At 70.3% G+C, this 115,343-nt stretch carries 102 protein-coding genes and 1 tRNA gene (2 of these 103 running past the window's edge); 65 read left to right on the top strand and 38 right to left on the bottom strand.

What is annotated here, in order from left to right:
* Together OG241_RS14590 and OG241_RS14585 are read right to left on the bottom strand one after the other, a co-directional pair.
* Nucleotides 1-1,847, bottom strand: the 5' portion of a protein-coding gene (locus tag OG241_RS14590) for a YhgE/Pip family protein (RefSeq protein WP_405815763.1). The gene continues 238 nt to the left of window position 1, outside the view; 1,847 of the gene's 2,085 nt are visible here — the first part of the coding sequence; the start codon lies at nt 1,845-1,847; its stop codon lies off the left edge, out of view.
* On the bottom strand, nt 1,819-2,649 hold the full coding sequence (locus OG241_RS14585; protein WP_405815762.1) for an ATP-binding cassette domain-containing protein: 831 nt from the start codon (nt 2,647-2,649) through the stop codon (nt 1,819-1,821). The genes OG241_RS14590 and OG241_RS14585 overlap by 29 nt, the downstream gene beginning before the upstream one ends.
* Nucleotides 2,650-2,825: 176 nt before the next feature.
* On the opposite strand from OG241_RS14585, the gene OG241_RS14580 reads away from it, so the two are divergent.
* From OG241_RS14580 to OG241_RS14570, 3 genes are all read left to right on the top strand, one after another.
* Nucleotides 2,826-3,395: an SAV_6107 family HEPN domain-containing protein gene (locus OG241_RS14580; protein ID WP_405815760.1), complete on the top strand. Its 570-nt coding sequence runs from the start codon at nt 2,826-2,828 to the stop codon at nt 3,393-3,395.
* Nucleotides 3,396-3,534: 139 nt separating this feature from the next.
* The gene (locus tag OG241_RS14575) at nt 3,535-4,305 is read left to right on the top strand and encodes a methyltransferase (protein WP_405815759.1); all 771 of its coding nucleotides are present in this window, start codon (nt 3,535-3,537) and stop codon (nt 4,303-4,305) included.
* A 274-nt stretch (nt 4,306-4,579) separates the two neighbouring features.
* Nucleotides 4,580-4,990, top strand: a complete 411-nt coding sequence (locus tag OG241_RS14570) for a DUF3040 domain-containing protein (RefSeq protein ID WP_405815758.1) — start codon at nt 4,580-4,582, stop codon at nt 4,988-4,990.
* 102 nt (nt 4,991-5,092) lie between these two features.
* On the opposite strand, the gene OG241_RS14565 is transcribed toward OG241_RS14570, so the two are convergent.
* The 4 genes from OG241_RS14565 to OG241_RS14550 all read right to left on the bottom strand — a co-directional run bounded on the left by OG241_RS14565 (nt 5,093) and on the right by OG241_RS14550 (nt 10,688).
* Nucleotides 5,093-7,483, bottom strand: coding sequence for a DUF3488 and DUF4129 domain-containing transglutaminase family protein (locus OG241_RS14565; protein ID WP_405815757.1), 2,391 nt, complete (start codon nt 7,481-7,483; stop codon nt 5,093-5,095).
* Nucleotides 7,480-8,853 (bottom strand): DUF58 domain-containing protein, encoded by a 1,374-nt coding sequence (locus tag OG241_RS14560; protein ID WP_405815756.1) that lies wholly within the window; start codon nt 8,851-8,853, stop codon nt 7,480-7,482. The genes OG241_RS14565 and OG241_RS14560 overlap by 4 nt, the downstream gene beginning before the upstream one ends.
* Entirely contained in the window at nt 8,850-9,890 is a 1,041-nt protein-coding gene (locus OG241_RS14555) for an AAA family ATPase (RefSeq protein ID WP_405815755.1), read from the bottom strand. Before OG241_RS14555 ends, OG241_RS14560 begins: the two co-directional genes overlap by 4 nt.
* A 249-nt stretch (nt 9,891-10,139) precedes the next feature.
* A complete protein-coding gene (locus OG241_RS14550; protein WP_405815754.1) occupies nt 10,140-10,688 on the bottom strand; it encodes a beta-class carbonic anhydrase in 549 nt (182 codons plus the stop codon).
* Between the two features lie 389 nt (nt 10,689-11,077).
* Between OG241_RS14550 and rsmH the strand changes: the two genes are divergently transcribed.
* The 16 genes from rsmH to OG241_RS14470 all read left to right on the top strand — a co-directional run bounded on the left by rsmH (nt 11,078) and on the right by OG241_RS14470 (nt 29,273).
* The gene (rsmH, locus tag OG241_RS14545; RefSeq protein WP_405815753.1) at nt 11,078-12,034 is read left to right on the top strand and encodes a 16S rRNA (cytosine(1402)-N(4))-methyltransferase RsmH; all 957 of its coding nucleotides are present in this window, start codon (nt 11,078-11,080) and stop codon (nt 12,032-12,034) included.
* A 97-nt stretch (nt 12,035-12,131) separates the two neighbouring features.
* Nucleotides 12,132-12,707 carry a hypothetical protein gene (locus OG241_RS14540; protein ID WP_405815752.1) on the top strand — a complete coding sequence of 192 codons (576 nt, stop codon included), beginning with the start codon at nt 12,132-12,134 and terminating at the stop codon, nt 12,705-12,707.
* A gap of 5 nt (nt 12,708-12,712) precedes the next feature.
* Complete coding sequence (locus tag OG241_RS14535) at nt 12,713-14,665, top strand: penicillin-binding transpeptidase domain-containing protein (RefSeq protein ID WP_405815751.1); 1,953 nt, start codon at nt 12,713-12,715, stop codon at nt 14,663-14,665.
* Nucleotides 14,666-14,851: 186 nt separating this feature from the next.
* Nucleotides 14,852-16,384 carry a UDP-N-acetylmuramoyl-L-alanyl-D-glutamate--2,6-diaminopimelate ligase gene (locus OG241_RS14530; protein WP_405826211.1) on the top strand — a complete coding sequence of 511 codons (1,533 nt, stop codon included), beginning with the start codon at nt 14,852-14,854 and terminating at the stop codon, nt 16,382-16,384.
* Between the two features lie 4 nt (nt 16,385-16,388).
* On the top strand, nt 16,389-17,819 hold the full coding sequence (gene murF / locus OG241_RS14525; protein WP_405815750.1) for a UDP-N-acetylmuramoyl-tripeptide--D-alanyl-D-alanine ligase: 1,431 nt from the start codon (nt 16,389-16,391) through the stop codon (nt 17,817-17,819).
* Complete coding sequence (gene mraY, locus OG241_RS14520; protein ID WP_405826209.1) at nt 17,819-18,907, top strand: phospho-N-acetylmuramoyl-pentapeptide-transferase; 1,089 nt, start codon at nt 17,819-17,821, stop codon at nt 18,905-18,907. Before murF ends, mraY begins: the two co-directional genes overlap by 1 nt.
* Nucleotides 18,889-20,331, top strand: a complete 1,443-nt coding sequence (gene murD, locus OG241_RS14515) for a UDP-N-acetylmuramoyl-L-alanine--D-glutamate ligase (RefSeq protein ID WP_405815749.1) — start codon at nt 18,889-18,891, stop codon at nt 20,329-20,331. The genes mraY and murD overlap by 19 nt, the downstream gene beginning before the upstream one ends.
* A gap of 208 nt (nt 20,332-20,539) precedes the next feature.
* On the top strand, nt 20,540-21,922 hold the full coding sequence (gene ftsW / locus OG241_RS14510; RefSeq protein WP_405815748.1) for a putative lipid II flippase FtsW: 1,383 nt from the start codon (nt 20,540-20,542) through the stop codon (nt 21,920-21,922).
* Nucleotides 21,923-21,928: 6 nt separating this feature from the next.
* Nucleotides 21,929-23,020, top strand: coding sequence for an undecaprenyldiphospho-muramoylpentapeptide beta-N-acetylglucosaminyltransferase (gene murG / locus OG241_RS14505; protein WP_319093569.1), 1,092 nt, complete (start codon nt 21,929-21,931; stop codon nt 23,018-23,020).
* A 27-nt stretch (nt 23,021-23,047) separates the two neighbouring features.
* Nucleotides 23,048-23,866, top strand: a complete 819-nt coding sequence (locus OG241_RS14500) for a cell division protein FtsQ/DivIB (protein WP_405815746.1) — start codon at nt 23,048-23,050, stop codon at nt 23,864-23,866.
* 275 nt (nt 23,867-24,141) lie between these two features.
* Complete coding sequence (gene ftsZ / locus OG241_RS14495) at nt 24,142-25,332, top strand: cell division protein FtsZ (protein WP_006374377.1); 1,191 nt, start codon at nt 24,142-24,144, stop codon at nt 25,330-25,332.
* The gene (gene pgeF, locus OG241_RS14490; protein ID WP_405815744.1) at nt 25,329-26,066 is read left to right on the top strand and encodes a peptidoglycan editing factor PgeF; all 738 of its coding nucleotides are present in this window, start codon (nt 25,329-25,331) and stop codon (nt 26,064-26,066) included. The genes ftsZ and pgeF overlap by 4 nt, the downstream gene beginning before the upstream one ends.
* Before the next feature lie 5 nt (nt 26,067-26,071).
* Entirely contained in the window at nt 26,072-26,791 is a 720-nt protein-coding gene (locus OG241_RS14485; protein WP_405815743.1) for a YggS family pyridoxal phosphate-dependent enzyme, read from the top strand.
* Between the two features lie 131 nt (nt 26,792-26,922).
* Nucleotides 26,923-27,591 carry a cell division protein SepF gene (sepF, locus tag OG241_RS14480; RefSeq protein ID WP_405815742.1) on the top strand — a complete coding sequence of 223 codons (669 nt, stop codon included), beginning with the start codon at nt 26,923-26,925 and terminating at the stop codon, nt 27,589-27,591.
* A gap of 85 nt (nt 27,592-27,676) precedes the next feature.
* Entirely contained in the window at nt 27,677-27,967 is a 291-nt protein-coding gene (locus OG241_RS14475) for a YggT family protein (RefSeq protein WP_384386799.1), read from the top strand.
* 46 nt (nt 27,968-28,013) lie between these two features.
* Nucleotides 28,014-29,273, top strand: a complete 1,260-nt coding sequence (locus tag OG241_RS14470; RefSeq protein ID WP_405815741.1) for a DivIVA domain-containing protein — start codon at nt 28,014-28,016, stop codon at nt 29,271-29,273.
* Between the two features lie 160 nt (nt 29,274-29,433).
* Here OG241_RS14470 and ileS read toward each other — a convergent pair whose 3' ends face one another.
* Nucleotides 29,434-32,592: an isoleucine--tRNA ligase gene (ileS, locus tag OG241_RS14465; protein WP_405815739.1), complete on the bottom strand. Its 3,159-nt coding sequence runs from the start codon at nt 32,590-32,592 to the stop codon at nt 29,434-29,436.
* 579 nt (nt 32,593-33,171) lie between these two features.
* Here ileS and OG241_RS14460 point away from each other — a divergent pair.
* The 4 genes from OG241_RS14460 to OG241_RS14445 all read left to right on the top strand — a co-directional run bounded on the left by OG241_RS14460 (nt 33,172) and on the right by OG241_RS14445 (nt 36,159).
* On the top strand, nt 33,172-34,008 hold the full coding sequence (locus OG241_RS14460) for a TraR/DksA family transcriptional regulator (protein ID WP_405815738.1): 837 nt from the start codon (nt 33,172-33,174) through the stop codon (nt 34,006-34,008).
* Nucleotides 34,009-34,107: 99 nt separating this feature from the next.
* A complete protein-coding gene (gene lspA / locus OG241_RS14455) occupies nt 34,108-34,680 on the top strand; it encodes a signal peptidase II (protein WP_405815737.1) in 573 nt (190 codons plus the stop codon).
* 67 nt (nt 34,681-34,747) lie between these two features.
* Nucleotides 34,748-35,692 (top strand): RluA family pseudouridine synthase, encoded by a 945-nt coding sequence (locus OG241_RS14450; protein ID WP_319093579.1) that lies wholly within the window; start codon nt 34,748-34,750, stop codon nt 35,690-35,692.
* Nucleotides 35,689-36,159, top strand: coding sequence for a GNAT family N-acetyltransferase (locus tag OG241_RS14445; protein ID WP_405815736.1), 471 nt, complete (start codon nt 35,689-35,691; stop codon nt 36,157-36,159). The genes OG241_RS14450 and OG241_RS14445 overlap by 4 nt, the downstream gene beginning before the upstream one ends.
* Nucleotides 36,160-36,262: 103 nt before the next feature.
* Here OG241_RS14445 and OG241_RS14440 read toward each other — a convergent pair whose 3' ends face one another.
* On the bottom strand, nt 36,263-37,378 hold the full coding sequence (locus OG241_RS14440; protein ID WP_405815735.1) for a mechanosensitive ion channel family protein: 1,116 nt from the start codon (nt 37,376-37,378) through the stop codon (nt 36,263-36,265).
* A gap of 131 nt (nt 37,379-37,509) precedes the next feature.
* Between OG241_RS14440 and OG241_RS14435 the strand changes: the two genes are divergently transcribed.
* A complete protein-coding gene (locus OG241_RS14435) occupies nt 37,510-38,079 on the top strand; it encodes a dienelactone hydrolase family protein (RefSeq protein WP_405815734.1) in 570 nt (189 codons plus the stop codon).
* Between the two features lie 25 nt (nt 38,080-38,104).
* On the opposite strand, the gene OG241_RS14430 is transcribed toward OG241_RS14435, so the two are convergent.
* From OG241_RS14430 to OG241_RS14415, 4 genes are all read right to left on the bottom strand, one after another.
* A complete protein-coding gene (locus OG241_RS14430; RefSeq protein ID WP_405815733.1) occupies nt 38,105-39,778 on the bottom strand; it encodes an alkaline phosphatase D family protein in 1,674 nt (557 codons plus the stop codon).
* Nucleotides 39,779-39,914: 136 nt separating this feature from the next.
* Nucleotides 39,915-40,763 (bottom strand): thioredoxin domain-containing protein, encoded by an 849-nt coding sequence (locus OG241_RS14425; protein ID WP_405815732.1) that lies wholly within the window; start codon nt 40,761-40,763, stop codon nt 39,915-39,917.
* A gap of 111 nt (nt 40,764-40,874) precedes the next feature.
* Nucleotides 40,875-41,576: a hypothetical protein gene (locus OG241_RS14420; protein ID WP_405815731.1), complete on the bottom strand. Its 702-nt coding sequence runs from the start codon at nt 41,574-41,576 to the stop codon at nt 40,875-40,877.
* Between the two features lie 93 nt (nt 41,577-41,669).
* Nucleotides 41,670-42,995, bottom strand: coding sequence for a DUF2252 domain-containing protein (locus tag OG241_RS14415; RefSeq protein ID WP_405815730.1), 1,326 nt, complete (start codon nt 42,993-42,995; stop codon nt 41,670-41,672).
* A gap of 237 nt (nt 42,996-43,232) precedes the next feature.
* Between OG241_RS14415 and dnaE the strand changes: the two genes are divergently transcribed.
* Nucleotides 43,233-46,772, top strand: coding sequence for a DNA polymerase III subunit alpha (gene dnaE / locus OG241_RS14410; protein WP_405815728.1), 3,540 nt, complete (start codon nt 43,233-43,235; stop codon nt 46,770-46,772).
* Nucleotides 46,773-46,876: 104 nt separating this feature from the next.
* Here dnaE and OG241_RS14405 read toward each other — a convergent pair whose 3' ends face one another.
* Nucleotides 46,877-47,050 (bottom strand): hypothetical protein, encoded by a 174-nt coding sequence (locus OG241_RS14405; RefSeq protein WP_334592705.1) that lies wholly within the window; start codon nt 47,048-47,050, stop codon nt 46,877-46,879.
* A 237-nt stretch (nt 47,051-47,287) separates the two neighbouring features.
* On the opposite strand from OG241_RS14405, the gene OG241_RS14400 reads away from it, so the two are divergent.
* The 4 genes from OG241_RS14400 to OG241_RS14385 all read left to right on the top strand — a co-directional run bounded on the left by OG241_RS14400 (nt 47,288) and on the right by OG241_RS14385 (nt 51,293).
* Complete coding sequence (locus OG241_RS14400) at nt 47,288-48,508, top strand: NYN domain-containing protein (RefSeq protein ID WP_405815727.1); 1,221 nt, start codon at nt 47,288-47,290, stop codon at nt 48,506-48,508.
* A gap of 119 nt (nt 48,509-48,627) precedes the next feature.
* Nucleotides 48,628-49,599 (top strand): ABC transporter ATP-binding protein, encoded by a 972-nt coding sequence (locus OG241_RS14395; protein ID WP_405826207.1) that lies wholly within the window; start codon nt 48,628-48,630, stop codon nt 49,597-49,599.
* A gap of 103 nt (nt 49,600-49,702) precedes the next feature.
* Nucleotides 49,703-50,530, top strand: a complete 828-nt coding sequence (locus OG241_RS14390) for an ABC transporter permease (protein ID WP_405815726.1) — start codon at nt 49,703-49,705, stop codon at nt 50,528-50,530.
* A gap of 34 nt (nt 50,531-50,564) precedes the next feature.
* Complete coding sequence (locus OG241_RS14385; protein ID WP_405815725.1) at nt 50,565-51,293, top strand: hypothetical protein; 729 nt, start codon at nt 50,565-50,567, stop codon at nt 51,291-51,293.
* A 446-nt stretch (nt 51,294-51,739) separates the two neighbouring features.
* On the opposite strand, the gene ybaK is transcribed toward OG241_RS14385, so the two are convergent.
* The 4 genes from ybaK to OG241_RS14365 all read right to left on the bottom strand — a co-directional run bounded on the left by ybaK (nt 51,740) and on the right by OG241_RS14365 (nt 55,810).
* Nucleotides 51,740-52,237 carry a Cys-tRNA(Pro) deacylase gene (gene ybaK / locus OG241_RS14380; protein ID WP_405815724.1) on the bottom strand — a complete coding sequence of 166 codons (498 nt, stop codon included), beginning with the start codon at nt 52,235-52,237 and terminating at the stop codon, nt 51,740-51,742.
* Between the two features lie 13 nt (nt 52,238-52,250).
* Complete coding sequence (locus OG241_RS14375; protein WP_405815723.1) at nt 52,251-52,991, bottom strand: LON peptidase substrate-binding domain-containing protein; 741 nt, start codon at nt 52,989-52,991, stop codon at nt 52,251-52,253.
* Nucleotides 52,992-53,002: 11 nt separating this feature from the next.
* The gene (locus tag OG241_RS14370) at nt 53,003-54,079 is read right to left on the bottom strand and encodes a hypothetical protein (protein WP_405826205.1); all 1,077 of its coding nucleotides are present in this window, start codon (nt 54,077-54,079) and stop codon (nt 53,003-53,005) included.
* Nucleotides 54,080-54,211: 132 nt separating this feature from the next.
* Entirely contained in the window at nt 54,212-55,810 is a 1,599-nt protein-coding gene (locus tag OG241_RS14365) for an oxidoreductase (protein ID WP_405815722.1), read from the bottom strand.
* Between the two features lie 206 nt (nt 55,811-56,016).
* Between OG241_RS14365 and hisD the strand changes: the two genes are divergently transcribed.
* From hisD to hisF, 8 genes are read left to right on the top strand one after another with little or no spacing between them, the layout of a single operon-like run.
* Entirely contained in the window at nt 56,017-57,342 is a 1,326-nt protein-coding gene (hisD, locus tag OG241_RS14360; RefSeq protein ID WP_405815721.1) for a histidinol dehydrogenase, read from the top strand.
* On the top strand, nt 57,339-58,448 hold the full coding sequence (locus OG241_RS14355) for a histidinol-phosphate transaminase (protein ID WP_405815720.1): 1,110 nt from the start codon (nt 57,339-57,341) through the stop codon (nt 58,446-58,448). Before hisD ends, OG241_RS14355 begins: the two co-directional genes overlap by 4 nt.
* On the top strand, nt 58,445-59,038 hold the full coding sequence (hisB, locus tag OG241_RS14350) for an imidazoleglycerol-phosphate dehydratase HisB (RefSeq protein ID WP_006377508.1): 594 nt from the start codon (nt 58,445-58,447) through the stop codon (nt 59,036-59,038). The genes OG241_RS14355 and hisB overlap by 4 nt, the downstream gene beginning before the upstream one ends.
* A 4-nt stretch (nt 59,039-59,042) precedes the next feature.
* Nucleotides 59,043-59,207, top strand: coding sequence for a hypothetical protein (locus tag OG241_RS14345; RefSeq protein WP_405815719.1), 165 nt, complete (start codon nt 59,043-59,045; stop codon nt 59,205-59,207).
* Nucleotides 59,198-59,854 carry an imidazole glycerol phosphate synthase subunit HisH gene (hisH, locus tag OG241_RS14340; protein ID WP_405815718.1) on the top strand — a complete coding sequence of 219 codons (657 nt, stop codon included), beginning with the start codon at nt 59,198-59,200 and terminating at the stop codon, nt 59,852-59,854. The genes OG241_RS14345 and hisH overlap by 10 nt, the downstream gene beginning before the upstream one ends.
* A 3-nt stretch (nt 59,855-59,857) precedes the next feature.
* Nucleotides 59,858-60,583 carry a bifunctional 1-(5-phosphoribosyl)-5-((5-phosphoribosylamino)methylideneamino)imidazole-4-carboxamide isomerase/phosphoribosylanthranilate isomerase PriA gene (gene priA / locus OG241_RS14335; protein WP_405815717.1) on the top strand — a complete coding sequence of 242 codons (726 nt, stop codon included), beginning with the start codon at nt 59,858-59,860 and terminating at the stop codon, nt 60,581-60,583.
* On the top strand, nt 60,580-60,978 hold the full coding sequence (locus OG241_RS14330; protein ID WP_405815716.1) for a RidA family protein: 399 nt from the start codon (nt 60,580-60,582) through the stop codon (nt 60,976-60,978). The genes priA and OG241_RS14330 overlap by 4 nt, the downstream gene beginning before the upstream one ends.
* Nucleotides 60,975-61,730, top strand: a complete 756-nt coding sequence (gene hisF / locus OG241_RS14325) for an imidazole glycerol phosphate synthase subunit HisF (RefSeq protein ID WP_405815715.1) — start codon at nt 60,975-60,977, stop codon at nt 61,728-61,730. The genes OG241_RS14330 and hisF overlap by 4 nt, the downstream gene beginning before the upstream one ends.
* A 97-nt stretch (nt 61,731-61,827) precedes the next feature.
* Here hisF and OG241_RS14320 read toward each other — a convergent pair whose 3' ends face one another.
* Nucleotides 61,828-62,463, bottom strand: coding sequence for a TIGR03085 family metal-binding protein (locus OG241_RS14320; protein ID WP_405815714.1), 636 nt, complete (start codon nt 62,461-62,463; stop codon nt 61,828-61,830).
* 140 nt (nt 62,464-62,603) lie between these two features.
* Here OG241_RS14320 and hisI point away from each other — a divergent pair, with 140 nt between their 5' ends.
* The 11 genes from hisI (at nt 62,604) to lgt (ending at nt 71,626) form a co-directional block, all read left to right on the top strand.
* Nucleotides 62,604-63,029, top strand: coding sequence for a phosphoribosyl-AMP cyclohydrolase (gene hisI, locus OG241_RS14315; protein WP_405815713.1), 426 nt, complete (start codon nt 62,604-62,606; stop codon nt 63,027-63,029).
* An 11-nt stretch (nt 63,030-63,040) separates the two neighbouring features.
* Nucleotides 63,041-64,519 (top strand): anthranilate synthase component I, encoded by a 1,479-nt coding sequence (locus OG241_RS14310; protein WP_405815712.1) that lies wholly within the window; start codon nt 63,041-63,043, stop codon nt 64,517-64,519.
* 79 nt (nt 64,520-64,598) lie between these two features.
* The gene (locus OG241_RS14305) at nt 64,599-65,246 is read left to right on the top strand and encodes a TIGR02234 family membrane protein (RefSeq protein ID WP_405826203.1); all 648 of its coding nucleotides are present in this window, start codon (nt 64,599-64,601) and stop codon (nt 65,244-65,246) included.
* A 132-nt stretch (nt 65,247-65,378) separates the two neighbouring features.
* Entirely contained in the window at nt 65,379-65,633 is a 255-nt protein-coding gene (locus OG241_RS14300) for an HGxxPAAW family protein (RefSeq protein WP_405815711.1), read from the top strand.
* Nucleotides 65,634-65,726: 93 nt separating this feature from the next.
* Nucleotides 65,727-66,176: a DUF2752 domain-containing protein gene (locus OG241_RS14295; RefSeq protein WP_405815710.1), complete on the top strand. Its 450-nt coding sequence runs from the start codon at nt 65,727-65,729 to the stop codon at nt 66,174-66,176.
* A gap of 165 nt (nt 66,177-66,341) precedes the next feature.
* Complete coding sequence (gene trpC, locus OG241_RS14290) at nt 66,342-67,151, top strand: indole-3-glycerol phosphate synthase TrpC (protein WP_319093607.1); 810 nt, start codon at nt 66,342-66,344, stop codon at nt 67,149-67,151.
* 22 nt (nt 67,152-67,173) lie between these two features.
* Complete coding sequence (gene trpM / locus OG241_RS14285; protein WP_107090998.1) at nt 67,174-67,347, top strand: tryptophan biosynthesis modulator TrpM; 174 nt, start codon at nt 67,174-67,176, stop codon at nt 67,345-67,347.
* Between the two features lie 180 nt (nt 67,348-67,527).
* The gene (gene trpB / locus OG241_RS14280) at nt 67,528-68,811 is read left to right on the top strand and encodes a tryptophan synthase subunit beta (RefSeq protein WP_405815708.1); all 1,284 of its coding nucleotides are present in this window, start codon (nt 67,528-67,530) and stop codon (nt 68,809-68,811) included.
* Nucleotides 68,808-69,626 carry a tryptophan synthase subunit alpha gene (trpA, locus tag OG241_RS14275; RefSeq protein WP_405815706.1) on the top strand — a complete coding sequence of 273 codons (819 nt, stop codon included), beginning with the start codon at nt 68,808-68,810 and terminating at the stop codon, nt 69,624-69,626. Before trpB ends, trpA begins: the two co-directional genes overlap by 4 nt.
* Nucleotides 69,627-69,728: 102 nt before the next feature.
* A complete protein-coding gene (locus OG241_RS14270; RefSeq protein ID WP_405815705.1) occupies nt 69,729-70,505 on the top strand; it encodes a DsbA family protein in 777 nt (258 codons plus the stop codon).
* 137 nt (nt 70,506-70,642) lie between these two features.
* Nucleotides 70,643-71,626 carry a prolipoprotein diacylglyceryl transferase gene (lgt, locus tag OG241_RS14265; protein WP_405815703.1) on the top strand — a complete coding sequence of 328 codons (984 nt, stop codon included), beginning with the start codon at nt 70,643-70,645 and terminating at the stop codon, nt 71,624-71,626.
* Between the two features lie 62 nt (nt 71,627-71,688).
* Here lgt and OG241_RS14260 read toward each other — a convergent pair whose 3' ends face one another.
* The 6 genes from OG241_RS14260 to OG241_RS14235 all read right to left on the bottom strand — a co-directional run bounded on the left by OG241_RS14260 (nt 71,689) and on the right by OG241_RS14235 (nt 78,959).
* Nucleotides 71,689-72,537 (bottom strand): HpcH/HpaI aldolase/citrate lyase family protein, encoded by an 849-nt coding sequence (locus tag OG241_RS14260; protein ID WP_405815701.1) that lies wholly within the window; start codon nt 72,535-72,537, stop codon nt 71,689-71,691.
* Nucleotides 72,534-73,796, bottom strand: coding sequence for a CaiB/BaiF CoA transferase family protein (locus OG241_RS14255; RefSeq protein WP_405815700.1), 1,263 nt, complete (start codon nt 73,794-73,796; stop codon nt 72,534-72,536). Before OG241_RS14255 ends, OG241_RS14260 begins: the two co-directional genes overlap by 4 nt.
* Nucleotides 73,793-75,211, bottom strand: a complete 1,419-nt coding sequence (locus OG241_RS14250) for an ADP-ribosylglycohydrolase family protein (protein ID WP_405815699.1) — start codon at nt 75,209-75,211, stop codon at nt 73,793-73,795. Before OG241_RS14250 ends, OG241_RS14255 begins: the two co-directional genes overlap by 4 nt.
* Nucleotides 75,199-76,374: an ADP-ribosylglycohydrolase family protein gene (locus OG241_RS14245; RefSeq protein WP_405815698.1), complete on the bottom strand. Its 1,176-nt coding sequence runs from the start codon at nt 76,372-76,374 to the stop codon at nt 75,199-75,201. Before OG241_RS14245 ends, OG241_RS14250 begins: the two co-directional genes overlap by 13 nt.
* Nucleotides 76,375-76,382: 8 nt before the next feature.
* Complete coding sequence (locus tag OG241_RS14240) at nt 76,383-77,501, bottom strand: ADP-ribosylglycohydrolase family protein (RefSeq protein ID WP_405815697.1); 1,119 nt, start codon at nt 77,499-77,501, stop codon at nt 76,383-76,385.
* 348 nt (nt 77,502-77,849) lie between these two features.
* A complete protein-coding gene (locus OG241_RS14235) occupies nt 77,850-78,959 on the bottom strand; it encodes an ADP-ribosylglycohydrolase family protein (RefSeq protein WP_405815696.1) in 1,110 nt (369 codons plus the stop codon).
* A 282-nt stretch (nt 78,960-79,241) separates the two neighbouring features.
* Here OG241_RS14235 and OG241_RS14230 point away from each other — a divergent pair, with 282 nt between their 5' ends.
* The 3 genes from OG241_RS14230 to OG241_RS14220 all read left to right on the top strand — a co-directional run bounded on the left by OG241_RS14230 (nt 79,242) and on the right by OG241_RS14220 (nt 86,421).
* Nucleotides 79,242-79,973, top strand: a complete 732-nt coding sequence (locus tag OG241_RS14230) for a VIT1/CCC1 transporter family protein (protein ID WP_405815695.1) — start codon at nt 79,242-79,244, stop codon at nt 79,971-79,973.
* Nucleotides 79,974-80,336: 363 nt separating this feature from the next.
* Nucleotides 80,337-84,968, top strand: a complete 4,632-nt coding sequence (gene gltB / locus OG241_RS14225) for a glutamate synthase large subunit (RefSeq protein ID WP_405815694.1) — start codon at nt 80,337-80,339, stop codon at nt 84,966-84,968.
* A complete protein-coding gene (locus OG241_RS14220) occupies nt 84,961-86,421 on the top strand; it encodes a glutamate synthase subunit beta (protein ID WP_405815693.1) in 1,461 nt (486 codons plus the stop codon). The genes gltB and OG241_RS14220 overlap by 8 nt, the downstream gene beginning before the upstream one ends.
* Nucleotides 86,422-86,543: 122 nt before the next feature.
* Here the strand turns inward: OG241_RS14220 and OG241_RS14215 are convergent, their stop codons facing one another.
* Entirely contained in the window at nt 86,544-87,386 is an 843-nt protein-coding gene (locus OG241_RS14215; protein WP_405815692.1) for a chitosanase, read from the bottom strand.
* A 90-nt stretch (nt 87,387-87,476) separates the two neighbouring features.
* On the opposite strand from OG241_RS14215, the gene OG241_RS14210 reads away from it, so the two are divergent.
* The 5 genes from OG241_RS14210 to OG241_RS14190 all read left to right on the top strand — a co-directional run bounded on the left by OG241_RS14210 (nt 87,477) and on the right by OG241_RS14190 (nt 91,723).
* Nucleotides 87,477-88,196 carry a VWA domain-containing protein gene (locus OG241_RS14210; RefSeq protein WP_405815691.1) on the top strand — a complete coding sequence of 240 codons (720 nt, stop codon included), beginning with the start codon at nt 87,477-87,479 and terminating at the stop codon, nt 88,194-88,196.
* 71 nt (nt 88,197-88,267) lie between these two features.
* Entirely contained in the window at nt 88,268-89,053 is a 786-nt protein-coding gene (locus tag OG241_RS14205; protein WP_405815689.1) for an SDR family oxidoreductase, read from the top strand.
* Between the two features lie 16 nt (nt 89,054-89,069).
* Entirely contained in the window at nt 89,070-89,684 is a 615-nt protein-coding gene (locus tag OG241_RS14200; RefSeq protein ID WP_319093626.1) for a TetR/AcrR family transcriptional regulator, read from the top strand.
* A gap of 51 nt (nt 89,685-89,735) precedes the next feature.
* On the top strand, nt 89,736-90,893 hold the full coding sequence (locus OG241_RS14195) for an acetyl-CoA C-acetyltransferase (RefSeq protein ID WP_405815688.1): 1,158 nt from the start codon (nt 89,736-89,738) through the stop codon (nt 90,891-90,893).
* 68 nt (nt 90,894-90,961) lie between these two features.
* Nucleotides 90,962-91,723 carry an SDR family oxidoreductase gene (locus OG241_RS14190; RefSeq protein ID WP_405815687.1) on the top strand — a complete coding sequence of 254 codons (762 nt, stop codon included), beginning with the start codon at nt 90,962-90,964 and terminating at the stop codon, nt 91,721-91,723.
* Nucleotides 91,724-91,738: 15 nt separating this feature from the next.
* On the opposite strand, the gene OG241_RS14185 is transcribed toward OG241_RS14190, so the two are convergent.
* On the bottom strand, nt 91,739-92,476 hold the full coding sequence (locus tag OG241_RS14185) for an ankyrin repeat domain-containing protein (protein ID WP_405815686.1): 738 nt from the start codon (nt 92,474-92,476) through the stop codon (nt 91,739-91,741).
* Nucleotides 92,477-92,551: 75 nt separating this feature from the next.
* Nucleotides 92,552-93,502 (bottom strand): hypothetical protein, encoded by a 951-nt coding sequence (locus OG241_RS14180; RefSeq protein WP_405815685.1) that lies wholly within the window; start codon nt 93,500-93,502, stop codon nt 92,552-92,554.
* A 182-nt stretch (nt 93,503-93,684) separates the two neighbouring features.
* Here OG241_RS14180 and OG241_RS14175 point away from each other — a divergent pair, with 182 nt between their 5' ends.
* From OG241_RS14175 to OG241_RS14150, 6 genes are all read left to right on the top strand, one after another.
* Nucleotides 93,685-94,479 carry a S1 family peptidase gene (locus OG241_RS14175; RefSeq protein WP_405815684.1) on the top strand — a complete coding sequence of 265 codons (795 nt, stop codon included), beginning with the start codon at nt 93,685-93,687 and terminating at the stop codon, nt 94,477-94,479.
* A 256-nt stretch (nt 94,480-94,735) separates the two neighbouring features.
* On the top strand, nt 94,736-95,626 hold the full coding sequence (locus OG241_RS14170; protein WP_405815683.1) for a helix-turn-helix domain-containing protein: 891 nt from the start codon (nt 94,736-94,738) through the stop codon (nt 95,624-95,626).
* An 87-nt stretch (nt 95,627-95,713) separates the two neighbouring features.
* Nucleotides 95,714-96,058 carry a chorismate mutase gene (locus OG241_RS14165; RefSeq protein ID WP_405815682.1) on the top strand — a complete coding sequence of 115 codons (345 nt, stop codon included), beginning with the start codon at nt 95,714-95,716 and terminating at the stop codon, nt 96,056-96,058.
* A 302-nt stretch (nt 96,059-96,360) separates the two neighbouring features.
* Nucleotides 96,361-98,868 (top strand): aminopeptidase N, encoded by a 2,508-nt coding sequence (pepN, locus tag OG241_RS14160; protein WP_405815681.1) that lies wholly within the window; start codon nt 96,361-96,363, stop codon nt 98,866-98,868.
* 228 nt (nt 98,869-99,096) lie between these two features.
* Nucleotides 99,097-100,458, top strand: coding sequence for a pyridoxal phosphate-dependent decarboxylase family protein (locus tag OG241_RS14155; RefSeq protein WP_405815680.1), 1,362 nt, complete (start codon nt 99,097-99,099; stop codon nt 100,456-100,458).
* The gene (locus OG241_RS14150) at nt 100,458-101,945 is read left to right on the top strand and encodes a lysine N(6)-hydroxylase/L-ornithine N(5)-oxygenase family protein (RefSeq protein WP_405815679.1); all 1,488 of its coding nucleotides are present in this window, start codon (nt 100,458-100,460) and stop codon (nt 101,943-101,945) included. Before OG241_RS14155 ends, OG241_RS14150 begins: the two co-directional genes overlap by 1 nt.
* Before the next feature lie 30 nt (nt 101,946-101,975).
* Here OG241_RS14150 and OG241_RS14145 read toward each other — a convergent pair whose 3' ends face one another.
* Nucleotides 101,976-103,781, bottom strand: coding sequence for a bifunctional metallophosphatase/5'-nucleotidase (locus OG241_RS14145; protein WP_405815678.1), 1,806 nt, complete (start codon nt 103,779-103,781; stop codon nt 101,976-101,978).
* A 150-nt stretch (nt 103,782-103,931) separates the two neighbouring features.
* Between OG241_RS14145 and OG241_RS14140 the strand changes: the two genes are divergently transcribed.
* Together OG241_RS14140 and pyk are read left to right on the top strand one after the other, a co-directional pair.
* A complete protein-coding gene (locus OG241_RS14140; protein ID WP_405815677.1) occupies nt 103,932-104,657 on the top strand; it encodes an SIMPL domain-containing protein in 726 nt (241 codons plus the stop codon).
* Between the two features lie 133 nt (nt 104,658-104,790).
* Entirely contained in the window at nt 104,791-106,227 is a 1,437-nt protein-coding gene (pyk, locus tag OG241_RS14135) for a pyruvate kinase (RefSeq protein WP_405815676.1), read from the top strand.
* A gap of 29 nt (nt 106,228-106,256) precedes the next feature.
* Here pyk and OG241_RS14130 read toward each other — a convergent pair whose 3' ends face one another.
* A complete protein-coding gene (locus OG241_RS14130; protein ID WP_405815675.1) occupies nt 106,257-107,036 on the bottom strand; it encodes a helix-turn-helix domain-containing protein in 780 nt (259 codons plus the stop codon).
* Nucleotides 107,037-107,120: 84 nt separating this feature from the next.
* A tRNA-Leu gene (locus OG241_RS14125) sits at nt 107,121-107,203 on the bottom strand.
* A gap of 96 nt (nt 107,204-107,299) precedes the next feature.
* Here OG241_RS14125 and OG241_RS14120 point away from each other — a divergent pair.
* Nucleotides 107,300-107,956, top strand: a complete 657-nt coding sequence (locus OG241_RS14120) for an ANTAR domain-containing response regulator (RefSeq protein ID WP_006382384.1) — start codon at nt 107,300-107,302, stop codon at nt 107,954-107,956.
* A 93-nt stretch (nt 107,957-108,049) separates the two neighbouring features.
* Here OG241_RS14120 and OG241_RS14115 read toward each other — a convergent pair whose 3' ends face one another.
* The 8 genes from OG241_RS14115 to OG241_RS14080 form a co-directional block, all read right to left on the bottom strand.
* Nucleotides 108,050-108,766: an ABC transporter ATP-binding protein gene (locus OG241_RS14115; protein WP_405815674.1), complete on the bottom strand. Its 717-nt coding sequence runs from the start codon at nt 108,764-108,766 to the stop codon at nt 108,050-108,052.
* Nucleotides 108,763-109,635, bottom strand: coding sequence for an ABC transporter ATP-binding protein (locus tag OG241_RS14110; RefSeq protein WP_405815673.1), 873 nt, complete (start codon nt 109,633-109,635; stop codon nt 108,763-108,765). The genes OG241_RS14115 and OG241_RS14110 overlap by 4 nt, the downstream gene beginning before the upstream one ends.
* Nucleotides 109,636-109,640: 5 nt before the next feature.
* Nucleotides 109,641-111,413: a branched-chain amino acid ABC transporter permease gene (locus tag OG241_RS14105; RefSeq protein ID WP_405815672.1), complete on the bottom strand. Its 1,773-nt coding sequence runs from the start codon at nt 111,411-111,413 to the stop codon at nt 109,641-109,643.
* Nucleotides 111,414-111,418: 5 nt separating this feature from the next.
* The gene (locus OG241_RS14100; protein ID WP_405815671.1) at nt 111,419-112,348 is read right to left on the bottom strand and encodes a branched-chain amino acid ABC transporter permease; all 930 of its coding nucleotides are present in this window, start codon (nt 112,346-112,348) and stop codon (nt 111,419-111,421) included.
* Between the two features lie 109 nt (nt 112,349-112,457).
* Entirely contained in the window at nt 112,458-113,675 is a 1,218-nt protein-coding gene (locus tag OG241_RS14095; protein ID WP_405815670.1) for a branched-chain amino acid ABC transporter substrate-binding protein, read from the bottom strand.
* 235 nt (nt 113,676-113,910) lie between these two features.
* Nucleotides 113,911-114,594 carry a hypothetical protein gene (locus OG241_RS14090; RefSeq protein WP_405815669.1) on the bottom strand — a complete coding sequence of 228 codons (684 nt, stop codon included), beginning with the start codon at nt 114,592-114,594 and terminating at the stop codon, nt 113,911-113,913.
* A 139-nt stretch (nt 114,595-114,733) separates the two neighbouring features.
* Nucleotides 114,734-115,198, bottom strand: coding sequence for a PaaI family thioesterase (locus tag OG241_RS14085; protein ID WP_405815668.1), 465 nt, complete (start codon nt 115,196-115,198; stop codon nt 114,734-114,736).
* A gap of 72 nt (nt 115,199-115,270) precedes the next feature.
* Nucleotides 115,271-115,343: the end of an FdhF/YdeP family oxidoreductase gene (locus OG241_RS14080; protein ID WP_405815667.1), read on the bottom strand. 2,207 nt of this gene lie beyond the right edge of the window; only the last 73 of its 2,280 coding nucleotides appear in the window; its start codon lies beyond the right edge, outside the window — the gene reads right to left on this strand; its stop codon occupies nt 115,271-115,273.

Here is a 115,343-nt window from a genome sequence, read left to right as displayed (position 1 = left end):
CCGCCCGCGGACGTCAACTGGAGCATCAGAAGGGCGAGTACGAGAATCCGGCCCGCCGCTCCGAAGCGCGCGTTCAACCATTGGACGATCGCCGCGAAGCACGCCGTGACCAGGAAGAGGAAGCCCACCGTCCCGGCCGCCCGGACCATCTCCAGGCCGATCGCCCAGTGCAGTACGGACATCAGGGCCGCGGTCTGGAGCACTCCCAGGGCGGCCACGGGCAGCCAGCCCGCCAGGGTGACGCGCCACGCGGGGGCGCCCGCGGCGAGCGCCCGCCGGCTGAGCGGCGGGATCAGCATGTAGGCGACCATCGCGCCCACCCACAGGGACAGCGGGATGAAGTACGGGGCGAATCCGGTGCCGTAGTTGGGCGCCTTGTGCAGGTCCCTGGAGGCGAGCTGGACCGGGTCGGACATCACCTCGGTGCGCGCGTCGCGGTCCCGCCGGTCGTAGTCGGGGATCCGTCCGGCGCCGTCGTGCAGTCCGCCGGCGAGTTTCCCGGAGCCGTCGGCCAGCTTGAACATGCCTCCGGAGAGGTCGTCCGCGCCCGTCCTGAGGTCGCCGACGCCCGCGTCCAGGGTGGTCGCGCCGGTCCTGGCGGTGGAGAGCCCGGTGTGCAGCTTCCGCGCTCCCGCGGCGACCTGTGCGGCCCCGGCGTTCAGCTTGTCGACCTGCCGGACGGCGTCGTCGAGGTCCTCGGAGAGGCGCGGGGCACGGTCGGCGAGTGCCTGGGCCTGCTTCTGGAGTGCGGCGAGGTGATGGTCGAGCCGGTCCAGGTCGCCGTTCTGGTCGGCGATCAGTGTGTTGACGTCGTCGGCGACCGTCGCCGCGTCCGCCGCCGCGCCCCGGGCCTTCTTCAGGTCGGCGCACGCGGCGTCGGGCAGTACCGCGGTCTCGCAGCGCGCCCTGTAGACCCCGTTCAGGGTGTCGGAGGCCGCGTGGGCGCCCTTCGCGGCGGCCGGGGCGGCCTTCACCAGGGTGCCGAGGTTGCGCCGAACCGTACCGGCCGAGTCGGCGACGAGCCGGGCGGCGTCCCCGATGGTCTTCTCGTTGTCCCTGAGGAAGGGCCCCAGCCGGTCGGAGACGCCGTCCACCCGGTCGGCGAGCGTCTGCGTGCCCGCCGCGACCTGGCGGGAACCGTCCGCCAGATCACCCGCGCCCGTGTCGAGCTTCTTCAGCCCGCCGACCAGTTTGCCGCTGCCCGCCTTGGCGTCCTTCAGCCCGTCGGCGAGGTCCTTGGAGCCCTGTTCGGCCTTGTCGATGCCCCCTGAGAGCGTGTCGGCGCCCTTGGCGGCCTTCACGGTCTGCCCGTGGATGTCGGAGAACGAGACGAAGATCCGGTCCAGGAACGACCGCGACGCCTTGGTGGACGCGGCGCTGCGCACCTCCCCGAACACCGTCCGGGAGATCTGCCCGACGATGTAGTTGTTGGCGTCGTTGGTCCGCACCTGGAGCGCGCCCGTCTCCGGGGAGTCGCCCGAACTGGACGCGATCCGTGTGCTGAAGTCGGCCGGCATGGTCATGGACAGGTAGTACGTGCCGTCCTCGACGCCCTCCCGGGCCTCGGCCGCACTCACCTCGTGCCACTCGAAGGTGTCGCTGTCGCGCAGCCCGTTGACGATGTCGGCACCGGCGGCGAGCCGCTTGCCCGCGACGCTCGCCCCCTTGTCGTCGTTCACGAGCGCCACGGGAATGCGGTCGAGCCTGCCGTACGGGTCCCAGAAGGACCACAGGTACAGGGCGCCGTACAGCAGCGGCAGCAGCATGAGGGCGGCCAGCGCGGCCCTCGGGAGCCTGCCCCGGCCGAAACGCCTGAGCTCAAGCGCGGCCAGTTGCGGGGAGCGCATCCACCATCTCCTTCTCGTGAGTCCCTGCCTCGCCCGTCTCCGCCGGGGCTGTTTCCGCCTCGCCCGTCTCCGCGTCGCGCGTCTCCGTCTCGGCTGTCTCCATCTCGCGCGGTGACGTCGACACGGTGACGGCCCCTTCCGGAGCCTCGCTGCACACCGCGACGACGGTCGTCCCGGCCTCGGCGAGGGACCGCAACAGCGCCCACACCTCGGCCCGTTCGGCGTCCGACAGCTTCAGGTCGGTGTCGTCCACGCCCAGCAGCCGCGGCCCGCCGATCAGGGCCAGCGCCACGGACAGCCGCAGCGCCTCCAGCCGCTCCAGATCGCGTACGGCGGTCCGGGAGCCCTTGGGCAGCGCCTCGCGGTCGAGACCGGCGGCTGTCAACGCGGCGTCGACGCGCTGCTCCGTCTCGGCCGCCCGTTCCGCCCGTGGCCGCAGCAGTGCGCGCAGGGAGCCGCCGAACCGGCGCTCCAGCAGCGCCCGTTCCCGCAGGTGCTCCCCGACGGTCAGGGCGGGGTCGAGGTCGGTGACACCGGGCACGTGCGCGAGCGCGCTCACTCGGCGCACCGCCGCCGCCTGCTTGGGCAGGTGCCACTCGCCGACCGTGGCCGACCCCGTGGTGGCCCTCATCCGGCCCGTGAGCGCGAGCAGCAGGCAGGTCCGTCCCGATCCGGACGGCCCCTCCACCGCGATCAGCGAGCCGGGCTCCGCGTCGAAGGACACCTCACGGAATGCCCAGCCGCGGGGCCCCTTGAGCCCGAAGGCCCGGGTGGTCACCCCGAGCCCGTGCGGACCGTCCACAGTTCCCGTCCCCTCGGAATATTTTTGAACTGACTGGTCAGTGCAAAATTTATCTCGAACCTTCGATCGAAGCAAAAGAGCAGGTCAGAACGGATTGTCAGTGGCATACCGCACGATGGGCACATACGGCACCTCCCGTCGGGGCGTGCCGTCACACAGACGACAGGAGGTTCGTCATGGCCAGTTCGAACGCAGCCGCCGCCCGTCGGCGCCGCGCCCCCGGCCCTGCCCCCTCACTGAACGGTCCTGCGGGCGATGTGCACCCCGTGCTCCGCCGGGCCACGGCCCCGCCCGCCGCCCTCGATCTGCTCGCGCAGGCCCGCGCCGGACTTGACGAGGCGTCGGTCCTGGAAACCGCGAACGAGCGGTATGCCACCGCCCACCTCGCCGCCCTGCGCACCGCCGCGGCGGTGCTCGCCGCCCGGGGCCGCCCCGAATCCACTCCCAGGCGCCGGGCGCGTATCCGCAGCGCCTGGGAGGTGCTCCCCGAGATAGCTCCCGAACTCGCCGAGTGGAGCGTGCTGTTCGCTTCCGGCGCCCGCCGCCGCGCCCGCGCCGAGGCCGGCATCCAGGGCGCGGCCAGCAACCGCGACGCCGACGACCTGATACGCGACGTGGCGATGTTCCTGCGCCTCGTCGAGAGGATGCTCGTCCTCCAGCCGGTGCTTCCCCAGCCGCGCCAGGACCCGGACACGCCTGCGGACGCGCTCCGGGAGAGCGGCCGGGGCGTCCCGGACGCGGGCTGAGACGGATGACCGGGGATGCCACCGGAGGCCATAGGGTGGTGGCGAAGTCGCAGCCTTTTCCGCAGCCCACCGGGGCCGGGAAGGCACCCCGTTCACCCCGCCGTACAAGAGGCGGCGCCGCGCCGAGGAGTCACCTGCCGTGTCGAACCCGACTCGCCCCCGCGCCTCTCTCCGGACCGCAGTGGTCTGGGACGTCCTGCAGGACGCCCTGGAGCGCCGGGTCAAAGCCACTGGGCGCGAGTCGCTGGACGTCCTCGACACCGGCGGCGGCAGCGGCAACTTCGCCGTGCCCGTCGCCCGCCTCGGTCACCGCGTCACCGTCGTCGACCCGAGCCCCAACGCGCTGTTCGCGCTGGAGCGCCGGACCACAGAGGCCGGCGTCGCCGACCGCGTCCGGGGCGTCCAGGGTGACGCGCACGGCCTCTTCGACGTCGTCGAGCGCGGTGGCTACGACGCGGTGCTCTGCCACGGCGTCCTGGAGTACGTGGACGACCCGGCCGAGGGCGTCCGTAACGTGGTGGCCGCCCTGCGCCCCGAGGGCGTCCTCAGCCTCCTCGCCGCCGGACTCGGCGGCGCCGTGCTGGCGCGGGCCCTCGCCGGGCACTTCAAGGAGGCCAAGCGGGCGCTCGACGACCCGAACGGCCGCTGGGGCGAGAGTGACCCCGTACCCCACCGGTTCACGGCCGCACAGCTCACCGCGCTGGTCGAGGGTGCGGGCCTGCGCGTGGGCGCCGTGCACGGCGTACGGATCTTCGCCGACCTGGTGCCGGGCGTCCTCGTGGACACCGAGCCCGGCGCCCTGGACGCCCTGCTGAAGCTGGAGGCCGCGGCGGCCGAGCAGGCCGCGTTCCACTCGGTGGCCACCCAGCTCCATGTGCTCGGCGAGACGCCGGGTACCGCCGGCGCCTGAGTCACCTCCGGCGGCGGACCGCTGATCAGGGGCTCGGCCGCAGATGGAGTACGCCACAGGCCACCCGATCGGCGGCCCGGAGCCGTATGATCGAGGGAGACCGCTCTGCATGACCGGCCGGTTGCTGGGGAATGAACGCTTCAGTGAGCCGGGCGGCCATGGCGGATTCCGGTTGTCAATTGGCGTAGAGGGGCGGGTTTCACGGGGGCGATTCCCTGCCTATCCTGAAGGGGACCCCCGGTCGCCCCGGCGACTGCACGATGAGGAGGACTCCGTGCCGCTCTCGGAGCACGAGCAGCGAATGCTCGAGCAGATGGAGCGAGCGCTGTACGCCGAAGATCCCAAGTTCGCGACAGCGCTTGAGGGAAGCGGGCTGCGCACGTACACCCGGCGACGGGTCTACCAGGCGGTCGCGGGCTTCCTCGTAGGTATCGCGCTCCTCATGGCCGGAATGGTCGCACAGCAGATTTGGGTCAGCGTGGTGGGATTCCTCGTCATGCTGGGCTGTGCGGTACTGGCCGTGACAGGTTGGCGCAAGGCTCCCAAGCCGGGTGAACAGCCCGCCGCGGGTGCCGCCCCCGGAGCTCCGCACGGTCGCGGACAGGGTCGGCAGCGGCGCTCCATGATGAACCGCATCGAGGAGCGCTGGCAGCGCCGCCGCGACGAACAGCAGGGTGGCCAGTAGCGTCCGGCCGCAGTCCCCGTGTTGTGAACGCGAGACATGAAACGCCGGTGGCCCGGAACCCCCAGGGGTTCCGGGCCACCGGCATGTCCGGCTGTCGGGCCGTCAGCTCTGCTGACCCCACGGCTTGCGCAGGACCGGCCTGGCCGCCGCAGCCCGTTCGCTGAGCGCCGTCCACCGGGCCGACAGCGCCCACACCACACGGACGGTCGAACGCGGGGCGAACATCGCGCGCAGCTGCGTGCCCCGGCCCACCGTGGCCCGCAGCGCCTCGGTCACCTGCCGCACGTCCTGCGCCAGCCCCGCCGTCGGACGGGGACTGGGCGCGTACAGGACCTGTTCCACGGCGTCCGCCACCCGGTGCACGGCGCTGGCCGCGGGCGGATCGAGAAGGCCGAGGCGTACGATCCTGGCCGCCGCCTTGCGGGGTGTCTGGGACTCCTCCGGACTGATGCCGAAGTCCCAGGCGGTGTCGGTCAGTTCCTGCCACGCCGACAGCGCGTGGACCGTCGCGTCGGCGTCACCGCGGCCGTGCGCCCCGAGCCGTACGGCCCGGATCCGCAGCCGCCACAGCATCGGCAGCAGCAGAAGCGCCAGCACGACCAGTGCGGCCAGCGTCCACCCCAGTGCGGGAGACCACCAGCCGCTGTCGCCGTTCTGGCCGGTCGCGGCCTGCGCGGACTCGCTCGCGCATCCACCGTCCAGCCGCCGCTGCACCGCCGTGCAGGTCTGGCTCGCCGAAGCGGAGTCCGAGGGCGCCACGGAGGCGTTCTGGGACGGCACATCCGGGTTCGGGATGTCGCTGTTCGGCGCCTGGGACTGCGTGTACTCGGGCACCGAACCACGGGTGGGGGTCGGCTCGAAGCGGGTCCAGCCGACGCCCTCGAAGTACAGCTCGGGCCACGCGTGCGCATCGCGCAGCCCCACCGAGACCGTGCCGTCCGGCTGCGGGGTACCCGGCGCGAAGCCCACCGCGACCCGGGCCGGAATGCCCAGGGTGCGGGCCATCGAAGCCATCGCGAAGGAGAAGTGGACGCAGAAGCCCTCCTTGTCCCTCAGGAACCGCGCGATCGCGTTGGAGCCGCTGCCTACCTGCACTTGGGTGTCGTACCGGAAACCGCCGCTCACCGAGAAGTAGTCCTGGAGCTTGACCGCCTGCTCGTAGGCGTTGGCCGAACCGGCGGTCACCTCGCGCGCGGTGCGCGACACGATCGCCGGCAGTGACTCCGGGACCTGGGTGAACTCACGCACCAGCGCGGGGTCCGCCGGCGGTGCCTCGGCGAGCTGCTGCGCGGTCGGCTGCACGTCCAGGCTCGTCACCGTGTACCGCGCACCGCGTGTGTTCTGGCCGTGGTCACCGACCAGAGTGCGGCCCACCGGCTCGAAGCGCCAGCTGCCGTCGATCTTCACCCCGGTCGCGGGGTACGGCATCGGCAGCCAGTCCTGGGCGTACCAGTCCGCCGCCGAGATGCTCGTGGTGATCTCGGTCCGCTGCACGTCCGCCCTGAGGCCGAGCGGTGTCGGGAACCTGCTCGGCACATCCTGGATGTGCCGCTGGGACGGCTTCCACGCCGTGCCGTCGAAGGAGTCGAGCGAGACGATCCGCAGATACAGGTCCTGGGTGTCGTCCGTGCTGTTGCGCACGGACATGACCTGGCGGTCCTCGTCCACGTTCAGGCTGTCGCGCAGCGACACCAGGGGGTTGACGGCGGAGATCGTGCCGCCGCCTCCACTGCCCGAGCCGACCCCGCCCCCCGCGGCGCTCAGCAACCCGCCGTCGAGCGACGGCAGCGCCAGAGGCACCACCAGGGCCACGCCCAGCGCGACCGCGCCGATCCGCCGCCCCGTGCGAACGGGGGCGAGCGCACTGCCGGTCGGCAGGTCGCCCGGTGCACGCGGGGCGCCACCGAAGACCCGCCCCCACTGGGAGAGCCGGTCCCGCCCCTCGGCCAGGAGCAGCATCAGATAGCCCGCCGCGGCCAGCAGGAACCACACCCAGCCGCCGGCCCCGTCGGCCAGCCCGGCGGCGACCGAGTACAGGGCGAGCAGCGGCAGGCCGGCCGGAGCCGCGCTGCGGAACGTCACCGCGAGGGTGTCCACGGCGAGCCCGATCAGCAGCGCACCGCCGACCACCATCAGCCGGATCCCGTCGGACAGCGGCGCGGGAATCGCGTACCGACCGATGTCGTCCGCGCCGTCCTGCAGCAGAGTGCCGAACTGCTGGAAGGCGTCGGGGCCGGGGATCAGGCCGAAGAACGCCTGCCCCCGGGCGAAGACCACGGTCAGCAGGACGAGCGTGACGAGGAGCTGCGCCGCCACGGTCAGCGGCCAGGCCAGCGGCACCCGCCTGGCCCCCGCGCCGACGATCGTCTGTATGCCCAGCAGGATGGCCACCTGGAGCAGCCAGCTCACGTCCTCGACCAGCGGCAGCAGAGCGCACGCCGTCAGCATCGTGGCCACCCAGGCGCAGAGCGCAAGTCGTGCGCGCCCGCTCATGAACGTCCCTCCCCGCCGCTGAGGGCACCGAGACCGGAACGCTCCCGGTCCGCCTGGCGCCACAGGTCACTCATCGCGGCCCCGCGCGGCACCCGCACCGCCGTCCAGCCCGCCTCGCGCAGCATCCGCAGCGACTCCTCGCCCGGGTCCTCGGGACCCGGCACATCGTTGGGTTCCCGCACCCAGGTCTCACTGTCCAGGACGAAGGCGACCGCACCGCCGCTGCGCTGCCGCATCTTGGCGGCCACCGCGGCCTGCTCCTCGTCGAGGTCGCCGAAGAACGCCATCAGCATGCCCTCACCGCCGCCGCGCAGTACGTCGTAGGCGCGGGAGATGTCCGTGCCGTCCGAGTAGTCGATCACCGCGAGGGTGTCCATCATCAGTCCGGCCGCGTCCGCCGACCCCTGGCTGGCGCCCGCGAAACCCTCGGCGCCCTCCCCGGGCACGGAGTTGCCCGTGTCCGTCAGCAGCCGTACGGAGAAGCCCCGTTCGAGCATGTGGACCAGAACGGACGCCGCGCCCGACACCGCCCACTCGAAGGCCGAGTCCGGCCCGGCGCCCAGGTAGGCGATGCCCCGGGTGTCGAGGAGCACCGTGCAGCGGGCGCGCTGCGGCTGTTCCTCGCGGCGCACCATCAGCTCGCCGTAGCGGGCGGTGGAGCGCCAGTGCACGCGGCGCAGGTCGTCGCCGTAGCGGTACCCGCGCGGGATCACGTCGTCCTCGCCGGCCAGCGCCAGCGAGCGCTGCCGTCCGTCGCCGTACCCCTTGGCCTCGCCGGTCAGCCGCGCCGGCGGGAGCGCGTCCACGCGCGGGATGACCGTCAGGGTGTCGTACGTCGAGAAGGACCGGGTCAGTTCGCACATGCCGAACGGGTCGGTCAGCCGCAGCTGGAGCGGGCCCAGCGGATAGCGGCCCCGCAGGTCGGAGCGGACGCGGTACGACACCTCGCGGCGCCCGCCCGCCTCCACCCGGTCCAGGACGAAACGGGGGCGCGGACCGAGCACGTAGGGCACCCGGTCCTGGAGCATCAGCAGGCCCGTGGGCAGCCGGGAGACGTTGTCCATCCGCAGATGGACGCGGGCCTCGGAGGCGGCGGGCACGCGCGCGGGGGAGAGCCGACGGCTGCCGGCCACCCGGTAGCGCGTGCGGTACAGGACGGTGGCGCAGACCAGCGGCAGTACGGAGAGGAGCAGGCCCACCCGGAGCAGATCGCTCTGCCCCAGGACGTACGCGCAGATGGCGGCGGCGACCCCGGCGGCCAGGAAGGAGCGCCCACGGGTGGTGAGACCGGCCAGCGCCGTGCGCACCCCGCCCTTGTCACCCTTGTCGCCTTGGTCGTCCTCCGGATGCCCGGGCGCCGCCGCGCTCATCCAAGCCTCCGCGGCGGCTGCTGACCGAAGTCGGGCGCGGAGCGGCCCATCCCGAAGCCGCTCTGCTGCTGGGGCGCCGCGGGCACCGCGGTGCGCTGGAGGATCTCCTGCACGACCTGCTCGGTGGTACGGCGGTTCAGCTGGGCCTGGGCGGTGGGCAGCAGACGGTGGGCGAGGACGGACACGGCGAGGGCCTGGATGTCGTCCGGCAGCGCGTACTCCCGGCCGCTCAGGGCGGCGGACGCCTTCGCGGCGCGCAACAGATGGAGCGTGGCGCGCGGCGAGGCGCCGAGTCTGAGGTCGGGGTGGGTGCGCGTGGCGCCGACCAGGTCCACGGCGTACCTCCGGACCGACTCCGCGACGTGAACGTTGCGGACGGCCTCGACGAGCTTCACGATGTCGTGCGCGTGGGCCACCGGCTGGAGGTCGTCCAGCGGTGAGACGCCGCCGTGCACGTCCAGCATCTGCAGTTCGGCCTCCGCGCTCGGATAGCCGATGGAGACGCGGGCCATGAATCGGTCGCGCTGTGCCTCCGGGAGCGGGTAGGTGCCCTCCATCTCGACCGGGTTCTGGGTGGCCACCACCATGAAGGGGCTGGGCAGTTCGTAGGTCTGCCCGTCGATGGTGACCTGGCGCTCCTCCATGGACTCCAGGAGCGCGGACTGGGTCTTCGGCGACGCGCGGTTGATCTCGTCGCCGATCACGATCTGCGCGAAGATCGCCCCCGGTTTGAACTCGAAGTCGCGGCGCTGCTGGTCCCAGATGGACACACCGGTGATGTCCGAGGGCAGCAGGTCCGGCGTGAACTGAATGCGCCGCACGGAACAGTCGATGGACTTGGCCAGCGTCTTCGCCAGCATGGTCTTGCCGACACCGGGAACATCCTCGATCAGAAGATGCCCCTCGGCGAGCAGCACGGTCAGCGAAAGCCGTACGACCTCAGGCTTGCCCTCGATCACTCCCTCCACCGAACTGCGTACTCGTTCCACAGTGGCGGTCAGATCAGTGAGGCTAGCTCGATCGTCATAGGTCGTCACACGGCCCTCCTAGGCCCGTTCTTTCTCCAGGCCGACGCGCTGCGATGCGGACCGGCCCACCCCGAAACAGGGACACCACGCGGGGAAAGTTCCGCGTGACGTCACACCCGCATTCTTGTTGCCGTTACCGGTTCGTGTCACTCGCCTGTGGACAACTGGCAGGGCTATGTCTTGTTTCAGGGCTTTTCGGCCCTGAAGTGCAGGGTAAATTTCGTAGAGACATACGTACGGATACGCGGTCCGGTTCGGTTATGAGGGGTCGATCTCGCGAAGCAGGCCCGACTTCACGTCGAAGACGAAGCCGCGGACGTCGTCGGTGTGCAGCAGGAACGGGTTGGTGCGCACGCGCTGCATCGACTGGCGGACGTCCTGGTCGACGTCCCGGAAGGCCTCCACCGCCCAGGCGGGACGCTGGCCGACCTCGGCCTCCAGCTCCTGCCGGAAGTCCTCCGTGAGGGACTCCAGGCCGCAGCCGGTGTGGTGGATGAGGATGACGCTGCGCGTGCCCAGTGCCCGCTGGCTGATGGTCAGGGAGCGGATCACGTCGTCGGTGACCGCACCTCCCGCGTTACGGATGGTGTGACAGTCGCCGAGCTCCAGCCCGAGAGCGGCATGCAGGTCGAGGCGGGCGTCCATGCAGGCCACGATCGCCACCCGGAGCACGGGATGGGCGTCCATCCCCGGGTCGGTGAACGCCGCGGCGTACTGCCCGTTCGCCTCTACGAGGCGGTCCGTGACCGTGCCGTCGGTGGATATGGCGCCTTCGGGTCCGGTGGGAACTGATGCAGAAGTCGTCATAAGCATGACGGTACTGGTCACGCCCCTCGCGGGCCCGCTGTGAGAGGGGACAAAGAACATCAATGAGCGTTGTTGTGAGGTAACCCACACGGGTGGTGCGAGTGTACCTGTTCGGGTGATAGCGGTTGATTTGCGGCTTGTCGGGGCGGGGTTCCGCGACGCGCAGGCCGTTGATTGACCGCGCGACACCGTGGACTAAAGTGACGCGAAGCGGGAGGCGAGACTCCCTGCTGGATTGATTGATCCCCCGCGTGCGCGGCGCGTACGTACGGCTCGGCCTCCTCCCGCTCCCGGTCGGCTGACGCTTCCGGCGCCGGCAGACCTCCCCTTCTCCGAGCGGGCGGGGACCCGGCGGTACGTGACGGCCGTGCCGGACCTGAGAGGGCCCCTTGAGCAACAGTCGACACGTCCCGGTGATGCTCCAGCGGTGCCTGGACATGTTGGCCCCCGCATTGGAGCGGCCCGGGGCGGTCGTCGTCGACTGCACCCTCGGTCTCGGTGGCCACAGCGAGGCACTGCTCACCCGTTTCCCCGAGGCCCGGCTGATCGCCCTCGACCGCGACAAGGAGGCGCTGCGCCTCTCCGGGGAGCGGCTCGCCCCCTTCGGTGAGCGGGCCGACCTGGTGCACGCGGTGTACGACGAACTGCCCGACGTACTCGACCGGCTGAGCCTGCCGAAGGTCGACGGGGTCCTGTTCGACCTCGGGGTCTCCTCCATGCAACTCGACGAGGCCGACCGGGGGTTCGCCTACGCCCAGGACGCGCCGCTCGACATGCGCATGGACCAGACGACCGGCATCAGCGCCGCCGAGGTCCTCAACACCTACCCGGCCGGTGAACTCGTCCGGATCCTCAGGGCGTACGGCGAGGAGAAGCAGGCCAAGCGCATCGTCTCCGCGGTCGTGCGTGAGCGCGACAAGGAGCCCTTCAGCAACAGCGCCCGGCTCGTCGAACTGATCCGCGACTCGCTGCCGCAGGCCGCCAAGCGCACCGGCGGCAACCCCGCCAAGCGCACCTTCCAGGCGCTGCGCATCGAGGTCAACGGCGAACTGACCGTCCTGGAGCGGGCGATCCCGGCCGCGGTGAAGGCCCTCGCCGTCGGCGGCCGGATCGCTGTCCTGTCATACCACTCGCTCGAAGACCGGCTGGTCAAGCAGGTGTTCGCGGCCGGCGCGGCCAACACGGCGCCCCCCGGACTGCCCGTGGTGCCCGAGCGTTACCAGCCCCGGCTCAAGCTGCTCACCCGTGGTGCCGAACTTCCCACCGAGGAAGAGATCGCCGAGAACCGGCGAGCCGCCCCGGCGCGACTGCGCGGGGCCCAGCGCATCAGGGAGGACGCCGAGTGAGGCGTACGGAGGGGACGACGGGTGAGTAGGCAACCCGGACCTGCCGGGCAGAAGAGCGGGCAGACGTGTGGGACGACCCGACTCGCGGGGAGGGTGAGTGAATAGCAACCCCGAACTGAGGGGCCGGGCCGCCCGGCTCGCCAGGCTCTTCCCCACGGGGCCGGGACAGGCCGCCCGTACCCCCTTCGTCCTGCTCGTCGTGTTCCTGCTGGGCGGCGGTCTCATCGGGCTCCTCGTGCTGAACTCCGCGCTCAGCGAAGGCGGGTTCCGCCTGGACGACCTGCAGAGGGACACCAAGAGCCTCACCGACGAGGAACAGGCGCTCCAGCGGGACGTCGACGCCTACGCCGCGCCCGACGCACTCCAGCGCCGGGCCAGGGAACTCGGCATGGTGCCCGGCGGCGACCCGGCCTTCCTCGACCCCGACGGCACCGTCAAGGGCGTCCCGGAGGCCGCGGAACAGGCGGTGCTGCGGATCCCGGAGATGGTCCCGCCCGAGATGAACCGGCCGGCGCCGGCGCCCACCGTCACGCCCACGGCCACCCCCGCGCCCACCCCTGAGCCGACGCCCACGGGCACGCCGACCCCGTCCGTGCCGGCGTCCCCGGAGCAGGCACCCGTTCCCGCGCCCACCCCCACACCCACCCTCCCCTCCACGACCCCCGGCAGGTGACGGAAGTGTCCGACAGGGAACCGCCCCGCCGTCGCGTACCCGCCCCGGCCAGGTCCGCCCGCCCCGGCGCCCCCCGGCGGCCGGGACCCGGCGCCCGCCCCGCCCGCCGCCCCGCTCCCGGCCGCCCCGCCGGGCCCAAGGTCATCCGGCTCGGCAGCCCCCGGCCCCGGCTGCGCATGGTCAGCCTCGCGCTGGCCCTGGTGATGATCGCCTTCGTCGTCCGGCTGCTCCAGGTGCAGGCCGTCGACGCGAGCGTGTACGCCGCCAAGGCCGAGCAGAACCGGTACGTCGGCCGCACCCTGGCCGCCGAACGCGGCGAGATCACCGACCGCAACGGCGTCGAACTGGCGACCAGCGTGGACGCGTACGACATCACCGCCGACCCGACGATGTTCACGCCCAAGACCACGAAACTGGGCGACGCCCCCGAACAGGCCGCCGCTCTCCTCGCGCCGATCCTCGGGCAGGACGCGGACGACGTCGCCAGGAAGCTGAAGACGCCGAACACGCGCTACACACTGCTCGCGCACCGTCAGACCCCCCAGGTGTGGACGCAGATCAAGGACCTGAAGTCCACCCTGGCCGCCAAGGCCGGAACCGACCCGACCGCCTTCAACGTCCTCGCCGGTGTGCTGGCCGTGCCCGCGAGCAAGCGCGTCTATCCGAACGGTGGACTCGCCGCCGGACTGCTGGGCTGGGTCAGTGCCGACGGCAAGGGCGGCGGCGGCCTCGAACAGCAGCTGAACGGGGAACTGGCCGGCCAGGACGGCAAGATCCGGTACGCACAGTCAGGGGGACGGCAGGTGCCCACCGCCGATTCCACCGAGACGCCCGCCGTCCCCGGTTCCGACGTCGAACTGACCATCGACCGGGACATCCAGTGGGCCGCGCAGAGCGCCATCACCGAGCAGGTGAAGAAGTCGAAGGCGGACCGCGGGTACGTGATAGTGCAGGACACCCGGACCGGCCAGATCCTGGCCATGGCCAACTCGCCCGGCTTCGACCCCAACGACCTCACCAAAGCGAACCCGGACGCGCTCGGCAACGCGGCCCTCCAGGACGCCTACGAGCCCGGCTCCACCGCCAAGGTCATGTCGATGGCCGCCGTACTGGAGGAGAACGCCGCCACGCCCGCGACACATGTCGTCGTGCCCAACCGGCTGCACCGGGGCGACCGGCTCTTCAAGGACGACATCGACCACCCGACCTGGTACCTCACCCTCAACGGTGTGCTCGCCAAGTCCAGCAACATCGGCACCATCCTGGCCACCGGCCAGCTCGGCAAGACGCAGACCCAGTCCAACCAGGTCCTCTACTCCTATCTGCGCAAGTTCGGCCTCGGCAGCTACACCGGGCTGGACTTCCCCGGTGAGACCAAGGGCATCCTCGCGCCGCCCGACCAGTGGTCGACCTCCCAGCAGTTCACGATCCCCTTCGGCCAGGGCGTCTCCCTCAACGCGCTGCAGGCTGCCTCCGTCTACTCGACCATCGCCAATGGTGGCGTCCGTGTGGAACCCACCGTGATCCGGGGTACCAAGGGGGCCGACGGCCGGTTCGCCCCCGCCGCGGCGCCCAAGAAGACCCGGGTCGTCAGTGCGAAGACGGCGAAGACGCTCGCCAAGATGCTGGAGTCCGTCGTGGACGACGAGGAGGGCACCGGCGCCAAGGCGCGCATTCCCGGCTACCGGGTGGCGGGCAAGACGGGTACGGCCAACCGCGTGGATCCGGCCACCGGCCGCTACCACGGCTACACCTCCTCGTTCGCCGGCTTCGCCCCTGCCGACAGCCCCCGCATCACCGTCTACTGCGCCATCCAGAACGCCACCAAGGGCAGTTACTTCGGAGGTCAGATCTGTGGCCCCATCTACAAGGAGGTCATGGAGTTCGCCCTGAAGACCCTTCAGGTACCGCCCACCGGGGCCAAGGCCGCGAATCTCCCCGTGGCCTTCACACCCTGATCAGCACGGAAACCAGCCAGGAATCAGCTCGTGAACCCGATCTCTCCCGACTCTCCCGACCCGGGGACCAGCGCCCCGCCGCACGCCCCGGGTGCGCCCTCACTTCGCCCGTCCGGGGGTGCGCCCGGTACGCTCACCGCCGTGCCACACGCTGATCAGTACCAAACCACCCAGAAGGGCGTTCCTGTGACATATCCGGGACCGCCGAGGCCGGTTCACGTGTCCGCCACACCCCTCGCGGAACTGGCCGGCCAGCTGGGCGCCCCACAGCCCCCGGCCACGCCGGACGGCATCGTCGCGGTCACGGGCATCACCCATGACTCGCGTGCGGTCCGCCCCGGCGACGTGTACGCCGCCCTCCCGGGGGCCCGGCTGCACGGCGCCGACTTCGTGACGCAGGCCGCCGGCCTCGGCGCCGCCGCCGTGCTGACCGACCCCACGGGCGCCGAACGGGCCGCCGCCACCGGCCTCCCGGTGCTGGTGGTCGACGACCCGCGCGCGCGGATGGGCGAACTGGCGGCCACGATCTACGGCCGTCCGGGGCGCGATCTGCTCCAGATCGGCATCACGGGCACCTCCGGCAAGACCACCACCGCGTATCTCGTCGAGGGCGGCCTCAGGACCGACCGGGTCACCGGGATGATCGGCACGGTCGAGACGCGCATCGGCGACGAGCGCATCAAGTCCGAGCGCACCACCCCCGAAGCCACCGACCTCCAGGCCCTGTTCGCGGTGATGCGCGAGCGCGGGGTCGAGGCGGTCGCCATGGAGGTCTCCAGTCACGCGCTGGTCCTCGGCCGGGTCGACGGCTGCGTCTTCGACCTCGCCGTGTTCACCAACCTCAGCCCGGAACACATGGAGTTCCACTCCGGCATGGAGGACTACTTCCAGGCCAAGGCGCGGCTGTTCACTCCCGAACGCAGCAAACTCGGGGTCGTCAACTACGACGACAGCTACGGCCGGCGGCTCGCCCAGGAGGCAACCGTCCCGGTCGTCACCTTCTCCGCCGAGGGCCACCCGGACGCCGACTGGCGCGCCGAGAACGTCCAGGTCGGCCCGATGGACTCGACGTTCACGGTGGTCGGCCCCAAGGACCAGCGGATCCGCGCGCGGGCACCCCTCGCGGGCACCTTCAACGTCGCCAACACCCTCGCCGCGATCGTCGCCCTCGCCGAGGCCGGGCTCGACCCGCAGGCCGCCGCCGACGGCATCGCCGACGTGCCGGGTGTCCCGGGGCGCCTCGAGCGGGTGGACGTGGGCCAGCCGTATCTCGCGGTCGTCGACTACGCCCACAAGACGGACGCCGTCGAGTCGGTGCTGCGCGCGCTGCGCAAGGTCACCGAGGGCAGCCTGCACGTGGTGCTCGGCTGTGGCGGGGACCGGGACACGACCAAGCGCGCCCCCATGGGCGCCGCCGTTGCCCGGCTCGCCGACACCGCCGTACTGACCTCCGACAACCCCCGCACCGAGGACCCCCTCGCGATCCTCGCGACCATGCTCGAAGGCGCGGCCTCGGTGCCGGCCCACGAGCGCGGTGAGGTCCAGGTGTTCGAGGACCGGGGCGCGGCCATCGCCGCCGCCGTGGCCCGCGCGCGGCCCGGGGACACCGTGCTGGTCGCGGGCAAGGGTCACGAGCAGGGCCAGGACATCGCCGGGGTGGTCCGTCCGTTCGACGACCGCCTGGTGCTTCGCGAAGCTATCCAGCAGACCCAGGGATGAACTTGTGATCGCCCTCTCTCTCGCCGAGATCGCAGCAGTCGTCGGCGGGCAGACCCACGACATACCGGATCCGTCGGTCCAGGTCACCGGACAGGTCGTCAGGGACTCCCGTGAGGTGGAGCCCGGCAGCCTCTTCGTCGCCTTCGCGGGCGAGCGCGTCGACGGCCACGACTTCGCGGCCGCGGTCGTCGAGGCCGGCGCGGTCGCCGTTCTCGCCTCCCGGCCCGTCGGCGTGCCCGCGATCGTCGTGGACGACGTCCAGCGGGCGCTGGGCGCCCTCGCGCGACACGTGGTCCAGAAGCTCGGCGCGACCCTCGTGGCCCTCACCGGCTCCGCGGGCAAGACCAGCACCAAGGACCTGATCGCCCAGGTGCTCCAGCACAAGGCGCCCACGGTCTACACCCCCGGCTCGCTCAACAACGAGATCGGGCTGCCGCTGACCGCGCTGAGCGCCACCGAGGAGACCAGGTTCCTGGTCCTGGAGATGGGCGCCCGCGGCATCGGTCACATCCGCTACCTCACGGAGCTGACGCCCCCGCGGATCGGCCTCGTCATCAACGTCGGCACCGCCCACATCGGCGAGTTCGGCGGACGCGAGCAGATCGCACAAGCGAAGGGCGAACTCGTCGAGGCGCTGCCCTCCGGGGCCGACGGCGGTACCGCGATCCTGAACGCCGACGATCCCCTCGTACGGGCCATGGCGGTTCGAACAAAGGCGAAGGTGATCTTCTTCGGCGAGTCCGGCGAAGCGGACGTACGCGCCGAGAACGTGCGACTCACGGACAGGGGACAGCCTGCCTTCAGGCTCCACACACCCTCCGGTGCAAGCGACGTGACCATGCGCCTGTACGGTGAGCATCACGTGTCGAACGCGCTCGCCGCCGCCGCCGTCGCCCATGAGCTGGGCATGTCCGCAGACGAGATCGCCACCGCGCTCTCCGAGGCGGGCTCCCTCTCCCGCTGGCGGATGGAGGTCACCGAGCGCCCGGACGGCGTGACGATCGTCAACGACGCCTACAACGCGAACCCCGAGTCCATGCGAGCGGCTTTGCGCGCGCTCGCGGCAATGGGCACAGCCTCACGGGCTAAGGGGGGTCGTACGTGGGCGGTGCTCGGCAAGATGGCCGAGCTCGGGGACGAGGCGCTCGCCGAGCACGACGCGGTCGGACGGCTGGCCGTCCGGCTCAATGTCGGCAAGCTCGTCGCGGTCGGGGGCAGGGAAGCGTCCTGGCTCCAACTGGGCGCATATAACGAGGGTTCGTGGGGTGAGGAGTCGGTGCACGTGTCCGACGCACAGGCGGCTGTCGACCTGTTGCGCAGCGAGCTGCGCCCGGGGGATGTCGTGCTCGTGAAGGCGTCCCGGTCGGTCGGGCTGGAGAGCGTGGCGCAGGCGCTCCTGGCGACCGGTGCCGAGGGTGAGGTTTCCGCCCGATGATGAAGCAAATCCTGTTCGCAGGAGTCATTGGTCTTTTCCTGACCCTGATCGGCACCCCGCTGCTGATCAAGCTTCTTGCCCGTAAGGGCTACGGTCAGTACATCCGCGACGACGGCCCGCGCGAGCACCACGCCAAGCGCGGTACGCCGACGATGGGCGGCATCGCCTTCATCCTGGCGACGATCGCCGCGTACTTCCTGTCCAAGGTGTTCACGGGGCTCGGCGAGGCCAGCACACCCCCGCCAACCTTCTCGGGCCTGCTGGTGCTCGGCCTGATGGCGGGCATGGGCCTGGTCGGCTTCCTGGACGACTACATCAAGATCGTCAAGCGCCGTTCGCTCGGTCTGCGGGCCAAGGCGAAGATGGCCGGCCAGCTGACCATCGGTATCGGCTTCGCGGTGCTCTCGCTCCAGTTCGCGGACAGCGTCGGCAACACGCCGGCGTCCACGAAGCTCTCCTTCGTCCAGGACTTCGGCTGGACGATCGGCCCGGTGCTGTTCGTCGTCTGGGCGCTCTTCATGATCCTCGCCATGTCGAACGGCGTGAACCTGACGGACGGTCTGGACGGCCTCGCCACCGGCGCCTCCGTCCTCGTCTTCGGCGCCTACACGTTCATCGGCGTCTGGCAGTTCCAGGAGTCCTGCGCCAACGCGGTGACCCTGACCAACCCGGCGGCCTGCTACGAGGTGCGGGATCCGCTGGACCTCGCCGTCGTCGCCTCGGCGCTTATGGGCGCCTGTCTCGGCTTCCTGTGGTGGAACACGTCACCCGCCAAGATCTTCATGGGCGACACCGGTTCACTGGCCCTGGGCGGCGCGCTCGCCGGCCTCGCGATCTGCTCCCGTACGGAGCTGCTGCTGGCGCTGCTCGGCGGCCTGTTCGTGCTGATCACCATGTCGGTGGTCATCCAGGTCGGCTCGTTCAAGACGACCGGCAAGCGCGTGTTCCGGATGGCGCCACTCCAGCACCACTTCGAACTCAAGGGGTGGTCCGAGGTCCTCATCGTGGTCCGCTTCTGGATCATCCAGGGCATCTGCGTGATCGTCGGCCTGGGCATCTTCTACGCGGGATGGGCGGCCGACAAGTGACCTCCGGCCAGGGCAGCGAGTGGGAGGGCATGCACGTCACCGTCGCCGGCCTCGGCGTCAGCGGCATCAGCGCCGCCCGCGCCCTGGCCGCCCTCGGCGCCCGGGTCACCGTCGTGGACGGCGGGGACTCCGAGGCCCACCGGGAACGCGCGGCGGCCCTGGAGGGCATCGAGGTACGCCTCGGGGACGCCGAGACCCTCCCCGAGGGCACTGGACTCGTCGTCACCTCGCCCGGCTGGAAGCCGAGTTCACCGCTCTTCACGGCGGCGGCCGAGGCGGGCGTGGACGTCGTCGGCGACGTGGAGATCGCCTGGCGGCTGCGCGGGCGGGACGGTCGAGAGCCGGCCCCCTGGCTGGCGATCACCGGCACCAACGGCAAGACGACCACCACCCAGATGCTCGCGTCGATCCTGCGCGCGGCCGGCCTGCGTACGGCCGCCGTCGGCAACATCGGCACACCGATCATCGACGTGGTCCTCGGCGACGAGACGTTTGACGTCCTCGCTGTCGAACTCTCCAGCTACCAGCTCCACTGGGCGCCCTCCCTGCGCGCCCACTCCGCCGCCGTCCTCAACCTCGCCCCCGACCACCTCGACTGGCACGGCTCCATGGAGGCGTACGCCGCCGACAAGGGCCGTATCTACGAGGGCAATCGGGTCGCCTGCGTCTACAACGTGGCCGATAAGGCGACCGAGGACCTGGTGCGCGGCGCGGACGTCGAGGAGGGCTGCCGGGCCGTCGGGTTCACGCTCGGTGCGCCCGGCCCGTCCCAACTCGGCGTCGTGGAGGGCATCCTGGTCGACCGCGCCTTCGTCGAGAACCGGCAGCAGAACGCCCAGGAACTGGCCGAGGTCTCGGACGTCAACCCGCCCGCCCCGCACAACATCGCCAACGCCCTTGCCGCGGCGGCCCTCGCCCGGGCCTACGGGGTGCCCGCGAAGGCGGTCCGGGACGGCCTGCGGGCCTTCACCCCGGACGCCCACCGCATCGCTCACGTGGCCGACGTGGACGGGGTCGCCTACATCGACGACTCCAAGGCGACCAACACCCACGCGGCCGAGGCCTCCTTGGCGTCGTACGAGTCGATCGTGTGGATCGCCGGCGGGCTCGCCAAGGGCGCGACCTTCGACGAACTGGTCGCCAAGTCGGCAAAGCGACTTCGCGGAGTGGTGCTGATCGGCGCCGACCGGGCCCTGATCGGCGAAGCCCTCGCGCGACACGCCCCGGAAGTACCCGTCGTCGACCTCGACCGGACCGACACTGGGGCGATGCTCGCGGCGGTCCGCTCGGCGCGGGACCTGGCCGGTGCCGGGGACACGGTGCTGTTGGCGCCTGCCTGTGCGTCGATGGACATGTTCGCCAACTACAACCAACGCGGTGACGCGTTCGCGCAGGCGGTTCGCGAACTCGGGGCGGGGACCTGACGGTCGGTCTTCGGCCGCGGAGGGTGTCTTCGGGGGCCTTGGAGGGACACGTGAGGTGGGTTGTGGCTCGGGAACTTTCGGTGGATTGTCTGGTGCCGGCCCGGTGGGGGGCTGGTCGCGCCCCGCGGCGGAGCCGCAGATGGACACAGCCCCGCGCCCCTGAAGGGGGCGCTGCGCGCGCCCTTCATCAGTCGCGCGGGAGGCTCTGATGCCCAGTAGCCGTACCGGGCGGGCGCCCGTGCAGGGGGCTGTGCGGGTTCGTAGGCCCGCCGCGCCACGGCCGCCACGGGACAATCCCGTGCGCCGGTTTCGGCGGCGTGTGGAGCGGGCCTGGGACCGGCCGCTGACCGCGTACTACGTGATCCTCGGCGGCTCGCTGCTGATCACGGTGCTCGGCCTTGTGATGGTCTACTCGGCCTCCCAGATCACCGCGCTGCAACTGTCCAAGCCCGGCACGTTCTTCTTCCGCAAACAGTTGCTGGCCGCCACGATCGGCGGCGTGCTGCTCTTCTCGGCCTCGCGGATGCCGGTGAAGCTGCACCGGGCGCTCGCCTACCCGATCCTCGCCGGCTCCGTCTTCCTGATGGCCCTCGTCCAGGTGCCCGGGATAGGGCTGTCCATCAACGGCAACCAGAACTGGATCTCGCTGGGCGGCTCCTTCCAGATCCAGCCGAGCGAGTTCGGCAAGCTCGCCCTGGTGCTGTGGGGCGCCGACCTGATCGCCCGCAAGGAGGACAAGCGGCTGCTCACGCAGTGGAAGCACATGCTGGTGCCGCTGGTCCCGGTCACGTTCATGCTGCTCGGCCTGATCATGCTCGGCGGCGACATGGGTACGGCGATCATCCTCACCGCCATCCTGTTCGGGCTGCTCTGGCTGGCCGGGGCGCCCACGCGTCTGTTCGTGGGTGTGCTGTCCGTGGCCGCGTTCATCGGCCTCGTCCTCATCAAGACCAGCCCCAACCGGATGGCCCGCTTCCAGTGCATCGGCGCCACCGAGCCCGGCACCGGGGCCACGTCCTGCTGGCAGGCCGTGCACGGAATCTACGCGCTCGCCTCCGGTGGCCTGTTCGGTTCGGGCCTCGGTGCGAGTGTGGAAAAATGGGGGCAACTCCCCGAAGCCCACACCGACTTCATCTTCGCCGTGACCGGGGAGGAACTGGGCCTGGCGGGGACGCTGTCGGTGCTCGCCCTCTTCGCGGCCCTAGGCTATGCGGGTATCCGCGTGGCCGGACGCACGGAGGACCCCTTCGTGAGGTACGCCGCGGGAGGTGTGACCACCTGGATCACCGCTCAGGCAGTGATCAACATCGGTGCGGTGCTCGGCCTGCTGCCGATCGCCGGGGTCCCGCTCCCGCTGTTCTCCTACGGGGGTTCCGCCCTGTTGCCGACCATGTTCGCCATCGGACTGCTGATCGCCTTCGCACGCGACGAACCGGGTGCGCGGGCGGCGCTTTCGTTGCGGCAACCCCGCTTTGGTAGAAAGCGGGGGACTGGGGGCTCTGTTCGGTCTGGAAGGCCGGCCGGAACCTCCCGGAGATGGAACACGATGAGACGGCGTGCCTCGGCGGCGCGTTCGTCCGGAGAGCGGTGAATTTCGGTGCATGTCGTACTCGCCGGTGGGGGGACCGCCGGCCACATCGAGCCCGCGCTCGCCCTCGCGGACGCCCTGCGCAGGGCTGACCCCACCATGGGGATCACGGCCCTGGGCACGGAACGCGGTCTGGAGACCCGGCTCGTCCCCGAGCGGGGCTATGACCTGGCGCTGATCCCAGCGGTCCCACTGCCGCGCAAGCCCACCCCCGAGCTGATCACCGTCCCCGGGCGGCTGCGCGGCACGATCAAGGCGGCCGAGCAGATCCTGGAGCGCACCAAGGCCGACGCCGTCGTCGGCTTCGGCGGCTATGTGGCCCTGCCCGGCTACCTCGCCGCCAAGCGCCTGGGGGTGCCGATCGTCGTCCACGAGGCCAACGCCCGCCCCGGCCTCGCCAACAAGATCGGCTCGCGGTACGCCGCCCAGGTCGCCGTCTCCACCCCGGACAGCAAGCTCCGCGACGCCCGCTACATCGGCATCCCGTTGCGCCGCTCCATCGCCACCCTGGACCGGGCAGCGGTACGTCCCGAGGCGCGGGCCGCGTTCGGGCTCGACCCGAGCCTGCCGACGCTGCTGGTCTCCGGCGGCTCGCAGGGCGCCCGGCACCTCAACGAGGTGGTCGAGCGGGTCGCGCCGTACCTCCAGCAGGCCGGCATCCAGGTGCTGCACGCGGTCGGCCCGAAGAACGAACTGCCGCAGGTCCACCAGATGCCGGGGATGCCCCCCTACATCCCGGTACCGTACGTGGACCGGATGGACCTCGCGTACGCCGCGGCCGACATGATGCTCTGCCGTGCGGGCGCGATGACCGTCGCCGAACTCTCCGCCGTCGGACTCCCGGCCGCCTACGTCCCGCTGCCCATCGGCAACGGCGAACAGCGGCTGAACGCCCAGCCGGTGGTGAAGGCCGGTGGCGGACTCCTGGTCGACGACGCGGAACTGACGCCCGAATGGGTCCAGCGCCACGTCCTGCCCGTGCTCGCCGACCCGCACCGGCTGTACGAGATGTCCCGTGCCGCCAGCGAGTTCGGCCGCCGGGACGCCGACGACCTGCTCGTCGGCATGGTGTACGAGGCGATCGCCTCGCGCCACCGCTAGGCGACGACGAGGGAAGGCAGGGCAGGCGTGGCCGGAGGAGCGACGACCGCCGAACGCGGCGAACGGCAGCAGGACACCTCCGGCCCGCCCCGCCGGCCGGGCCTCCTCGGCCGGCCCGGGCCGCGCAGGCTTCGTGCGATCGTCATCACGGCCTGCGCCCTGCTCGTCCTCGGCGGGAGCGCCCTGTGGGTGCTCTACGGGTCCCGGTGGACGCACGTGGAGCGTGTGTCGGTGTCGGGGACCGGTGTTCTGACGCAGGCACAGGTGCGGGAAGCCGCCGACGTGCCGCTCGGGGAACCTCTCGTTTCCGTCGACACCGACGCCATCGAGTCCCGACTGCTCCGGAAATTGCCCCGAATTGACTCGGTTGAGGTCACTCGGTCCTGGCCGCACGAAATCGTGCTGAAAGTGGTCGAACGTACCCCGGTCCTGATTGTCAAAAGCGTCGGGAAACCGGCCAAGTATGTCGAAGTGGACGCGAAAGGCGTGCGATTCGCGACGGTTTCGCATGCTCCCGAAGGCGTACCCGCATTGGAATTGACGATGTCCCGGACCGGTTCGCAGACGGCGAGTCTGCGCCGTTTCGGCGGCGACCGGCTGGTGGTCGAGGCGGTGTTGGTGGCGGGCGAGCTGCCGGGCGCCGTCGCGCGCGCCACCAGGACGGTCAAGGTCCGTTCGTACGACTCCATCTCGCTGGAGTTGGGCGACGGCCGGACCGTCGCGTGGGGGAGTGCCGAGAAGGGTGCCGCGAAGGCCCATGCGCTCACTGCTCTCATGAAAGCGGCTCCCGGGGCGCGGCACTTCGACGTGAGCGTCCCCACCGCCCCCGCGTCATCAGGGAGTTGACGCCTGTCCGTGCAGGCCAGCACCCTGGTTGGGCATCGCTATGGCTGATCACATAGGGTGAAAAGAAAAACGGGAGGTTCGGCGTGTTCGTTGAACGTGCGCCACTTGTCGACTTAGTGTCCTGTTCGGAAGAGTCCAAGGAACAGACACACTGGTAACCCTAAACTTCAACGTTAGGGTTCGGGTCGGCGTTCGGACCGTCCCACTTCGGCATGAGTTGTCCGTTCGCCGTATCGCGAACGGCGACACGTAACTCGAGGCGAGAGGCCTTCGACGTGGCAGCACCGCAGAACTACCTCGCAGTCATCAAAGTCATCGGTGTCGGCGGCGGTGGTGTCAACGCCATCAACCGGATGATCGAGGTCGGTCTGAAGGGCGTCGAGTTCATCGCCATCAACACCGATGCTCAGGCGCTGTTGATGAGCGACGCCGACGTCAAACTCGACGTCGGCCGCGAACTCACCCGCGGACTCGGCGCCGGCGCCAACCCGGCCGTCGGCCGCAAGGCCGCAGAGGACCACCGCGAGGAGATCGAGGAGGTCCTCAAGGGGGCCGACATGGTCTTCGTGACGGCAGGCGAGGGTGGCGGCACCGGCACCGGCGGCGCGCCCGTCGTGGCCAACATCGCCCGCAACCTCGGCGCCCTCACCATCGGCGTGGTCACCCGCCCCTTCACCTTCGAGGGACGGCGCCGCGCCAACCAGGCCGAGGACGGCATCGCGGAACTCCGCGAAGAGGTCGACACCCTCATCGTCATCCCCAACGACCGGCTGCTGTCCATCTCGGACCGCCAGGTCTCGGTCCTCGACGCCTTCAAGTCGGCGGACCAGGTCCTGCTCTCCGGCGTCCAGGGCATCACCGACCTGATCACCACCCCCGGTCTGATCAACCTCGACTTCGCCGACGTCAAGTCCGTGATGTCCGAGGCCGGTTCGGCCCTCATGGGCATCGGTTCGGCCCGTGGTGACGACCGTGCGGTGGCGGCGGCCGAGATGGCGATCTCCTCGCCACTCCTGGAGGCCTCCATCGACGGCGCCCGGGGCGTCCTGCTCTCCATCTCCGGTGGCTCCGACCTCGGCCTGTTCGAGATCAACGAGGCCGCCCAGCTGGTCAGCGAGGCCGCGCACCCCGAGGCCAACATCATCTTCGGTGCGGTCATCGACGACGCCCTCGGCGACGAGGTCCGGGTCACGGTCATCGCGGCCGGCTTCGACGGGGGGCAGCCCCCGCCCAAGCGGGACAACATCCTCGGCTCGGCCGGCGCCAAGCGCGACGAACCGACGCCGGTACGATCGTCCGACAGCCGGCCGTCCTTCGGCTCGCTCGGCAGCGTCACGCCGAGGGAGACCCCGGCACCCGCCCCGGAGCCGGCGAACGAGCTCCCGATCTCCCCGCCGGTCCCGCCGTCCCGGTCCTACTCGGACAGCGCGGCGGAGGAACTGGACGTGCCGGACTTCCTGAAGTGATAGGGCAGCGCTCCGAAACGAGCGATGCGAGCGGCGCGCACTTCGCCTTCACCGACCGGTGGGGCGGGGTGAGCGCCGTTCCGTACGAGGAGCTGAACCTCGGCGGAGCAGTCGGCGACGACCCGGCCGCCGTCGTCACGAATCGTGAACTGGCCGCCAAGTCCCTGGGTCTCGACCCGGACCGGGTGGTCTGGATGAACCAGGTGCACGGCAACGACGTCGCCGAGGTCGACGGGCCGTGGACCACCCGGTCCGCCCCGCCCGTCGACGGCCTGGTGACCGCCACCAGGGGCCTCGCCGTCGCCGTGCTCACCGCCGACTGCGTTCCGGTCCTGCTGGCCGACCCGGTCGCCGGAGTGGTCGCCGCGGCCCACGCGGGCCGGCCCGGCCTGGTCGCCGGGATCGTCCCCGCCGCGGTGGACGCCATGGAGTCCCTCGGCGCCGACCCCGCCCGGATCGTCGCCCGCACCGGCCCTGCTGTCTGCGGCCGGTGCTACGAAGTGCCGCAGGAGATGCGCGCCGACGTCGCCGCCGTCGAACCCGCGGCGTACGCCGAGACCAGTTGGGGCACACCCGCCGTCGACGTGGTCGCCGGGGTGCACGCCCAACTGGAGCGGCTCGGGGTGCGTGACCGGCAGCAGTCGCCGGTGTGCACGCGGGAGTCCGCCGACCATTTCTCGTACCGCCGCGACCGCACGACCGGGCGGCTCGCAGGCTATGTCTGGCTGGACTGATGGACATGACGGACCGTAAGGGCGAACTCGCCGCAAATCTGGCGGCAGTCGAGGAGCGAATCGCGACGGCCTGTTCGGCGGCGGGCCGCAAGCGGGAGGAGGTGACGCTGATCGTCGTCACCAAGACCTACCCCGCGAGTGATGTGCGGATCCTGTGGGAGCTCGGTGTGCGTCATGTGGCCGAGAATCGCGACCAGGACGCGGCGCCCAAGGCCGAGGAGTGCGCGGATCTGGCTCTCACCTGGCATTTCGTGGGCCAGTTGCAGACCAACAAGGTACGTTCCGTGGTCGGTTACGCCGGTGTCGTGCAGTCCGTCGACCGTGACCGGCTGGTCTCCGGGCTGTCCAGGGAGGCGGTGCGGGCGGGGCGCGAGGTGGGCTGCCTGATCCAGGTCGCGCTGGACGCGGAGGAGAGTGCGCGCGGGGAGCGCGGAGGCGTCGGGCCGGGCGGAATCGGGGAGTTGGCCGACCTGGTGGCCGGGGCCGAGGGGCTCAGGCTCGACGGGTTGATGACCGTCGCACCGCTGACCGGACCGTACGCCGGACGTGAACCGGCGGCGTTCGAGCGGCTGATGGATTTGTCGACTGCTATGCGCCGCACCCATCCGGCTGCGAACATGGTGTCCGCAGGGATGAGTGCGGACCTCGAGAAGGCCGTGACGGCCGGGGCGACACATGTGCGCGTCGGCAGTGCGGTACTCGGAGTCCGTCCCAGGCTCGGGTAACGTCGCCAGGAAGTCGGACCACAGCAGAAAATATGGTCATTACCGCTGAGAGGCGGTCGTAACGACCTCGTGGATCACGGGCACTTGGCATACGTCAGTCGATCCACCACAGAGCGGGAGGACTCAGAGCAATGGCCGGCGCGATGCGCAAGATGGCGGTCTACCTCGGCCTCGTGGAGGACGATGGGTACGACGGCCGGGGATTCGACCCCGATGACGACTTCGAGCCCGAGCTCGACCCGGAACCCGAGCGCGACCTGCGGCGGCGTGAGCCCTCGCACCAGCCGCACGGTTCGCACCAGTCCCATCAGTCACACCAGCCACACCAGTCCCAAAGGGACGAATCGGTACGAGTGGTGCAGCCGTCCGCCCCGCGCGATCCGGTGTCGCATTCCGCCTCGCTGGGTGCGGAATCCGGACGTCCGGCGCGGATCGCGCCCGTGGCGTCCATCACACAAGAACGCTCAGGCCTGGAGAAGAACGCACCGGTGATCATGCCCAAGGTCGTGTCGGAACGAGAGCCTTACCGGATCACCACGCTCCACCCCCGGACCTACAACGAGGCCCGTACCATCGGGGAACACTTCCGTGAGGGCACTCCTGTGATCATGAATCTCACTGAGATGGATGACACAGACGCCAAGCGACTTGTCGACTTTGCGGCCGGTTTGGTGTTTGGTCTTCACGGCAGCATCGAGCGGGTGACGCAGAAGGTGTTCCTGTTGTCGCCTGCTAACGTCGATGTCACGGCGGAGGACAAGGCCCGCATCGCAGAGGGCGGGTTCTTCAACCAGAGCTGAGACGCACAACCGGAAAAGCAGTAACCAGGCAGTACCAACAGCGGTACCCAGCAGCACGGAAACAGGGGAGAGGTAAGCGCGGATCATGAGCGTGGTTGGACAGGTTCTCTACATCGCGCTGATGTGCTTCCTCATCGTGCTGATCTTCCGGTTGGTCATGGACTACGTCTTCCAGTTCGCCCGCTCATGGCAGCCCGGCAAGGCGATGGTGGTCGTTCTGGAGGCCACCTACACTGTCACTGATCCACCGCTCAAGCTTCTGCGGCGGGTCATCCCGCCGTTGCGTCTCGGGGGCGTGGCGCTCGACCTGTCCTTCTTCGTACTGATGATCATCGTGTACATCCTGATCACCGTCGTCAGGTCGGTGTTGGTGTGAACGATACGGTCTTGCCGAATGCCGACGACTACGTTGAGGTGAAGAGATGCCGTTGACCCCCGAGGATGTGCGGAACAAGCAGTTCACGACCGTCCGCCTCCGAGAAGGCTATGACGAGGACGAGGTCGATGCCTTCCTCGACGAGGTAGAAGCCGAACTGACCCGACTGCTCCGCGAGAACGAGGACCTGCGCGCCAAGCTGGCCGCTGCCACGCGCGCCGCTGCCCAGAACCAGCAGCAGGGCATGCGCAAGCCTCCGGAACAGGACCAGCAGCAGGGCATGCAGCAACAGGGCATGCCCCAGCAAGGCATGCCCCAGCAGGGGATGCCGCAGCAGGGCATGCGAGGCCCCGGCGGCCCGGTGCCCGCCGGCATATCGGGCCCGCCGCAGCAGCAGATGGGCGGCCCCATGGGCGGCCCGCCCCAGCTGCCCAGCGGTGCACCGCAGTTGCCCCCCGGAGGTGGCCAGGGCGGTCCGCAGGGACCCGGCCCGATGGGTCAGGGCCCCATGGGCCAGAACCCGATGCAGGGTCAGATGGGTCAGGGCCCCATGGGTCAGGGTCCGATGCAGGGTCAGATGGGCCAGGGCGGCATGCCGGGCCAGATGCAGCAGATGCCCGGTCAGCAGATGCAGGGCCAGATGCAGCAGATGGGCGGCCCGATGGGCGGTCCCATGGGTGGCCCCATGGGCGGTCCCGGCCAGGGTCCTGGTGGAGACAGCGCCGCGCGCGTTCTCTCGCTGGCCCAGCAGACCGCCGACCAGGCGATCGCCGAGGCTCGTTCCGAGGCCAACAAGATCGTCGGCGAGGCCCGCAGCCGCGCCGAGGGCCTGGAGCGCGACGCCCGCGCCAAGGCCGACGCTCTTGAGCGGGACGCGCAGGAGAAGCACCGCGTCGCGATGGGCTCCCTGGAGTCCGCTCGCGCCACGCTGGAGCGCAAGGTCGAGGATCTGCGTGGCTTCGAGCGCGAGTACCGCACCCGCCTGAAGTCGTACCTGGAGTCGCAGCTGCGTCAGCTGGAGACCCAGGCCGACGACTCGCTGGCCCCGCCGCGTACTCCGGCCACGGCCTCCCTGCCGCCGTCCCCGGCGCCCTCGATGGCTCCGGCCGGCGCCGGTGCCCCGTCGTACGGCGGCAACCAGGGCATGGGTGGCCCCGGTCCCGCCGGCCCGTCCTACGGTGGCCAGCAGCAGATGTCCCCGGCGATGACCCAGCCCATGGCTCCGGTCCGGCCGCAGGGCCCGTCTCCGATGGGTCAGGCTCCTTCACCGATGCGCGGCTTCCTGATCGACGAGGACGACAACTGACGGCCTCTAGTACGCCTTAGGCGTCGTCGGCGTTCAGGGCGGGGCCCCGGATTTTCATCCGGGGCCCCGCCCTTTTGCGTGTGCCCGTTGACGCCGAAGGCCCGCTCCCGCCGATTCGGTCGGCGGGAGCGGGCCTTCGTACGCGCTGTGCCTGTCGCTGTTACGCCTTGCGCAGGCAGAACGTCAGGGACAGGCCCTCGTCCGTGAACGGGTCTCCGTAGGTGTCGTCCGCGTCACCCTGGCCGAAGTCGGTGGCCAGGACCTCGTCGGAGATCAGGCCGGAGTGCTCGGCCAGGGCCGCGGTGACCGCCGGGTCCGTGGACGTCCAGCGCAGCGCGATGCGGTCGGCCACGTCGAGGCCGCTGTTCTTGCGGGCCTCCTGGATCAGCCGGATCGCGTCACGGGCGAGGCCCGCCTGACGCAGCTCCGCCGTGATCTCCAGGTCGAGGGCGACCGTCGCGCCCGAGTCGGACGCCACCGACCAGCCCTCGCGCGGGGTCTCCGTGATGATGACCTCGTCCGGAGCCAGCGTGACCGTCTCGCCGTCGACCTCCACCGACGCCTTGCCCGCGCGCAGGGCGAGGGACAGCTCGGCCGCGTCGGCGTTCGCGACGGCCTTCGCGACGTCCTGGACGCGCTTGCCGAACCGCTTGCCCAGGGCGCGGAAGTTGGCCTTGGCGGTGGTGTCGACCAGCGAGCCGCCCACTTCGGAGAGGGACGCGAGGGAGCTGACGTTGAGCTCCTCCGTGATCTGCGCGTGCAGTTCGCGGTCCAGGGTGTCGAAGCCTGCCGCCGCGACCAGCGCGCGGGACAGCGGCTGACGCGTCTTCACGCCCGACTCCGCGCGCGTGGCACGGCCGAGCTCGACCAGCCGCCGTACGAGCACCATCTGCTTCGACAGCTCCGGGTCGATCGCGGACAGGTCCGCCTCGGGCCAGGTGGTCAGATGGACGGACTCGGGGCTGCCCGGGGTCACCGGCACCACCAGGTCCTGCCAGACCCGCTCGGTGATGAACGGGGTCAGCGGGGCCATCAGCTTCGTGACCGTCTCGACGACCTCGTGCAGGGTGCGCAGCGCGGCCTTGTCGCCCTGCCAGAAGCGGCGCCGGGACCGGCGTACGTACCAGTTGGACAGGTCGTCGACGAACGCCGACAGGAGCTTGCCGGCGCGCTGGGTGTCGTACGCCTCCAGGGACTGCGTCACCTGGTCGGTGAGCGCGTGGAGCTCGGACAGGAGCCAGCGGTCCAGGACCGGGCGGTCGGCCGGGGCCGGGTCCGCCGCGGACGGGGCCCAGTTCGACGTACGCGCGTACAGGGCCTGGAAGGCGACCGTGTTCCAGTACGTGAGGAGCGTCTTGCGGACGACCTCCTGGATCGTGCCGTGGCCGACGCGCCGGGCCGCCCACGGGGAACCGCCGGCGGCCATGAACCAGCGCACCGCGTCCGCGCCGTGCCGGTCCATCAGCGGGATCGGGTCCAGGGTGTTGCCCAGGTGCTTGGACATCTTGCGGCCGTCCTCGGCGAGGATGTGGCCGAGGCAGACCACGTTCTCGTAGGACGACTTGTCGAAGACGAGCGTGCCGACCGCCATCAGCGTGTAGAACCAGCCGCGGGTCTGGTCGATGGCCTCGCTGATGAACTGCGCCGGGTACCGGGACTCGAACAGTTCCTTGTTCTTGTACGGGTAGCCCCACTGCGCGAACGGCATCGAACCCGAGTCGTACCAGGCGTCGATGACCTCCGGCACGCGCGTGGCCGTCTGTCCGCAGTCGTCCTGGGGGCAGGCGAAGGTGACCGCGTCGATGAACGGGCGGTGCGGGTCCAGGCCCGACTGGTCGGTGCCCGTGAGCTCGGTCAGCTCCGCGCGGGAGCCGACGACCGTGAGGTGGTCCTCCTCGCAGCGCCAGATCGGGAGCGGGGTGCCCCAGTAGCGGTTGCGGGAGAGCGCCCAGTCGATGTTGTTGTTCAGCCAGTCGCCGTACCGGCCGTTCTTGACCGTGTCCGGGAACCAGTTGGTCTTCTCGTTCTCCTGGAGGAGACGGTCCTTGACGGCCGTCGTGCGGATGTACCAGGAGGGCTGCGCGTAGTAGAGGAGCGCGGTGTGGCAGCGCCAGCAGTGCGGGTAGCTGTGCTCGTACGGGATGTGCTTGAAGAGGAGGCCGCGCTGCTGGAGGTCCGCGGTGAGCTGTTCGTCCGCCTTCTTGAAGAAGACGCCGCCTACGAGGGGGACGTCCTCCTCGAAGGTGCCGTCCGGGCGGACCGGGTTCACGACCGGCAGGCCGTACGCGCGGCAGACCTTGAGGTCTTCCTCACCGAAGGCGGGGGACTGGTGGACCAGACCCGTGCCGTCCTCGGTCGTCACGTAGTCCGCGTTCACCACGTAGTGGGTGGGCACGTCGTCCGGGAACTCGACGAGCTCGAACGGACGTTGATAGGACCAGCGCTCCATCTCGGCGCCGGTGAAGGTCTGGCCCGTGGACTGCCACTCCTCGCCGAGCGCCTTGGTGAGCAGCGGCTCGGCGACGACGAGCTTCTCGCTGCCGGAGGGGCCCTTCGTCGCCACCACGTAGGTGACGTCGGGGTGGGCGGCGACCGCGGTGTTGGAGACCAGCGTCCAGGGAGTAGTCGTCCAGACGACGAGGGCGGCCTCGCCGGCCAGCGGACCGGAGGTGAGCGGGAAACGGACGTACACGGAGGGGTCGACGACCGTCTCGTACCCCTGGGCCAGCTCGTGGTCCGACAGTCCTGTGCCGCAGCGCGGGCACCAGGGGGCGACGCGGTGGTCCTGGGTCAGCAGGCCCTTGTCGAAGATCGTCTTCAGCGACCACCAGACCGACTCGATGTACTCGGGGTCCATCGTGCGGTACGGGTCGTGCAGGTCGGTCCAGTACCCCATGCGGGTCGTGAGCGCCTCGAAGGCGTCCGTGTGCCGGGTCACCGACTCGCGGCACTTGGCGTTGAACTCGGCGATGCCGTACGCCTCGATGTCCTGCTTGCCGGAGAAGCCGAGCTCCTTCTCGACGGCCAGCTCGACCGGGAGGCCGTGGCAGTCCCAGCCGGCCTTGCGGGCCACGTGGTAGCCGCGCATCGTGCGGAAGCGCGGGAACACGTCCTTGAAGACGCGGGCCTCGATGTGGTGGGCGCCCGGCATGCCGTTGGCGGTGGGCGGGCCCTCGTAGAACACCCACTCGGGGCGGCCTTCGGACTGGTCGAGGCTCTTGGCGAAGATCTTCTGCTCGCGCCAGAAGTCGAGCACGGCGTGCTCAAGGGCGGGCAGGTCGACCTGGGCGGGCACCTGGCGGTACGTCGGCGTTGTCATCAGCGAGCTTCCTCCGGCGGACTTTCTGCCTTCCGTCGGAGGGACGAGAGCCGGAATTCTCCGGACGCCTTGTACGGCGTACTCCCGCGGTACCACCCTCCTTGGCTCCCCGGTGCGTCGTGCCCACCGATGAGCCCCCTCATTGGGGTCGCGAAACCGGGTCTACCGGCCGCGGCTGTCCTGCTCGCCTCGCTGCGGCTTTCTTCCGGCGGCTCCGGGGTGATCTTCGCGTCGCGCTCACCCCCGGGCTTCCACCGTCCCCGGGTCGCTCTGGGCTGCGTACGCCGCTACTCGTCCCCATCCACGCTTCTCGCTCCGCCAGTGTACGGCGCCCCACGGACAGCGGCCGACCGGTTTTCCGAGCCACCCGAATGGCCAGGGTCGGGTGTCCGGATTCCGGGACGCGCGGCTGGGCGGATTACCCGGCGGAGAGCTGGGAACAACGCTTGCAGGTTCGCCCCGCGGGAGCGGCGGGGTGGGCGAATCGGGTGGTCTGCCCCGTTGCCGCGGGTCTCAAGTCGATTTATCGTCCCAGCACGATTCGCGAGCAAGATCACAATATGTGAAGGGGCCGCGGCCATGGTGGCGAAAAAGACCGCCGTACAGCAGTCGGCGTCCGGCAGATCCACGGGATCCAGGGCTGCGGGGGCCTCCGGCGGTGGCAAGGGCACGGACGCGAAGAAGACCGCCCTGAAAAAGGGCGCCGCGAAGAAGACGGTGACCAAAAGGGCTGTGGCGAAAACAGCTGCCGAAAAGGTCGAGAGGGTTGAGAGGGCCGAGAAGGCCGAAAAGAAGGCCGCCGCTGCTCCCGAAAGCACCGCGGCTCACAGCAGTGCCGGTAAACGCACGTCCCCAAAGACCACGGCCAAGAAGAGCACGGCCAACAAGGCGGGTGCGGCCGAGGCCGCGAAGACGACGGGAGCCACGACGGTGGTTGCGAAGAAGACTCCTGGCACGGCCACGGCGGCGAAGAAGGCCGGCACGGTGCCCAAGGCACGGGTCGTGGCGGCGGCGGAGCCGGGTGAGCTCGCCGTACGCCCCGGTGAGGACCCATGGACCCCGGAGGAGGTGTCGGAGGCGCGCGCCGAGTTGCAGTCCGAGGTGCTGCGGCTGCGCGCCGAGATCACGTCGTCCGAGCAGTCGCTCGTGGGCCTGATGCGGGACTCCGGGGACGGCGCGGGGGACGACCAGGCCGACACCGGCACCAAGAACATCACGCGCGAGCACGAGATGGCGCTGGCGGCCAGCGCGCGCGAGAGGCTCGTCCAGGACGAGCGGGCCCTGGAGCGGCTGGACACGGGCACGTACGGCCTGTGCGAGAACTGCGGCAACCCGATCGGCAAGGCGCGGATGCAGGCCTTCCCGCGCGCGACGCTGTGCGTCGAGTGCAAGCAGAAGCAGGAGCGGCGCTACTGACCCCCGGCGGATCCGCGCCGTGCACCTCCTGCGCTGCGGTGTGCCAGGAGGCGTGTCGTACTCTCGTCCTCAGTCAGGAACCTAGGTTGAGGGACTCACGTGGCAGAGGCGGAGCGCATCATCGGTACGCCGGACATCCCAGACGCGGCGGGAGCCGAGCCGGAGACACCGGACGGGCGGCCCCGGGGCCGGCGCCGGATCCTTGTGCTGTTCACCGTCGCCGCGCTGGCGTACGCGCTGGACCTCGTCAGCAAGATGATCGTGGTCGCCAAGCTGGAGCACCACGCGCCGATCGAGATCATCGGGGACTGGCTGAAGTTCGAGGCGATCCGCAACGCGGGTGCCGCCTTCGGCATGGGTGAGGCCTTCACCGTGATCTTCACGGTCATCGCGGCGTCCGTGATCGTCGTGATCGCCCGGCTGGCCCGCAAGCTCTACAGCCTGCCCTGGGCGATCGCGCTCGGGTTGCTGCTCGGCGGCGCGCTGGGCAACCTGACCGACCGGATCTTCCGCTCCCCGAGCGTCTTCAAGGGCGCGGTCGTCGACTTCATCGCACCCAAGCACTTCGCGGTCTTCAACCTGGCCGACTCGGCGATCGTCTGCGGCGGCATCCTGATCGTCCTGCTGTCCTTCAAGGGGCTCGACCCGGACGGCACCGTCCACAAGGACTGAGGGGCTCGAGGGGGGTTTGTCCACAGGCCCGGTCGGGGGTAGCGGGCCAGTCCGGCATACTCGACGGGTGAGTACGATTCCCGAGATCCGCAACCTGCCCGTGCCGGACGGCCTGGAGGGTGAGCGTGTCGACGCCGCCATCTCCCGGATGTTCGGCTTCTCCCGTACGAAGGCCGCCGAGCTGGCCGCGGCGGGGAAGGTCACGGTCGACGGCTCGGTGGTCGGCAAGTCGGAGCGGGTGCACGGCGGGGCCTGGCTCGAGGTGGAGATGCCGCAGGCGCCCGCCCCTGTGCAGGTGGTGGCCGAGCCGGTCGAGGGCATGGTGATCGTGCACGACGACGACGACATCGTCGTGATCGTCAAGCCCGTCGGCGTGGCCGCGCACCCGTCGCCCGGCTGGACGGGGACGACCGTCATCGGCGGGCTCGCCGCCGCCGGATACCGCATCTCGACCTCGGGGGCCGCCGAGCGTCAGGGCATCGTGCACCGGCTCGACGTCGGCACGTCCGGCCTGATGGCGGTCGCCAAGTCGGAGCGCGCGTACACGTCGCTCAAGCGCCAGTTCAAGGAGCGCACGGTCGACAAGCGCTACCACACGCTGGTCCAGGGGCACCCCGACCCGATGAGCGGCACGATCGACGCGCCCATCGGCCGGCACCCGACCCACGACTACAAGTGGGCCGTCACGGCCGAGGGCAAGCCCTCTGTCACGCACTACGACCTGATCGAGGCGTTCCGCGCGGCCTCCCTGCTCGATGTGAAGCTGGAGACCGGCCGCACCCATCAGATCCGCGTCCACATGGCCGCCCACCGCCACCCCTGCGTCGGCGATCTGACGTACGGGGCGGACCCGACGCTCGCCAAGCGGCTCGGCCTGACCCGCCAGTGGCTGCATGCCGTACGCCTCGGCTTCGAGCACCCCGGGGACGGGACGTGGGTCGAGTTCGAGAGCGGCTACCCGGACGACCTGGCCGACGCCCTGGAGCGGGTGCGCGAGGAGACGTACGCATGATCCCGTCGGCGTACGTGGTGCGCGTCGTCGAGGACCCTGCCGACCGTGAGGCCTGCTTCGCGGTGCGCAAGGAGGTCTTCGTCGTCGAGCAGCAGGTGCCCGAGGACCTGGAGAACGACGAGTTCGACGCGGACGCGCTGCATGTGCTGGCCGTCCGGGAGGACGGCGTGGCGCTCGGTACGGGGCGGTTGCTGTACGGGGAGGCCGCCGCCGGCCGGACCGGGGGCGATCCGTCCCTCGGGTCGCTCGGGCGGCTCGCGGTGCGGAAGGAGGCCCGGGGGTTGGGGGTCGGGGTCGCGCTCGTGCGGGGGGTTGAGGAGGCGGCTCGGGGGCTGGGGCTCGCGGCGGTGGATCTGCATGCGCAGACCTCCGCGGCGGGGTTCTACGAGCGGCTCGGGTACGCGGGGTACGGCGACGAGTTCTACGAGGCGGGGATTGCGCATCTTTCGATGCGCCGCTCTTTTTGAGGGTTTTCTCCCACCCGCGCACCGCCCGTTGGGGGTTCGTTGAGAGGTGGGCCTCGCCTGTGGGGGGTGCGCTTCGTTGGCGGCTTTCCGTTCGGGGTGGTGTCTAAGGCCTGCCTGCCGGGCGTGGTGTGTCGTGGGCCCTGCGAGGGATTCCGTCATGGAAGCGGCGGGCCGTCTCCGTGCCCGGGGGCAGGGACGCGTCCGCCGTGTTGACCCGGGGGAGGGCGTACGGGTGCTGCTCGGCCAGCCAGCGGATCATGCCCTCGCGGACGTGTACCCGGACCTTCCAGACGTCGTCCGCGTCCTTCGCCGTCACCAGGGCGCGTACCTCCATGGTGCTCGGCGTGGCGTCCGTGACGGACAGGTCGCAGGCGCGGCCGTCCCAGGCCGGGCACTCGCGCAGGAGGTCCCGGAGCTTCTCGCGCATCGCCTCCATGGGCGCACTGTGGTCGAGGTGCCAGAAGACGATGCCGGTCATCTGGGCGCCGCCCCGCGACCAGTTCTCGAAGGGCTTCGAGGTGAAGTAGGACACCGGCATGGTGATGCGGCGCTCGTCCCAGGTGCGCACGCTCAGGAACGTCAGCGTGATCTCGTCGACCGTGCCCCACTCGCCGTCCACCACGACGGTGTCGCCCATGCGCACCATGTCGCCGAAGGCGATCTGGAACCCCGCGAACATGTTGCTCAGCGTCGACTGGGCCGCCACACCGGCGACGATGCCCAGCACGCCGGCCGAGGCGAGCAGTGAGGCGCCGGCCGCACGCATCGCCGGGAACGTCAGCAGCATCGCCGCCACGGCCACCACGGCCACGACCGCCGCCACCACCCGTGTGATCAACGACACCTGGGTGCGGACCCGGCGGACCCGGGCCGGGTCGCGGTGGGCGCGGGCGTATCGGGTGTACGAGGTGTCCACGATCGCCGCCGTGATGCGGACGATCAGCCAGGCCGTCGAGCCGATCAGGACCAGCGTCAGGGCCCGGCCGACGGCGACCTCGTGCCCGTGGGGCAGGTCGGCCTGGTCGTAGGACCCTCTGAGCAGCGCCGCGCACAGGACGAGCTGGTAGGGCACACGGCCCCGGCGCAGCAGTCCCCACAGCGGAGTGTCGGTCTGCCGTTCGTCAGCCTTGCGCAGCAAGCGGTCCGTGGCCCAGCCGATCAGCAGCGTGAGCACGACCGAGCCACCGAGGACGATCAGCGGGCGCAGTACGTTCTCCATGCGGGAGAACGTAACCGGAGAAGGGCTGTCCTGAACATCCGACCCCGGGTGGGCTGGCACACACGGGGCCGGCTGTTCGTGCGCTCGTTGGCCGTGAACCGGTTGTCAGTGGTGCCTGGCACGATGTCCTCATGAACGTCATGCTCTTTCACTCGACCTACGGGCTTCGCCCCGCCGTGCACGCCGCGGCGGACCGGCTGCGGGCGGCCGGACACGAGGTGTGGACCCCCGACCTCTTCGACGGGCGCACCTTCGAGACCGTCGAGGAAGGCATGGCCTTCAAGGACGCCATAGGCAAGGACGAGTTGCTCAGGCGGGCGATCCTGGCCGCGGCCCCCTATTCCGGACGGGGCCTGGTGTACGCGGGGTTCTCGTTCGGTGCCGCGACCGCGCAGACACTCGCGCTCGGCGACGACAAGGCACGCGGCCTGTTGCTGCTGCACGGCACGTCGGACATCGCCGAGACGGCGTCGGTGGACGAGCTGCCCGTCCAGCTGCACGTGGCCGAGCCGGACGCGTTCGAGACCGACGACTGGCTGAGCTCCTGGTATCTCCAGATGGGCAAGGCGGGCGCCGACGTGGAGGTCTACCGGTATGCCGGAGCCGGTCACCTCTACACCGACCCCGATCTGCCGGACTACGACGAGGAGGCGGCCGAGGCCACCTGGCGGGTGGCGCTCGGCTTCCTCGACAGCCTGTAGGGGACTTTCAGGGCCCGTCGGGCGGTTACACCGGGTCGTACGTCCGTTCAACCTTCTGCGTGCCGCTGAGCGTGCGGTACGAACGCCACCAGGTCGACATCGCGTTCGGCTTCGTGCGGTCGGACAGCACGTAGTAGTCCATCTGCGCGCGGCCGGCGGTGATGTCCAGGACGCCGTAGCCGTGGCGGTCGGTGTCGACCCATTGGACGTGCCGGTTGGCCGCCCTGATGATCGGCGCGGCGAGTGCGGTGACGGTGCCCTCGGGCACCTTGACGAGGTCGTCGAGGTTGTCGGAGGTGACCGACGTGACGACGAACTCCGTGGCGGCCGAGGGCGACAGCGGGTAGGTGCCGGCGTCCACGGGCACGTCGTTGGCCCACGCCATGTGGATGTCGCCGGTCAGGAAGACGGTGTTGCGGATCGCGTTGGAGCGGAGGTGGGCGAGGAGTTCACGGCGGTCGTCCGTGTAGCCGTCCCACTGGTCGGTGTTGAGGGCGAGGCCCTCCTTGGGCAGGCCGAGCAGTTCGGCGAGCGGCTTCAGAAGGTCGGCGGTGAGGGAGCCGATGGCGAACGGCGAGATCATCACCGAGTTCCCGACCAGCCGCCAGGTGGTGTCCGAGGCCTTCAACCCGGCCTTCAGCCAGTCCAGTTGGGCCCGGCCGGTGATCGTACGCTCCGGGTCGTCGACCGAACCGTTGCCGGTGGCGACCTGCTGTGAGCGGAACGAGCGCAGATCGAGGAGGGAGAGGTCGGCGAGCTTGCCGAAGCGCAGGCGCCGGTAGGTGGTGCCCGCGATCGCCGGGCGGACCGGCATCCACTCGAAGTAGGCCTGCTTCGCGGCGGCCTGCCGGGACGACCAGGTGCCCTCGGCGCCCTCGGTGTGGTTCTCCGCGCCGCCCGACCAGGCGTCGTTGGCGAACTCGTGGTCGTCCCAGATCGCGATGACGGGCGCTGCCGCGTGCAGGGCCTGCAGATCGGCGTCCGTCTTGTAACGCCCGTGCCGTACGCGGTAGTCGGCGAGCGTGAGGATCTCGTGCGCGGGCGAGTGCGGGCGTACGACGGTGCCGCGGGTGCCGTAGCCGCCGGTGCCGTACTCGTAGATGTAGTCGCCGAGGTGCAGCCAGCCGTCCAGGTCGCCGCGGGCCGCGAGGTGGCGGTACGAGGAGAAGTAGCCGGCCTCCCAGTTGGCGCAGGAGACCACGCCGAAGCGCAGCCCCGGCACGACGGCGTCCGCGGCCGGCGCGGTGCGGGTGCGGGCGGCGGGGGAGTCCGTGCCGCCGGACGAGAAGCGGAACCAGTAGTCCGTGGCGGGTGCGAGGCCCCGGATGTCCGCCTTGACCGTGTGGTCGGCGGCGGCCGTGGCGGTGGTCGAGCCCTTGGAGACGATGTTCGTGAACGCCTTGTCGAGGGCGACGGTCCAGCTCACCTCGGTGTCCGGGCCGAGCCCGGAGCCGGGTATCGCCTCGGCGGTGGGCGTCACGCGCGTCCACAGCAGGACGCCGTCGGGCAGCGGATCGCCGGAGGCGACCCCGTGCAGGAAGGCGGGGGCCTCGGCGGCCGCGCTCGCGGGCAGGGCGGCGGCCAGCGGGCCGGCCAGTACGACGGTGGCCGCGGCGGCCTTGACGACCGTACGACGGCGTGGGGCGAGGGAGTTGACCTGGGCGCCCGTGGACTCGGAGGAACTGCTTCGACTCGTCACGGGCGCTGAGATTACTGACCAGTAAGCCGGTTGAGCGGGCGAACTTCCAAAGTTCGCCCGCTCTTCGGCTGATCGTCCACCGGGGCCGAGCGGCGGACCGTACGGCAGGCGCTCCAAACGCCCCGGAACCCGCTGTTCAGGCCTTCAGCGCCGCCGTGATCGCCGTGGTGAAGTCCGCGACCGTCATGGGCGCGTTCTCGCTGTTCGGGGCCGTGAGCTTCTTGCCGTCCATCACCAGACTCGGGGTGCCGTTGACGCCGTCCTTGTTGGTGTTGAACGTCTCGGACATCGCCAGCGCCCAGGCGTCGTACGTGCCGTTCTTGACCGCGGCCTGGAACTTGGTGTTGTTCTTGAGTGCGGCGACCGTGTTCGCGACCTTGATCAGGTAGTCGTCGCTCTTGAACTTGTCGTCCGCCTCGTCGGGGTGGTACTTCGCCGTGTAGAGGGCGGTCTTGTACTCCAGGAACGCCTCCGGGCTCACGTTCAGCGCGGCGCCCATGGCACTCATCGCGTTCTTGGAACCCTCGCCGCGAGACCCGATCTGGATCTTGCCGTTGTCGTCGGTGTCCCCGTCGAGGAAGGTGCCGCCGATGTACTGGATCTTGAACTTGCCCGCGTCGAAGTCCGCCTTCACCGTCGACCCGACGGTCTGTTCGAACTGGGCGCAGATCGGGCAGCGCGGGTCCTCGTACAGCTTGAGGGTCTTCTTGGCGGTGCTCTTGCCGAGAATCACCGTCGTGCCGTTGGTGCCCGTGGTGTTGGCCGGCGCGACGACCTTCTCGTCCTTCGCCGCGTCCCAGTAGCCCGGCTTGTTGTTCTGTACGACCGCGTAGCCGATACCGCCGGCTATCGCGAGGACGGCGACGACGGCGCCGGCCACGATGACCTGCCGCCTGGCCTTGTCGCGCTTGGCCTGGCGCTCGCGCTCCTCGCGCAGCCGTTCACGGGCCGCGCTCTTGGACGCCTGGCTGTTCCGCTTGCTCATGCTGGTGATCTCCCTGGGGGACGCGTACACGCCGTGGATGCCGTACGCGGAAATGAATGAGGTGCTTGCCGGTGCGTGTCGCTTCGCGCCGTCGCTCGGGCGGGTTGTCGCTCAGGCGAAGGAGAGGGCGAGCGGGCTCGGGCTCGGCGGTCCTCGTCGTCCCAGGGAGTGCACGAGCAGATGCGTGCGCAGAGTGGCGACGCGCTGAGCGGGTCGCGGCTTGCGGCGTACCGCCGGGGCGGACCGGACCGTCACCGAGGCGACGGCCAGCAGCAGCGGGCGGAAGGTGGAGGTGGTGAGCGCGGCCAGCAGCTGGGCGAGGGCCCGCTCACCCCGGCGCAGCCAGGCGGCGGCCAGCAGGCCCACACCGACATGCGCGGCCAGCAGCAGCCAGGCGGCCTGTGGGCCCGCGTGGGCGAGCAGCGCCGCCACCCGGTCGGTGTCGGCGCCCGTCACCCGGACCAGCGGGGTGCCCACGCCGTCGCCGGCGCACAGCACGTCGAAGCCGACCGAGCGCAGCGGGCCGGCGACGGGGCCGCCCGCACGGCCGTAACAGACCGTCTGGCCGGTGGTGAAGACCGTGTCGGCGGCCAGCTCCAGGGGGATCAGCAGGGCGGCGATCCGGGCGAAGCCGCGTTCGCGGCCGGCCAGCGCGTACGCGACGACGAAGACGGCGGCCGCGATCACGGCCACCGTCCCCATCGGCAGCGGGACCCGGGACAGCAGCACGTGCGACGCGCTGCTGAGCGTCACGACGAGTGCCGTGAACAGTGCCGCGCGTACGGCTCTGAGGTGGGTCCCGGATATGTCCATAGCGGAGGAGAGTGTGTCACGGACTCCCGTAAGAGGTCCCTAAAAGGTCCCTGTGAGCCTGTGCACTGTCCGAAGGGGCTGTCCAGAGGCCGGTTACAGGCCCGGGATCCGGCCGTTGCGGAACAGGTCCACGAAGACCTGGTGGTCGGCACGCGCGCGTGCGCCGTACTCGTGGGCGAAGTCCACCAGGACGTTCGCGAAGCCTGCCTCGTCGGCCGCGATCACCGCGTCGATGGCCCGCTCCGTGGAGAAGGGCACCAGGGACTCGCCGGACTGGTCGTCGGCCGCCGCGTGCATCGTGGCCGTCGCGCGACCCAGGTCGGCGACGACGGCCGCGATCTCCTCCGGGTCGTCGATGTCGCCCCAGTCCAGGTCCACGGCGTACGGCGAGACCTCGGCGACCAGCTGACCGCGGCCGTCCAGCTCGGTCCAGCCCAGCCACGGGTCGGCGTGGTCCTGGAGGGCGCGCTGCGAGATCACCGTGCGGTGGCCCTCGTGCTGGAAGTAGCCGCGGATCGCCGGGTCGGTGATGTGCCGGGAGACGGCCGGGGTCTGGGCCTGCTTGATGTAGATCACCACATCGTTCTCCAGGGCGTCCGTGGCGCCCTCCAGAAGGATGTTGTACGAGGGCAGCCCGGCCGAGCCGATGCCGATGCCGCGCCGGCCGACCACGTCCTTCACGCGGTACGAGTCCGGGCGGGTCAGCGACGACTCCGGCAGCGTCTCCAGGTAGCCGTCGAAAGCGGCCAGCACCTTGTAGCGGGTGGCGGCGTCCAGCTCGATGGAGCCGCCGCCCGGCGCGAAGCGGCGCTCGAAGTCACGGATCTCCGTCATCGAGTCGAGCAGCCCGAACCGGGTCAGCGAGCGCGCGTCGCGCAGCGCGTCCAGCAGCGAACCCTGGGCGGTGTCCAGGGTGAACGGCGGCACCTCGTCGCTCTTCGCCCCGGTCGCGAGGGCGCGGATGCGCTCGCGGTACGCGCCCGCGTACGTCCGCACGAGCTCGGTGATCTGCTCGTCGGAGAGTGCCTTCGCGTACCCGATGAGGGCCAGCGAGGCGGCGAGGCGCTTGAGGTCCCAGGTGAAGGGCCCGACGTACGCCTCGTCGAAGTCGTTGACGTTGAAGATCAGCCGGCCCTGGGCGTCCATGTAGGTGCCGAAGTTCTCCGCGTGCAGGTCGCCGTGGATCCACACGCGCGAGGTGCGCTCGTCCAGGTAGGGTCCGCCCCGCCGTTCCGCCTCCAGGTCGTGGTAGAAGAGGCACGCCGTGCCCCGGTAGAACGCGAACGCGGAGGCCGCCATCTTGCGGAACTTCACGCGGAACGCGGCCGGGTCGGCGGCCAGGAGCTCGCCGAACGCGGTGTCGAAGACGGTGAGGATCTCCTCGCCGCGGTGCTCGGCGCTGAGCTGCGGAACCGACATCGCTGGGTGCCTCCTGGTGCAGGTGATACGGGACGAATGGGGCCGGACGGGCCGCCCGGCGGGACGGACGACGCCGTCGCCCCTCCAACGTCCGAAGGTACGCCTCAGTGCCCGCGACCCGACCACGAAGGTACGGGGGAGCGCCCTCGCGCTGTCAGTGCCGAGGCATAGACTTCGTCGCTGTCCCCCCAGACTGCCCGCAGCCTGTCGCCGAGTGTTTTCCATGGAGGCCACGCCGTGTCAAAGCCGCCGTTCACGCACCTGCACGTCCACACCCAGTACTCGCTGCTGGACGGTGCCGCGCGGCTCAAGGACATGTTCAACGCGTGCAACGAGATGGGCATGACCCACATCGCCATGTCCGACCACGGCAATCTCCATGGGGCGTACGACTTCTTCCACACCGCCAAGAAGGCGGGCGTCACGCCGATCATCGGCATCGAGGCGTATGTCGCGCCCGAGTCGCGGCGCAACAAGCGCAAGATCCGCTGGGGCCAGCCGCACCAGAAGCGCGACGACGTGTCCGGTTCGGGCGGTTACACCCACAAGACGATCTGGGCGGCCAACTCGACGGGCCTGCACAACCTCTTCCGGCTGTCCTCGGACGCGTACGCGGAGGGCTGGCTGCAGAAGTGGCCGCGCATGGACAAGGAGACCATCTCCCAGTGGTCCGAGGGGCTCATCGCCTCCACCGGCTGCCCGTCGGGCGAGCTCCAGACCCGACTGCGCCTCGGCCAGAAGGAGGAGGCGCTCAAGGCGGCCGCCGAGTACCAGGACATCTTCGGCAAGGACCGGTACTTCCTGGAGCTGATGGACCACGGCATCGAGATCGAGAGCCGGGTCCGCGACGGCCTGCTGGAGATCGGCAAGAAGCTCGGCATCCCGCCCCTGGTGACGAACGACTCGCACTACACGTACCCGCACGAGGCGGGCGCGCACGACGCTCTGCTGTGCATCCAGACCGGCAAGAACGTCTCCGACCCGGACCGCTTCAAGTTCGACGGCACCGGCTACTACCTGAAGTCCACGGAGGAGATGTACGCCGTCGACTCCTCCGACGCCTGGCAGGAGGGCTGCGCCAACACCCTCCTGGTGGCCGAACAGATCGACACCGCCGGCATGTTCGAGGCGAAGAACCTCATGCCGAAGTTCGACATCCCGGACGGCTTCACCGAGATCACCTGGTTCCAGGAGGAGGTCCGGCGCGGTATGAACCGGCGCTTCCCCGGCGGCGTCCCCGACGACCGCCAGAAGCAGGCCGAGTACGAGATGGACGTCATCATCCAGATGGGGTTCCCGGGGTACTTCCTCGTCGTCGCCGACTTCATCATGTGGGCGAAGAAGCAGGGCATCGCGGTCGGCCCCGGCCGTGGTTCCGCGGCCGGCTCGATCGTCGCGTACGCCATGGGCATCACCGACCTCGACCCGATCCCGCACGGTCTGATCTTCGAGCGGTTCCTCAACCCCGAGCGCGTCTCCATGCCCGACGTCGACATCGACTTCGACGAACGCCGGCGCGTCGAGGTGATCAGGTACGTGACCGAGAAGTACGGCGCCGACAAGGTCGCCATGATCGGCACGTACGGCAAGATCAAGGCGAAGAACGCCATCAAGGACTCCGCGCGCGTGCTGGGCTACCCGTACGCGATGGGCGACCGGCTCACCAAGGCCATGCCCGCCGACGTCCTCGGCAAGGGCATCGACCTCAACGGCATCACCGACCCCTCGCACCCGCGGTACAGCGAGGCCGGCGAGATCCGGGCGATGTACGAGAACGAGCCGGACGTGAAGAAGGTCATCGACACCGCGAAGGGCGTCGAGGGCCTGGTCCGGCAGATGGGCGTGCACGCGGCCGGCGTCATCATGTCCAGCGAGCCCATCGTCGACCACGCCCCCGTCTGGGTGCGGCACACCGACGGCGTGACCATCACACAGTGGGACTACCCGCAGTGCGAGTCGCTCGGCCTGCTCAAGATGGACTTCCTGGGCCTGCGCAACCTGACCATCATGGACGACGCCGTCAAGATGGTGAAGGCCAACAAGGGCGTCGACCTCGACCTGCTGGCCCTGCCGCTCGACGACCCGACGACGTTCGAACTGCTCCAGCGCGGTGAGACTCTCGGCGTCTTCCAGTTCGACGGCGGCCCCATGCGCTCGCTGCTGCGGCTGATGAAGCCCGACAACTTCGAGGACATCTCCGCCGTCTCGGCGCTCTACCGTCCCGGCCCGATGGGCATGGACTCGCACACCAACTACGCGCTGCGCAAGAACAAGCTCCAGGAGATCACCCCGATCCACAAGGAGCTGGAGGAGCCTCTCCAGGAGGTCCTCGCGGTCACCTACGGTCTGATCGTCTACCAGGAGCAGGTGCAGAAGGCCGCCCAGATCATCGCCGGGTACTCCCTCGGCGAGGCAGACATCCTGCGCCGCGTGATGGGCAAGAAGAAGCCCGACGAACTGGCCAAGAACTTCACCATCTTCCAGGCCGGCGCCAAGAAGAACGGCTACAGCGACGAGGCGATCAAGGCCCTCTGGGACGTCCTGGTCCCCTTCGCCGGCTACGCCTTCAACAAGGCCCACTCGGCCGCGTACGGCCTGGTCTCCTACTGGACCGCCTATCTGAAGGCCAACTACCCGGCCGAGTACATGGCGGGTCTGCTCACCTCGGTCAAGGACGACAAGGACAAGTCCGCGATCTATCTGAACGAGTGCCGGCGTATGGGCATCAAGGTGCTCCCGCCCAACGTCAACGAGTCGATGTCCAACTTCGCCGCCCAGGGCGACGACGTGATCCTCTTCGGCCTGTCCGCGGTGCGCAACGTCGGGACCAACGTCGTCGAGTCGATCATCAAGTCCCGTAACGCCAAGGGGAAGTACGGCTCCTTCCCCGACTACCTCGACAAGGTCGAGGCGGTCGTCTGCAACAAGCGGACCACGGAATCCCTGATCAAGGCCGGCGCGTTCGACAGCATGGGGCACACCCGCAAGGGCCTCACCGCGCATTTCGAGCCGATGATCGACAACGTGGTGGCGGTGAAGAGAAAAGAGGCCGAAGGACAGTTCGACCTCTTCGGCGGCATGGGCGACGAGGACACCAGCGAGCCCGGCTTCGGTCTCGACGTCGAGTTCACCACCGACGAGTGGGACAAGGCCTATCTGCTCGCCCAGGAGCGGGAGATGCTCGGCCTGTACGTCTCCGACCACCCGCTCTTCGGCCTGGAGCACGTCCTGTCCGACAAGGCCGACGCAGGCATCTCCCAGCTCACCGGAGGTGAGCACGCCGACGGCGCGGTCGTCACCATCGGCGGCATCATCTCCGGCCTCCAGCGCAAGATGACCAAGCAGGGCAACGCCTGGGCCATCGCCACCGTCGAGGACCTCGCCGGTTCCATCGAGTGCATGTTCTTCCCGGCGACCTACCAGCTGGTGTCGACCCAGCTCGTCGAGGACGCCGTCGTGTTCGTCAAGGGACGCCTCGACAAGCGCGAGGACGTGCCGCGCCTGGTGGCGATGGAACTCCAGGTCCCCGACCTGTCGAACGCGGGCACCAACGCGCCCGTGATCCTCACCATCCCCGCGCTGAAGATCACTCCGCCGATGATCAGCCGACTCGGCGAGATCCTCAGTCACCACAAGGGCGAGAGCGAGGTCCGCATCAGACTCCAGGGACCGAGCAAGACGACGGTGCTCCGACTCGACCGGCACCGGGTGAAGCCCGACCCGGCCCTCTTCGGTGACCTGAAGGTGCTGCTCGGACCGTCCTGCCTGGCCGGCTGAGCAACTGACGTGAGTGAGGGGCGCGCCCGTGCAGGGTGCGCCCCTCACTGTGTGTGGGCTTCTACAGCCCGTTGTTCAGACGTCCGTCGTGCTCGGCGCGGGGCTCAGTTGTGGCCGAATCGCTTCTGCCGGCCCTTGCGTGCCATGTCGCCGGGAGTCACCTGGTTGATGCGCTGCTCGGCCTGCGACTCCATCGAGGAGGACTTCGCCTGCTCGGTACCGCGCTCGGCCTGTGACGCCTGTTCGTGCGGGCGACTCTGCTTCTTGTTCTTGGCCATGGTGATCTTCCTCCTGAAGGGGATCTAGGGGCCAAATCCGGAACCAGATTCACATGACCCGACAAAGCGCGCATGTCGGAGAATCACCGTGCGTAATAGGCTCACGTCATGCGGCGGGACCTCCGGCCCTCGCGGCAAACGCCACGCCGAAGATCGAGTTCGGGCCGTTAACCTCCGCACGGTCGGGCAGACTCGAAGCAAGCCCGAAGCAAACCTCCCGGAAAGAGGGTGGATCGCGTGGACCGCTGCATCGTCCTGGTGGACGCCGGGTATCTGCTGGGGGCCGCCGCGAGTCTTCTCGCCGGAGAGCCCTCGCGGTCCCGGATCACCGTCGACCACACCGCTCTCATCCAGGGCCTGCGAGAACGCGCCGAGTCGGACACCGAACGGCCGCTGCTGCGCATCTACTGGTTCGACGGCGCCCCCGACCGGGTGCCCCAGCCCGAGCACCGCAGGCTCCGCGTGATGCCCCGGGTCACCGTCCGGCTCGGCGCCCTGACCCGCAGCGACGGACGGTGGGCCCAGAAGGGCGTCGACGCCGCCATGCACGCCGAGCTGACCGAGCTGGCCCGCAACCGCGCCTGCTCCGACATCGTCCTCGTCACCGGCGACGGCGATCTGCTGCCGGGCATGATGGCGGCCAAGGAGCACGGAGTCGCCGTACACCTGTGGGCGGTGCAGGCCGCCGACGGCGACTACAACCAGTCCGAGGACCTTGTCGCCGAGGCCGACGAACGGCGCGTCCTCGACCGTACGTGGATCACCAAGGCCGTACGGGCCAAGGAACTCGGCGGGATCTGCGCGCCGCAGCCCGCGCCCCGCCCCGAGATCGCCGCGATCCTGTCCGCGCCGCTGCCCGAGTCGTCGCACGCACAGGCCTCGGACCGGGTGGCCGACGAGCAGCAGGAGCACCCCACGACGTCCGCCGAGCAGAACGGGGCGCAGGAGCGCGTACCCGCTCCCAAGGGCGTACCGACCCCCAAGGACCTGGCCGCGCTCCGGGCCCCCGGCGCCCAGTCCGCCCCGCCTCCCGCCAACGCGACCCTGCGCTGGTCCTCCGACAAGGGCTGGGTCGACCGGCCGGGCGTGGCCGCGGAGCCCCCCGAGATCGCCTCCATGCCGACGCTGGCCCAGCTCACCTCGGCCGAGCAGCGCTGGGCGGACCGCGAGGAGGACATCACCACGGTCGGCGGCGATCCGTACGAGGTCGGGCAGGTGTTCGCGCGCCGCTGGATGGAGCGGCTCCCGGACCCCGCCCAGCTGCCGAAACTGTCCACGATGTACCCCCGCATCCCGCACCGCATCGACGGCGAGCTGCTGCGCTACGCCGCCCGCTTCGGGCTGCTCGCCCACAAGGACGACCAGATCGACGAACACGACCGGTATGCGATCAGGGCCGGTTTCTGGCGCGAGATCGACGTCCGTACCGCCGCGGAACAGGTGCCCGCCGGGGAGTGAGCGGCCCCGGCGGGCAGGGGCACGGCGGGGGTTGGATTTCAGGCGGAGTCGGGCACCCCGTACTCTCGTCCTTCGTGAGTACGCGCACGGCACACGCAGCCCGACACGGTGACGATGTCGTGTGCGCGGTGCGCGATCTCACCAAGACCTATCGCGCGGTACGCGGTCGCCGCGGCGCCCCCGGAACACCCGAGGTACAGGCCACCGACGCCGTGGAGCTGGACGTCCGGCGCGGTGAGATCTTCGGCCTGCTCGGGCCGAACGGCGCCGGCAAGTCGACCCTCGTCCGGCAGATCACCGGTCTGATGCGCCCCGACCGGGGCAGCGTCGAGATCCTCGGCCACGACATCGTGCGCCATCCGGAGCGGGCCGCGCGCATCCTCGCCTACCTTGGCCAGGAGTCCAGCGCCCTCGACGAGCTGACCGTCTCGCTCGCCGCCGAGACCACCGCGCGACTGCGCGGCCTGGAGGTGCGGCGGGCGCGGGCGGAACGGGACGCGGTGCTGGAGGAACTCGGGCTCACGGCGCTGGCCGCGCGGCCCATCCGAAAGCTGTCCGGCGGGCAGCGGCGGCTCGCGTGCTTCGCGACCGCCCTCGTCGGGGAACGCCCGCTGCTCGTCCTCGACGAGCCGACGACCGGGATGGATCCCGTGGCGCGGCGGGCGGTGTGGTCGGCGGTCGACCGGCGGCGCGCCGAGCGCGGTACGACGGTGCTGCTGGTGACGCACAACGTCATCGAGGCCGAGACGGTCCTCGACCGGGTGGCCGTGCTCGACCGGGGGCGCGTGATCGCGTGCGACACGCCCGCCGGGCTGAAGGAGCAGGTCGCGGGCGAGGTCCGGGTCGACCTGGTCTGGCGCGAGTCGGCGCCGTTGCACGTGCCCGAGGTGGCCGCGCTGCGGGACCGGGCCGTCGAGTCGGGGCGCAGGTGGACCTTGCGGCTGGCTCCGGAGGAGGCCCGCGCGGCCGTCGCCACCGTCACCGGCGGGGCCGCGTTCACCGCGCTCGACGACTTCACGCTGGCCACGCCGAGCCTGGAGGACGTGTATCTGGCGCTCGGCGGGAACACGCAGGGGCTGGTGAAGGCGTGAGGCGTGTGAGCACGGGCGGCTCCGGATCCGTACGGGTGTGTGTGCGGGCGTCGGCGGGGGAGAGGGCGGCTGTCGTGACCAGGACGAAGAGGGGCAGCTCGACGTGAGTTTCGTACCCGCCGAGGTGCTGCCGGGCAGCGCCCTGGCCACGGAGAAGACGGCCACGCGCCGGGCGGTTGCCGAACTCGGTCCGCGTGTGCGGCTGTGGCCCGCGCTCGTCGCGGTGTACCGGGCGCAGCTGTCCCGGGCCCGGGTTGCACGGATTCCGCTGCTGTTCGTGGCGACCTTCCAGTCCGTCGGGATCATGATCCTGATGCGGGGGGTCGTGGACGGGGGCGGCGAGGCGCGGGCCGTGGTGGCCGGGGCTTCGGTGCTTGTCGTGGCCTTTGTCGCGCTGAATCTGCTCGCCCAGTACTTCGGGCAACTGCGGGCCAGCGGCGGGCTCGATCACTACGCGACACTGCCGGTGCCGCCCGCCGCCGTGGTGCTGGGGGCCGCGGGGGCGTACGCCTCCTTCACCGTGCCCGGGACCATCGTGACGGCGGTGTTCGGGTGCCTGCTGTACGGGCTGCCGCTGACGCATCTGTGGGTGCTCGCGCTGGTGATCCCGCTCGCGGGGGCCGCGCTCGCCGGGCTCGGCGCCGCGTTCGGGCTGCTGGCGCCGCGGCCGGAACTGGCCACGCTGCTCGGGCAGTTGGGCATGTCGGCGGCGCTGCTGCTGGGGGTGTTGCCGGCGGACCGGATGCCGGAGGTTGTTCGGTTCGCGCGGGATCTGCTGCCTTCGACGTACGGCGTGGAGGCCTTCGCCCGGACCTTCGGGCCCCGCCCCGACTGGGCCTTCGTCTTCGGTGACCTGGCCGTGTGCGCGGGGGTCGGGGTGGTCTCGCTGGCCGTCGCGACCTGGGCGTACCGCCGGGCGGCCGTCCGGTGACGCGCCGCACAGACGGGCCTGGCACGATGTCAGGGTGACCGCACCGCTGACTCCGCCTCCGCCGCCGCATCATGAGCCCTCGCACGACCGTGAAGAGGGTTCGCAGTCCCAGCCGTCCCAGCAGCCCTTGCAGCAGCAGCCTTCGCTCCAGGGTGCTCCGGCGGACGGGCGGTCCTGGCAGTTCTGGCCGGAGCCGTCCGGAGGAGGCGGGTACGCGCCGGCCTACGGACAGGACGGCCCCGGCATGAAGACCGAACTGCGGGAGGCCGCCGTCGTCACGGTGGTGACGGCGCTCGGTGGGGTGCTGCTCGGGCTGCTGTGGTGGTGGCTGGCGCCGAACGTCGCGTTGGTCGGGGAGATCGTCAACAACCGCTGGACCGTGTTCGTCAAGGACAGCGAGGGCGAGCAGGCCATCGGGGTCGACGGAACGTTTACTCTGCTGGCGTTGGCCCTGGGGGCGGTGAGTGCGCTGGGGGTGTTCCTGGTGCGGCGGCGTGGGGGTGTGCCGTTGGTGGTGGCGCTGGCGGTCGGGGGGTTGCTCGGGTCGGTGCTGGCTTGGCGGCTGGGGGTGTGGCTCGGGCCCGCCCAGGATGTGATCGCTCACTCGAAGGCTGTGGGCAAGGGGGTTACGTTCTCGGCGCCGTTGAAGTTGGGGGCGAAGGGGGTGCTGATGGTGTGGTCCGTGGCTGCGCTGGTGGTGCATCTGGGGTTGACGGGGTTGTTCGGGCCGCGGGATCCCGAGGGGGTGGCTCCGCCGGTTTAGGCGGGGTTGTTCTCGCCCCCGCCGCCCCTACCCGTCCCATCCTGTCCCTGGGGGCTGCGCCCCCAGACCCCCGCTCCGGCCCTGAAGGGGCCTTGTCCTCAAGCGCCGGACGGGCTGGAAATGCGGGCCTGGGCTGGAAAGGTGCGGCCGGGGCTGGAGGGGGCGGGTCTGCGCTGGAGGGTGTGGCCTGGCGCAAGAGGGTGTGGTCGGGGCTGGAGGGTGCGGCCTTGGCGCCGGAGGCGTGCGGCCTGGGCTGCAGGCGCGGTGGGGCGGGTGGGTGGGAAGGAAGCCGGCCCTGAACGGGCCTTGTCCTCAAGCGCCGGACGGGCTGAGGGTGCGGGCCTGCGCTGGAAAGGTGCGGCCCGGCGCTGGAAGGTGCGGGCCTGGCGCTGGAAGGTGCGGGCCCGGCGCTGGAGAGGTGTGGCCCTGGCTGGAGGTGTCATCCTTCAGGCTCGGGCGATCGGGGCCCTTAGTGCCTGGGTGAGGGTTGTGAGGTCTTTGGGGGACAGTTCGATCTCCAGGCCTCGGCGGCCCGCCGAGACGCAGATCGTGGTGTGGGTGTCTGCCGAGGTGTCCAGGACTGTTCGGAGTTTCTTGCGCTGGCCCAGGGGGGAGATGCCGCCCCTGACATAGCCCGTCGTGCGTTCCGCCAGGGTGGGGTCCGCCATTGATGCCCGTTTTCCCGACACCGCCGTCGCCAGTGCCTTCAGGTCCAGTTGGCCCGCCACCGGGACCACCGCGACCGTCAGCACTCCGTCCACGTCCGCCACCAGTGTCTTGAAGACGCGCTCCGGCGACACTCCCATCGCCTCGGCGGCCTCCTCGCCGTACGAGGGATGCGCGGGGTCGTGCTCGTACGCGTGCACCGTGTAGGTGACGCCCGCCGCCGTCAGGGCCACCGTCGCCGGTGTGCCGCCCGACTGCAGTTGCTTCTTCTTCGCCATGTCCGCTCCCCGGTCAGTTGAGGCTTGTCGGGCTGCGTGTCAGTTCCGAGGCCGGCAGTGACGGGAGGTTGCGGATGATCGCCGTCTCCGTGCGCAGAAGGGTCAGTTCCTCGCGGAGGCGAGACGCCGTGTCCGGGGCTTCGAGGAGGCGCTGTTTCGACGGGGTGTCGAGCATCGTCGCCGCCGCCACCAGATACGACACCACCGCCGGCTCGTCGGGCAGGTCGGCGCCCGTCGACAGGGACCGCTCCCGGGCGCCCGCCAGGCGTTTCTGGTACTGGCGGAAGGCTCTGAGGACGCCCTCCGCCAGCGTGCCCGCCTCGTCGCCGGGGGACTCCTCCAGCTCCTCCAGCTCCGCCGTCAGGAAGGGGCCCGACGCGTCGACCGACACCAGCCGCACCCGGGTCGTACCGGTGGCCAGGACCTCGTACGTCCCGTCCTCGCGTTCCCTGATGGTCGCCGCGTCCGCCACGCACCCCACGGCGTGGAACGCCTTGACCGGGTCGTCGCCGAAGCCCGCCGTGGGTCCGCGTTCGGGCACCGCCGTCCCGTCGGGGAGGCCCTGCGCGCTGGGCGCCACCTCATGGCCGTCGCGGATCGTCACGACGGCGAACCGGCGTGGTTCGTCCTCGGGGGTCTTCAGAAGTTCGCGCATCATGGCGCGATATCGCTCCTCGAAGATGTTCAGCGGGAGTACTAGTCCCGGGAACAGCACCGAGTTCAGCGGAAAGAGCGGCAGCCGGACGATGGTCACGACGGGAAAGCCTAATGGTCGCCGGAGTGTGCGCGTCCGCCGTGCTCACTCCGTGGATGACCGGCGCAGGCCGCGCACCGGGCGGCGGGCGCGTTTTGGCGGACCTCCTCGCGTGCTTCGAGGAAGCGGCCGAGGGGGTCGTCCGAGAACCGGTCCCAGGGGAAGGAGGTGGTGTACGGGCCGGTCAGGCGCAGTTGGAGCAGGGCGTCCTGCCAGCGGTCGAGTCCCACCAGGACGTACGTCAGCAGGTTGCGCAGCTCGGCCGGCCAGGGGGCTGCCGCCGGGTAGGTCGCCGACAGGGCGATCGCGGTGTCCGCCGCCGCGTCCAGGCGGGTCCGGGCCATCACCGTGCCGCCGCCGTCCTCCGTCAGGTAGGCGAACGCCGCGTGCAGGGGCAGCGCCTGGACGAGCGAGCCGGGCAGGGCGTCCTGTGCGGCCCGCTCGGCGAAGTCGAAGCACTCCCGGTGCGAGCCGCGTCCGCCCGGGGACAGGAAGGGGCTCGTGGACAGGTACTGGAGGGCGGCGACATGGCAGCCGTAGTGGTGCGGGGAGCGGCGCACGGCCTCGCCCCACAGCCGCTCGAACTCACCGTGGTCTGCGTCGCTGCCCCGGGCCCGGTCCAGGGCGATGCGCCAGGGCACCGGGTCGCGCGGGTCGCCCACCGCGGCAGCCTCGACCAACGGGCCGGTCTGGTGGAGGAGTTCGGCGCGGGCGGGGGAGGCCCAGGCGCGGGTCACCGCCAGTTCGGCGCCGACCAGCAGCATGTCCGGGTCGTGCGGGGCGGCGGAGCGCCAGGACGTGAACCACTCCGCGCGGGAGTGCGCGAACGCGGCCAGCCGGACCACGTACCGGTCGCGGTTCTCCCACTCGGTCGTGGCGCGCGTGCCGGCCAGCAGCTCGGCCGCGGGACCGTACTCGCCCCGGCCCGCCGCGACGAGCGCGGGGCCGAGACGGGCGTCGGGCGCGTCGAGCAGTACCTCGTCGTCGGCGGTCAGTCCGGCAGTGGCGAGGAGCGGAGACGGCGGAGTGTTCCGTTCCGTCCTGGTGACACGGAGGAACGCACGCAGCGAAGCCATGGTGTCGACCATTGAAAGGCGCAGGTCGAGGCCGCGCCAGCCCAAATACCGAACCTGTTTTTAGTTGTACGGCCGGGAGTCAAGGAATGGCAAAAGATGAACCAGGTTCATGTCCGCCCGTCCGCCCGTCCGGCCGGCCCCCGCTCAGCTTCTGCGCAGAGTCCGGGTCGCCCCCGCCGCCACCGTGGTGGCCAGGACCCAGCCCAGCATGATGATCGCCGCGGCCAGCCACTGCCAGCCGCCGCGCAGCTGCCAGAAGCCGACCTGGCCCAGGTCGATCACCGGGAGAAGCAGATCGAGAGCGAAGAGGGAGGGGTTCCAGGGCGGATGCTCCCCGCTCTTCAGCGGCGGATGGCTCGCGTGCGCGAACGCCACCGAACTCGCCGCCCACAGCACCGCCATCCACACGGCGGCCCGGCCGGGCCGGTACCCGTAGGCGACCGTCCAGTCCTGCACGTACCCCCACAGCTTCGCCGCCGGCGGCAGGGTCTCCCGGCGCCGGCGCTGCTTGGCGAGCAGCACCTCGCGCGCGTCCTCGTCCTCGCCGCCGTTGCGCAGCACGGTGGCCAGCCGCTCGTACGGCTCCGGGCTGTACTCGGCGGTCGCCGCCGCCACCCACGCCAGCCGCTCCGCCGGCGGGAACGGCCCCTGCGGTACGAGGTTCTCGTACCCGAAGCCGCCCATGTGCAGGTTGCCCGGCCCAGGCCAACTGCTCGCCCGGTCCACGAGGTTGACGACCTTCGCGCCCGACAGCACCACCTTGCCGCGCTCCGGCCGCTCCCCGAGGAAACGCAGCTCGGGGGTCTGCACCCGGCGCAGTGACAGCTCCTGGTCGTCGGTGAAGGTGAGCCTGGCGCGCTCCAGGTCGACGGCGTCGCCGAACCGGCCGTCGTCGAGCCGGATGCCCCCCTCGCACTCGAAACGCTGGATGCGTGTCCCGCGCGCGGGGGTCGTGCCGCTGGTCAGGATCGGGTTCCAGACGCCCGCGGGGGTCAGATACAGCGTGCGCCCCACGGTCAGCTGGGGGGCGTTGAGCGCGAGTCGCCCGTACGGGTTGGCGAGCCGGCTGCCGCGCAGGCTCAGCGAGACCCCGATCGTCGCACCGCGCAGGCTGAACTCGCCGTGCGACTCCAGCATCTCGGCCTGGAGGTCCTGGCCGACGCTCATGCCGTCCGCCACGATCGAGCGCCCGCGCCGGTCCCGGTAGACGACGGCCTGGTTGAGCAGCAGATCCGTCCCGATCTGCGCGTCGGTGAGCCGGGCGCCGTTGTGGAACCGGCAGCGGGGGAGGTGCAGATCGCCCTCGGTGTGCACCCGGGCCGCCTCCAGCCGCGGCACCGAGCAGTCCACCATCCGTACGGTCGTGAAGTGCGCCTCCGGCAGGAGGATCTCCTTCTCGAAGCGGCAGCCCTTCAGCTCGACGTAGGGCACGACCGTGCCGCCCGCCAGATCCACCGTGCCGCTGATCTGCACGCCGGTGAGCTTGAGGGACGCCACACGCCCGGAGAGCGCTGGCGGGCCGTCGAGGAGCAGCCAGCACACGATGCGGGCCCGCACGGTGCGTTCCGCGCCCCACGGATGGCCGCCGTGCGGATCGTCGACGACGGTGTCGCCGCTCCTCAGGTCGTACACACTGCCGTTGCGGAAGGCCAGCCACATGCCCAGCTCGGCGGCGCTCAGGTCGTCCGGCGGTTCCCCCGTGTTCCTTGAGCCCCCCGTGCGGATGCCGCCACCCTCAGTCACGACTTTTCCCACTCCTCCCCGCGCTGTCAAGCCTCACCAGCGGGTTTCGTACAACCGTTCTGCCCGCTCAGTAACTCTCTGAACTCAAGACGTGAAGGTGATCTTCCGAGTTCCCGGAGGAGACCCGTGGAATGACGCGCAACGCTCTGTATCAGCCACTGATACACGCGAACGGCACCCGATCGACGTCTGAGAGAATTGTCCGCGTGATCTCTCGAATCGATCTGCGCGGCGACGCCCTCCCTGAGGGACCCGCCCTGCGCGACCTGCTGCCCCGAGCCGACTTCGACGTCTCGGCCGCCCTGGAGAAGGTGCGTCCGATCTGCGAGGCCGTGCATCATCGGGGTGACGCGGCGCTGATCGACTTCGCCGAGAAGTTCGACGGAGTTCGGCTGGATTCCGTACGCGTGCCCGCGAAGGCCATCGCCGACGCCCTGGAGGGGCTCGACGCGGCCGTCCGCGCGGCCCTGGAGGAGTCCATCCGGCGCGCCCGTCTCGTCCACCGAGAGCAGCGCCGTACGACGCACACGACCCAGGTGGTGCCCGGCGGCTCGGTCACCGAGAAGTGGGTGCCCGTGGACCGGGTCGGGCTGTACGCGCCCGGCGGCCGGTCCGTGTACCCGTCCTCCGTGATCATGAACGTCGTGCCCGCGCAGGAAGCGGGCGTCGGGTCGATCGCCCTCGCCTCCCCGCCCCAGGCGGAGTTCGACGGGCTGCCGCACCCCACCATCCTCGCCGCCTGCGCCCTCCTCGGCGTCGACGAGGTCTACGCGGCCGGTGGCGCCACCGCCGTCGCGATGTTCGCGTACGGCACCGAGTCCTGCGCGCCCGCCAACATGGTGACCGGCCCCGGCAACATCTGGGTCGCCGCCGCCAAGCGGTACTTCGCGGGGAAGATCGGCATCGACACCGAGGCCGGCCCCACCGAGATCGCGATCCTCGCCGACGACACCGCCGACCCGGTGCACGTCGCCGCCGACCTGATCAGCCAGGCCGAGCACGACCCGCTGGCCGCCGCCGTCCTCGTCACGGACTCCGTGGCGCTCGCGGACGCGGTCGAGAAGGAACTGGAGCCGCAGGTCGCGGCCACCAAGCACATCGAGGACCGGGTCGCCCCGGCGCTGGCCGGCCGGCAGTCCGCGATCGTCGTCGTCGACGGCGTCGAGGAGGGGCTGCGGGTCGTCGACGCCTACGGCGCCGAGCACCTGGAGATCCAGACCGCGGACGCGGCGGCCGTGGCCGACCGGGTGCGGAACGCCGGCGCGATCTTCGTCGGCCCCTGGGCGCCCGTCTCGCTCGGCGACTACGCGGCCGGCTCCAACCACGTCCTGCCGACCGGCGGCTGCGCCTGCCACTCCTCCGGCCTCTCCGTCCAGTCCTTCCTGCGCGGCATCCACATCGTCGACTACACGCGGGAGGCGCTGGCCGACGTCGCCCATCACGTGGTGACGCTGGCGGAGGCGGAGGACCTGCCCGCGCACGGCGCGGCGGTCAAGGCAAGGTTCGGATGGAAGGTTCCCCAGAGCAAGTGACCGGCATCGACGATCTTCCCGTACGGGACGAGCTGCGCGGCAAGTCGCCCTATGGCGCGCCCCAGCTCGACGTTCCTGTGCGGCTGAACACCAACGAGAACCCCTACCCGCTGCCCGACGCGCTCGTCGAGCGGATCGCCGAGCGGGTGCGCGAGGCGGCCCGGAACCTCAACCGCTACCCCGACCGGGACGCCGTGGAGCTGCGTACGCAGCTCGCCAGGTACCTGACGGACACCTCGGGCCACGAGGTCGGCCTCGCCAACGTGTGGGCCGCCAACGGCTCCAACGAGGTCATCCAGCAGCTGCTCCAGACCTTCGGCGGCCCCGGCCGTACCGCGATCGGCTTCGAGCCCTCGTACTCGATGCACGGCCTCATCGCGCGCGGGACGGGCACCGGGTGGATCTCAGGCCCCCGCAACGAGGACTTCACCATCGATCTCGCGGCGGCCGAGAAGGCCATCGCCGAGCACCGGCCCGACGTCGTCTTCGTCACCACCCCCAACAACCCCACCGGAAACGCGGTCCCGCGCGACACCGTCCTCGCCCTCTACGAGGCCGCGCAGGCCGCCAAGCCCTCAATGGTCGTGGTCGACGAGGCGTACATCGAGTTCAGCCACGGCGACTCGCTGCTGCCGCTGATCGAAGGACGGCCGAATCTCGTCGTCTCGCGGACCATGTCGAAGGCGTTCGGCGCGGCGGGCCTGCGCCTCGGCTATCTCGCCGCGCATCCCGCCGTCGTCGACGCCGTGCAGCTCGTACGACTGCCCTACCACCTGTCGGCCGTGGCGCAGGCGACCGCCCTGGCCGCCCTGGAACACACCGACACGCTGCTCGGGTACGTCGAGCAGCTCAAGGCCGAGCGGGACCGCCTGGTCACCGAACTGCGCGCCATCGGGTTCGACGTCACCGAGTCCGACGCCAACTTCGTGCAGTTCGGCACCTTCGCCGACTCCCACGAGGCCTGGCAGACGATCCTCGACCGAGGCGTCCTGGTCCGGGACAACGGCGTCCCGGGATGGCTGCGGGTCACCGCGGGAACTCCCGCCGAGAACGACGCGTTCCTGGACGCGGTCCGTGAACTCAAGAAAGAGCAGGGCAAGTCATGAGCCGCGTCGGACGCGTGGAGCGCACCACCAAGGAGACATCGGTCCTCGTCGAGATCGATCTCGACGGCACCGGCAAGGTCGAGGTGTCGACGGGCGTCGGCTTCTACGACCACATGCTCGACCAGCTCGGCCGGCACGGTCTGTTCGACCTCACCGTGAAGACCGAGGGCGACCTGCACATCGACTCGCACCACACCATCGAGGACACCGCCCTCGCCCTCGGCGCCGCCTTCAAGCAGGCACTCGGCGACAAGGTGGGCATCTACCGCTTCGGCAACTGCACGGTCCCCCTGGACGAGTCCCTCGCCCAGGTGACGGTCGACCTGAGCGGCCGTCCCTACCTCGTGCACACCGAGCCCGAGAAGATGGCGCCGATGATCGGCGAGTACGACACCACGATGACCCGGCACATCCTGGAGTCCTTCGTCGCCCAGGCCCAGATCGCGCTGCACGTGCACGTGCCCTACGGGCGCAACGCGCACCACATCGTGGAGTGCCAGTTCAAGGCCCTCGCGCGGGCGCTGCGCTACGCCTCCGAGCGCGACCCGCGCGCGGCGGGCATCCTCCCCTCCACGAAGGGCGCCCTGTAAAGCCATGAGCGGCCTCTCCACCGTCCTGATCGTCGTCGGACTCTTCCTGCTCGGCGGGATCTACTCCTTCGTCAAGCAGAAGATGCCGATGAGCCTCATCGTGCTGCTCTCGATAGGCGCCGCGATGTGTCTGGTCGCCGGCGTCGTGAGGCTGGAGGTATGGAATTGAGCGCGTCCCAGGCGTCCAAGAAGGTCGTCGTGTTCGACTACGGCTTCGGGAACGTGCGGTCGGCGGAACGCGCTCTCGCGCGCGCGGGTGCCGACGTCGAGATAACGCGCGACTTCGACACCGCCATGAATGCGGACGGACTGCTCGTACCGGGCGTCGGCGCGTTCGCCGCCTGTATGCAGGGCCTCAAGGAGGCGCGCGGCGACTGGATCGTCGGGCGCCGGCTGTCCGGCGGGCGTCCCGTGATGGGCATCTGCGTGGGCATGCAGATCCTCTTCGCGCGCGGTATCGAACACGGCGTCGAGACCGAGGGCCTCGACGAGTGGCCCGGCTCGGTGGAGCCGCTCCAGGCCGACATCGTGCCCCACATGGGCTGGAACACCGTCGAGGCCCCGGCCGACTCCCAGCTCTTCGCGGGCCTGGACACCGACGCGCGCTTCTACTTCGTCCACTCGTACGCCGTCCATGACTGGGCCCTGGAGACCGCGAACCCGGTGATGCGGGCCCCCAAGGTCACCTGGTCGACGCACGGCGAGCCCTTCGTGGCGGCCGTCGAGAACGGCGCCCTGTGGGCCACCCAGTTCCACCCCGAGAAGTCCGGCGACGCCGGAGCGCAGCTGCTCACCAACTGGATCGGAACCCTGTAGACCATGGCGAAGCTCGAACTCCTCCCCGCCGTCGACGTCCGCGACGGCCAGGCAGTCCGCCTCGTGCACGGCGAGTCCGGTACGGAGACCTCGTACGGCTCCCCCCTGGAGGCCGCCCTCGCCTGGCAGAGCTCCGGCGCCGAATGGCTGCACCTGGTCGACCTGGACGCCGCCTTCGGCACCGGCGACAACCGCAAGCTGATCGCCGAGGTCACCGGGGCGATGGACATCAAGGTCGAGCTGTCCGGCGGTATCCGCGACGACGACACGCTGGCCGCCGCCCTCGCCACCGGCTGCACCCGGGTGAATCTCGGCACGGCCGCCCTGGAGACCCCGGAGTGGGTCGCCAAGGTCATCGCCGAGCACGGCGACAAGATCGCGGTCGGTCTGGACGTACGGGGAACGACCCTCCGCGGACGCGGCTGGACCCGCGACGGCGGCGACCTCTACGAGACGCTGGAGCGCCTCAACTCCGAGGGCTGCGCCCGGTATGTCGTGACCGACATCGCCAAGGACGGCACCCTCCAGGGCCCGAACCTGGAGCTGCTGAGGAACGTCTGCGCGGCCACCGACCGCCCGGTCGTGGCCTCCGGTGGCGTGTCCTCCCTGGACGACCTGCGGGCCATCGCCGAGCTGGTGCCGCTCGGTGTCGAGGGCTCCATCGTCGGGAAGGCCCTGTACGCGAAGGCGTTCACCCTGGAAGAGGCCCTGGAGGCGGTGGCTCAGTGAGCGACGTACGGCGTGTCACGACCGGTGCGCCCTGGGAGGACACCTTCGGGTACTCCCGAGCGGTGGAACTGCCGAACGGCCTGGTGCTGGTCTCCGGCTGCACCTCGATAGTGGACGGCGAGATCGCCGGCGGCGGTCCGTACGAGCAGACGGTCAACGCCTTCAACGTCGCCTTCGCGGCGCTGGAGCAGCTGGGTCTCGGCCCGGGCGACGTCGTGCGCACGCGCATGTACCTCACCCACGCGCGGGACGTGGACGACGTCGGGCGCGCCCACAAGGAGCTCTTCGACTCCGTGCGGCCCGCCGCGTCCATGATCATCGTCTCCGGCCTCGTGGACCCCAGCCTGGTCGTCGAGGTCGAGGTGGAGGCGTTCCGAGGGGAGCCCGCGGCATGACCCTGGCCGTACGAGTCATCCCCTGCCTGGACGTGGACAACGGCCGGGTCGTCAAGGGCGTCAACTTCCAGAACCTCCGCGACGCGGGCGACCCCGTCGAGATGGCCAAGGTGTACGACGCCGAGGGCGCCGACGAACTGACGTTCCTGGACATCACCGCCTCCTCGGGCAACCGCGAGACCACCTACGACGTGGTGCGCCGCACCGCCGAGCAGGTGTTCATCCCGCTCACCGTGGGCGGCGGGGTGCGCGCGGCCGAGGACGTCGACAAGCTGCTGCGCGCCGGCGCCGACAAGGTCGGCGTCAACACGGCCGCCATCGCGCGTCCCGACCTGATCCGCGAGATCGCCGAGCGGTTCGGCCGACAGGTGCTTGTGCTGTCGGTGGACGCCCGCCGCACCGACTCCGGGTCCTTCGAGGTCACCACCCACGGCGGCCGGCGCGGCACCGGCATCGACGCGGTCGAGTGGGCGCACCAGGCCGCCGAGCTGGGCGCCGGTGAGATTCTGCTCAACTCGATGGACGCGGACGGTACGAAGGACGGCTACGACATCGAGATGATCGAGGCCGTGCGCAAGCATGTGCGCGTGCCGCTGATCGCCAGTGGGGGAGCGGGGCGACTGGCCGACTTCGCGCCGGCCGTCGGCGCGGGCGCGGACGCCGTTCTGGCCGCGTCCGTCTTCCACTTCGGGGATCTTCGGATCGGGCAGGTCAAGGGTGCGCTGCGCGCGGCGGGACATCCTGTTCGCTGAGTGGCGTTTTTCGCCGCGGGTTCGTTGTGGCTGGTCGCGCAGTTCCCCGCGCCCCTGGACCTGCACCCCTTCGGGGGCGCAGGTCCAGGGGCGCGGCTCAGATGCCGAGCTGTTTTGACTCGTGCAGCTTGGTGATCGCGTCCTTGTCGCCCTCCAGCTGCACGTCGGCGACGTTCTGCCGGCCGTAGGCGAACAGCAGCAGTTCGGACGGTTCGCCGGTCACCGTGACCACCGGGGTGCCGCGATGGGCGACCGCCGTCTGGCCGTCCGGACGGCGCAGCACCAGGCCCGTCGCCGCGCCGCGGCCCGTCAGCCGGGCGGTGCGCTCCAGGCGGGACCACAGGGCGTCCTGGAAGACCGGGTCCAGCTCGCGGGGCGTCCAGTCCGGGCGTGCCCTGCGGACGTCCTCCGTGTGGACGTAGAACTCGACCGTGTTCGACGCCTCGTCGACCTGCTTCAGCGAGAACGGCGAGAAACGCGGCGGGCCCGTACGGATCAGCTGGATCAGCTCCTCGTACGGCTTGTCGGCGAACTCCGCCATCACCCGCTCCAGGCGGGAGCCCAGCTGCTTGATCAGCAGCCCCCCGGCGGCGTCCGGGCGGCGCTCGCGCACCACCACATGGGCGGCGAGATCCCGGGTCCGCCAGCCCTCGCACAGCGTCGGGGCGTCGGGACCCTCGGTCTCCAACAGGTCGGCGAGAAGAAGTCGTTCACGCTTCGCGTAGGTAGACATGCCAGCAAGCCTACGGCCGCCCCCCGAGTCCGCCCACCCGTCGCCCGGCCACCACCCCTCACCGAGGCGCTCCGCGCCGCCCCTATCCACTCAGTGGACATACCGGCGGGACTGTCAGTGGGGCGCGGCACAATGGCCCCATGACCAGCAGCACGCCCCCGCCCAGCAGGCCCGACGGCCCCAGCCCCCTGGCCCCGGAGATCGCCGCGCGCCTCAAGCGCGGCCCCGACGGGCTCGTCCCCGCCGTGGCCCAGCAGTACGACACCGGTGAGGTGCTCATGCTCGGCTGGATGGACGACGAGGCGCTGCACCGCACCCTGACCACGGGCCGCTGCACCTACTGGTCGCGCAGCCGTCAGGAGTACTGGGTCAAGGGCGACACCTCCGGCCACTTCCAGCACGTGAAGTCCGTCGCCCTCGACTGCGACGCCGACACCGTGCTCGTCAAGGTCGACCAGGTCGGCGCCGCCTGCCACACCGGTGCGCGCAACTGCTTCGACGCCGACGTCCTGCTCGATGTGTCGTTCGAGGACGCCGATTCCGGCGCACTGCCACAGGGTCAGTAAGGTCAGCCGCCATGGACCTCGAGACCTTCCGCAAGCTGGCCACCGACCGGCGCGTCATCCCCGTCACCCGCAAGCTCCTCGCCGACGGCGACACCCCGGTCGCGCTCTACCGCAAGCTCGCCGCCGAGCGCCCCGGCACCTTCCTGCTGGAGTCCGCGGAGAACGGTCGGTCCTGGTCCCGCTACTCCTTCGTCGGCGTCCGCTCCAGCGCCACCCTCACGGCCCGCGACGGCCAGGCCCACTGGCTGGGCACCCCGCCCGTGGGCGTGCCCACGGACGGCGACCCGCTCGCCGCCCTGCGGGCCACCATCGAGACCCTCCACACGCCCCACGAGGAGGGCCTGCCGCCCTTCACCGGCGGCATGGTCGGCTACCTGGGGTACGACATCGTGCGCCGCCTGGAGAAGATCGGTCCCGGCGAGCGCGACGACCTCAAGCTGCCCGAGCTGACCATGCTGCTCACCAGCGATCTGGCCGTCATGGACCACTGGGAGGGCTCGGTCCTGTTGATCGCCAACGCGATCAACCACAACGACCTCGACACAGGCGTGGACGAGGCCTACGCCGACGCCGTGGCCCGCCTCGACGCCATGCAGGCCGACCTCTCGCGCGCGGTCGCCCAGCCGCCCGCTGTGCTCCCGCCCTCCGAGCTCCCCGAGTACACGGCCCTGTGGGGCGGCCCCGACTACCAGGTGGCCGTCGAGGACATCAAGGAGCGGATCCGGGCCGGGGAGGCCTTCCAGGTGGTCCCCTCCCAGCGCTTCGAGACACCCTGCACGGCAAGCGCGCTGGACGTCTACCGGGTTCTGCGGGCCACCAACCCGTCCCCGTACATGTACCTGTTCCGCTTCGACGGGTTCGACGTCGTCGGCTCGTCCCCCGAGGCCCTCGTCAAGGTCGAGGACGGACGCGCGATGGTCCACCCCATCGCGGGCACCCGGCACCGCGGGGCGACCCCGCAGGAGGACCAGGCCCTCGCCGACGAACTGCTCGCCGACCCCAAGGAACGCGCCGAGCACCTCATGCTCGTCGACCTCGGGCGCAACGACCTCGGGCGGGTCTGCGAGCCCGGCTCCGTCGAGGTCGTCGACTTCATGTCCGTCGAGCGGTACTCGCACGTCATGCACATCGTCTCGACCGTCACCGGCCGCGTGGCGGCAGGGCGCACCGCGTTCGACGTCCTGACCGCCTGTTTCCCGGCCGGCACGCTCTCCGGAGCGCCCAAGCCGCGCGCGATGCAGATCATCGACGAACTGGAGCCGTCCAGGCGGGGGTTGTACGGCGGCGCCGTCGGCTACCTCGACTTCGCCGGTGACTCGGACACCGCCATCGCCATCCGCACGGCCCTTCTGCGCGACGGCACGGCGTACGTCCAGGCGGGCGCCGGAGTCGTCGCCGACTCCGACCCGGTCGCGGAGGACAACGAGTGCCGCAACAAGGCGGCGGCGGTCCTGCGCGCGGTCCACACGGCGAACCGCCTCGGACAGTAGGGCGTTTCCCGACGGGGCCGCGAATGGGGCGCTTCTCACGTGAGCCCCGGGTGACGGTGTGCCCGGGGTTCAGGACATAGTGGGGTACGTGACTGCCGTACCCGTACCTTCCCCCCGTTCCGAGGCGGCCCTTCCCGGCCGGGCCGGCCGCCTCAGCCTCGCCGTCGCCCTGCTGGCCGGCGCGCTCGGCGCGGCTGTCGCGCTGCTCGCCACCCGCCAGCGATGGTCGGAGGGCACCGCGACCGTCGCCGGCGGCGCCTTCCCACTGACCGCCAGCGGCAGCGACGTCACGGGCGTGCCCGCCGCCCTCGCCATAGTGGGCCTCGCCGCGCTCGTCGCCGTCTTCGCCGTCCGCCGCTCCGGCCGTCTCCTGGTCGCCGCACTGCTCGCGTTGTCCGGCGCCGGCACGGTCGCCGCAGCCGTCCTCGGCGCCTCCGACAGCTCGGCCCTCGACGAGAAGGCCGCACGGGCCACCGGCGACACCGCGGCCACGGTGAGCACCCTCAGCCACACCGCCTGGCCGTACGCGGCCGCAGTCGGCGGCGCGCTGATCCTCCTCGCCGGACTCCTCGCCCTGCGCTACGGCCGCCTGTGGCCCGCCATGTCCGGACGGTACGAGCGCGGCGGAGCCCCGCGACCGCGCCGCCGGGCGGCGGCCGTGGACCCGGAGCGGCCCGAGGAGATCTGGAAGGCCCTCGACCGGGGCGAGGACCCGACCGGGGCATAGCCCGCCGAGGCGACTCGCTGTGTTGACCCCGGGCGTCTCCCACGCGTGCGCGTGCGTGACAATGGGCGACGAGCGTCCAGCTCACCACGTACTGCATTCAACAACCAGCAACTCAGCAACGAGGAGCAAGTCATGGCGGGCAACAGCCACGGTCACACTTTGGCCGCCTGGACCGGCGTCACCATCACCGTCATCGGTTTCTGCGTATCGGGCGCCTTCATGGTGATGGCCGAGCCGGTGGGCTTCTGGGCCGGCATGGTGGTCGTGGTCCTCGGCGGTGTCGTCGGCTGGATCATGGCCGCGATGGGCCTCGGCAAGCAGAAGCCCACCACCCAGGGCCGCCAGGGCCACAAGGTCGCGGGCGAACCGGCGGGTGCCGAGAGCTGAACCCCGTAGGGGACCGGTTTTCGGACTGGCAGGGGCGGCCCGGCGAAAGCGCCGGAGCCGCCCTTCGCGCGTGTACGCCCCGCAGGGGGCAGAATGCGTGGGGTGAACACCGAGCGGGCTCAACAAGGCGTGTCGTCGGGCGCCGGCGCCGTCCTGGGCCGGGTGGCCGTGCCCGCCGGGGTACTGGCGGCCGTCGTCGGGGCCTTCGCGTACGTCGGGACGGTCGACCCCAACGAACCCGGCCACTACCCGGTCTGCCCGCTCCTGCGTCTGACCGGCGTGTACTGCCCGGGCTGCGGCGGTCTGCGCAGCGCCTACGCCTTCGTCCACGGAGACTGGGTGACGGCGCTCGGGGCCAACGCGCTCGCCGTGGCGGGGTACGTGGCCTTCGCCGTCCTGTGGACCGTCTGGGTGGTCCACGCGGCGCGCGGACGCCCGATGAGGATCGACCTCGGCCCGGTGCAGCTGTGGAGTCTTGGAGCATTGCTGCTGGTCTTCACGGTTGTCCGGAACCTGCCGTTCGGTGGCTGGCTCCACCCTTGATCAAATGGTGGATGTCCAGGTAGTGGGACCGGTGTCAACCGGATGTGAGGGCCACGCCTTCCTCCGGATACCATCGGGGTGACCAGCTTTGACAGTTTGTGCAGCTTCTGTGGTGTGAATGGCTTGAACAGCCAATCGCCTACCGTCTGAAAGGGGGCCGCTCGCGTGAGTGTGCTCGACGAGATCATCGACGGAGTCCGTGCCGACCTCGCGGAGCGGCAGGCGCGCGTCAGCCTCGACGAGCTCAAGGAGCGCGCGGCGAAGGCTCCAGCGGCCAAGGACGGGGTCGCCGCACTGCGCGGCGAGGGCGTCAAGGTCATCTGCGAGGTCAAGCGGTCCAGCCCCTCCAAGGGCGCGCTGGCGGCCATCGCCGACCCGGCCGGCCTCGCGTCGGACTACGAGGCGGGTGGCGCCGCCGTCATCTCCGTCCTCACCGAACAGCGCCGCTTCGGCGGCTCGCTGGCGGACCTGGAGGCGGTGCGCGCCCAGGTGGACATCCCGGTGCTGCGCAAGGACTTCATCGTCACGTCCTACCAGCTGTGGGAGGCGCGGGCGTACGGGGCCGATCTGGCCCTGCTGATCGTCTCCGCCCTCGACCAGTCGGCCCTGGAGTCCCTCATCGAGCGCGCCGAGTCCATCGGACTCACCCCGCTCGTCGAGGTGCACGACGAGGACGAGGTCGAGCGGGCGGTGGACGCGGGGGCCCGGATCATCGGCGTCAACGCGCGCAACCTGAAGACCCTGGAGGTCGACCGCACCACGTTCGAGCGGGTCGCCCCCGAGATCCCCGACAGCATCGTCAAGATCGCCGAGTCCGGTGTCCGCGGCCCGCACGATCTGATCGCGTACGCCAACGCGGGTGCCGACGCGGTGCTGGTCGGCGAGTCACTCGTCACCGGGCGCGACCCCAGGTCCGCGGTGTCGGACCTGGTCGCGGCGGGGGAGCACCCCGCGCTGCGGCACGGGCGCGGCTGATCTCCCGCTAGAGTTGGCCCCGATGACACTCACCCTGACACCCATGGACCGGTACGCCCGCCTCGCGCGCGGCTGCCGTCCGCGTGGCTGCAGGGCGCCTGCGAGGCGTGTGCACGGGCGGCGGGTTCGGTATGTCATCGGGGATGAGCCTGGACAGGTCAACGGGATGCGATGGCCCTGCGGGGCTTGGCAGTAGGTAGGGGTGCGTTTTCGGCTGCAGGTCCACTGTGGCTGGTCGCGCAGTTCCCCGCGCCCCTTAATGGGCGCGTCTTCGGCGCCCCCGTGTTTTCTCAGGCGCCGCTCTGCTCAGCCCTCTCACGCCTCCTCTGTCCAGATCAACCCCGGGGCTTCGCGGCCCCTGCGAGGTAGCAGCCGTATGTCCAGTGAGTTCTTCATTCCTGATCCGGCCGGTCAAGTGCCCAACGTCGACGGGTACTTCGGTGCCTTTGGTGGCAAGTTCATTCCGGAGGCGCTTGTCGCCGCCGTGGACGAGGTTGCCGTCGAGTACGACAAGGCGAAGTCCGACCCGGAGTTCGCCCGTGAGCTCGACGATCTGCTCGTCCACTACACCGGCCGGCCCAGCTCCCTCACCGAGGTGCCCCGGTTCGCTGAGCACGCCGGGGGCGCCCGGGTCTTCCTCAAGCGGGAGGACCTGAACCACACCGGGTCCCACAAGATCAACAACGTGCTCGGGCAGGCGCTGCTCACCCGGCGGATGGGCAAGACCCGGGTCATCGCCGAGACCGGGGCCGGTCAGCACGGGGTCGCCACCGCGACCGCCTGTGCGCTGTTCGGGCTCGAATGCACCATCTACATGGGCGAGATCGACACCCAGCGCCAGGCCCTCAACGTCGCCCGGATGCGCATGCTCGGCGCCGAGGTCATCGCCGTGAAGTCCGGGTCGCGCACCCTCAAGGACGCCATCAACGAGGCGTTCCGCGACTGGGTCGCCAACGTGGACCGCACGCACTACCTGTTCGGGACCGTGGCCGGCCCGCACCCCTTCCCCGCCATGGTGCGCGACTTCCACCGGGTGATCGGTGTCGAGGCCCGGAGGCAGCTCCTCGAGCGGGCTGGACGGCTGCCCGACGCCGCCATCGCCTGTGTGGGCGGCGGGTCCAACGCCATCGGGCTCTTCCACGCCTTCATCCCCGACGCCGACGTCCGGCTCATCGGGTGCGAGCCCGCCGGACACGGTGTCGAGACCGGCGAGCACGCGGCCACCCTCACCGCCGGTGAGCCCGGCATCCTGCACGGGTCGCGGTCCTACGTCCTGCAGGACGAGGAAGGGCAGATCACCGAGCCCTACTCGATCTCCGCCGGACTCGACTACCCGGGCATCGGGCCCGAGCACTCCTACCTCAAGGACAGCGGTCGCGCCGAGTACCGCGCGGTCACCGACGACGCCGCCATGCAGGCGCTGCGCCTGCTGTCCCGTACCGAGGGCATCATCCCGGCCATCGAGAGCGCACACGCGCTGGCCGGGGCGCTCGAGGTCGGCAAGGAGCTGGGCAAGGACGGGCTGATCGTCATCAACCTCTCCGGGCGCGGCGACAAGGACATGGACACCGCCGCCCGGTACTTCGACCTGTACGACACCGACGCCGAGGTCGCCGCGAACGCGGCCGACACCGCCGAGATCGAGGGGGACGCCAAGTGAGCGGGAACATCCAGCTGCTGTCGGACACCCTCGCCGGTGCCAGGGCCGAGGGCCGGGCCGCGCTCATCGCGTACCTCCCCGCCGGGTTCCCGACCGTCAACGGCGGGATCGACGCCATCAAGGCCGTGTTCGACGGCGGCGCCGACATCGTCGAGGTCGGACTGCCGCACAGCGACCCGGTGCTCGACGGGCCCGTCATCCAGACCGCCGACGACATCGCCCTGCGCGGCGGGGTCAAGATCGCGGACGTGATGCGCACGGTCCGGGAGGCGTACGAGGCCACCGGGAAGCCGGTGCTCGTCATGACGTACTGGAACCCCATCGACCGCTACGGCGTCGAGCGCTTCACCGCCGAGCTCGCGGCGGCGGGCGGCGCCGGGTGCATTCTGCCCGACCTGCCCGTGCAGGAGTCGGCGCTGTGGAGGGAGCACGCCGAGAAGCACGGGCTCGCCACCGTGTTCGTCGTCGCGCCCAGCAGCAGGGACGCGCGGCTCGCCGAGATCACGGCGGCCGGCAGCGGCTTCGTGTACGCCGCCTCGCTCATGGGCGTCACGGGGACCCGGGTGTCGGTCGGCGCCCAGGCCCAGGACCTGGTCCGGCGAACCCGGGGCACCGGCACCGACCTGCCCGTCTGTGTCGGACTCGGCGTCTCCGACGCGGCCCAGGCCGCCGAGGTCGCCGGCTTCGCCGACGGGGTGATCGTCGGGTCGGCCTTCGTGAAGCGAATGCTCGACGCGCCGGACCACGCGGCCGGTGTCGAGGCGGTGCGGAAACTCGCCGCCGACCTCGCGAAGGGCGTACGCGGCACGGCGTAGACGGGCCGGGCAAACAGGCAGGACATTTCGCACAGGTCGCCCGAACGGGTGGACCTGGGGCCGGGGAGGCGCAATGCGTCTCCCCGGTTCGTTCTGCGGGGTGTGAGCGAGAAGAATCGTGACGGAAAGCGCACCGCCCGCGAGCGGCTGGCGGTCGAGCGTGAGAAGCAGAAGTCCGCGGAGAAGCGGCGGCGGGCGTTGATCGTGGGCGCCAGTGTCGTCTGCGTGCTGGGCCTGGCGGCGGTGATCGGCGTTGTCGCCGCGAACACCGGAAAGGACAGCAAGAGCAAGACCGCCGGCCCGGTCGTGGCGCCCTCGGGCGCGCAGGGCAAGGACAGCCTCGCGATCCCCGTGGGCGAGGAGAGCGCCAAGTCGACGCTCACGGTGTGGGAGGACTTCCGCTGTCCGGCCTGCCAGGCCTTCGAGACCAACTACCGCTCGACCATTCATGAGTTGACGGCCGCGGGCAAGCTGAAGGTGGAGTACCACCTGGCGACGATCATTGACGGCAACCTGCGCGGCAGCGGCTCCCGCCACGCGGCCAACGCCGCCGCCTGCGCCCAGGACGCCGGCAAGTTCCGGGCGTACCACGACGTGCTGTACGAGAACCAGCCGCAGGAGACCGACGACGCCTTCGCGAAGGACAGCGCGCTCGTCGAGCTGGCGGCCAAGGTCGACGGGCTCGACACACCCACGTTCCGGACGTGTGTCGAGGACGGTACGCACAACAGCTGGGTGGTGAAGTCGAACCAGGCCTTCCAGAGCGGCGGTTTCGGCGGCACGCCGACCGTGCTGCTCAACGGCAAGAACATCTACCAGGACCAGACGATGACCCCGGCGAAGCTGAAACAGATGGTCGAGGCCGCCGACAAGGCGTAGGGCCCGGGCGTTCGCAGGGCCTCCCGAGTGCCTCCGGTTCACCGTCCTGAGCGGAACCGGGGGCACCGCCCGTTATGGAGCCGTTGCCCGGGGCGGCTCACATCCTTCGCGTCCGTCAAGGTAGCGTCGGGACTGCCATGGAAATCGCCTACATTCCCAGTCCGTCGCGCGGGGTGCTGCACCTTGGACCCATTCCGCTGCGCGGCTACGCGTTCTGCATCATCATCGGAGTCTTCGTCGCGGTCTGGCTCGGCAACAAGCGCTGGCTCGCCCGCGGTGGCCGACCCGGCACGGTGGCCGACATCGCGGTCTGGGCCGTGCCCTTCGGTCTGGTCGGTGGCCGCCTCTACCACGTGATCACGGACTACGAGCTGTACTTCAGCGACGGCCGTGACTGGGTGGACGCCTTCAAGATCTGGGAGGGCGGCCTCGGTATCTGGGGCGCGATCGCCCTCGGCGGGCTGGGCGCGTGGATCGGCTGCCGACGGCGGGGCATCCCGCTGCCCGCGTGGGCCGACGCGCTCGCCCCCGGCATCGCCCTCGCACAGGCTTGCGGGCGGTGGGGCAACTGGTTCAACCAGGAGCTGTACGGCCGGGAGACCACCGTCCCCTGGGCCCTGCACATCACCTCCTCGACGGACGGCCGGGTCCCGGGCTACTACCACCCGACGTTCCTGTACGAGTCCCTGTGGTGCGTCGGTGTCGCGCTGGTGGTCATCTGGGCCGACCGCCGCTTCACGCTCGGGCACGGACGGGCGTTCGCGCTGTACGTCGCGACCTACTGCGTGGGCCGCTTCTGGATCGAGTACCTGCGCGTCGACGACGCCCACCACATCCTGGGCATGCGGCTCAACAACTGGACCGCGATCTTCGTCTTCATCGCCGCGGTCGTCTACTTCGTGCTCTCGGCGAAGAAGCGGCCGGGCCGGGAGGACGTCGTGGAGCCGGATGTCCCCGACGGTTCGGCGGCGGACGGTGCCGAAGGCACCGAGGGTGCCGAGGGTGCCGAGAGCGATGCGGAATCCGCGGAGGTGAAGGCCGAGGCCGACACCGACGGCGAGGTCGACCCCTTGGTCAAGGCGGAGGACAAGGCCGCGGCGGAGCCGACCAAGAAGAGTTAGGTGTCGGCCGTACGACGACGAGGGCGCCCCGGGGATCGGGGCGCCCTCCTTCGTTGTGCGGGTCAGGGGCGGTCGCGGTCGGCCAGGGACAGGGTTCTGCGGGCTGCCGCCACCACCGCCGCGTCGATGAAGCGGCCGTCGGGGAGGGCCTGTGCGCCCTCGTCCGTCGCCGCCGCCTTGACGATCTGCTCGGCGTCCTCGATCTCCTCCGGGGTGGGGAGGTAGGCGCGTTCGATCACCGGGAGCTGGCGGGGGTGGATGGCCGCCCGGCCCAGGAAGCCCAGGGCGCGGCCGTGGGCGCAGGACGCGGCCAGGGTGTCGAGGTCCCGGGTGTCCGGGTGGACCGACTGGGGCGGCGGAGCGAGTCCGGCGGCCCGTGCGGCCACGACGACCCGGGAGCGGCACCAGTCCAGGCCCGCGTCTCCACGTACCCCCAGGTCGGCCCGTAGGTCGGCCTCGCCGAGCGCGATGCCGTGCAGGGCGGGGTGGGCGGTCGCGATGGCGAAGGCGTGTTCGATGCCGAGGGCGGTTTCGAGGAGGGCGTGGAGTGGGGGTCCTGCCTCGGCGGTCGCGGTCGCGGTAGTGGACGTGCGGGCGGCCACGCGTACGACGTCCTTCGGTGTCGTCACCTTCGGGAGCCGTAGGCCGGAAACGCCGGGAAGGTCTTCGAGGGCCCGGAGGTCGAGGTCGGCCAGAGGGCAGTCCAGGGCGTTGATCCGGACATGGACCGGGACCGGCTGGGGGTCGGCCAGGCGTTCGGCGGTGGCTGTGCGGGCGTACTCCTTGCGGTCGGGGGCGACCGCGTCCTCCAGGTCGACGACGATCACGTCGGCGCCGGAGGCAAGGGCCTTGGACACCACCTCGGGGCGGTCGCCGGGGACGTAGAGCCAGGTCAGGGGGTAGTCCTTCACAAGGCTCCCTCGGTGCGCAGGGCGTCGATCTCGGGGTTGGTCAGGCCCAGTTCGGTGAGGACGGACGCGGTGTCCGCGCCGTGCGGGCGGCCAGCCCAGCGGATCGCGCCGGGGGTCGCGGAGAGACGGAAGAGGACGTTCTGCATGCGGATCGGGCCGAGTTCGGGGTCGTCGACCGTGGTGATGGTGTCGAGGGCCTGGTACTGCGGGTCGGTCATCACCTCCCGTACGTCTTGGACCGGCGCCACCGCCGCCTCCGCCTTCTCGAAGGCCGCGATGACCTCGGAGTGGGCGTGGCGGCCGATCCAGGTGCCGACCGCCTCGTCGAGGACGTCCGCGTGGCGGGCGCGGTCGGCGCCGGTGGCGAACCAGGGCTCGTCGATCAGCTCGGGGCGGCCGACCAGGCGCATCACGCGTTCGGCGATCGACTGGGCCGAGGTCGACACGGCGACCCAGGTGCCGTCGGCCGTGCGGTAGGTGTTGCGGGGGGCGTTGTTCTGCGAACGGTTGCCGGTGCGCGGCTGGACGTGGCCCAACTGGTCGTACCAGAGCGGCTGCGGGCCCAGGACGGTGAGGATCGGCTCGATGATCGCCATGTCGACGACCTGGCCCTCGCCGGTTCGCTCGCGCGCGGACAGTGCCGTCATGACGGCGTACGCCGTGGCCAGGCCCGCGATCGAGTCGGCGAGGCCGAAGGGCGGGAGCGTCGGGGGTGCGTCCGGCTCGCCGGTGATCGCGGCGAAGCCGCTCATCGCCTCGGCGAGGGTGCCGAAGCCGGGGCGATGGGCGTACGGGCCGAACTGGCCGAAGGCGGTGACCCGGGCGAGGACCAGGCGGGGGTTGGCGGCGGACAGCTCGGGCCAGCCCAGGTCCCACTTCTCCAGGGTGCCCGGACGGAAGTTCTCGATGACGACATCGGCGGTGGCGGCGAGCCGGAGGAGGGTGGTCCGGCCGCCGGGGCGGGAGAGGTCGAGGGTCATCGTGCGCTTGTTGCGGCCCAGCAGCTTCCACCAGAGACCGATGCCGTCCTTGGACGGGCCGTGCCCCCGGGACGGGTCCGGCTTCACCGGATGCTCGATCTTGATCACCTCGGCGCCGAAGTCGCCGAGCATGGTGGCGGCCAGCGGGCCGGCGAACAGGGTGGCCAGGTCGAGAACGCGGAGGCCGGCGAGGGGGGCCGCGGGAGAGGTCGCGCGAGGTGCGGGGGCGACCCGTTCCAGTACGTTCGGTTCCGGTGCGTTCGACTGTGGTGTGTTCATGGCGTGTACCGGGCCTCGGTGTCGGTGCCCGCGCTCTTGCCGCCGGGGGCGTGGGTGAGGGAGTGGGTCAGTCGGGCGAGGGTGTCGAAGCCGGTGCCGTTGAAGTCCGCGACAGAGGTGGCGAGTCGGTTCTTCAGGGGGCTGGTCCAGCGGTCGGGGAGGGCGGCGGGGGAGCCCGCGAGGAGGGCGGCGATGCTGCCGGCGGTCGCTCCGTTGGAGTCGGTGTCCAGGCCGCCGGACACCGCACGGCAGATGGAGCCGGTGAAGTCGCCGTCGGCGTGGGTGAGCGCGGCGGCGATCAGGGCGGTGTTGGGGACGGCGTGGACCCAGTGGTAGGTGGACGCGTGGGTGGCGTGCAGTTCGTCCACGACGGTCGTGAAGTCACGGTGGGATCGGGCCAGTTGGATGCCGTGGCGGACCGCTTCGGCCAGCCGGGAGCGTGGGGGGACCACGGTCAGGCCGGCGCTCAGGCAGGTGTGGACGTCGTGGGTGCCGGTGGCGGCCACGGCGATGGTGGCCGCCGTGAACATCGCCGCGTAGACACCGTTCGCCGTGTGGGTGAGGGTGGCGTCGCGGTACACCTGTTCGGCGGCGCCGGCCGGGTCGCCGGGGTTGGTCCAGCCGTGCACGTCGGCCCGGATCAGGGCGCCGATCCATTCGCGGAACGGGTTGCGGTGGCGGGCGGTGAGCGGGGGTTCCAGGCCGCACAGGAGGTTTCGGTAGGCGATGCGCTCGGCCGTGAAGGTGCGGCCCGCGGGGAGTTCGTCCAGCCAGAGTCGCGCCACGTCCGTGGTGGTGAAGCGGGGGCCGTGGCGTTGGAGCAACAGGAGGCACAGAAGGGGGTAGTTGAGGTCGTCGTCCTCGGGCATGCCGTCGATGTTCTCGGCGAGCGAGGTTGTCGCCGACCGGCGGTTCCAGGGGTGTGCCGCAGCGAGTTCCTCGGGGACCCCTCTGGCGGTGAACCATGTGTTCAGGGGCCAGTTGCCGGTGGACCGGGCGAGTTGGCGGATGGCGGTGAGGGGAAGTTTCTCCACCGGTTTGCCGAGGAGACAGCCGGCCGCTCTGCCCAGCCACGCGGCTTCCAGGCGCTGCGGGCCGGGCACGGGCACGGGCTGGGGCTGGGCGGACTGGGCGGGCCAGTCGGGGCACAGTGCCCGGATCCGGGGCAGGTCCGTCGGCTCGTCGTCCGCCAACCTGCTTGGCAGGTCAGCCAGTTCGTCGAGCAGGTCCTCGGCCAGCAGCCGCAGGTAACGGGAGACCGGACCGGACGACGCGCCCGCGACGGTCGGGGCTTCCGGTCCGCCAGCCGCTCGCCAGCGGGCGGCGATTCTGCCGGGCTCTCGGCCGTCCTGGGCCGCCTGGCGCAGCTCGTGGCCGATCAGGTCCTCCGGCTGGACCCAGGTCAGTCGGAGCATCCCGCGCTCCTGAGCCGGGCGAACGCCCTCTCGTGGGAACGGCGTTGGCGCACATCCCGGTCGAAGATCTCCCGGGTCACCTCGGTCAGTGTCCGGGCGGGTTCCCACAGGTCGAGGCGGCTCGCCTCCGCGACCGACTTCGACCAGTCGGACGGCACCTCGGAGCCCAGCGCCCCGGCGAGCGCCCCGGCCATCGTGGCGATCGAGTCGCAGTCGCGGCCGTAGTTCACCGAACCCAGCACCGCATGCCGGAAGTCACCGCCCGACACCACCAACATGCCCAGCGCCACCGGGAGTTCCTCGATCGTGTGGAGACGGGACGGACGACGGGCGCCCAGCGACGGGCTGCGGTAGTCCGCGCCGACCGTGTCGTACGGAGTCACCGCCTCCCGCAGGGGCCGTAGCGCCGACTCGAAGTCCGAGTAACGGGAGGCCACTTCGCACACCGTCTCGATCGCCGCCCGGGTGCCGTCCTTCGCCAGGGAGAGGCAGTTGCCGATCACCGAGTCGGGGGTCGCGTCCGGGGCACACGCCGCCGCCACCGCCGCCGCGAAGACAGCTGCCGCCTCCCTGCCGTACGAGGACTGGTGGGCGCCCGCGAGGTCGAGGGCCTCGGCGTACGCGCCCGCCGGGTTGGCCGCGTTGACCAGGCCGACCGGGGCCACGTACATCGCCGCACCGCAGTTGACGATGTTGCCCACGCCTGCCTCGCGGGGGTCGATGTGGCCGTAGTGGAGTCGGGCCACCAGCCACTTCTCCGCCAGGAAGACGCGCTGCAGGGGGAGTGCCTCGGCCTCCAGCTCCGGGATCCAGCGCGGGTTGGTCATCAGGTCGGGGACCAGGTGGTCGGCGATCGCGTACGCGTCAAGATGGTCGCGGACCTGGGCGTACACCCGCACCAGCGCATGGGTCATCAAGGTGTCGTCGGTGACGTGGCCGTCGCCCTTGTGGTACGGGGCGATCGGGCGGGCCGTGCGCCAGGCGTCCCCGTTCCAGGGGCCGACGATGCCGTGGACGCGGCCCGCGTGGCGTTCGAGGATCTGCTCGGGGGAGTAGCCCTCGACGGGCCCGCCGAGCGCGTCACCGACGGCCGCGCCGACCAGGGCGCCGGTGATCCGCTCTTCCAGACCAACGGCCTGGCTTTCTTGTCTTTTGGGCGTCATGTCGCGAATCATCCTCCAGGGGTGACCCGTTGTGTGGCTTCCAGCAGTTCGGCGAGTTCCACGAGGTCGGTGCCGGTGAGCCTGGGAAGGGCGCAGCCGGAGAGGGTGCGGCAGGCGTCCCGCCAGGCCGCCGGGATCGTGTCGCCGCCGCCCAGCGCGCCGGTGAGGGCGCCCGCGAGTGCCGGCGCCGAGTCCGCGACCCGCGACAGACAGGCCGCCGCCGGGACCGCTTCGGCGATCCGGCCCTGTGCGGCGGTGGCCAGCGCGAGGGCGACCGGGACCGTCTCGGCGGCGGCGATGCCGTAGCTGTAGACGTGGTCGACGATCTGGTGCTCCAGGAGCGGGACCAGGGCGAACGCGCTCTCCGCGTCCTGCGCGAGTTTCAGCGCGTGCCGGGCGTTCCGGCCGATCTCGGTGCACTCCGGGAGTTCCGCCAGCGCCGCCGTCACACAGGCCTCGACCTCCTCGCCGACCAGCGCCAGTGAGAGTGCCGCCGCCATCGCGCGGGCGCCGTGGACACCGTCACCGTCCTGGGTGTAGCGGGCGTCGAACTCGGCCAGTTCGGCGGCGAGTCGGGGATCGCCCGGGTGGGCCAGCGCCAGCACACAGGCCCGTACGCAGGCCGCGTCGTCGAAGAAGTGCGGATTGTCGTGGCCGGTGGCCGGCGGGCGCAGACCGGCGGCGAGGTTGCCGAGGCCGGCCCGCACGGAGATACGGGCACGCAGTGGCAGTACCGCGGACTCGACCTCGGGGGCACGGTCGGCGGCGGCCGCGACCTCGCTGGCGACCGCGTTCCAGGACAGGTCGATGGCGGCTCGCGCCCGGCGTTCCCGGCTCAGGTCGCCCAGGACGCCGTCGTCCCCGGCCCGCAGCAGGGCCTCGGCCGTGAACGCGGCCCACTCCGCGTCGTCCGAGGGGCCGAGACGGAGGGGTTCCGGGGGCTGGTTGAGGGCGATCGGCACGGGGAGGGTGGTGGTCGCGTTCTGCTCCGCGAAGGTGTCCAGTTCGCGGGTGAGGCGGCGGGTCCACTCGGGCATCCGGGCGGCTCGGTGGCGGGCGGCGGGCCAGCCGGCGGCGTCGCCTGCGGCTAGGCCGAGCAGTAGTCCTTCGGTGCGGCGGTTGCTCATGAGGGCACCTCGACTTTGGTTACGGCGTTGGTTGGGGGTGGGGTGAGGTGCGGGTTGCGGCTCGGGGGTGGGTGGTGTGTTTCGCCCCCGCCGCCCCTACCCGTCCCATCCTCGGGGGCTCCGCCCCCGAACCCCCGCTCCTCAAACGCCGGAGGGGCTGGATTGGGCGCGGGAGGGGCTGGATCGGACCCCGGAGGGGGATGGGCGGGCGGTCGAGGGGCTGGATCGGCCCCCGGAGAGGGATGGGCGGGCGGTCGAGGAGTTGGGGTGGACACCGGAAGGGGTGGGGCGGACGGCGGTGAGACCGGGGCGGACGGTGGAGGGGGGTGCTCGTGTCCTGGGGTTGGCTCACCTCTGTACCTCCGGGTCGGCCACCGGGGTGCTGTCCGGGGCGAGGACGTACGCGGTTCGGTCCGGTGCGGGATCTCGTACGGCCGGATTCGCGGCGCCCCACTTGCCGCCCTCGCCCGGGGTCAGCAGTTCCGCGATGTCGAGGATGTGATGGCCCGCCATGGAGGGCAGGCAGGTGCCGCGGGCCGGGCCGATGGCTGCCGCCCACTCGGGCGGGATGGCCGACGCGCCCCGGGTCGCGCCGGCCAGGGCGCCCGCCACCGCTGCCGTCGTGTCCGCGTCGCGGCCCATGTTGACGGCCGTCAGCACCGATTCCGCGAAGTCGCCGTCGGCCGCCGCGTACGCGCCGAAGGCGAGGGCGACCGCCTCGGGGGCCAGGTCGGTCCAGGGGTAGCCGCCGATCACCACCGCGGAGCGGACCGCGCGTTCGCCCCGGTGGGCGACCGCGACCGCCCGGCGCAGGGAGCGTGCCGTCCAGGAGTCGTCGGGGACCACCGCCAGGGCGGAGGCCACCACGGCGATGGTCGGCGCGCCCGCCATCGCCGCCGCCACGCCCGCCGCCACCGCCTGGCCGCCGTAGATGCCCTCGCCGTCGTGGCTCACCGAGCCGTCGATCGCCACCAGGCGGGCGGCCTCGACCGGGCGGCCCGCCGCGAAGACGCCGAAGGGCGCCGCCCGCATGGCGAGACCGTCGCTCCAGGCGTGCCGGTGCTGGGCCGAGATGGGGGCCGCCAGACCCCGGCGCAGGTTCTCCAGGGTGCCGCGTTCGCTGAAACCGGCACCCCGGAAGGGGCCCTCGTCGAGGTCGGCGATCCAGTGGTGCCAGGCCGCCTCCACATGTGCGGGAGTGAGGGCCGAGCCGTGCCGGGCGAGGAGGAGGCCCGAGAAGATCGCGTACTCCGTGTCGTCCGTCCCGGCGGGGTTCTCGGCCACGTATCCGGTGATGCGGCCCCAGCGGGCGCGGATCTCCGAGGGCTTCATGTTCTCGGCGGGGGCGCCGAGCGCGTCCCCCACGGCCAGACCGAGCAGGGCGCCACATGCCCTGTCGCGGAGCAGGGCGGCGTCCTGGGGCGCCGGGACCGAGGGAATGCAGGCGATCGATGCCATACGCGGCCTCTCCTCCGGAGGGTTCCGGGAGCTCCCTCGCGAGGGAGTGAAACCCTTTTCGGAACTGTCCCACCGCAGGGGTTCGGCCGAGCCTCAGGCGCCCCAGCGTCACCCGGTCGACATTTGTGCGATCACACCTACGGATGAGCGGCGACCGTGAACGTGCAGGTGAGGGCAGCCTTTCCTTGCTGGCGGGGATGGAATTCGAGGCGTACTTTTAGTGTTGTCGAGAACTGGAATCAGTCTAATTCCGGTTCGGAGTCGAGCGAGTTGGGGGACGGCATGGCCATCATCGAGACCGAGGCGGCGCTGCATGAGGCGCACCGCGACAACCACACCCACCGGGATGTCACCGGAGGGTGGTTGCGGCCCGCCGTCTTCGGGGCGATGGACGGGCTCGTCTCCAATCTCGCCCTGATGACCGGTGTCGCCGGCGGGGCGGTTTCGCAGCAGACCGTCGTCATCACCGGCCTCGCCGGACTGGCCGCCGGCGCCTTCTCCATGGCCGCCGGTGAGTACACCTCCGTCGCCTCGCAGCGCGAACTCGTCGAGGCCGAACTCGCCGTCGAGCGGCGGGAGTTGAGGAAGCACCCCAAGGACGAGGAGCGTGAGCTCGCCGAGCTCTACGAATCCCGGGGCGTCGAGCCGGAGCTCGCCCGTGAAGTGGCCCGGCAGCTCTCGCGCGACCCCGAACAGGCGTTGGAGATACACGCCCGTGAGGAGCTGGGCATCGACCCCGGTGATCTGCCCTCGCCCGCCGTCGCCGCGGTGTCCTCCTTCGGGGCGTTCGCGCTGGGCGCGCTGCTGCCCGTACTCCCGTATCTGCTGGGGGCGGCCGCGCTGTGGCCTGCCGTGCTGGTCGCGCTCGTCGGGCTCTTCGCGTGCGGAGCGGTGGTGGCCCGGGTGACCGCCCGGAGCTGGTGGTACAGCGGCCTGCGGCAGCTCGCGCTGGGTGGCGCGGCGGCCGGTGTGACGTACGCCCTGGGCAACCTGTTCGGTGCGGCCGTAGGATAGGAGATCGTGCACTTATGCGATGGGCCGTATAAGTAGCCGTTACTCGCTGGTTTCGAACGCTTAACCACGGGGCATGAGCCGTAAGCGCTGTGGGCAATGAAGCCTGCGGCGCACCTGCGGGGAGGGCGACGACGCTCTCCTTGCCATGGGTCGAGGGACACCGATCTGTCCGCTTCGACCCCCATTACTTCCACCGCAGCGCGGTCACCACACCGCGCACTGCGGTGTCCGCATGTTGGTACGCGATATCCAGTTCCCGAGAATCGCCCCATCATGTAACCTGCGTGAAATTTTGCACTCCAAGAGGGCCAGCGTCGTCCCTCGGCTTAATGCATATGCCACACAACGACGACGGGAGAGCCGATGCGTACGCCGCGCCAGCCGTCCCAGCATTCCGAGAATGGCCAGAAGTGGTCCTTCATGGATGCTCGCCCTGCTGCGCAGGGTATGTACGACCCCCGGAACGAGCACGACGCCTGTGGCGTCGGCTTCGTGGCCACCCTCACCGGCGAGGCGAGCCATGCGCTGGTCGAGCAGGCGCTCACGGTTCTTCGTAACCTGGAGCACCGCGGCGCCACCGGCTCCGAGCCCGATTCCGGCGACGGCGCCGGCATTCTCTCGCAGGTCCCGGACGCGTTCTTCCGTGAGGTGGCCGGATTCGAGCTGCCCGAGGCCGGCTCCTACGCGGTCGGCATCGCCTTCCTCCCGGAGGAGACGGCGACGGCCGCGGACCCGACCCTCGCCGAGGCCGTCTCACGTATCGAGACCATCGCCGCCGAAGAGGGCCTGACCGTCCTCGGCTGGCGCGAGGTACCGGTCGCGCCCGGACTTCTCGGTGCCACCGCCCGCTCGACGATGCCCGCCTTCCGGCAGATCTTCGTCGCGGACGGCGCCGCGGTGCCCGCCAAGGGCATCGACCTCGACCGCAAGGCCTTCGCGCTGCGCAAGCGCGCCGAGCGCGAGGTCGGCGTCTACTTCCCCTCGCTCTCCGCGCGGACCATCGTCTACAAGGGCATGCTGACCACCGGCCAGCTGGAGCCCTTCTTCCCGGACCTGTCCGACCGCCGTTTCGCCTCCGCGATCGCGCTCGTGCACTCCCGCTTCTCCACGAACACCTTCCCGTCGTGGCCGCTCGCCCACCCGTACCGCTTCGTCGCGCACAACGGGGAGATCAACACGGTCAAGGGCAACCGGAACTGGATGGCGGCCCGCGAGTCCCAGCTCGTCTCCGACCTCTTCGGCGAGCAGGAGAAGATCGAGCGGATCTTCCCCATCTGCACGCCCGAGGCCTCCGACTCCGCGTCCTTCGACGAGGTTCTGGAGCTGTTGCACCTCGGCGGCCGGTCCCTTCCGCACTCCGTGCTGATGATGATCCCGGAGGCCTGGGAGAACCACGCCTCCATGGACGCCGCCCAGCGCGCCTTCTACCAGTTCCACTCCACGATGATGGAGCCCTGGGACGGCCCGGCCTGTGTCACCTTCACCGACGGCGTCCAGGTCGGCGCGGTCCTCGACCGCAACGGACTGCGCCCCGGCCGTTACTGGGTCACCGACGAGGGTCTCGTCGTCCTCGGCTCCGAGGTCGGCGTCCTCGACATCGACCCCGCGAGGGTCGTCCGCAAAGGCCGCCTGCAGCCCGGCAAGATGTTCCTCGTCGACACCGCCGAGCACCGCATCATCGAGGACGACGAGATCAAGGCCCAGCTCGCCGCCGAGAAGCCGTACGCGGAGTGGCTGGAGGCCGGCGAGATCGAGCTCTCCGACCTGCCCGAGCGCGAGCACATCGTGCACACCCACGCCTCGGTCACCCGCCGCCAGCAGACCTTCGGCTACACCGAGGAAGAGCTGCGCGTCATCATCGCGCCGATGGCCAAGACCGGCGGCGAGCCGCTCGGTTCCATGGGCACCGACTCGCCGATCGCCGCGCTGAGCGAGCGTCCGCGACTGCTCTTCGACTACTTCACCCAGCTGTTCGCGCAGGTCACCAACCCGCCGCTGGACGCCATCCGCGAGGAGCTGGTCACCAGCCTGCGCTCCTCCCTCGGCCCCGCCAGCAACCTGCTGGAGCCGACCGCGGCCTCCTGTCGCAGCGTCACCCTGCCCTTCCCGGTGATCGACAACGACGAGCTGGCCAAGCTCATCCACATCAACGCCGACGGCGACATGCCCGGCATGAAGGCCGCGACCCTCTCCGGCCTCTACCGGGTCAGCGGCGGCGGCGACTCCCTCGCCGCCCGCATCGACGAGATCTGCGCCGAGGCCGACGCGGCCATCGACAACGGCGCCCGTCTCATCGTCCTGTCGGACCGCCACTCGGACGCCGAGCACGCGCCGATCCCGTCGCTGCTGCTCACCTCCGCCGTCCACCACCACCTCATTCGCACCAAGCAGCGCACCCAGGTGGGCCTGCTGGTCGAGGCCGGTGACGTCCGCGAGGTCCACCACGTCGCTCTGCTCATAGGGTTCGGCGCCGCCGCGGTCAACCCGTACCTGGCGATGGAGTCCGTCGAGGACCTGGTCCGCGCCGGCACATTCCTGCATGCCATCGACGGTGCGCCCGAGCAGGCCATCCGCAACCTGATCTACGCGCTCGGCAAGGGCGTCCTCAAGGTCATGTCCAAGATGGGCATCTCGACCGTCGCCTCCTACCGCGGCGCCCAGGTCTTCGAGGCCGTCGGTCTCGACACGGCCTTCGTCGAGAAGTACTTCAACGGCACCGCCACCAAGATCGGCGGCGTCGGCATCGACGTCATCGCCAAGGAGGTCGCCGCCCGGCACGCCAAGGCGTACCCCGCCTCCGGCATCGCGCCGGCGCACCGCGCCCTCGACATAGGCGGCGAGTACCAGTGGCGCCGCGAGGGCGAGCCGCACCTGTTCGACCCGGAGACGGTCTTCCGCCTCCAGCACTCCACGCGCACCCGCCGCTACGACATCTTCAAGAAGTACACGGACCGGGTGAACGAGCAGTCCGAGCGGCTGATGACGCTCCGCGGGCTGTTCGGCTTCAAGTCGGACCGTCCCTCGATCTCCATCGACGAGGTCGAGCCGGTCAGCGAGATCGTCAAGCGGTTCTCCACCGGCGCCATGTCGTACGGCTCCATCTCCCTGGAGGCGCACGAGACCCTCGCCATCGCCATGAACCAGCTGGGCGCCAAGTCCAACACCGGTGAGGGCGGCGAGGACCCGGAGCGTCTGTACGACCCGGCGCGCCGGTCCAGCATCAAGCAGGTCGCCTCCGGCCGCTTCGGTGTGACGAGCGAGTACCTCGTCAACGCGGACGACATCCAGATCAAGATGGCCCAGGGCGCCAAGCCCGGCGAGGGCGGCCAGCTGCCCGGCCACAAGGTGTACCCGTGGGTCGCCAAGACCCGCCACAGCACCCCGGGCGTCGGCCTCATCTCGCCGCCCCCGCACCACGACATCTACTCCATCGAAGACCTCGCCCAGCTGATCCACGACCTGAAGAACGCGAACCCGCAGGCGCGGATCCACGTGAAGCTGGTCTCGGAGGTCGGCGTCGGCACGGTCGCCGCCGGTGTGTCGAAGGCCCACGCGGACGTCGTCCTCATCTCCGGCCACGACGGCGGAACGGGCGCCTCGCCGCTCACCTCGCTCAAGCACGCCGGTGGTCCCTGGGAGCTCGGCCTCGCCGAGACCCAGCAGACGCTGCTGCTCAACGGCCTGCGCGACCGAATCGTCGTGCAGACCGACGGCCAGCTGAAGACCGGCCGTGACGTCGTCATCGCCGCGCTGCTCGGCGCCGAGGAGTTCGGTTTCGCGACCGCGCCGCTCGTCGTCTCCGGCTGCGTCATGATGCGCGTCTGCCACCTCGACACCTGCCCGGTCGGCATCGCCACCCAGAACCCGGTGCTGCGCGACCGGTTCGCCGGCAAGGCCGAGTACGTCGTGAACTTCTTCCAGTTCATCGCCGAAGAGGTCCGCGAGATCCTCGCCGAGCTGGGCTTCCGCACCATCGAGGAGGCCGTCGGCCACGCCGAGACCCTCGACGTGGAGCGGGCGATCACGCACTGGAAGGCGCAGGGCCTGGACCTGTCCCCGCTCTTCTACGTGCCGGAGCTGCCCGAGGGCGCCCCGCTGCACCAGGTCATCAAGCAGGACCACGGTCTGGAGAAGGCGCTCGACAACGAGCTGATCAAGCTCGCCGCCGACGCCCTCGCCGCGAACAGCGCGACCGACGCCCAGCCGGTCCGCGCCCAGGTCGCCATCCGCAACATCAACCGCACGGTCGGCACGATGCTCGGCCACGAGGTGACGAAGAAGTTCGGCGGGGCCGGTCTGCCCGACGACACCATCGACATCACCTTCACGGGCAGCGCCGGCCAGTCCTTCGGCGCCTTCCTGCCGCGCGGTGTCACGCTGCGCCTCGAAGGCGACGCCAACGACTACGTCGGCAAGGGCCTCTCCGGCGGCCGGGTGATCGTCCGTCCCGACCGGGGCGCCGACCACCTCGCCGAGTTCTCGACGATCGCGGGCAACACCATCGCGTACGGCGCGACCGGCGGCGAGCTGTTCCTGCGCGGTCGTACGGGCGAGCGGTTCTGTGTCCGTAACTCCGGTGCCACGGTGGTGTCCGAGGGCGTGGGCGACCACGGCTGCGAGTACATGACCGGCGGTCATGCGGTCGTCCTCGGCGAGACGGGCCGTAACTTCGCGGCCGGTATGTCGGGCGGCGTCGCGTACGTCATCGACCTGAACCGCGACAACGTCAACGTCGGCAACGTGGACGCGGTCGAGGCTCTCGACGACTCCGACAAGCAGTGGCTGCACGATGTCGTGCGCCGGCACCAGGAGGAGAGCGGCTCGACGGTCGCCGAGAAGCTCCTGGCCGAGTGGGATGTCGCGGTGGAGCGCTTCAGTAAGATCATCCCCAGCACGTACAAGGCAGTGCTCGCCGCCAAGGACGCCGCCGAGCGAGACGGGCTCACCGAGTCCGAGATCACCGAGAAGATGATGGAGGCGGCGACCAATGGCTGATCCCAAGGGCTTTCTGAACCACGGCCGCGAGGTCGCCAAGTCCCGCCCGGTGGACGTCCGTCTCAAGGACTGGAACGAGGTCTACGTTCCCGGCTCCCTGCTGCCGATCATCAGCAAGCAGGCCGGCCGCTGCATGGACTGCGGTATCCCGTTCTGCCACAACGGCTGTCCGCTGGGGAACCTGATCCCCGAGTGGAACGACTACGCCTACCGTGAGGACTGGACGTCGGCGTCCGAGCGGCTGCACGCCACGAACAACTTCCCGGAGTTCACCGGCCGCCTGTGCCCGGCTCCGTGCGAGTCGGCGTGCGTGCTGGGCATCAACCAGCCCGCGGTCACCATCAAGAACGTCGAGGTCTCGATCATCGACAAGGCCTGGGAGACGGGCGATGTCGCCCCCCAGTCCCCGGAGCGCCTCTCCGGCAAGACGGTCGCGGTCATCGGCTCGGGCCCGGCGGGTCTCGCCGCCGCCCAGCAGCTGACGCGGGCCGGTCACACGGTCGCGGTGTACGAGCGCGCGGACCGCATCGGCGGCCTCCTGCGCTACGGCATCCCCGAGTTCAAGATGGAGAAGCGGCACATCAACCGCCGTATCGAGCAGATGCGCGCGGAGGGCACCCGCTTCCGTACGGGCATCGAGATCGGCCGCGACCTCAAGGCGACGGACCTGCGCAAGCGGTACGACGCCGTCGTGATCGCCGCCGGTGCGACCACCGCCCGTGACCTCCCCGTCCCCGGGCGGGAGCTCAAGGGCGTCTACCAGGCGATGGAGTACCTGCCCCTGGCGAACAAGGTGCAGGAGGGCGACTTCGTGGCCCCGCCGGTCACCGCCGAGGGCAAGCACGTCGTGGTCATCGGCGGCGGCGACACGGGCGCGGACTGCGTGGGCACCGCCCACCGTCAGGGCGCGGCCTCCGTCACGCAGCTGGAGATCATGCCCCGCCCGGGCGAGGAGCGGAACCCGGGTCAGCCCTGGCCGACTTTCCCCATGCTGTACAAGGTCACCTCGGCGCACGAGGAGGGCGGCGAGCGCGTCTACTCCGTCTCGACGACCCACTTCGAGGGCGACGAGCACGGCAACGTGCAGTGGCTGCACCTCACCGAGGTCGAGTTCGTCGACGGCAAGCTGACGCAGAAGCCGGGCACGGAGCGCAGGATCCCCGCCCAGCTGGTCACCCTCGCCATGGGCTTCACCGGCACCGACCGCGACAACGGCCTGGTCGACCAGTTCGGCCTGGACCTCGACGAGCGCGGCAACATCGCCCGTGACGCCGACTTCCAGACCAACGTCCCCGGCGTGTACGTCGCCGGTGACGCCGGCCGCGGCCAGTCGCTCATCGTGTGGGCCATCGCCGAGGGCCGCTCGGCCGCTCGCGGAGTCGACCGCTTCCTCACGGGCGCGAGCGAACTCCCGGCCCCGATCCGCCCGACGGACCGTTCCCTGATGGTCTGACGGTCCCCCAAAGACGTCCCGTACAACGGCGTACGGAACGGATACACCACGGCGCTCGCCACAGTCCCCGACCGGACAATGGCGGGCGCCGCGGCGCGTTCGGCACCAGGACTGGCATCACCTCACCGCGGCACTTTGTACGTGTCCCCGTACACCTTCCACTCCAGCGGTGTACGGAGGTCGAGGTTCCCCTCGTCGAGGAAGCGCCGTTGGGCCGTGTCCACGCGGCTGGTGTTCACGCCCGGCCTCTTGGTCAGCATCGCCGTGCGACGGGCGTCGAGAAACGCGCTCAGGTACGCCTTCTCGTCGCCGCCCTCCGCCGGACTGGCGGCCGCGCGCAGGGCGGCGGCGCGGATGCCGCCCATGCTGAACCGGTCGCTGCCCGGGCCGTGGTAGACCATCGCGTCGTAGTAGACGAACTGACCCAGCAGACCCAGCCCGTCGCGGACGGCGAGACGCAGCGCCGGTGCGAAGTAGCCGTTGTCCCGCTTCTCGTCCTGGGCGTCACGGAAGGCGGCGACCTTCGACTCCTGCTTCCAGGCCGCCGGGAACCCCGGATCCAGCCCCTTGTGCGAGTCCGTCCCGTCGACCTCGCGCAGCGCGGGCAGATAGGGCGCGAGAGCGTTGTCCGGGTGCTTCTTCGTGTAGTCCTCGACGAGGGTGAGCAGGTCGTGGGTGCCCGTGCAGAAACCGATGATGCCGGCCGTGTAGCCCTGCCCGTCGCCGATGTCCTCGACATAGCCGTACGCACTGCGCCAGTCGAGCGTCCCGTTCTCGGCGCTCGCCACGATCTGCTGGGCCAACTCCTTCTTCGCCGGATCGGCGAGCGTGACCTCCGCGTCCAGCGAGCCGGCTCCCACCCGCCTGACGTCGGGGCCCCGGGCGTCGTCCGACGCGACGGACAGACACGCGGTCACCGCCAGCAGCGGCGCAACGGCGAGGAGGAGAACGCCGGTTCGTTTCATGGGGCACAGGCTACGGGGGGTGCTCGCTCGTCCGGGTGACGTACTCTCATCATTTGCGTCAGTACGGCACATTCCGGTAAGGAGCCACGCGTGACCGCGATCAGTCTCACCAAGGTGGAGAAGAGCGCTCCCGCGCTGGTCAGCCTCTACAAGAGCGCCGGTGCGGCCGTGGACCGGCACGGGCTCGGCGGCGAGAGGGCCGCTGTGTATCTGGTGGTCGACTACTCCGGCTCGATGAAGCCCTACTACCAGGACGGCAGTGTGCAGGCGCTCGCCGACCGGGTGTTGGGGCTGGCCGCACACTTCGACGACGACGGGACGGTTCCCGTGGTCTTCTTCTCCACCGACGTCGACGCCGTTACCGCTATCGCTCTCGACGATCACGCGGGGAGCGTCGACCGGATCGTGGCCGGGCTAGGGCACATGGGCAAGACCAGCTATCACCTCGCCATGGACGCCGTCATCGACCACTACCTCGACAGCGGATCGACCGCCCCCGCGCTCGTCGTCTTCCAGACCGACGGTGGCCCGATCAACAAGGTCGCCGCCGAACGGTACGTGTGCAAGTCCGCGCGGCTGCCGCTGTTCTGGCAGTTCATCGGCTTCGGGGACGCCGGCAGCAAACAGTTCGACTTCCTGCGCAAGCTCGACGAACTGGCGGTGCCGCAGCGGCGGGTCGTCGACAACGCCGGTTTCTTCCACGCGGGTTCGGATCCGCGTGCCGTGTCCGACGACGAGTTGTACGACCGGCTGGTGGGCGAGTTCCCGAAGTGGCTGGTCGCCGCCCGGGCCGAGGGAATCGTCGGCTGACACGCGTACGGACTCTCTGCCCTGAGCGGAGCCCTCTTCCCTAACAAGTGTTTGGTAGGTACTATGGGTCCATGGGAGACGTCGACAGTCCGGCGTACGTACCCGGACATGGGCTGCTGAAGGGCCGCACCGCCGTGATCACGGCTGCGGCGGGCGCGGGGATCGGCGGGGCCACCGCCCGCCGGTTCCTGGAGGAGGGCGCGCGCGTGCTGATCAGCGACGCGCACGCGCGGCGGCTCAAGGAGTACGAGGAGGAGCTGGCCGGGGAGTTCGAGGGCATCGACTCGCTGCCCTGCGACGTCACCGACGAACACCAGGTGCGGGCTCTCTTCGACACGGCAGTGCGCGTGCACGGGCGCCTGGACATAGTCGTCAACAACGCCGGTCTCGGGGGTACTTCGACCCTCGTCGACATGACGGACGAACAGTGGTCGAAGGTGCTGGACGTGACGCTGGGCGGCACGTTCCGGTGCGTAAGGGCCGCGTTGCGGGCCTTTCGCGAGAGCGGCTCCGGAGGCGTGGTCGTCAACAACGCGTCCGTCGTCGGCTGGCGGGCCCAGGCCGGGCAGGCGCACTACGCCGCCGCGAAGGCGGGCGTGATGGCGCTGACCCGGAGCGCGGCGATCGAGGCCGCGGAGTACGGGGTCCGGGTCAACGCGGTGTCACCGAGCCTCGCCATGCATCCCCACCTCGTGAAAGTGACCACCCCCGAACTGCTGGCCGAACTGACGGCCCGTGAGGCCTTCGGGCGGTACGCGGAGCCCTGGGAGGTGGCCAACGTGATCGTGTTCCTGGCGTCCGGCTACTCCTCGTACCTGACCGGCGAGGTCGTCTCCGTCAGCAGCCAGCACCCCTAGGACCAACAATGGAACCGTGCCTCCTACGAAGAAGAAGCTCCAGGTGACCGCCGCGCCGGCCCGCCGCCGCGAACTCCTCGACACCGCCGCCGAGGTGTTCGCCGAACAGGGCTACAACGCCACCACCGTACGCAAGATCGCGGACCACGCCGGCATGCTCGCGGGCAGCCTCTATTACCACTTCGACTCCAAGGAATCGATGCTGGAGGAGATCCTGCGCACGTTCCTCGACGAGCTGTGGGCCGGGTACGACACCGTCCTGGACGCCGAGTCCGGGCCGCGCGAAACGCTGGAGGCCTTGGTCACCGAGTCGTTCCGGGAGATCGACCGGCACCGCGCCGCCGTCGCGATCTACCAGAAGGAGTCCAGACAACTTGTCGCGCAGGAGCGGTTCGCGTTCCTCGCCGACTCGCAGCGCAGGTTCGAGAAAGCATGGCTTTCCACGCTGGAACGCGGAGTCGCCGCCGACGTCTTCCGCGCGGACCTCGACATCCGCCTCACCTACCGCTTCGTGCGCGACACCGTGTGGGTCGCCGCGTCCTGGTACCGGCCCGGCGGACAGCACAGCCCGGAGGAGATCGCCCGCCAGTACCTGTCGATGGTGCTGGACGGGATCGCGGTACGTGAGTAGTCGTATGTGAAGAGCCGTATGTGAACAGCCCTTTTACGTGAGGGAGTTGCCATGGCCGAGGCCTATGTCGTCGAAGCGGTCCGTACGCCCGTCGGGCGGCGCGGAGGTGGTCTGAGCGGTGTCCATCCGGCGGACCTGGGCGCGCACGCGCTGACGGCGCTCATGACGCGGGCCGGGGTGGACCCGGCCGCCGTGGAGGACGTCGTCTTCGGGTGCCTGGACACGGTGGGGCCGCAGGCCGGTGACATCGCCCGCACCTCCTGGCTGGCCGCCGGACTGCCCGAGGAGGTGCCGGGCGTGACCGTCGACCGGCAGTGCGGCTCCTCCCAGCAGGCCGTGCACTTCGCCGCGCAGGCGGTGCTGTCCGGCACCCAGGACCTGGTCGTCGCGGGCGGCGTCCAGAACATGTCGATGATCCCGATCGCCTTCGCCTCCCGCCAGGCGGCCCTGCCCCTGGGGCTCACGGAGGGCCCCTTCGCGGGCAGCGCGGGCTGGCGGGCGCGGTACGGTGAACGACCGGTGAACCAGTTCGCCGGCGCCGAGATGATCGCCGCCAAGTGGGGCATCAGCAGGCAGGACCAGGAGGAGTACGCGCTGCGCTCGCACGAGCGGGCGGTGCGGGCCATCGACGAGGGGCGGTTCGCCCGCGAGACCGTGGCCTACGAGACGGTGACGGTCGACGAGGGCCCGCGTCGGGACACCTCGCTGGCGAAGATGGCCGGGCTGAAGCCCGTCATCGACGGCGGCACCATCACCGCCGCGGTCTCCTCCCAGGTGTCCGACGGCGCTGCCGCGATGCTGATCGCCTCCGAGCGGGCGGTCCGCGAACACGGGCTGCGGCCCCGGGCTCGCATCCACCATCTGTCCGTGCGGGGCGAGGACCCGATCCGGATGCTGACGGCGCCGATCCCGGCCACCGCTCACGCCCTCAAGAAGACCGGCCTGTCCATCGACGACATCGACCTCGTCGAGATCAACGAGGCCTTCGCCCCGGTCGTCCTGGCCTGGCTGAAGGAGACGGGCGCCGATCCGGCCAGGGTCAACGTCAACGGTGGCGCGATAGCCCTCGGTCACCCCCTCGGCGCGACCGGCGTCAAGCTGATGACGACACTGCTGCACGAACTGGAGCGTACGGGCGGGCGGTTCGGCCTCCAGACGATGTGCGAGGGCGGGGGACAGGCGAACGTCACGATCATCGAACGGCTTTGAACAGCCCGGCGGACAGGGCGGTGAACGGCACTGGAGACGGCGTTGGGGACAGTAATGGGGACGGAGCGGTGAACGACACCGTGGGTGGTCGGCTGCGCGGGCGGGTCGCCCTTGTCACCGGCGGCACCCGCGGAGTCGGCGCGGGTATCGCCCGAGCCCTCGTCGAGGCGGGTGCGGAGGTGCTGGTCTGCGCCCGCCGACCGCCTGAAGTGCCTTTGCCCGGCGTGGAGTTCAGGGCTGTCGACCTGCGGGACCGGACGGCCGTGTTCGACTTCGTCGGGGGGCTGCCCCGCCTCGACGTCCTCGTCAACAACGTGGGGGGCAGTCCCTATCGGCCGCTGGGCGAGGGTGATGTCGAGCGGCACGCCCGGGTCGTCGAGCTGAACCTGATCACGCCGCTCACCGTCTCCCTCGCCGCGTACGAGCACCTGAAACGGGCCCGGGGATCCGTCGTGATGATCGGCAGCGTCAGCGGGAGCCGTCCCTCGCCCGGGACCGCCGCGTACGGCGCCGCGAAGGCGGGGCTGGAGCACCTCGCCCGTTCGATGGCCGTGGAGTGGGCCCCCGACGTACGGGTCAACACCCTCGTCGTCGGCATGGTCCGCACCGAACTGTCCCATCTGCACTACGGCGGCAGCGACGGCCTCGACGCCGTCGCCCGCACGGTCCCGGCGGGCCGTCTGGCCGACCCGGCCGACATCGGCGCCGCCGCGGTGTTCCTCGCCTCCGACGACGCGGCGTACATCAGCGGGGCGAGTCTGCTGATGCACGGCGGCGGAGAACGGCCGGCGTTCCTCGACGCGGCCACGGCGAACAAGGGCGGTGGATGAGGGCACACCCACACCTCATCCCACCCCCAGCACTTCTTCCAGCACCGTCACGATCTCCGCGTGCCCGGTGCCCTGATCCGCGCCCGCCACCACGTTTCCGTCCCGCACCAGCTCCACGGCCACCCCCTCCGCCCACCGCCGTGTCACGTACTCCCCGCCGAAGCCATGCGCTCGCCCCAGCCCCGCCCGAAGCTCCGACGCCACGTCCAGCCGCGTCCACCGGCGGGCCTCCGTCAGCGCCTGAGCCCTCGACCCGGCACCGTGCGCCAGCAGGGCCCGTACGCAGGCGGGGGAGCCCCGGCGGGCGGCCGTGACCAGTGGGGGCTCGCCGGTGGGGCCGGGGCGGTCCGGGTCGGCGCCTGCTGCCAGCAGGGCCACGGACACCGTCGCGTGACCGCATCGCAGTGCCCAGTGCAGGGCCGTGAAACCGAACGCCTCCACCGCGTCGGGCTCGGCGCCCGAAGCCAGCAGTGCGCGAACGACCTCGGTGTGCCCGCCGCAGGCCGCCCCGCACAGCGGAAGGTCCGAGCCCGCGCTCAGCCGGTCGGGCGCGGCACCGGCGGACAGCAGCAGCCGTACGATGCCGGGCGCGTCGCTCACCGCCGCCACGTACAGGGCGGTCTGCCCGTCCTCGTCCACCGTTTCCGGGCTCACCCCGAGGCGCAGCAGCCGTACGACCGCGTCCTCGTCACCTTCGTACACCGCGGTGAAGAGATCACGCTCTCTGCTGTTCGGAGGTTCCTGCCCGCTCATACCTTCCGACCTTCGCTCCCGAAGGGCCGGAGAGGCAAAGGGTTTCGGGGTGAAATGCCCCACGCCTCCCTGTCGTCAGGTGTCGCACTCCAGCACCGTCCGGCACACCCCGCACCGCGCCCGCACCTGCCCCCGTACCGGCACCCTGATGCGCTGGTGGCAGGTCGGGCAGGGGAACGAGACCCGCAGCAGCGGACCGTGGTCGCCGGGGGAGGCGGGGGAGCCGTAGGAACCGGAGGAATCGGGGGAGCCGGGAGTGAAGCTGTACGGGACACCGGCCGGCCGCGATGCGTCCGGCGCGTGCTGGTCCTGGGCGTGGCGGCGGTCGCGGGCGTAGCGGCGGCGGCCCGCCCAGCCCGCCGCCGTCAGCGGAGGCTGGCGCGCGTCGTGGCGGGCCAGCTCCAGGCCCGCCGTGTACGCCGTGTACGCCTGCGGGCTGGTGAACCAGATCGCCGGGTCCTCGTCGAACACCAGCGCACGCTTGGCCAGGACGTACCCGAACTCCTCCGGGGTGAGATAGCCGAGCTTCTGCGAGGAGGTCGAGTCCTCGCGGAACGCGTCGAGGAGGAGCCAGCCCGCGCCCAGATACGCCGCCGCCGTGTCCGTGAGGATCTCGTTGTCGCGCGTCCCGGGGAAGGACAGGTCGAGGCGGTGCAGATAGACGTGCATCACCTCGTGCGCGAGGGCCGCGCCGATGTCCCTGCGATGGGTGCGGAAACGGTCGTTCAGCTCGATGAAGTACTCGGGCCCTGCCGCCAGTTCGACGTTCGCCGCGTGGGTCATCTCGCGGAAGCCGACAATCATGCGTGCGTCCGGGAGCCGGTAGTGACGCACCATCTCGCGGGCCACGCGCTGCGCGCCCAGATGCAGGTCGTCGGTGTCGCAGAAGGCCACGTCGACCGGGGCCACACTCGTCGCGAAGGTTTGGACGGTGTCGTACGAAAGCCTTTTGTAGAGCGCGTTGATCGCGGCCCGCACCGTCTCCAGGTGTGGGTAGCCGTGCTCGACCGGTCCGCCGTTCGCCACGTCGGGTACCCCCAAGACGCCCTGAACTGACTTCCACTCTACGTGCCGGGGAGCTCTCGGTAAGAGCGGATTTCCCACCGTCCGGTTCCGCCGTGGGCACGTGACATCCGCCCTTGTTTCACGCCGCCCCGATCTTCATACTTGCGTTCTTTGTCGTCACCCCCCCCACGAAAGGACGTACGTTGACCCACACCTCGTCGGTCGGAAGAGGTTTCTCCCTGGTCAAGCGAGCCGCGGCGGTCGGTGCCGCGGCCCTCACGATCGCGAGCCTCCAGCCGCTCGCCGCACAGGCCGCGCCTGCGCCCGTCGTAGGAGGAACGCCCGCCGCACAGAGCGAGTTCCCGTGGCTGGTGCACCTCTCGATGGGCTGCGGCGGCGCGCTCTACAAGAAGGACGTCGTCCTGACCGCCGCGCACTGCGTGGACGGCTCCGGCGCCAACACCGGCATCACCGTCACCGCGGGGGTCGCCGACCTGAACGCCTCGGGGGCGATCAAGGTCAAGTCGACCAAGGTCCGCCAGGCGCCGGGTTACGACGGCAACGGCAAGGACTGGGCGCTCATCAAGCTCGCCCGGCCGATCAACAAGCCCACGCTGAAGACAGCCACGACCACCCGGTACAACCGCGGCACGTTCACCATCGCGGGCTGGGGCGACACCACGGAGAACGCCGGCACCGGCACGACCAAGCTCCTGAAGGCCACCGTCCCCTACGTCAGTGACGCCGGCTGCAAGCTGCACTACGGCAAGCGGCTCGTGCCCGGCGACGAACTGTGCGCGGGCAAGCTGGAGGGCGGCGTCGACACCTGCCAGGGCGACTCCGGCGGGCCCATGTTCCGCAAGGACGACACCGGCGCCTGGATCCAGGTCGGCATCGTCAGCTGGGGCGACGGCTGCGCGCGGCCGGGCGTACCCGGCGTCTACTCCCAGGTGTCCACGTTCGCGAAGGACATAGCCCGGGCGGCGTCCGCGCTGTAGGGCCCCGACTCCGGCGGGGCCGCACGGCCTCGCCGGAAACACGGGCACGCGCGCGTGTGCGGGGGTGCCGGCGCCGGCACGCGCGGTTCACTCCCGGCCCGGCTCCACGGAGCTCAGGGCAGGGACCGACCGTGCGTCTGGCGGCGGACCGCGTCCATGGACGAAGATCAGCAGCAGCGCCAGTCGGACCGGGATCTCGACGGCTCTCGACCGTCGGTCGGAAAGGACGATCACGGCACAGGCGGGAGGAACGCGGATGTACCGCACCTGGATGCGCTTCTTCAGCCCCTCGCCCGCCCACCACCGACTCGGCCTCGTCTGCCTCGGCGTCGGCCTCCAGCACGGCGCCCTACCCACCGTCGGTCCGCGCGTCCTCGACCACCACGTGGCCGTCGTCGTCAGCAGTGGTCGGGGCTGGTTCCAGGGCACCGACGGACACCGCCGGCCCGTCACCGCGCCCACCCTCATCTGGCTCACCCCCGGCACCGCCCACCACTACGGGCCCGACCCCGACACCGGCTGGGACGAGGCGTTCGTCGACTTCACCGGGCCCGCCACCGCCACGTACGCCGAACTCGGCTACATCGAGCCGGAGCGGCCCCTCGTGCCCCTCACCGACGCCGGGCCCGCCCGGGCGGTGATCGGGCGCATGGCCCGCGCCGCACGCCGCGACAACCCCGTCCTGGAGGTCGAGACGGCCGCCGCCGTCCACGAACTGCTCGTCGCCCTGCGCCGCACCCGCGCCGATCTCGCCCCCGACGGCGACCAGGTCCTCGCAGCCCTCGCCCGTGACGCCTGCCGCCCCCTGACCGTCGCCGAACACGCCGCCCGGCACGGCATGACCCCCGCGGAACTGCGCACCGCGGTACGACGCGGCGCCGGATGCAGCCCCAAGGACTACCTCCTCGGCATCCGACTCGGCCGCGCCAAGGAACTCCTCGCCGCCACCGAACTGCCCGTCGCCGCCGTCGCCCGGCGCGTCGGCTACGACGACCCCGCGTACTTCTCCCGCCTCTTCACCCGCCGCGTCGGCATGGCCCCCGTCCACTTCCGCGCCCAACAGGGACGCACGGTTCCCGGCGGCTGGAGCGACCGCGTGCCCGACCCCGCCGACCCACCGACGATCGAACACCCGTACACCGGGTAACGCCGAGATCCCGCCGACCTCACCCACCCCGCCAAACCCCGACGCCCCACAAGGCCGCCCGGACCGCGCCACGTAATGTGGACGCCCATGACCACCAGCAACAACCGTGAAGTCGACCCCGCGATCCGCGCGGAACTGGGCCGGCTGCGCGAGAGCATCGACAACATCGACGCCGCCGTCGTCCACATGCTCGCCGAGCGCTTCAAGTGCACCCAGCAGGTCGGCCACCTCAAAGCGGCGCACCAACTGCCGCCCGCCGACCCGAACCGCGAGGCCCAGCAGATCGCCCGGCTGCGCCGCCTGGCCGAAAACGCCAACCTCGACCCCGCGTTCGCCGAGAAACTCCTCAACTTCATCATCGCCGAGGTGATCAGACACCACGAGCGCATCGCCGACGACGCCCAGAACGGCGGGAAACCACCGGTGAATTGACCTCCGGGGCGTGACAGCCGGGCACCCGCGGAGGCATGTTGCGCTGCGCACTCCACGCGCACTCGTAGTCAACTGACGAGCACTGCGCGTCAGCTTCACGGGCGCACCCTCTGTCGTCCACACGGGAGGGGACGTCGGGCCATGCCGCCGGAAGCCTCATCGTCGACTACCACGAGGTCACCCTGTACGCCCTGGAGGGCGGCGCCTGAGGCCCTACCAGGGGCGGGGGCGCGCGCACGGACAAAGGCCGTGTACCGATCCGCCCCTGTGCCCTGTCAGCGGCATCAGGCAGCATGTCCTCCATGTCCGTACTGACGCGCGACGAAGCGCAAGCCCGTGCCACCCTCCTGGACGTCCACCGGTACACGGTCGAACTCGACCTCACCACCGGGGACGACACCTTCGACTCCCGCACCGTGATCCGCTTCGCGGTGACGGCGGGCCACAGCGGCGCGGACACGTTCGTCGAGGTCAGGCCCGCCGAGCTGCGCTCCGCCACCCTCGACGGGCACCCCCTGGACACCGACGCCCTCACCGACGGCCGACTGCCCCTGAAGGACCTCGCCGAAGGCGAGCACGAACTGCGCGTGGACGCCGCGATGCGCTACTCCCGCACCGGCGAGGGCATGCACCGCTTCACCGACCCCGTCGACGACGAGACCTACCTCTACACCCAGATGTCCCTGGAGGACGCGGCAGCCGTCTTCGCCAACTTCAACCAGCCCGACCTCAAGGCCGTCTTCGAGTTCACCGTGCGCGCCCCCGAGGGCTGGACCGTCCTCGCCAACGGCATCACCACCGAAACCGCCGACGGCCTCTGGCAGGCCGCCCCCACCCCCCGCATCTCCACCTACCTCGTCGCCGTCGCCGCCGGCCCCTGGCACTCCGTCCGCAGCGAACACCGCGGCCTCCCCTTCGGCCTCCACTGCCGCCGCTCCCTCGCCCCCCACCTCGACACCGACGCCGACGAACTCCTCGCCATCACGCGCGCGTGCTACGACCGCTACCACGAGAAGTTCGAGGAGCCCTACCCCTTCGACTCCTACGACCAGGCGTTCGTCCCCGAGTTCAACTTCGGCGCCATGGAGAACCCCGGCCTCGTCACCTTCCGCGACGAGTTCGTCTACCGCTCCGCCGTCACCGACACCGAACGCCAGACCCGCGCCATGGTCATCGCCCACGAGATGGCCCACATGTGGTTCGGCGACCTCGTCACCCTCCAATGGTGGGACGACATCTGGCTGAACGAGTCCTTCGCCGAGTACATGGGCTACCAGACCCTCACCGAAGCCACCCGCTACACGGACACCTGGACCGACTTCGGCGTCTCCCGCAAAGCCTGGGGCTACGACGCCGACCAGCGCCCCTCCACCCACCCCGTCGCCCCCGAGGCCGTCGACGACACCGCCGCCGCCCTCGTCAACTTCGACGGCATCTCCTACGCCAAGGGCGCCTCCGCCCTGCGTCAACTCGTCGCCTGGCTCGGCGAGAAGGACTTCCTCACCGGCATCAACACCCACTTCGCCCGGCACAAGTTCGGCAACGCCACCCTCGCCGACTTCATCGACTCCCTCGCCGCCGCCACCGAACGCGACGTCCACGCCTGGGCCGACGCCTGGCTGCGCACCACCGGCGTCGACACCCTCACCCCCCGCCTCACCAACGGCGACGCCGGCGTCTGCACCCTCAGCGTCCGCCACGACGGCACCCGCCCCCACCGCGTCGCCGTCGGCCTCTACGACCACGACGTCGCCGGGGACGGCACCCTCGCCCTGCGCGAGCGCCTCGACGTCGACGTCCCCCAGGACGCCCCGCAGCCCATCGGCAAGCGCCCCGCGCTCCTCCTCGTCAACGACGGCGACCTGACGTACGCCAAGGTCCGTTTCGACCCCGAGTCCTTCAAGACCGTCCGCACCGCCCTCTCCGGCCTCCCCGACCCGCTCACCCGCGCGGTCGTCTGGAACGCCCTGCGCGACGCCGTACGCGACGGCCAACTCCCGCCCGCCGAGTACCTGGAGACCGTCCGCGCCCACCTCCCGCGCGAAACGGACCTCGCCCTCGTCCAAGGCGTCCTCACCTTCGCCTCGACCGTCGTCGCCGACCGCTACCTGCCCCCGCAGGAACGCCCCGCCGCGCTCGCCGCCCTCGCCGCCCTGTGCCGCGACCTCATCCGCCGCACCGAGGACGGCGACCACCCCGGCCTGCGCCTCATCGCCGTACGCCACTTCATCGCCGTCGCCGCCCACCCCGACACCATCGCCGCCTGGCTCGCCGACGGCACCGTCCCCGGCGGCCCCGAACTCGACCCCGAACTGCGCTGGCGCGTCCTGGCCCGGCTCGCGGTACTCGGCGCCACCGACGAGGCGGCCATCGACGCCGAACTCGCCCGCGACCCCAGCGCCGCCGGCCAGGAAGGCGCCGCCCGCTGCCGGGCCGCCCTGCCCGACCCCGAGACCAAACTCCGGGCCTGGGAACAGATGTTCAGCTCCGACGCGCTCTCCAACTACCTCTTCGTCGCCACCGCCCAGGGCTTCTGGCAGCCCGAACAGGCCGACCTCACCGAGGAGTACGTCAAGCGGTACTGGACCGACGCGGTCGCCGTCGCCGCCCGCCGCGGCCCCGCCATCGCCGACGCCGCCGGCCGCTGGGCCTTCCCGGCCCACTCCGTCACCCCCGACACCCTCCGCCTCGGCGAAGAGTGCCTGCGAGACGACGCCCCGATACCGGGCCTGCGCCGCAAACTCGTCGACCAGCTCGACGACCTCGGCCGCGCACTGCGCGTACGGGAAGGGGCACAGGAAGGGGCGTAACGCCCCTACGGAGCCCGGAACAGGTACGCGGGGTGGGGATCCGCGTACGGGTAACTCGTAGACGCACAGGAGCACGTGTGGGGCCCGGGGACCCCCCCTGCCCCACACACCCTCCCCACGGCAAGCCCCGTACCCCCTTTCGGGTTCCGATCGTTGGTCTTCCCGGGCGCGTCGCCCCAGCCCCGTCCAAGCTGGAACTCCCCAGCCACGCGCCCCGGGAGGACCACCATGCGTACGCCGCCCCTCGCCTCCGGCGCCGAAGGCCCCGACGCCCTGCGGCCGTTGCTCGAAACGGTCCTCGGTGCCCTCGCGGACGGCGGAGACGCGCGCGGCGGCCCCCTCCCGGCCGGCGGACCGGCGACCGTCGCCAGACAGGTACGTGACGCCGTCGGCGACGTACTGCCCGACAAGGGCGACGACAACGCCCTCTACGACCTCGTACGCGCCCTCGCCGAAGGCGCCGCCGACCCCGCACACCCCCACTGCGCCGCCCATCTGCACTGCCCACCGCTCGCCGTCGCCACCGCCGCCGACCTCGCCGTCAGCGCCCTCAACCCGTCCCTCGACTCCTGGGACCAGGCCCCGGCCGCCTCCGAACTGGAAACCCTCGTCACCCGTGCCCTCGCCGCCGAGACCGGCGCCGCCGACGCCCTCGTCACCACCGGCGGCACCGAGTCCAACCAACTCGCCCTGCTCCTCGCCCGCGAGACACACCCCGGCGTCCGCCTCCTGTACGGCGCCAACGCCCACCACTCCCTGCCCCGCGCCGCCTGGCTCCTCGGACTCCCCGAACCCGTCACCGTCCCCGCCCCCGCCGGCACCCTCGACCCGGCCGCCCTCGACGAGGCACTCACCGAACTGTCAGGCCCCCGCGGCTCGGTCCTCGTCGCCGCCACCGCCGGAACCACCGACGCCGGACTCATCGACCCACTGCCCCAGATCGCCGCCCTCTGCGCAGCCCACGGCGCCCGGCTCCACATCGACGCCGCCTACGGCGGCGGACTCCTCTTCAGCGGGCCCCACCGCACCAAACTGACCGGCCTCGAACACGCCGACACCGTCACCCTCGACCTGCACAAACTCGGCTGGCAACCCGTCGCCGCAGGCCTCCTCACCGTCAAGAACCCCCACGACCTGACGGCACTCGCCCACCGCGCCGACTACCTCAACGCCGACGACGACACCGAAGCAGGCCTCCCCGACCTCCTCGGCCGCTCCCCGCGCACCACCCGGCGCCCCGACATCCTCAAGATCGCCGTCACCCTCAAAACCCTCGGCCGCGAAGGCCTCGGCGCCCTCGTCGACCAGGTCTGCGCACACGCCCACGAACTCGCCCGACTCGTCGACACCCACCCCGGCTTCGAACTCCACGACACGCCCACCATCAGCACCGTCCTCTTCCGGCCCGCCGGGGCATCCGACGACACCGTCGCCGCCGTACGCCGAAAACTCCTCCACGACGGACGCGCCGTCCTCGGCCGCGCCCACCTCGACGGCCGCCTCTGGCTCAAAGTCACCCTCCTCAACCCCCACACGCGGCCCGACGACCTGGCCGCACTTCTGAAGCTGGTTGAAGGAAACACCCCCTGATGACACCCCCCACACCCCCCACGCACGCCGAAAACCCCGCCGCATCCGCACCCACCCCCGACACCCCCCACGACCTCGTCGGCATCGGCATCGGCCCCTGCAACCTCTCCCTCGCCGCGCTCGCCCACCCCCTCACCGGCCTCGACACCGTCTTCTACGAACAGCACCCCCGCTTCGACTGGCACCCCGGACTCCTCCTCGACGACGCGACCATCCAAGTCCCCTTCCTCGCCGACCTGGTGACCCTCGCCGACCCCGCCAGCCCCTGGTCCTTCCTCAGCTACCTCAAGAGCCGCGACCGGCTCTTCCCGTTCTACTTCGCCGAGCGCTTCCACATCCGACGCGCCGAATACGACGCCTACTGCCGCTGGGTCAGCGAGAACCTGCCCCGACTCCACTTCGGACACCAGGTCGACGCCGTCCGCTGGAACCCCGAACGAGACGTGTTCGAAGTCGACTTCACCCAACTCGACGCCGACGGAGAAGCCGAAGCCCTCGGCCGGACCTACACAAAGAACGTCGTCCTCGGCATCGGCAGCGAGCCCTACATCCCCGAACCCCTCAAACCCCTCGTCGAAGCCCCCACCGTCCCCGTCCTGCACGCCGCCGACTACCTCGCCCACCGCGAACGGCTCCTCACCGCCGAACACGTCACCGTCATCGGCTCAGGCCAGACCGGCGCCGAGATCTTCCTCGACCTCCTGCGCCACCGCCCCACCGGACGCGACAAAATCCACTGGCTCGGACGCACCGAGGCCTTCGCCCCCATGGAGTACTCCAAACTCGGCCTCGAACACTTCACCCCCGACCACACCCGCTACTTCCACGCCCTCGCCGAACCCGTACGCGACCGCCTCGTCGCCACCCAATGGCAACTTCACAAAGGCATCGGCGCCGACACCATCGCCGCCATCCACGACGAGCTCTACCACCGCACCCTCCACGGCGGCTGGCCCGAAGCCGTCCTCACACCCGGCGTCCACGTCCGCACCGCCGGCCGCGTCGCCACCACCAAAGTCGAACTCCACCTCGAACACACCCAGCAGGGCACCCGCTCCCGCCTCACCACCGACGCCGTCGTCCTCGCCACCGGCTACCGCGACCGCCCCCTCGACCGAGTCCTCGCCGGACTCGACCCCTACCTCCGCCGCGACAACTCCGAACGCCCCCGCATCGACGAACAGTTCAGACTCGTCCTCGACCCCGCCATCACCGCCACCGGCAGCCACGTCTACGTCCAGAACGCCGAACTCCACACCCACGGCGTCGGCACCCCCGACCTCGGACTCGTCGCCTGGCGCAGCGCCGCCATCCTCAACTCCCTCACCGGTGAAACCCCCTACCCCCAGCCCACCAGAACCGCCTTCACCACCTTCGGCCTCGACCAGCCACTGCCCGCCGTCCCGACACCCCGCCAGAGCCAGGAACGAGACAAACACGAAAAGGGCCAGCACCATGTGCTGACCCCCCTCGTGGACGGAATCTGAGACACCCCGCCGCTCACCGAAACCCGGTGACTAGAACACCGGCGTACCGTCCCGCGTCAACTTCCAGTCCACCGACGCGAACTCCTTCGGATCCAGCACACCCTTCGCCGTCACCCACTCGGAGATCCGCGTCCGGATCTCCGTCGACTCCGACCACAACTCCTGCGCCGACGCCACATGCGGGAACGCCCCACCACCATTGGCACGGTAGTTGTTCACCGCGAACACAAACTGCTGCGCGTCATCCAACGCGACACCGTTGAACGCCAGGTTCTTGATCCGCGAACCCGCCGCCTGAGCGATGTCGATCTCGTACGTCACACCCGACACGTAGTCGTAGTTGTAGTCCGGCCGGTTCTCCGCGTTCGTCAACTTCTCCACGTCGACCGCGGCACCCGCCGCCGTCCGCACGAAATACTGCGCCGAGTACTCCAGATACGCCCGCACCTGCGCACCCGTCAGCAACTTCGCGACCAGCGTGTTGTCGTACACATACAGACTCGACAGATCCCGGATCGTCACCTCACCGGCCGGGATCTCCGACGTCCGCGAGAACGGCGACGCCTGCGCGATCACCGGCAGCGACGCATACGACGTCCCCACCAACGCCGCCTTCACGACATCCTCCTGGACCTTCGTGATCAGGTCGATGATCGGAGCGTCCTTGTAACGCGCCTCCACCGTCGTCAACGTCGCCGTCGCCGTACCGACCACCTGATTGACGTACGCCACGACCACGTCGTGCTCGTCCTTCAGCAGCTTGGTGATCCTCGGGTCGTCCGCGACCGTCTTCGAGTCACGCACCGTCGCCGAGACCGACTCGACCGCCCACTTGCCCTTCTCGAAAACCAGCTCGACATCGAACAACGACAGCCGCTCCGCATACGCCAGCGGCTCCGACAGCACCACCGTCTTCCCGGTCGCCGTGTTCGTCACCTTCAGCTCGGCGATCTCCGTGTGCGCGTGCCCCACCAGAATCGCGTCGATACCCGGCACCTGCTGCGCCACCAGCGCCGCCGAGTTCTCGACGTACGGCAACTGGTCACCGTACGAAGAAGTCCCCGAAGACCCCGAGTGCGCCGACACCACAACAACATCCGCACCCATCGAACGCAGCTTCGGCACCCACTTCGCCGCCTGCTCCTCCAGACCCGGGAACGTCAGCTTCCCCTGCACATACGCCTTGTCCCAGATCGCGATACCCGGATTCGTCAGCCCCAGCACCGCCACCTTGACCGGCGGAGCACCCTTCACCCGGAACGTCTTCATGAAAAACGGCGGAAACGCCGGCTTCAACGTCTTCGCGTCCAGCGCGTTCGCACCCAGCAGCGGGAAACGGCACTGCGACTCGAACTTGCGCAGCGTCTCGATGCCGTAGTTGAACTCGTGGTTGCCGAGCGCCACCGCGTCGTACCCGATCGCGTTCATCGCCTGCGCCATCGGATGCACCGGACCACCCTTCGCGGTGATCGGGTCGACCTTCGCGTAGTAGTACGTCAGCGGGGTGCCCTGAATCGTGTCGCCCGCGTCGAGCAGCAGCGTGTTGCAACGCCCCTTCTCCCTGCGGACCTGCTCCACCAGCGTCGAGATACGGGCCAGCCCCTGCGCGTTGCCCTTCGCGTCGGAGTACTCCGCGTTCTTGAAGTAGTCCCAGTTGAAGACGTGACCGTGCAGATCGGTCGTGCCCATCACGGTCAGCGAGTACCGCTTCGCCGGCTTCGCGGGCTTCTTCGCCTCCGCGGCCTGCGCCGCCGGAGCCACGACAGCACTGGTCAGCGCCACCCCCGCACCGGTCACAGCGGACTTCTTCAGGAACTTCCGGCGGTTCAACGGCATGTTTAGGGCTCCTCGGGGAATGGTCAACGACGCGCGTAGATTCTGACCCGAGCACGACCGGCCGCAACAGTCCCCAAAGGTTTCGATCTGGTGACCGGCAGACACCGGAACACCATCCACAACCGCCCTACGGCTGACAGAGTGGGACGTATGACCTCCAGCCCGGAGCACCCCACCGCCGCGACCGCCGTCCCCTACGGCACCCCCGACGCCCCCCGCATCGCCGTCCGCGGCGAAGCCCACCTCGAAGTCGACCCCGAGATCGCCCGCATCGGCATCACCGTCGGAGCCAGAGGCACGGACCGCCGCTCCGCACTGGACGACCTCACCCGCCGCAACGCCACCGTCCTCGACCTGGTCAAATCGTACGGCGACGCGGTCGAACGCCTCGAAACAGGCGCCTTCTCCATCGCCCCGGAACTCACCAAACACGGCCGCGGGGAACGCGTCCGCGCCTACCACGGCCGCGTCCACCTGACCGCCGAACTCACCGACTTCACCGCCCTCGGCGAACTGACCAGCAAACTCGCCGACCTCGACCTCACCGCGGTCGACGGCCCCTGGTGGGCCCTGCGCCCCGACTCCCCGGCCCACCGCGACGCCCGCCGACAAGCAGTACGAGAAGCGGTACAACGAGCCCGCGAATACGCCGAAGCCCTCGGCACCACACTGGCGGCCCTGGTGGAGCTGGCAGACGTGGGCGCCGAAGCCGCACAGCCGATGGGGTACGAGGGCCGGTCCCGTTCCCTGCAAAGAGCGGCCTTCGCCGGCGCCCAGGCCACCGACGAGGCGGCACCTCTCGACCTGGAACCCCAGCGGCAACGGGTCTTCGCACAGGTGAACGCCCGCTTCACCATGGTGCCCCCACAGCTGTGACCAGGTCACTAAAATGCTCATCGGAGCGATCTCGCGCACACTTAAACGGTTGTCAACAACCCTTCATACAACGGTTGTTGAGTCGTCATTCGGCGCCAATTCGCTACCCACCGGTAAGGCCTACGCTCGAAGTATGCGCCGAGCAAAGATCGTCTGTACTTTGGGCCCCGCCACCGACTCCTACGACCAGATCAAAGCACTCGTCGACGCCGGAATGGACGTAGCCCGCTTCAACCTCAGCCACGGCACCTACGCCGAACACGAGGTGCGATACCAGCACGTCCGAAAGGCCGCCGACGAAACCGGCCGCAGCATCGGCCTCCTCGCCGACCTTCAAGGCCCGAAGATCCGACTCGGCCGCTTCGCCGAAGGCCCCGTACTCCTCGAACGCGACGACACCTTCACCATCACCGTCGAGGAAGGGATCGAGGGCGACCGCCAGACCTGCGGCACCACCTACGCGGGCCTCGCGGCCGACGTCACCCCCGGCGAACGCATCCTCGTCGACGACGGCAAGGTCTGCCTCGAAGTCACCACCGTCGACGGACCCCGCGTCCACACCAAGGTCGTCGAAGGCGGAATCGTCTCCGACCACAAGGGCCTCAACCTCCCCGGCGTCGCCGTCTCCGTCCCCGCCCTCTCCGACAAGGACGAAGCAGACCTGCGCTGGGCGCTGCGCACGGGCTTCGACGTCATCGCCCTCTCCTTCGTCCGCAGCGGACGCGACATCGACGACGTCCACCGCATCATGGACGAGGAACACCGCCGGGTCCCCGTCATCGCCAAGGTCGAGAAGCCCCAGGCCGTCGACGAGATCGACGACATCGTCGCCGCCTTCGACGGCATCATGGTCGCCCGCGGCGACCTCGGCGTCGAGATGCCCCTCGAACAGGTCCCGATCGTCCAGAAGCGCGCGATCAAACTGGCGAAGCGCAACGCCAAGCCGGTCATCGTCGCCACCCAGATGCTCGACTCGATGATCGAGAACTCCCGCCCGACCAGGGCGGAGGCCTCCGATGTCGCGAACGCGGTCATCGACGGCACGGACGCGGTGATGCTGTCCGGCGAGACGAGCGTGGGCAAGTACGCCGTCGAGACGGTCCGCACGATGGCGAAGATCGTGGAAGCGGCCGAGGAGGACATCCTGGCCAAGGGCCTCCCGCCCCTGACGGAACGCAACAAGCCCCGCACCCAGGGCGGTGCGGTGGCCCGGGCGGCGGCCGAGATGGGTGACTTCCTCGGCGCGAAGTTCCTGGTGGCGTTCACCCAGTCCGGCGACACGGTGAAGCGACTGTCCCGGTACAGGTCCCCGATCCCCCTCCTGGCCTTCACCCCGGACCCGGCGACCCGCTCCCAGCTGACACTGACGTGGGGCGTGGAGACGTTCCTCGGCCCCCATGTCGACTCCACGGACGCGATGGTCGACCAGGTGGACGAACTGCTCCTGAAGTACGGCCGCTGCCAGAAGGGCGACGTGGTCGTCATCACGGCCGGCTCCCCGCCCGGCGTCTCCGGTTCCACCAACCTGGTCCGCGTCCACCACATCGGCGAGGACGACAGCCCCAAGTAGGCGTTCGCTGAAGGGCCCTTTGTGTCGGTTCAGTACTTGGGGCCCACGTGGACGTCCATCAGATCTACGGAGGCTTTGCGGGCTACGGAGATGTTGTAGGGGTTGCCGTTTCGGGTGCAGTGCGTCCACTCGACGCCCAGCTCGTCCAGGGTGTCGGTGTACAGCTGGCGGATGTCGTCGGACACGTTGGTGAAGAAGTACCGCGGGTATTCGTAGCGCTTGCGTTCTCCTGCGACCAGGCGGGTCGTCCAGTTGGTAATGCGGCAGCCGTCGGAGTGGACAAGGCCGCGGATGAACTCCCAGGGATGCGCGTGGACAATGTCCTGCTGCCATGATTCGAGCGCAATTCGGCGCTCGTGCTTCTTGCCGGGGCCATGCTGAGGGAAGAGACAGGTCCAGTGTTTGGTGTACGACTTCACCTCGACGCAGCCTGTTCGGGAGCGTTGCTTGACGCTTGGCAGCGGCATCACCTGGCGCATCGCGTCTTCAGCTGCGGCGATCAAGCCGGTCTGGGCCGCGTTGCAGAAGACGGACAGGTGGTGCTGCTTGCGCTTCGAGATGATGTGGCCGTCGCCGAGGTAGAGACCAAGCAGGTAGGCATAGGCGACCCTGGCGATCTCGCCCCCTGTGCACCGGGGACAGTCCGTGGGCTGCTCGTACGTCTCGCCTCGCGCTCTGCGATCCTCGCTCCGCCACCAGCCGATGGTTCCTCGCGGAACGTTGAGGCGCTCCGCGACTGCGCGGTTGGGGACGCCTTGACGGAGGAGTTCGATCGCTTGGGCGCGGATCGAAGGGCTGTGCTGTTCCATGTGGCCCAGCCTGAGGGTCTGATCGCGACGACACGCAGCAAAAAGCGGAGGTTCACCAGAACGTGAACCTCCGCTTCCCTGATGTGCCGGGTGCGGGATTCGAACCCGCAAGCCCTCTCAGGCAGAGGTGTTTGAGACCTCCGTGTATGCCATTCCACCAACCCGGCCAGGCACAGAGGCGAGTGTACCGGGTCACCGCAGGTCCCCGCCTCTAGGTAGGCTGCAAAGCAGCAGCAGTGCCCGGCCCGTAACAAGGAGCCCCCGTGACCGCCCCCGAGTCGCCCCAGCCCGTAGACGCGCCCGACGACGACAAGTCGCACGTGCCTCCGCTGACGACCCGTGTCGTCATTGCCGAGGACGAGGCGCTCATCCGGCTCGATCTCAAGGAGATGCTCGAAGAGGAGGGCTACACCGTCGTCGGTGAGGCCGGTGACGGTGAGCAAGCCGTGGAGCTTGCCCGTGAGCACCGCCCCGATCTCGTCATCCTCGATGTGAAGATGCCCAAGCTCGACGGCATCTCGGCGGCGGAGAAGATCGCCGCGGAGTCCATCGCACCGGTGCTGATGCTCACCGCCTTCTCGCAGCGCGACCTCGTCGAGCGGGCCCGGGACGCCGGTGCCATGGCGTATCTCGTGAAGCCGTTCAGCAAGAGCGATGTCGTGCCGGCGATCGAGATGGCGGTGTCGCGGTTCAACGAGATGCGGACGCTGGAGAAGGAGATCGCGGATCTCACTCTGAGGCTGGAGACCCGCAAGCTGGTCGACCGTGCGAAGTCGGTCCTGCAGACGGAGTACGGCCTGTCCGAGCCGGCGGCGTTCCGGTGGATCCAGAAGACGTCGATGGACCGCCGTATGTCCATGCAGCAGGTTGCGGAGGCGGTCATCGCGGACGCCGAGGAGAAGAAGGCCGCGAAGGGCTGACACGGCCACGGACGGACGTACGAGCACGTATACGAGGAGGCCCGCACCCCCGGCCGGGGGTGCGGGCCTCCTCGTACATACCGTCGAAGGACGTCAGTCCTCGCCGAGGTACGCCTTGCGGACCGACTCGTCGTGGATGAGGTCCTGGCCGGTGCCGGAGAGGACGATGTTGCCGACCTCCATGACGTGTCCCTGGTCGGCGAGGGAGAGCGCCGCCTGGGCGTTCTGCTCGACGAGGAGGATGGTCGTGCCGGAGGCCTTGAGTTCGGCGATGGTCGCCATGATCTTCTGCATCATGATCGGCGAGAGGCCCATGGAGGGTTCGTCGAGCATGAGCAGTTTGGGCTGGGACATCAGGGCGCGGCCCATGGCGAGCATCTGCTGTTCGCCGCCGGAGAGGGTGCCTGCTGCCTGCTTCCTGCGTTCCCCGAGGATGGGGAAGAGGTCGTAGGCGCGCTGGATGTCCTTTTCGATGCCTGCCTTGTCGGTGCGCAGGAACGCGCCGAGCTGGAGGTTCTCGGTGATCGTCAGCCGGGGGAAGATGTGGCGTCCCTCGGGGGAGTGGGCGAGGCCGAGGGCGACGATCTTGTGGGCGGGGGTGCCGGTGATCGGCTTGCCGTCGAAGAGGATGCGGCCGCTGCTGGGCTTGAGGAGCCCGGAGAGGGTGCGCAGGGTGGTGGTCTTGCCGGCGCCGTTGGTGCCGATGAGGGTGACGATCTGGCCGGCTTCGACGGTGAAGGAGATGCCCTTGACGGCTTCGATCTTGCCGTAGGCGACCTTGAGGTCTTCGACCTCTAGCAGGGCGGTCACTTGGCGGGTCCTTCCGTGCTGGTGTTGCTCTGCGCTCCCGAGGTTTCGGCTCCTTCGACTTCGGCGATCTCCTCGGCGCCGGGGGCGCCTTCGAAGGGGGTGCCGAGGTAGGCGGCGATGACTCGGTCGTCGTTCTGGACGACTTCGGAGGTGCCTTCGACGAGTTTTTCGCCTTGGACGAGACAGGCGACGCGGTCGCTCAGGTTGAAGATGAAGCGCATGTCGTGCTCGATGACGAGGACGGCGATGCCTCGGTCGCGGATGGCGAAGACGAGGTCTTCGGTGGCGCGGGTCTCCTGGGGGTTCATGCCCGCGGTGGGCTCGTCCAGGAGGAGGAGGCCGGGTTCGCTGGCCATGGCCCGGGCGATTTCGAGCTTGCGCTGTTCGCCGTAGGGGAGGTTGCGGGAGAGGTGGTCGGCCTTGTGGGCGAGGCCGATGAACTCCAGGAGTTCCATGGCGCGTTCGCGGGAGGTGGCTTCGGCCTTGCGGAAGCCGGGGCCGCGCAGGAGGGCCGACCAGAGGCCTTCCTTGGTTCGGGTGTGGCGGCCGACGAGCACGTTTTCCAGGACGGTCATGTTGGCGAAGAGCCGGATGTTCTGGAAGGTGCGGGCGATGCCGGCGCTGGTGACCAGGTGGGGCTTGGGCGGGAGGACCTTGCCCTTGTAGGCGACTTTGCCCTCGGTGGGGACGTAGAGGCCGGTCAGGCAGTTGAAGAAGGTGGTCTTGCCCGCGCCGTTGGGGCCGATGAGGCCGACGATCTCGCCGGTGTTGACGGTGAGGTCGACGTTGCGTACGGCGGTGAGGCCGCCGAAGCGCATGGTGACGCCGGTTGCTTCGAGGACGGGGCTGGTGGCCGTGGTGGTGGTCATGCGGGTCACGCCCCTGCCTTGGTGACGCCGACGGTGGTGTCGGGGAGGCCGTCTTCGGGGATGTCGAGTTGGCCTGTGTCGTGGAATTCGAGCTGGCGGCGTCGGTTGGCGATGATGCCTTCGGGCCGGAAGCGCATGAGGACCACGAGGGCGATGCCGAAGGCGAAGAGCTGGTACTCCTTGAGGAAGCCGAGCTTCTCGGGGAGGAGGTAGAGCAGCGTGGCGCCGAGGATGGGGCCGTTGACGGTGCCCATGCCGCCGAGGACGACCGCGGCGAGCAGGAAGGCGGAGTTCGGCGGGACGGAGCCGGCGAACTGGTAGGGGGCGGGGTTGACGCTGTAGCCGACGTGGGCGCTGACGGTGCCGGCGAGGCCGGCGAGGGAGGCGCCGAGTGCGAAGGCGATGAGCTTGACGCGGAAGCCGTTGATGCCCATGGCGGTGGCGGCGGTCTCGTCCTCGCGGATGGCGATCCAGGAGCGGCCGATGCGGGAGTCCGCGGCCCTGGTGAAGACGACCACGACGATCGCGGTGATGATCAGCATCAGCAGGAAGTAGTTCGCGAATCGGCCGATGGTGATGGAGCCGATGTCGTGGGCGGTCCCGAAGTTGAAGCCGAAGATCTCCAGGTCGGGGATCATCGAGATGCCGTTGGGGCCGTTGGTGATGTTGGGGCCGGAGGTGCCGTCGAGGTTGTTGACGGTGATGCGGAAGATCTCTCCGAAGCCCAGGGTGACGATGGCGAGGTAGTCGCCGCGCAGTCGCAGGGTGGGGGCGCCGATGAGGACGCCGAAGACGAGTGAGGCGAGCATGCCGGTGAGCATGGCGGCCCAGAAGGGGAACTGGACGCCGGAGAACCGGGAGAACTCGGAGCCGGAGACCAGGGCGGCGGCGTACGCGCCGACGCCGAGGAAGGCGACGTATCCGAGGTCGAGGAGTCCGGTGAGGCCGACGACGATGTTGAGGCCGAGGGCGACGGTGGCGACGACGAGGATGTTCACGCCGAGGTTGGAGTTGTGCTCGTCGTTCTCGACGAAGGGGAAGAGTGCCGCGGCGAGGAATGCCATGGAGGTGGCGAATCCCTTGTGGCGGGCGTTGAGCTCCGCGATGCGGTCGAAGAGGCCGGCGGTGAGGAGCGCCCAGGCGCCGAAGATGACCAGGAGCAGGTAGCCGAGGAACGTTTCGCTGGCTTCCGGGTCGACACCGATGCCGTAGGCGAAGATGATCAGGGCCAGGGCGGTGGCGGCGGTGATGATGAGACGTTCGACCCAGCCGGGGAGGCTGGCCGCCGCGGGGATGTTCTCGGGTTTGGTGATGTAGCTCTTGGCCGTGTCACCGGGCTGGGGGAGTGCGAGGGCGCCGAGGAGGGCCACCAGTGAGGAGATCGCGGCGACGTAGGCGCCGGGGTCGAGGGCGACGAGGCCCTCGAGGTCGACGGCGATCGCGATGGCGGTGAACCAGCAGACGGCGAACGCGGAGGCGGCGGCGAGAGCGACGGGCGCGGTGGCGCCTGCCGGGTTGAGCCACTTGAGGCCGCGGACGTTCCAGAGGGTGAGCGCGTACAGGAGGGTGAGCGCGCCGGCGACGAGGGCGAGGACCTGGAGTCCGGCGGGGGAGCCGTAGTAGGTGAGGTCCCCGGGGAATTCGGACGTGTAGGTCCACGACATGAACGTGCTGGCGATGGTGCCGACGGCGCCGACGGCGATGAGCGCGCGGGCGGCGCCCTGGGGGAGTGCGATGAGGCCGCGCGGGGCGGCCGTGGTCTTATCGGTGGTTGCCATGGTGATCACGCCCTGTCCGCGACGCGTTCGCCGACCAGGCCTTGTGGCCTGAACAGCAGTACGAGGATGAGCAGGACGAAGGCCCAGACGGATGCCCAGCCGCCGCCGCCGAGTTGCTGCATGCCGGGGATGCCGTCGATGTAGGAGGTCGCCATGGTTTCGGCGAGGCCGAGGACGAGGCCGCCGATCATGGCGCCGTAGATGTTGCCGATGCCGCCGAGGACGGCTGCGGTGAAGGCCTTGAGGCCCATCTGGAAGCCCATGTCGTACTTGACCGAGCCGTAGCGCAGGCCGTAGGCGACGGCGGCGACCGCGGCGAAGAATCCGCCGATGGCGAAGGCGATCACGATGATGCGGTTGGTGTCGATGCCCATGAGCTGGGCGGTGTCGGGGTCCTGCGCGGTGGCCTGCATGGCGCGGCCGGTGCGGGAGAGGTTGACGAAGAGGGCGAGGGCCGCCATGCAGAGGGGGGCGGCGACGATGACGAACACGGAGCCGCTGCTGACGCTGACGGAGCCGATGTGCAGGGGGCCGAAGTCGAGCTGGGGGAAGTTCCGGTCGGTCTTGGCGTCGGGGTACCAGTTGAAGACGGCCTGCTGGAGGGCGAGGGAGAGGCCGATGGCGGTGATGAGGGGTGCGAGGCGTGGCGCTCCGCGTAGTGGTCGGTAGGCGAAACGTTCTGCCCCGACGGCGATGAGGACGGAGACGAGTCCGCCGCCGATGAGCATGGCTGGTAGGGCTAGCCACATGGAGGTGTTGTCGGGGAACAAGAGGTAGACCGTGAGTGCGCCGAAGCCGCCGGTCATGAAGATCTCGCCATGGGCGAAGTTGATGAGCTGGACGATGCCGTACACCATCGTGTAACCGATGGCGATCAGCCCGTACATCGAGCCGAGGAACAGCCCGTTGGCCAGCTGCTGCGGCAGAGTGTTCACCGCATGGCCTCCATGTGGGTGGTGGGGAGTGAGCAGGGCGTGAAACGGGCCGCGCGGTGACGTGTGGTCGTGGCCGCGCGGCCCGGGGTGGTGCTAGCGGCGGTGGAGATCAGCCGTTGAACGTGCCGCTCTTGACGGCCTTCCAGACGCCGTTGGTGACCTGGTAGACGGTGAGCTGCTTGTTGGTGGTGTCGCCGTACTCGTCGAAGGCCACGGGGCCGGCGATGCCGTCGAACTTGGTCTTCTGCACCTCGGCGACGATCTGGGCGCGGGCGTCGCTCGGGATCTTGCCGTCCTTCACGACGTTGCCGATCGCCTTGATGATGGCGGTCGCGGCGTCGTAGGAGTAGCCACCGTAGGTGCCGTAGTCGCCCTTGAGGCCGGAGGCCTTGTACTTCTTGATGAAGTCCGCGGCGGCGGGCAGGGAGTCGACGGGCGCGCCGACGGAGGTGACGAGGTCACCCTCGGAGGTCTTGCCGGCGCTCTCGATGTAGGTCGGGGTGAACATGCCGTCACCGCCGAACAGCGGGACCTTGGCGCCGCCGTCCTTGAGCTGCTTGGTGAGCTTCTCGGACTCGTCGTACTGGCCGCCGTAGTAGACGAGGTCGGCCTTGGAGTTCTTGATCTTGGTGACGAGGGCCGAGAAGTCGGTGTCGCCGGTGTTGACGTGGTCCTCGCCGGCGACCTTGCCGCCGGAGCCGGTGAAGCCGGCCTTGAAGAGCTTGGCCAGGCCCGCGCCGTAGGTCTGCTTGTCGTCGACGACGAAGACGTTGCGCTTCTTGAGCGTGGTGTAGGCGTACTCGGCCGCGAAGCCGCCCTGGAGGGCGTCGGTGGTGGCGGTGCGGAAGTACGTCTTGAAGGGGCGCGACTTCGACGTCTGCCAGTTCTTGCCCTGGGTGAGCTCGGGCGCCGTGTTGGAGGGCGAGATCTGGACCAGGTTGGCGGTGGCGAAGACCTGCTGCATCTGGGTGGCGACGCCGGAGTTCAGCGGGCCGACGACGCCGAGGACCTTGTCGTTGCTGACGAGCTGGGTGGCGTTCGACTGGCCCTGGGCCGGGATGGCCTTGTCGTCCAGTGCCTGGATCTTGAAGGTCACGCCGGGGACGGTGTTGTTCTTGTTGGCGTCGTCGACGGCGATCTGCACGCCACCCTGGATGCCGAGGCCCGTGGCGGAGTTCTGGCCGGTCAGCGGGGCGTCCACGCCGATGATGATCTCGGTCTTCTTGCTGCTGTCACTTCCACTGTCGTCGCGCGAACCGCAGGCGGTCAGTGCGAGTGCTCCGGTGGTGAGCATGGAGGTGAGTACGACCAAAGAACGCTGACGCACGATTAATTCCTCTCCCTGGCGCAGCAGGCCCTGCTGGGCTGCCGTGTGTCTCGCCGGGCCGTACTGGGGTGTGGCAGGTCGTGCTGTAGACGCGCCCGGCGGCGCGGTGACTGGCCGTGACTCTAAGCCCCTCTGCGGGCGGGAGCATCTGGGGGAGCTTGCTTGTGACTTTCTTGTTATGAGGTGTCCGTTGATGATCCTTGTGGAAGGTGAGTCCTGGCCATTTTGGCCGGAATTACTCTCTGTCCATATTTTGAGAATCAGTGCCTCCGATTGCCTCTGCCTGTGCCCTTGAGTTTGGCCGTGGAGACGGGGCGTGGCAGGCCGTGTGGAGGAGCTGTGACAGGTCTTCGGGGTAGGTCCCGCCGAAGGCGAACCTTTGATGTTGTATTGCGCGGGTGTTACGCAGCGTTACATCGAGGAGTGGTGGGCCCGCGTCGTCGGGGAGGCTCGCACAGTCGACGACGGATATCTGGACGGTGATCCGCTGGGTGGTCCCGGCGTCGACGGTGGAGGTCTCCGTGGGCGAGATGCGGGCGGCGAGACCGTCCAGTCCGGCTCCGATGACGCGCAGGGTCACGGGTGGCCCGCTGTGTACGGTCACGGCGAACCGGAAGAGGCCGCTGGCGGGTGCGGAGTCGAAGGTCGCGGCGAGTCCTGTGTAGCGGAACGTGGTGACGTTCGAGGGCCAGGGCATGGCGACGAGGGTGTGGGTGGGGGCGGACGGCTCGGGGGGCAGGAGAGCGATCACCGCGGCTGTCGTGGCGCCGAGCGCGGCGGCGCCTACGACGGCTCTGCGGGCGCGTGGCGAGAGGTTCTGCCAGCGTTCCGTGAAGCGTGGTGTGTCGGCACCGATGACTTCGTAAGTCTCTTGTGTGTCCGGCGAGTTGACGGGCTCGACGGGGCCGATGCCGGTCATGGTCGCAGCCTCATGGGGGGAACGGTAGCCGCCCGGCCTGTCCGGTGTGGGAGGGCGAGGCCGGTTCAGGCCGTGGGGGTCTGGGGGTGCGGCTGCCGGGATGGGACGGACGAGGGTGAAGGGGGCCAGGGGGACGCCGTCAGCCCGCCGTGGGTGCGTCCCGCAGCAGGCATGTCAGACGCGCCGTGCATACGCGTTTGTCGGCCTCGTCCGTGATCACGATCTCGTACGTCGCTGTCGACCGCCCCCGGTGCACCGGTGTGGCCACGCCGGTGACCAGGCCGGAGCGGGCCCCGCGATGGTGGGTGCAGTTCAGGTCCACGCCGACGGCGATCTTCGCGCTGCCGCCGTGCAGCATCGCCCCGACCGACCCGAGTGTCTCGGCCAGGACCGCGGAGGCGCCGCCGTGCAGCAGTCCGTACGGCTGTGTGTTGCCCTCGACGGGCATCGTGCCGACGACCCGGTCGGCGGACGCCTCCACGATCTGTACGCCCATCCGGTTGCCGAGGTGGCCCGCGGAGAACATGGCGACCACGTCGATGCCCAGTGCCGTGTACTCGTCGATGACCTGCTGCGGGAACTTCACGTGCTGCTGCTCGCCCATGGGGCCCGGCTCCGTTCGTCCTGATCGGTGCGGCGTCCGCACGTCCTGTGTCCTCGTCCACTGAGCAAACGCTCAGTCGGTGGCCGATTGTTCCAGACGCACGACCACGGATTTGCTGGCCGGGGTGTTGCTGGTGTCGGCGGTG

Origin of the sequence: Streptomyces sp. NBC_01390, from assembly GCF_045040105.1 — a bacterium.
GTDB lineage: Bacteria > Actinomycetota > Actinomycetes > Streptomycetales > Streptomycetaceae > Streptomyces.
The sequence above is the reverse complement of the archived record's forward strand: the minus strand, read 5'-3'. Positions and strand labels throughout refer to the sequence as shown.

Excerpts from the sequence above, each read along its gene's own strand:
- OG241_RS14580 (WP_405815760.1), top strand. The coding sequence starts at position 2,826 with ATGGCCAGTTCGAACGCAGCCGCCGCCCGTCGGCGCCGCGCCCCCGGC.
- OG241_RS14565 (WP_405815757.1), bottom strand. The coding sequence starts at position 7,483 with ATGAGCGGGCGCGCACGACTTGCGCTCTGCGCCTGGGTGGCCACGATG.
- OG241_RS14560 (WP_405815756.1), bottom strand. The coding sequence starts at position 8,853 with ATGAGCGCGGCGGCGCCCGGGCATCCGGAGGACGACCAAGGCGACAAG.
- OG241_RS14550 (WP_405815754.1), bottom strand. The coding sequence starts at position 10,688 with ATGACGACTTCTGCATCAGTTCCCACCGGACCCGAAGGCGCCATATCC.
- mraY (WP_405826209.1), top strand. The coding sequence starts at position 17,819 with ATGAAGCAAATCCTGTTCGCAGGAGTCATTGGTCTTTTCCTGACCCTG.
- murD (WP_405815749.1), top strand. The coding sequence starts at position 18,889 with ATGGGCGGCCGACAAGTGACCTCCGGCCAGGGCAGCGAGTGGGAGGGC.
- ftsW (WP_405815748.1), top strand. The coding sequence starts at position 20,540 with ATGCCCAGTAGCCGTACCGGGCGGGCGCCCGTGCAGGGGGCTGTGCGG.
- OG241_RS14485 (WP_405815743.1), top strand. The coding sequence starts at position 26,072 with ATGACGGACCGTAAGGGCGAACTCGCCGCAAATCTGGCGGCAGTCGAG.
- sepF (WP_405815742.1), top strand. The coding sequence starts at position 26,923 with ATGGCCGGCGCGATGCGCAAGATGGCGGTCTACCTCGGCCTCGTGGAG.
- OG241_RS14475 (WP_384386799.1), top strand. The coding sequence starts at position 27,677 with ATGAGCGTGGTTGGACAGGTTCTCTACATCGCGCTGATGTGCTTCCTC.
- OG241_RS14470 (WP_405815741.1), top strand. The coding sequence starts at position 28,014 with ATGCCGTTGACCCCCGAGGATGTGCGGAACAAGCAGTTCACGACCGTC.
- ileS (WP_405815739.1), bottom strand. The coding sequence starts at position 32,592 with ATGACAACGCCGACGTACCGCCAGGTGCCCGCCCAGGTCGACCTGCCC.
- OG241_RS14460 (WP_405815738.1), top strand. The coding sequence starts at position 33,172 with ATGGTGGCGAAAAAGACCGCCGTACAGCAGTCGGCGTCCGGCAGATCC.
- OG241_RS14445 (WP_405815736.1), top strand. The coding sequence starts at position 35,689 with ATGATCCCGTCGGCGTACGTGGTGCGCGTCGTCGAGGACCCTGCCGAC.
- OG241_RS14440 (WP_405815735.1), bottom strand. The coding sequence starts at position 37,378 with ATGGAGAACGTACTGCGCCCGCTGATCGTCCTCGGTGGCTCGGTCGTG.
- OG241_RS14435 (WP_405815734.1), top strand. The coding sequence starts at position 37,510 with ATGAACGTCATGCTCTTTCACTCGACCTACGGGCTTCGCCCCGCCGTG.
- OG241_RS14425 (WP_405815732.1), bottom strand. The coding sequence starts at position 40,763 with ATGAGCAAGCGGAACAGCCAGGCGTCCAAGAGCGCGGCCCGTGAACGG.
- OG241_RS14420 (WP_405815731.1), bottom strand. The coding sequence starts at position 41,576 with ATGGACATATCCGGGACCCACCTCAGAGCCGTACGCGCGGCACTGTTC.
- OG241_RS14415 (WP_405815730.1), bottom strand. The coding sequence starts at position 42,995 with ATGTCGGTTCCGCAGCTCAGCGCCGAGCACCGCGGCGAGGAGATCCTC.
- OG241_RS14405 (WP_334592705.1), bottom strand. The coding sequence starts at position 47,050 with ATGGCCAAGAACAAGAAGCAGAGTCGCCCGCACGAACAGGCGTCACAG.
- ybaK (WP_405815724.1), bottom strand. The coding sequence starts at position 52,237 with ATGGCGAAGAAGAAGCAACTGCAGTCGGGCGGCACACCGGCGACGGTG.
- OG241_RS14370 (WP_405826205.1), bottom strand. The coding sequence starts at position 54,079 with ATGGTCGACACCATGGCTTCGCTGCGTGCGTTCCTCCGTGTCACCAGG.
- hisB (WP_006377508.1), top strand. The coding sequence starts at position 58,445 with ATGAGCCGCGTCGGACGCGTGGAGCGCACCACCAAGGAGACATCGGTC.
- OG241_RS14345 (WP_405815719.1), top strand. The coding sequence starts at position 59,043 with ATGAGCGGCCTCTCCACCGTCCTGATCGTCGTCGGACTCTTCCTGCTC.
- hisH (WP_405815718.1), top strand. The coding sequence starts at position 59,198 with ATGGAATTGAGCGCGTCCCAGGCGTCCAAGAAGGTCGTCGTGTTCGAC.
- priA (WP_405815717.1), top strand. The coding sequence starts at position 59,858 with ATGGCGAAGCTCGAACTCCTCCCCGCCGTCGACGTCCGCGACGGCCAG.
- hisF (WP_405815715.1), top strand. The coding sequence starts at position 60,975 with ATGACCCTGGCCGTACGAGTCATCCCCTGCCTGGACGTGGACAACGGC.
- OG241_RS14320 (WP_405815714.1), bottom strand. The coding sequence starts at position 62,463 with ATGTCTACCTACGCGAAGCGTGAACGACTTCTTCTCGCCGACCTGTTG.
- hisI (WP_405815713.1), top strand. The coding sequence starts at position 62,604 with ATGACCAGCAGCACGCCCCCGCCCAGCAGGCCCGACGGCCCCAGCCCC.
- OG241_RS14310 (WP_405815712.1), top strand. The coding sequence starts at position 63,041 with ATGGACCTCGAGACCTTCCGCAAGCTGGCCACCGACCGGCGCGTCATC.
- OG241_RS14300 (WP_405815711.1), top strand. The coding sequence starts at position 65,379 with ATGGCGGGCAACAGCCACGGTCACACTTTGGCCGCCTGGACCGGCGTC.
- OG241_RS14295 (WP_405815710.1), top strand. The coding sequence starts at position 65,727 with ATGCGTGGGGTGAACACCGAGCGGGCTCAACAAGGCGTGTCGTCGGGC.
- trpM (WP_107090998.1), top strand. The coding sequence starts at position 67,174 with ATGACACTCACCCTGACACCCATGGACCGGTACGCCCGCCTCGCGCGC.
- trpB (WP_405815708.1), top strand. The coding sequence starts at position 67,528 with ATGTCCAGTGAGTTCTTCATTCCTGATCCGGCCGGTCAAGTGCCCAAC.
- lgt (WP_405815703.1), top strand. The coding sequence starts at position 70,643 with ATGGAAATCGCCTACATTCCCAGTCCGTCGCGCGGGGTGCTGCACCTT.
- OG241_RS14255 (WP_405815700.1), bottom strand. The coding sequence starts at position 73,796 with ATGAACACACCACAGTCGAACGCACCGGAACCGAACGTACTGGAACGG.
- OG241_RS14250 (WP_405815699.1), bottom strand. The coding sequence starts at position 75,211 with ATGCTCCGACTGACCTGGGTCCAGCCGGAGGACCTGATCGGCCACGAG.
- OG241_RS14245 (WP_405815698.1), bottom strand. The coding sequence starts at position 76,374 with ATGACGCCCAAAAGACAAGAAAGCCAGGCCGTTGGTCTGGAAGAGCGG.
- OG241_RS14240 (WP_405815697.1), bottom strand. The coding sequence starts at position 77,501 with ATGAGCAACCGCCGCACCGAAGGACTACTGCTCGGCCTAGCCGCAGGC.
- OG241_RS14235 (WP_405815696.1), bottom strand. The coding sequence starts at position 78,959 with ATGGCATCGATCGCCTGCATTCCCTCGGTCCCGGCGCCCCAGGACGCC.
- OG241_RS14230 (WP_405815695.1), top strand. The coding sequence starts at position 79,242 with ATGGCCATCATCGAGACCGAGGCGGCGCTGCATGAGGCGCACCGCGAC.
- gltB (WP_405815694.1), top strand. The coding sequence starts at position 80,337 with ATGCGTACGCCGCGCCAGCCGTCCCAGCATTCCGAGAATGGCCAGAAG.
- OG241_RS14220 (WP_405815693.1), top strand. The coding sequence starts at position 84,961 with ATGGCTGATCCCAAGGGCTTTCTGAACCACGGCCGCGAGGTCGCCAAG.
- OG241_RS14215 (WP_405815692.1), bottom strand. The coding sequence starts at position 87,386 with ATGAAACGAACCGGCGTTCTCCTCCTCGCCGTTGCGCCGCTGCTGGCG.
- OG241_RS14205 (WP_405815689.1), top strand. The coding sequence starts at position 88,268 with ATGGGAGACGTCGACAGTCCGGCGTACGTACCCGGACATGGGCTGCTG.
- OG241_RS14195 (WP_405815688.1), top strand. The coding sequence starts at position 89,736 with ATGGCCGAGGCCTATGTCGTCGAAGCGGTCCGTACGCCCGTCGGGCGG.
- OG241_RS14185 (WP_405815686.1), bottom strand. The coding sequence starts at position 92,476 with ATGAGCGGGCAGGAACCTCCGAACAGCAGAGAGCGTGATCTCTTCACC.
- OG241_RS14170 (WP_405815683.1), top strand. The coding sequence starts at position 94,736 with ATGTACCGCACCTGGATGCGCTTCTTCAGCCCCTCGCCCGCCCACCAC.
- OG241_RS14165 (WP_405815682.1), top strand. The coding sequence starts at position 95,714 with ATGACCACCAGCAACAACCGTGAAGTCGACCCCGCGATCCGCGCGGAA.
- pepN (WP_405815681.1), top strand. The coding sequence starts at position 96,361 with ATGTCCGTACTGACGCGCGACGAAGCGCAAGCCCGTGCCACCCTCCTG.
- OG241_RS14155 (WP_405815680.1), top strand. The coding sequence starts at position 99,097 with ATGCGTACGCCGCCCCTCGCCTCCGGCGCCGAAGGCCCCGACGCCCTG.
- OG241_RS14150 (WP_405815679.1), top strand. The coding sequence starts at position 100,458 with ATGACACCCCCCACACCCCCCACGCACGCCGAAAACCCCGCCGCATCC.
- OG241_RS14145 (WP_405815678.1), bottom strand. The coding sequence starts at position 103,781 with ATGCCGTTGAACCGCCGGAAGTTCCTGAAGAAGTCCGCTGTGACCGGT.
- OG241_RS14140 (WP_405815677.1), top strand. The coding sequence starts at position 103,932 with ATGACCTCCAGCCCGGAGCACCCCACCGCCGCGACCGCCGTCCCCTAC.
- pyk (WP_405815676.1), top strand. The coding sequence starts at position 104,791 with ATGCGCCGAGCAAAGATCGTCTGTACTTTGGGCCCCGCCACCGACTCC.
- OG241_RS14130 (WP_405815675.1), bottom strand. The coding sequence starts at position 107,036 with ATGGAACAGCACAGCCCTTCGATCCGCGCCCAAGCGATCGAACTCCTC.
- OG241_RS14110 (WP_405815673.1), bottom strand. The coding sequence starts at position 109,635 with ATGACCACCACCACGGCCACCAGCCCCGTCCTCGAAGCAACCGGCGTC.
- OG241_RS14105 (WP_405815672.1), bottom strand. The coding sequence starts at position 111,413 with ATGGCAACCACCGATAAGACCACGGCCGCCCCGCGCGGCCTCATCGCA.
- OG241_RS14090 (WP_405815669.1), bottom strand. The coding sequence starts at position 114,594 with ATGACCGGCATCGGCCCCGTCGAGCCCGTCAACTCGCCGGACACACAA.
- OG241_RS14085 (WP_405815668.1), bottom strand. The coding sequence starts at position 115,198 with ATGGGCGAGCAGCAGCACGTGAAGTTCCCGCAGCAGGTCATCGACGAG.